Origin of the sequence: Candidatus Nanosynbacter sp. TM7-053 (assembly GCF_022828375.1) — a bacterium.
Taxonomy (GTDB): domain Bacteria; phylum Patescibacteriota; class Saccharimonadia; order Saccharimonadales; family Saccharimonadaceae; genus Nanosynbacter.
The window spans coordinates 1-115,343 of record NZ_JAJQJX010000002.1 but is presented as its reverse complement, the minus strand read 5'-3'; the positions used below and the strand labels follow the sequence as shown (position 1 = coordinate 115,343).

The window sequence follows — 115,343 nt, the reverse complement described above, 5'->3', positions numbered from 1 at the left end:
CCAAACAAATAAATTAGTCGGCGCGGTAGAAAGTTTTTGGGACACGATAATTTGGTCAGTTTTGCCGCTAGTTGTTTCGCTAGTCGGTTCAATAATCGTCTTATCGACCCTTCTCTGGCAATACGCGTTATTCTTACTCATCTTCTCAATTGTTTTCAGCATCGTCGTTTATTACGGATCCAAGCCAATGGCGAAATTGACAAAAAAAGAAGCCAAATCCAGCAATAAATTGAACGGACAATTAGCCGACGCAATCTCAAACGTTCTAGCAGTCAAGTCATCTGGCGCCGAAGCTACGGAACAGAAATTTTTCGCAAAAACCGTCAACTCTTGGCGAAACTCGAGTCTCGACGTAATGCGCGGATTCTTAAAAGTCAGCACCGTGTATTCGTCAATCAACATGGTTATTAAAATTGGAGCAATCGCCTTCGCAGTGTACGCAGCCCAGAATAATTTGGTGTCAGTGGCGTCCGTTTATCTTATTATCACCTACACTGGAAGTGTCGCACATGAATTGTGGAACATGAACGGAATTATGCGCAATTACAACCGAATTATCGGTAACGCAAATGATATGGTAGAGATCTTACAAACGCCAACGACATTGATTGATAAAAGCGATTCAAAGCTAAAAGTTACAAACGGCGAAATTTCTATGGATAAAATAACTTTCACACACGACGAGGGTCAAGGCGACACTCTCTTCCACGACTTCTCTCTGGATATTAAACCGGGCGAAAAAATAGGTTTGGTTGGAGCGAGCGGTTCTGGAAAAACGACGCTCACCAAATTGCTATTACGCTTCGCCGACATTGACTCGGGAAAAATTACCATTGATGGACAAGATATTTCCGAAGTCACCCAAGCAAGCCTGCGCGCCAAAATCGCTTACGTACCGCAAGAGCCATTACTATTCCACCGCTCCGTGCGCGAAAACATCGCTTACGGTCGACCTGATGCAACGGACGCGGAAATTGAAGAAGCCGCCAAAAAAGCTGGCGCTTACGATTTTATCGTTGGACTTAAAGACGGTTTTGACACAATGGTTGGCGAGCGCGGAATTAAATTATCTGGCGGACAGCGACAACGAGTTGCAATTGCTAGGGCAATCCTGAAAGATGCGCCAATTCTAGTCCTCGACGAGGCGACTTCAGCGCTAGATTCTGAGTCAGAAGCGTTGATCCAAAAGTCTTTGAAAACGCTGATGGAGAATCGAACCTCAATTGTCATTGCCCATCGCTTATCTACAATTGCTAAGTTGGACCGTATAATTGTTTTGAAAAATGGGAAAATTGTCGAAGACGGATCGCACGACGAGCTCATCAATAAAAAACGCGGTGTTTACGCAAAATTATGGGCGCGACAATCTGGCGGATTCATCGAAGAATAATTAAAATCGCACATGCTAATTGTGATATAATTAGGATATGGAATCCTTTATTCACTTGATAACTAGCTTTGGTGTATTGGCAATTTTATCAGTAATTTTCGCAGAATCCGGTCTACTAATCGGCTTCGTCTTACCCGGCGACAGCCTGCTTTTCACCGCTGGATATATGGTTCAGCAAAACATTCTACACATTGACATCCACATTTTTGCACTTTTGGTTTTTGCAGCGGCAGTGCTGGGCGACAGTGTTGGTTATAGTTTTGGCCACAAAGTTGGACGCAAGCTGTTTGAAAAAGAAAATTCCCGATTCTTCAAGAAAAAATATTTGGAGCAAACAGAAAAGTTTTATGACAAACACGGCTCGGCGACAATCGTCCTGGCTCGATTTGTACCAATTGTAAGAACCTTCGCCCCAATCGTTGCCGGCGCTAGTAAAATGCACTATAAAACATTCTTAACTTTCAATCTTATCGGTGGATTTCTTTGGTCGTCAGCATTCGTTTATCTGGGTTTCTACGCTGGCGAGTTTTTGACCAAAGCAGGCGTAAATATTGAAGTTGCAGCAATCCTCATTATTTTCCTGTCTGTCTCACCAATGGCTATTCACGCTTTGAAACAGCCAAATACTCGCGCTTTGCTAAGAAAACAATTGTCAGTTCTCCTCTCAAAAACCAAGCGTAAAAAGTAGTCTTAAAGCATCTTTTTCAGATATTTGCCAGTGAACGAATTTGGCACTTTGGCGATATCTTCAGGCGTACCGCAAGCCACAACCGTACCGCCACCAATTCCGCCCTCTGGACCCATATCAATTATCCAGTCGGCTGACTTTATGACGTCCAAATTATGCTCAATAATAATCATGCTATTGCCGCCTTCAACCAATTGCTGTAAAATCCCCAACAGTCGTTTTACGTCAGCAGAATGAAGCCCAGTGGTAGGCTCGTCCAGAATGTACATAGTTTTTCCAGTAGAACGCTTGGAGAGTTCCGTTGCCAATTTAATTCGCTGCGCCTCACCGCCTGAAAAAGTAGTTGCTGGCTGACCAAGTTTAATATAGCCAAGCCCAACCTCAACCAACGTCTGAAGTTTACGTGCAATATTCGGCACGCTGTCAAAAAACTCCGCCGCTTGATCAATTGTCATATCCAAAACATCAGCAATCGTCTTGTCTTTATACTTAATTTCCAACGCCTCGCGATTGTAACGCTTGCCGTGACATTCATCACATTGAACGTAAACGTCCGGCAAAAAGTGCATTTCAATTTTTATCACACCATCGCCCTGACAATTTTCGCAGCGACCGCCTTTAACGTTAAAACTAAATCGTCCAGATTTATAACCTCGAACATTAGCCTCGGGTGTGCTAGCGAAAAGTTCGCGAATCGGCGTAAAAATTCCAGTATATGTTGCTGGATTAGAGCGTGGCGTTCGACCAATTGGCGACTGATCTATGACAATCGTCTTATCAAGCAAATTCACACCTTCTATAGCGTCGTGCAATCCTGGCGCCGTCGTTGCGCGATTAAGTTCCGCCGCTAATTCCCGCGCCACGATGTCATTCACAAGAGTCGACTTTCCGCTACCAGAAACACCAGACACTACAGTCATCAACCCCAAAGGAAATTCCACATCAATGTTCTTAAGATTATTTTCGCGAGCGCCACGAACAATCAGCTTTCTATCTTTCACAACTTTGCGACGCTTTTTCGGAACGACAATTTTTTCCGCCCCAGATAAATAGCGCCCCGTTATGCTGTTCTCATTTTTCGCAACAATTTCAGGCGTCCCCATTGCCACTACTTGACCGCCATTCACACCAGCACCTGGCCCCATATCAACCAGAAAATCACTCTGGCGAATCGTGTCCTCGTCATGCTCGACCACCAGCACAGAATTTCCCAAGTCACGAAGACGCTTCAGCATATCAATCAGCTTATCGTTGTCACGTTGATGAAGTCCAATTGACGGCTCGTCCAGCACATAAAGCACACCCTGAAGTCCAGCACCAATTTGCGTCGCCAAGCGAATTCGCTGTGCCTCGCCACCGCTCAATGTATTAGCCGCTCGACTTAGCTCCAAATAGTTCAGCCCAACATTACTCATAAACGCCAAACGAGATTTAATTTCCTTCACAATCAAGCGAGCAATCGTTATTTCTTGCTCAGTCAATTGAAGCTTATTGTCAAACAAATCCAATGCATCATCGACACTTAAATCGCACACGTCAACAATATTCAATTCATGAACCGTCACCGCCAAAACTACAGGTTTCAGGCGCGCACCTTTACAGGCATAACAATCCCTCTCGCGCATAAATCGCTCAATATCTCGTCGCATAAAATCGCTATCAGTTTCCTTCCAGCGTCGCTCCAAATTAGGAATAACACCCTCGTAAGTCGTATCATAATGCCGACCGCCACCCAAATCAACGCGATATTTTTGGTCGCCAGTTCCGTACAATATTTTATGTTTAGCATCATCAGAAAGCTTGCCTACGGGAACTTTCAAACTAAATCCGTGAGCTTCAGCAACAGACGCCAATCGCTTCATATTCCAAGCGTCAGAATTCATTCGATTATACGGTCGAATTGCGCCTTCAGAAATTGTCAAATTGTTATTAAAGACCAATTCTGGATCGACCTCCAACCTCGATCCCAAACCCGTACACACAGGACAAGCTCCCTGCGGCGCGTTAAAACTAAACAATCGCGGCTCCAGCTCTGGGATATCGACATCAGGATGATCAACACAAGCGTATCTCTGCGAAAACGTCTTCACTTCATCACTATCCGCATCCAAAACCTCGATAACCCCCTGACCTAAGTCCAGCGCTTGCTCAACGCTCTGGCTTAGTCGAGATCGCATTTCCGCCGTCAACGCCAACCTATCAACAACCAGCTCGATGTTATGCTTGTAACTTTTTTGCAGCTCTGGAAATTCATCCAGCGCGTACACCACGCCGTCCACGCGAACCCTGGCATAACCAAGTCGCTGATATTGCTCCGGAATATGCGCAAACTCACCTTTTTTATTCTTAACAATTGGCGCCAATAGCAGAATTCGCTTATCGACAAATTGTCGTAGAATCTCGTCAATAATCACCTCGGTCGTGCGACGCGTCACTTCATTGCCACAAATCGGGCAATGCGGCACGCCAATTCGCGCAAACAAAAGCCTCAGATAATCATAAATTTCTGTCACCGTAGCTACGGTCGAACGCGGATTGCGGCTGGTCGACTTCTGGTCAATTGAAATCGCTGGGCTAAGCCCTTCAATCGAATCAACATCAGGCTTATCCATTGTGCCCAAAAATTGACGCGCATACGAATTAAGACTCTCCATATAACGGCGCTGACCTTCAGCGTAAATCGTGTCAAATGCCAGGCTGGATTTCCCAGATCCACTAAGTCCAGTAATCACCACCAGCTGATCTCGCGGAATCTCAATATCTACATTTTTCAGATTGTGCTCACGAGCACCTTTAACACGAATTACCTCTGTCATAACCGCTATATTATACAGGTTTTTAACTATTTTTTCCAGTCCAAATATCGACGCAAATCAGAGTTAAAACACATTACGCTTATGATTGCAAGTCAATATCTTATTTGCTACAGTTAGATCTATGAGAAAGCTGGGCATTTACTTAGTTATAACACTCGGAGTGATATTACTCGCACCTTTTGTTATTGACCAACTTTTTTTCTTCTTTTTCCTAGGAAAAATCCCCTTCACAAACATCAGTCTGCCCGCAATTTTAATGGTTATTTTCTGGGCAATTATCGTACCATCAGCAATTATCCTCAGAAAATCACTTTCTGTTCTGTTTTGGAAGTCCATTGACATTGCCAGCGAAATCGCGCAACGACGAATCAACAGAAAAATCCGTTATTTTACACCAAATCAAAAAAGCGAACTTATTTTATTATCAATTTATATTCTTTCCAACATGAAAAAGAGCGAGCCTGATCATGAAGTCGAATCTCAAAAGCTCGCTCCGTCTATGAGTTAATTTTACGGTCGTTTTCTTAGCGCTAATCCGCCAGCTACAACGGCGATAATAGCTAACCCACTAACTAGCCAAATAGAGTTTCCTGTTTCCGCAAGAATGCTTGAAGATTTTCCTGGTTTCTTATTGGAAGTGGATGACGATGCCGCAGTAGTTGAAGCGCCTGAGGATGAAGAGCCTGTGGATGAGGCGGCAGCTCCGCTCGTACCTGAGCCGGTACCGCCAGGAGTTACGGGTGGAGGTGTCAATAGAGTTGCTAGGCGAGTAGTAGCATCAGGAAGATCACCCGATAGTGTAAATATCCTGGAACCATCAGCCGACATGTCGGCAATACCCATAAAACCCTCATCTCCCCATTTCTGCCAAGTTTTACCTCCATCCGAAGATACCATCATTGGAGATTTTGAATCGCTAGGGCTAGCAGGAATAAACGTAACAAACATTCTTTTTCCGTCATTGCTAATACCCTTTGCGTAAATGTTATTATTAGAGGATCGAGGTGGTACTTCAGGTGTAGGATTCCAATTAACGCCTCCATCTAAAGAGACATTTTCACCGTCAAAAGCGCTTTGTCCATCATAACTAAAGACAGCCCGTCTACTTCGATCGGTATTAATAGTTGACCAAGTCAAACCATAGTCGCTAGATCTCCTTATTGAATTATCGTTATTTATACGTATCATCTTCCCATCGTTCAATACATAATCTGGACATTCACTACCCTTTTGAAGCCAAGTAGCTCCATTGTCCATTGAGACGTACAACACTTTAACTTGTAGATACCGACCGCATGCAGTCAAAATTGAGCCATCTGGACTTATCCTAGGAAGTGTATTTACAATACCCGCAAAAGACGGCGTCTTAGTCCAAGAAGATCCACTATTAGTTGATAAATATAGAAAATCCTGATTAAACCACGAAACCACAAGCTTAGTACCGCTTCTATCCATAGCCATTGCGGACGCACTTACGGGAGATGAATACACGCTCCAAGTAGCGCCATTATCCACAGAAGTTAGCAATTTTTCGCCGCCAGCAACATGTTGATTCACAAAAAGCCTTAGTCCATCAGGGCTAATTCGCGGACTATGTACATTACCTCCAGGTATTCCGACTATATCCTTCCACGTATACTTAGGAGACTCCTCTGCCCTAACCAAAGGCGACAGGATCGCCGACACTGATAGCGCAAATGCAAATATTAAAGATAACATCCCCCTATGCATTATGTATTTTTTACTCTTAGTTAACATTACCCCTCCAATTTGTTTTTTTTCACTACACAAAACTATTACCAGTATTTTAGCATAACCAGTATTTAGAGTCAATTTTCTTCATTCAATAATAAAACTATTGCGACCATGCTTAAATAACACCAAAAAGAGCGAGCCTGATAATATCTACAGTTGCTTTCTCAGTACTAATCCGCCAGCAACTGCAGCAACTGCAAGTCCGCCGATTAGCCAAACAGAGACTCCTGTTTCGGCAAGGTTTGATGATGTTTTTTCTGGTTTCTTATTGGAAGTGGATGATGATGTGGTGACTGAAGTACCTGAAGACGAAGAGTCTGCGGATGGGGTTGTTGGAGTTGTTGGGGTAACAGATATAGGTTCGTTAACAACGCCAAAATAAAACACTCCGTTAATAGCATCGTTTATAGAGTTGTCGCTATCATTATCATCTGCATCGACTGCATTATACGAAACCGTAGTCAGCACCTTGCCTGCGATAGTCTCACTCTTAATCGTGAACCTGCCAGTAACGTCCCGCAAATCCCCAGCAGGACCTCTTCTATATACCCTCAACTTTAATGGGTCGTGCTTATCAGCAAGGGTTATCATAATATTCGAAGACCCTAGCCCAGTAGTAATGTTCCGACAATTAACCTTAAAGCGCAGCCCTCCCAAAATTTTAACTTGCGAATCAGCCACTGTAATGCCGTCAGCTGACAGAGGATCTACAGATGAAGGGTCTATATTGTAACAATATAGCGAGTCAGTTGATATGACGGACTTGGCGACAGAGTTGTCAGTGTTCGCAGGAGCAAGCTTTATGCTTACATCAAACGACCTATATTGAGGAACGGGCACTGTTGCTAATCGATAAACCCCTGTTGTTGACATTGCAAAAATCTTAGAGCCGTCAGACGACATTGAGATATTGCGCCCTTCAAAAGATTCACCGCCCCATTGCTGCCATGTCTTGCCGCCATCCACAGAATGAACCACTGGAGACCACGAAGGAGAGTAGCTGTTCGGCTCAAAGACAGCAAATAGTTTTTTACCATCATTACTAATACCTAATTCCGAAACAATATTATCAGATTGCTTACCCGGAATTACCGACGTCGAAGTCCAGCTAAACCCACCGTCCAGCGATACCTTATTGCCATTAAATATACTGCTTCCATTAGTACTAAATGATGCCTCGTCGGCGACACCAGAACTAACAGTAATCCAGGTTGCGCCATAATCAACAGATTTTTTCACCAAATTGACATCTTGATCCATGCGAATCATCTTTCCGCCATTGAATATAGCACTAGGCTCTTCTTTGCCCTTTTGAATCCAAGTTTGCCCATCGTCATTAGAAACAAAAAGATCCTCGGTTGCATATACATATTTAGCCAAAATAGCTCCGTCAGGGCTCATGAACAAATTGTCACTATTAGACACCGGAGAGGCGACCTTAATCCAGTTGCGGCCACCATCAGTTGATACATAAATAGAATTTTCTCCATATTTACCCCTTATTATCAACTTAGAACCATCCGCACTAACCATTAGACCATAAGCTCTATCTGGAGCTACAAAGGTATTCCAGCTTACACCATCATCTTCAGAGACAATAAGCTGCCTTTTACTAGATGACCCCGGAACCGCCTGTAGGACAAACAATTTCGAACCGTCTGGACTGATTTTAGACTCACTAAAATGTCCATTCGGTATCACTATATCTTTCCAGGCATAGCTAGGTAACGCCTCGGCCTTGACTAAGGGTGAAAATATTGTAGACAGAGAGAATACAGAAATGAGGACGAAAGCCAACGCATTTCTATATACCCTATGTTTTTTTCTCGCAGATAACATGGGGCACCTTTCTTTGGTGTATTGAAATAGCTTTTCTAGATATTACCATATGAACACCTACCGGTCAACGACAATCCGCTAGCCACACTCTGGGCGAAATGATGTCGTTTTTCTACAGCCGTTTTCTTAGGACTAATCCGCCAGCTGCGACAGCTATAACAGCTACCCCACCAACTACCCAAACAGAAACTCCTGTTTCAGCAAGGTTTGATGATTTTCCTGGTTTTTTACTGGAAGCGGATGATGATGCAGTGACTGAAGCACCCGAAGACGCAGAGCCTGTGGATGGAGTGGTAGGAGTTGATGGAGTGGTAGTTCCACCCGTACCGGTACCACCGGGAGTTACGGGCTGAGGCCTTGGTAGAATTGCTAGGCGATAGACGGACTTATAATCTGGATCTGTAAATTGTGATGTTGCGAATACTCTAGAACCATCAGCAGACATAGAAACGGATGAGAAAGAAACTCCCTCGTCACCCCATTTCTGCCAAGTTTTACCTCCATCAGAAGATACAAAAACCGGCAAGGACGGATCGTCTATAGAATCGTTTTTAAATGTAACAAACAATTTTTTACCATCATTACTAATACCACTCAGCTCAGTAGTGCGTATAGTATCTATAGGATATTCAGGAAGCTGATTCCAGTTAGCGCCGCCATCTATAGACGTGCGAAAACCGTCAAACACGCTTTTGCCGTCAGAACTGAAGCTAACACGACCAGCGGAACTCCCAATCGTAGACCAAGTCATGCCATAGTCGGTAGATTGTCGTAATGTACCGTCATTACTCCGGCGAGCCATCTTTCCGCCATTAAAGACATAATCGGGATACTCATCTCCCTTTGGAACCCAAGTATTGCCGTCATCAGTAGATATTGCCATAGGATCTGTATAGAAACTATGTTCCCAGTACATGACCAGCGTGGAGCCGTCTGAGCTCATCAATACACGCGCAGTATAAGGAACAGACGAATTACGCTTAACCCAAGTTCGACCACCATCGGTAGAAACATAGATGGCATTTTCACCATACTTCCCCTTTACGACCAACTTAGAGCCATCGGAGCTAACTAGTAGTCCATTCGCGCCCTCTGGTGCAGCGAAAGTGCTCCAGCTTGCACCATCATTCGCAGAGACCAGAAGATTAACACTGCCGCTAGCTAAATCTCTACGCAAGACAAAAAGTTTTGATCCGTCAGGACTAACGCGCGACTCCGAAATATCCCCCTGTCCAGGTATGGTTATATCCCTCCAAGTATACAGCGGCGCATCTTCCGCCTTGGCGAACGGTGCTAATACTATGGACAAAGAAAGTGTGAACATGGAAATAAATACCATCACACCCGCATATAGTTTATGACCCCTGCTCTTAAATGACATCAGAGCCACCCTCCTTAAATTAAATTACCTAATTAATATTCCACTTTTTATCTAATTGTTTCAATTCTAGCATAACCATATTTCAGGCGTCAACAGAAGGCAGAACCGATTCCAGCCATAATTGCAATTCTTGTAAAATAAACTGTTGCTCATCAGGTGCGCTAGGTGCTAATCGCTGCAGAGATTTCATAAATTGCGGCAGTTGCGCCTGTAAATGATCAGTGCGCCATTCTTCCCATTGTCGCAACTCATCTTCACTCAGCAAATTAGGAAAACTTCGCGCTTTATAATGCAACAATAGTGGCGACAATCGCTCATCCTGAAAATCCGGATGAAAGTCAGCCAATTCGTGCTCGCCAGCATTACGCACAGCCTCAACACGAACTCGATCGCTATTGTCCAAAAATCCATCGTATAATTGCGCTTCTGGGTCGGTCATTTTCTTAAACTCTGGCCTATTCTCAAATATACTACGCAACCTTTCAGCAAAATCTGGATGAGAAAGTAAAATATCTTGGTGCTTTTGTACAGTTTCCGCATCCAGAGAAATCTTCTGCCAGCCATCACCCTGAGTCAACACGCCAAGCGGCGAAACTGCCGGACAACGATTATATTGCAATTCCTTAACTGGCAATTTAACAAAATCCTCAGCTTGCCTTTCTTCCCACGTTGCAAATATCTTAGCCGACAATTCCTCAACGCTCAGATCAACAAACGGCGTTGGATCATAACGCAAATCATAAACAATCACGCCACCATTTCGACTCGTGGTTAGCGGAAAAGCCACGGTCGTTTTAGCAAATTCCTTGTCATAACGACCACTCGCATAAACAAAAGGTTTTTTATCATCGACATTCACCAGTTTCTGAACCAATTTCTTATCGCGCATTTTCAGCAAATAGTCGTACATTTGTGGCTGATTCTGCTTAATCAATTTAGTCACAGCAATCAACGCCGTCACGTCTGCCAGCGCATCATGGGCGTTTTCATGTTCTATTCCGTTAGCTTTCGTGATGAGCTCCAGACGGTTGCTCGGCTCACCTTTATCGTCAATTGGCCACTCAATTCCCTCAGGTCGAAGCGCCCTGGTTAAGCGCACCACATCCAACAAATCCCATCTGGATCGACCGTCTTTCCAGGTCCACTCATATGGATCGTAAAAATTCCGCCAAAACAAATGACGAATAAACTCGTCGTCAAAACGGATATTATTAAATCCAACAGCAATAGTATCAGGCGTAAATATTTCCTCGCTTAACATACGCGCAAATTGAGCCTCAGTATAACCCTCTTCGACAGTTTTTTGCGGCGTTATGCCCGTCACCATCAACGCATCAGGACTCGGCAGCGTATCGTCATTTAGTGTCACGAGAATATTATACGGTTCACCAATCGGCCGCAAATCCATATCAGTTCGCTGACCGGCAAACTGCATAATTCGATCTTGCCTGGGATTAAGACCGCTAGTTTCAAGGTCGTAGAAGAAAAATGTTTGCGCCATATTTATATTATACCATCAAGCTCACGCTAATTTGCACCAGTACGGGTCTATTGCTCGACCAGTGTAAATGGCATAGATTCGCCAATCTGAATCAAGCTTTCACCAATCGCCCCTTGGCGCAACAATTCGTGAGTAATTCCCATTTTTCGCATAATGTCTCGCAATCGATTAACGGATTCGAATTGGTCAAAGTTAGTTCGACGAGCAAATTTTTCAATCTTAGCGCCCGTAACAATAAACTCAATTTTTTCATCTTCATCGTCAGTCTCATTAGATTCGGCGTCAGAAACACGCCTTACAGACCAAGCATCAGAAATGACCTGATCATCCAACGAAATTGTCGGCAAATCCTCCTCTTTTTCATCAACAATCTCAGCTTCACGCTCTCGATATTTAGCAACTTCATCGCGCAACATTCGTAGAAGCTCAGTCACTCCATCGTGCGTCTGGGAAGAAATCGCCACAACTGGCGCACCATTAGCTACTTTTTGAAGGGCAGTCGACTGCATAGCAATAATCTCATCATCCAAGCCTTCACATTTGGTCAGCGCTATTATCTCTGGGCGCTCCGCCAATGATTCAGAATATTTTTCAAGCTCGCGACGGATTGTTTGGTATTTCTCCGCCGGATCATCACTATACACATCAATCATATGAAGCAGCACGGCCGTTCGCTCGACATGGCGCAAAAATTGATCACCCAGACCTTTACCCTCTGATGCACCCTCAATCAACCCCGGAATATCAGCAATCAGAATCGACCCATCGTCAACATCAGCCACTCCCAAATTCGGTGTCAAAGTCGTAAATTCGTAATTAGCAATCTCCGGACGCGCATTAGAAACCACACTCAGGAACGTCGACTTACCAGCGTTCGGAAAGCCAACCAAACCAACATCGGCCAATAATTTCAATTCCAACTCTGCCTCGAATTCCTCGCCAGCCTCACCAAGTTCAGCAATTTTAGGCGTTTGGCGCGTACTAGACGTAAAGTGTGCATTTCCAAATCCACCATCTCCACCGCGAGCCACCACTGCCTGCTGTTGATCTTCGGTCAAATCTGCGATCACCATGCCATCGCGCTTTACTAGAGTACCCATTGGCACCTTAACAATTAGCGGAACGCCACTTTTTCCTCGCTTATTACGTTTTCCGCCATCGCCGCCTTTTTCAGCCTTAAGTTCCGGCTTATATCTAAAATTCAAAAGCGTGTTAAGATCTTTTGTCGCCAAAAAAACAATATCACCGCCACGACCGCCATCACCGCCATCAGGACCGCCTTTATCGACGTATTTCTCATGACGAAAACTAACTACACCATTGCCGCCTCTACCGGCGCGCACTAAAACTTTTGCAATATCTACAAACATATCTTTAGTATACCAAAAAGCACCCCATCGGTCGATGGGGTGTTACACTGGTGTCATTTTAAATTTTAGTGAATGAAGTTATAGCGACCAGCCTCAGCAAGCGGTACGATGCGAGAAGAGATAATATTATAACCCGCATAATTCATATCTGAAACATAGATATTCTGACCATCTACTCGTTCCACGATACCGACGTGTCCATAGCCATAGCCACCCCAAACATTCTGTATAATAGCACCCGGTGCTGGAACATTGTTAACCACGAGCCCAGCAGCACGAGCACTAGCACTCCAAGCCTTAGCATGACCCCAGAAACTACCAATTGGACGACCCAACTGTAAACGACGCTCATATGCATACCAAGTACAGTTACCAGCCGCATAGCGGTTACCGACAGAAGCAGTCAACCAGCTTCGACTCGCGCTCGTAGTAGTAGACGATGCCGAAGAAGAATATCGGTTACCATAAGACCTACTTCGTGGAGCGACATAACCAGGTCGCTCATTTTCTGGAAGCTCACCTCCAGGCAACACAATCCTAGAGCCAGTAGACAACTTAGCACCGTCATCGATATCATTATATAGAACAACACGCTCAGCGCTCGTCTTATACTTTTCTGCCAGAGATTGTGCAGTATCACCATCTTTAACAGTATAGACAACGCCATCAACAAGGGGCACGACTAGAGACTTATTCGGCTCTACAGCGTCTGAAGTTGTATTATTAGCCCAACGAAGCGTCTGAGATGAAATCTTAAATTTCTTAGCAATAGACTCCATCGTATCACCCTCTTTGGTTACATAAGACGAAATGCCACGCGCAGCCGAAGTATCTGGCTTAACAATGTCAGGTTTTGTTATAACTTCTGCATCATTCTGGGAAAGGTTCTTCTTAATTGTTAGTGAAGTTTCAGACTCGCGCAAGTCACCAGCCGAAGGCAATTCCGCCGTTTCCGCCAAGTTAGTTACAGCATTAGCTGCCGTTAATTCATCTACTGAAGCTGTTTTAGACTTAGCAGACTTAGATACCGATGAGGCACCGGTAGTTTCAGATGATGCTAAAGTTTTTGATCTTTCAGCAGATACGTTACTACCACTATTACCGTAGATCAAAAATGATATAGTCAATAAAAATATTCCACCGTAGATTGCAAATGATTGCAGTTTACGTTTTTTACTCCGAAGAGATGTAAAATGGTTACGAATAATCGTTCTCCTTGCGCCAATGTTACCACTAGCACCTCTACCAAATTGTCTTTCTTCTCGCAATAGAACAGGATATGTTGTCGACCTAATTGATTATTATTATTCTACATTAGTTTTGCTATATCCGTAGCGACAATTTTGGCAGGTCATTTATCGTAATTCACCCCTGTTTGATAAATTAGACAAATGATCTAACATCTATTTTACACAACATTGACAATAAAGTCAATAAATTTTATAAAATGCGTTTTTGTCAAGAAATCTGGCACTTCTTTTGACAGTGAACCTTGACATTAGCCTCGTGCTCTTCGTTGGTTTTAGCAAAATACGTAATATCATCGTCACCGCTCAGGAAATATAGATAATCAGAGTTTATCGGGTCAGCAGCAGCATTCAACGCGCTCAAACTAGGCGAAGCGATTGGTCCAGGAGTTAAGCCTTTTTGAATACGTGTATTATATGGCAATTTAAGGTTTGGCGAGCGCTCTACCCCTGTTTTGTCGGCAATATATTGATATGTCACGTCAGAACCCAACGGCATATTAGCCTTCAGGCGATTGTAAAACACACTAGCAATCTTACGCTGATCCTCGCAAGTTTCCGCGCCAGACCCACAACCAATCGATTCGCGCTGAATAATCGATGCTAGTGTTATCCCTTGATATAAGGTCAGCCCATGAGCTTTAAATTTCTCCTCCAGATTATATTTCTTAACAATTTTCTCCAGATGATCAATTGAGCGCCGCAAAACCTGTTCTGCAGTTTCATCTGGGGAAATATAGAATGTTTCACCATAAATATACCCTTCAAGCCCAGCATTTTCTGGTCTACCCGCAAAAACTGGATTGTCATACTTAGCAGCAAATGCCTTTTTTATCTGATCATCCGAGAATCCCGCCTTAAGTAACACGGACTCAACTTCTCTGCCGTCAGAATTCTTCATTTTTTTATCCAAAGTCGATCCAGGATAAAATGTTATAGCAATCTCATCAGTTTTACCGCTGGTCAAATGATTAATTATCTCATCGACAGATTGCGAAGCTTTTACAGAATAAACGCCAGCCTTAAATTTGCTCGCTGAGTTATGGAGTCTTGTGTAAATAGAAAATGCTAAAGAGTTTTTGATAATTTTATTATCCTCTAAAGTTTTGGCGATATCGCTAGACCCCATACCTTCTTTAATATTAATTCTGAAGGTTTGCTGACTATTTACGTCGACAGGAGAAAGCATCTGCTTATACCACACTGTTGCCCCAAGGGCGCCGATTCCAGCGATAGCTACAATTATAGACAACACCAATAGCCAAATACGTCGTTTACGAATTTTCATAATTATCCTCCAAAAAATCCTGCAAAATTATGCTAGCAGCCTCTGCATCAATCTCGCCCTTATCTTTAATTTTATTCCCCAATCTTTGCTCGGCCTGCACACTCGTTAAAGATTCGTCCTGAAAAACAATCTCCGTATCAAGCTCAATGTCTTCAAATTGCTTAACAAATTCTTTCACAAATTCCGTCTGCTTCGTTGGTTCGCCAGATTGATTTCGTGGATAACCCACTACGATCGTATCAATATCGTGCCTCAATACTAGCTCTGTTATTTCCTGGACAATATTTTCATTATTCTCCAACCAACCAAACGGCACAGCGATCTTCACTTGCGAATCTGCCATAGCCAAACCAATTCGCCGAGATCCAACATCTAGCGCTAAGAAGTTTTTACTTGACATCTTTTATCTTAAACTCGACATTAATCTTATTGATATCTTTTGGAACAGATTTAACCCAGAATGGCGAGAATTTAACATCGACATCTTCAACACCTTCGATAGATTCAATAGCAGACTGAACCTCTCCGTAACTCTTGCCTTTGGCTTGATCCTTTACGTTCGCTTCTTTAATATCTGGACCAACCTTGCCATTCGTAGTTAAGCGCACAGTCTGTGCATTATGTGCCTTAGAAAATTGTGAGAACGCAACCTTGCTTACTCCATTGTCATAAATTCTCTGCGACTTCTTACCAGAAATCTCCTCTTTAAGCTTTGCTTCTACAAAGTTTTTTAGCTCATTCTTATCAATAGCCAATGCGCTGGCGGTAATTGTCGATTTCAGAGTTACAGCTCCAGTCGCCTCACCATCCACAGCCACGCTCGAGCTAGGATCTGATCGGTTTTCAACGTAGCTTTCCGTTATAACCGTTGCCGAATCGCCAAATGATGACAACAATTGCTCTTTTAATCCATCAATCTTCTTTTCGCTCAGCTTGCTTTTTGCCGATTCTATATCACTAGCCGTAACAACCGTTGCAGTTTTATCGGTGCCGCCACTAGTAGCAGACCGCAGCGACGCAGAAATGTCATCAACCGAAATGCTCATACTACCAGTTGCCGCATTATACTGAGCTCCGCCCTCACTTGCGGTAATAGACCCAGAAGCAGATCCCGGACATTTATATCCTGGACAACTCCAACCCAACGTAGCCCCTGGAACAGTCACAGAAGAATTCAAAGTGTAAGATAACCCGCTATTTTTCAAAATTGTACCAGCTGAGATAGTCACACTACTTGACGACGAGTTACTGAAGACAACTACTCCGGTAGCTTTTTCTCCGACATTCTTCTTACCTGTAGCAGAAAATTCAACACTAACTTCCTTTGCTAATTCTTTCTTTACAGACTTAATGACATTAGATTTTGCGCTTGTAGAAGCTGTTTCATTCAAACTAACAGTATCACTGACAGTCATACTAGTAGTCTTTGCTGAAATAACGACCGTGGCGTGTGGCGCGAACCAAATTGCCCAAACCAAAAATACAATCAAAAGTAAGGTACTGCCGCCTATCAATAAGAACTTCTTACGAAATGTATTAAAATCAGGGACTTTCGGTTTTTTAACCATCTTTTTCAGAGAGCCCAACCCCTTAGGTTCCTTCTTATTTGCGTCAGCTATAACATTATCTACGGCAGAGTCTTCATCGGATTTCTTTGATCTTTTCGCGGAATCCGCCATATCTCCAACCGCCAGCTTACCGCCATCAATCACATCATTGTCGTCATCAACTTTCAGGACTGGAATCTCCGCAATTTCTGGCTTGCTCTGAAGCGTTTTTGCAATAGGAATTTTCGCCGTTGCCGCTAATCCAGCCAAAACCGAATCATTCGTGATTAATACAATTCTCTTATCTGCCGAAGTTGCCGCCCGAGCTAGTAATCGGATGTTGACTGCACTCTGTAAAACACCAATTCTTCGAGGCGGCACCAACGCAATAATTCTCTCTTTCGACGCCTTAATCTTACTAATTATCGTCGTAATGTCGTCTTCTACATCGATATAAATAACGTCTTTATTCATTTTAAATCTTTAACAACCTATTTACTTTTTCAACTAAACTATTACCGTCTTGACTACCGATAATTGTATCATATCCAACTCGCAACAAGCCCATTGCGGTTACAAATGTATGATCGCTAATATCTCCGGTTTCGTCAACTATTCCCGTAATATCACTTGGATTGATATATTGAACTACTGGCTTCTTAGTAAAAGGCAAATCCTCTGGCCAGCGTCGAGTTTTCAGAGCTTCAGTAATTTTCTTTAGGCTCGATCCGCCACCACACAGTAAAATCCTATTCGGCAAATAATCAACATTATCAAAATCACTCAGCGCCAATTCAACGCCCGATAGCCAAACTTCCAAGGTCTTGTCGATCGCCGCGTCAACTTTTTTCTTTACGCTAGGCTTCAAATTCTCATTATCAATATTTAGCTTCAACTTTTCCGCATCTTTGAAGCTTAAATCCAGGTCAGCTGCAATAGTCCTAGTGAAACTTCGTCCACCAATGCCAAACATCTTTGTGCCTTCGACTCCGCCATCATTAACAACCGCAATATCTGTCGTACCGCCACCAATGTCCGCTAAAATTGCCGTAAAATTGCTATCCGTATCCGATCCCAAAACGCTCCTACTCACCGCAAATGGCTCAGCAGCCACAGCCACTAAATCCAGCGCAAGCTCGTCCGCGACCTTCTCTAGCGCGCCGATATGAACCATCGGAGCAAACGCCGTGTAAATCTGCACCGCCACATCTCGCCCCTGAAAACTAATCGGATTCGAAACTTTATAGCCATCAATATGAATACTCACCAGCGCCGAGTTGACCAATTTCACCTCAACATCTTCATTGCCAGTTTCCAGCGCAATTTGAGCCTGAGCCTTTCCCTGAGCTCGCTCCTGAACTTTCTCAATGATGAACTCCATCTCGGCAATGTCTAGTGGCTTATTCGGCTGCGGCCTGCGATAGCGAATAGTATTCGTCACACCTTTGACCAGTTCACCCGCAATGCCAATAACAACCCGCTTTCCCTGAACGCCAGCTTGATCTTCAGCCTCAGACAGAGCCTCTTCGCAATTCGCCACAACCCCAGCAATATCAGCAATTGCACCGCTGTGCATATCGCCCATTTCCTGCTGTTTTCGACCAACACCAATAATCTTCAGCTCGTCATCTTTAACTTCAGCAATCAACGCCTTAACCACTTCCGTACCAATATCTAAACTAACCAATAGTTCGCGACTATCTTTATCAGACTTCTTTAACATGTCTTTCAATGCCATATAAGAAATATTATATAACGCTTGTGATTTTAGAGCAACAGTTAATTATCTATCTTAAAACAGCCTTGATTCGACGAATTCCAGCCGAGCTAGATTCTTCTTTGGTGATTTTGAATCGCTTGCCATCTTCAGCCAAAACTCCAGTGTGTTCGACGTGTGGACCGCCGCAAACTTCAAAGCTAACGACATTATCATCCTTGCCAATGGAATAAACCTTAACCTCATCACCGTAACGCTCACCGAATGCGCCGATTGCACCCATATTTAGCGCCTCACTCGTTGGATAAACAGCAAAACTAACTGGCAAATCTTCATCAATCCAAGCATTAACCTGATCTTCGACCGCCTGCTTTTCCTCTGGCGTCAATTTATCGTGATTAAAATCAAAGCGCAATCGATCGGCGGTAATATTGCTTCCGTGCTGCTGTAAATCTGGCGCATTCAAAACCTTACGTAACGCCGCGCCCAACAAATGCGTCGCCGTGTGATATTTCAGATGAATAGAGTCATGACCTTCCAAACCGCCGCTAAATTGCCCCTTGCGAGCCGTCTTAGAGCGCTGCCTCTGCTCATCCATTTTCTTAGCGAATTCATCGCGCCAATTGTCCGAAAGCTTAATTCCTTGTTTATATGCCTCTTCCGTGCTGAGTTCCACTGGGAAACCGAAAGTGTCGTACAAAGTAAACAATTCTTCACCAGTCAAGCCATTGTCAATGTAGCGCTGCATTTGTCGCAAACCTTTTCTCAAAGTCTGGCGAAAAGCTTTTTCCTCCTTAACGAGGACGGCAATTATATTGTCGCGATTATTCTTTACCTCTGGAAAATCGGCTTCATACAAATCAGCAATCGTCGGCACAACTTCTTGCAGGAAATTCTGCTCGATCCCCAAATCAAAACTATAACGAATTGCCCGACGGAGCAGACGACGCATTACATAGCCCTGCTCTTTATTACTTGGCACACACCCATCAACCGCCATAAACGCCGCAGCCCTTAAATGATCAGCAATCACTCGCATACTTTCGGTATGTGAAGTGTAATCCTTGCCGCTCAGATCTTGCAGCTTTTCAATAATCGGCCAAAGCAAACTAATCTTAAAGACGTCAGGATCATTATTTACTGCAGCCGCGATTCGCTCAAGTCCAGATCCATGGTCAATATTTGGCTTATCAAGCGGCTCAAATTGCCCCTCAGCAACTTTTTTATATGCCATAAATACGTTATTGCCAATCTCCATAAATCGACCACAATCACAGTTCGGATGACAATTTTCACCAAATTTTGGATCATGCTCAATGAAATCAAACTCATAAAACATCTCACTATCCGGACCACATGGATCGCCAACCGGAGTAGTTTCTGGGCCACCATTACGACTCCACCAGTTTTTACTGCCGTCATAAAAGAAAATTCTTTCACCTGGATTCACACCACGCGCCGCTCCCTGCTCTTCGCTGCCGATATCCGCCATTTTTGCATCAATGCCCTTTTCTGCAAACTTTTTCTGCCACAATTTAGCCGCTTCAACATCTTTATCGATGTTATATTCCGGCGCACCAATAAAACACGTTACATACAATCTCTGCGGATCAAGACCAATTTCCTCAGTCAAAAACGTCCACATCCAGCCAATTTGCTCTTCCTTAAAATAGTCGCCCAAACTCCAGTTTCCAAGCATCTCAAAAAACGTTGTATGACGATTATCGCCAATGTCGTCGATGTCCTGCGCTCGCAAACACGTTTGAGAATCGGCAATTCTCTTACCTTCGGGATGTGCCTCACCAAGCAAGTATGGAATCATCGGCTGCATTCCGGCGCCCGTAAATAAAGTCGTCGGGTCATTAGTTAAAATCAACGGCGCACGCTCAACAACGGCGTGACCCTGTTTTTTATAAAATTCAAGATATTTACTACGTATTTTTTGGGCATTCATGAGTGTAATTATACCATAAAATAACCCCACCTTACAGATGGGGTTTATAGATCAAGTCGCCAATCTCAACAGATTACTCAGCTACTTCTTCAGCTGGCTCTTCTTTTGGTTGATTCTTGCGAAGTTTTTCTGGATTACGGATGGCTTTGTGCTTGTCAGCGGAAACTTCCTTAACCCACTTTGGCAACTTAACGCCAGCTTTTTTCAATAGCTTAACTACGCGCGGCGTTGGCTGTGCGCCATTGTCCAAATATTTCTGAGCCAATTCAACTTGGATATTTGATTCTTTAGTGTGTGGGTTGTAGCTACCGACATAAGCGACTACACGACCGCTTGATGGATGACGATGTGCTTCTTGTACCGCCAAGCGATATACTGGATAACCTTTGCGACCCAAACGTTGCAAACGAATTGCTAGCATAAAATTAATTCTTCCTTTAACTCTACGTTTTATTATTCCTTACTTTAGAACAGTTTACACTATTTTTCCTATAACGTCAATCTGTTTTCACGATTCCGCCACCCAAACATTCATCATCGTCATATATTACCGCAGATTGACCCGCGGCTACGGCACGCTCCGAAGCAGAAAGGTGCACAATATCTCCGTCAATTTTCGCGTCGAATAAAGCGCCTCGATGACGCAGCCGAACTTGCACATTCCTATCTTTATGCGGCGCTTGATTAATCCAATGAACATCCGCCAGCCTAAGTTCTTTTCGCCACAGATTATCATTATCAATCGAGCGCGAAACATAAACTTCATTCTTCTCCATATCCTTGCCCACAACATAATAAGGTAGTCCGCCACCAACATTCAGCCCATGACGCTGACCGAGTGTATAGAAAATTGCGCCGTCATGCTTACCGACGACAGATCCCGTCTGTTGATCAATAATATTTCCTGGCGCAGTTTTAACATATTCCGACAAAAACTCGCGAATTCCAACTTGCCCAACAAAACAAATTCCCATCGATTCCTTTTTACTAGCCGTCCACAAACCACGCTCTTTCGCCATTTCGCGAACTTCCGCCTTAGTAAAATCGCCCAGCGGAAATATGGTTTTTGACAAAGCTTCCGAAGTCACTCGATATAAGAAATATGTTTGGTCTTTATTATCATCACGAGCGCGTAATAATTTGGCCGACGAAGACGATTCATGAGCGACACGCGCATAATGCCCTGTCGCAATATAATCCGCTCCAGCTGCCAACGAAGCCTCTAAAAATATCTTAAACTTCACTTCTTGATTACACATGATATCTGGGTTTGGCGTGCGACCCGCTTGATATTCACGAATCATATAATCTACAACGTTTTGCTTATATTCTTTCTGGAAATCAAAAACTCGAAAATCAATACCCAAACCAACCGCCACACGCTTGGCGTCAGCAACATCTTCCGCCCACGGACAATGCATTCCAGGAAGATCTTCCGACCAGTTTTTCATATAAACACCCGTTACATCATAACCCTGCTCAACCAAAAGTGCCGCAGCCACAGAGGAATCCACACCACCCGACATTCCAACAAAAACTTTCTTGCTCATCTGGACAACCCCAGAGCGAATAGCCCAATTCTCATTAATTCACCCATTGCCAGCCACCAACCCCACGGTGTCAACCACCACCACGAGCTCCAGTTTTTATCAGAAGCAACAGGATGACTTCGAATCTTCACATCGTTAAATTGTGCTGAAAATTCGAGTTGCGCCCGACGCATATGATATCCGCTTGTCACCAAAATCACATCTTCAATTTTTCGCGAATCGACAATTTTCTTCACCTCGGTGGCGTTTTGTCTGGTTGTCTCGGAAGATTCATCCATAACAATGGCTTTCTCAGGAACGCCGCTATTAATCGCTCGCTGGTACATAGCCTTAGCGTTGGACGGGCCAGTTTTATCGGCCGCCGCGCCAGACACAACAATCAACGGCGCCCAACCTTCTTTATACAGTTTAATAGCCTCGTCAGTTCGCGCATTCGTATCGCCACCGCTGACAACAACTATTGCATCAGCCTTATGACAATCGCCTTCGCCTACACTTTGGCATTTTCCCAAATCATTCGGCGATAAATACGCGCTAAGCCCAAAAATCACCAAAGCAGCAAAAATAATTAAGCCAACTAGTTTATGAATCATCGATGAGTCCTCTTCATTTCCGCCTGCACAGCTTCAATGATAAATTCACCAGCCCGCTTTATATTCTCATCATCGTTCAACTTACCTAAGGTAAGCCTTAGACTTCCGTCAATCTCTGATTCGCTCAGACCAACACTCGCTAGTACATGAGAACGCGTTCCAGAATTAGCCGCGCAAGCACTCCCCGTAGCCACTAGAACTCCACGAGATTCTAATAAAAACACCAATCTTTCAGCATCAACTCCAGGAAATGATATATTCAAAAAACTCACCAAACTTTTTTTCATATCTGATGATATCAACACATCAGGAAAAGCTTGCCTCAAATCTTTTACCAAATTTTCTCGTAGTTTTCGCAGTCGCTTCACTTCGGCAGAACGTCGTTTTTGCGCCAATTCCAAAGCCGTCGCAAAACCAACCACTCCAGCCACGTTTTCAGTTCCGCTGCGCAGCCCCAATTCTTGACCGCCACCAAAAATATTAGCTTTCAGCGTAACACCAGGTCGCACCCACAATAAACCAACTTGCTTTGGACCGTAAACTTTTGCCGCAGACAATGTCAATAAATCAACACCCAGCCTTTTAATTTTCACATCAATTAAAGCCGCCGCCTGCGAAGCATCTGTATGAAAAATAAGCGGTAAAGGTTCGCCATTTTCTTGGCGCCTGAGCCGCTCAGCTTTTACAATTTCCGCAATTTCTTCAATTGGCTGGATGTAGCCCAGCTCATGATTCACCAGCGCAACACTAACAAATCCAACGTCTGGCGTTAACATTTTTTTAACCGTGTTCGGGTCTATTCGTCCATTTTTCATTGGCGGAATTAGCTTCACTTCCGAACGCGCCTTTGCGGAATTAATCACCGAATCATGCTCAATTGCCGAAATTAAACTTACGCCATTTGCTGCATTGAACGCCAAATTGACAGACTCAGTTGCTCCAGCTGTCATTATCAATTCATCAGCCATCACACCCAAGCAGCGCGCCAGCCGAGCCTTCGCGTCCTGATATTCACGCTTTGTAAATATTGCTGGAGCGTACGGACTAGACGGATTGAAAAACTTTTCAGAAAAATATGGCAACATCGCCTCAATCACCAACGGATCCATTGGCGTTGCAGCAGCATGATCAAGATAGATATAGTCTTTATTCACTTTTTTATTATATCAAAGCGGCTGACCGGTTTGCGGATCTTTCTTATATAATTGCCGAGAAACTCGCTCGTAATATTCCTTAGTTGCCAAGACAAAATTCTGAAGCTCGTCGCCCTCCAAATAGCTATATCTATAATTCGGCTGAATCTTCAAAATCCCCTTTGGCTGCACTTCATAACGCGTCGTCAATTCTTGCCGACCACCCTTACCATCGGCAACTTCTTCATACCAAATCCAGGTATCTTTATCTAAATTAAAAAATTCTCGTCGCGCAACATACGCCGGCTTCTCGCCAAAAATCGTTGCGCCAATTTCACTTTCCAATTGGATTAGCTCGCGCTCGGTAAATTTCTTTAATGGACGATCTTTTTTACGAAATTTCAGCAAAGATACTGCGTCACTATCATCAGCAAAAACCAAACTTCGTACTTTTTTCAAAAACTTAGTCACTTATTGCACCTCGTTAGCTTTAGTTTTTCGAAGATCTGCTAATATATTGCCAATTTCTTTCACAGACTCAACAGGATCAGTAGGCTTCTTTTTTTCACCAAGCACTTCCCTGCAGTGCTTAAGCGCTTCATCACTGCCACCTTTAACTGCGACCTCTCCTAAATTGGGATTTAGTTTAGAGTCAAAGTTATCCTTCTCGGCATTATAATAAATTCTATAAACCTCTTTAAGAGCTTTAATTTCAGGTGTTTTTGTAACACATTCCGGCGTACTACTCATTTTCTCCACTTTCAAATGCCAAAAAGTTCTTTTGTGTTGTGAAGAGTGGCCTGGCTTAAAACATCAAAATCAATATTTCGCTGCTTCGCCCAATATTCAGCCACCAACTTCACATATTCTGGCTTGTTTATATTACCACGAAACGGCGCTGGTGTCAAGAATGGCGCGTCAGTTTCTAGCAATAATCGCTCCAGCGGAATTGAAGCGAACAATTCTTTCTGCAATTGATCCTTTGTGAACGTGCTAATTCCATTAAGTCCAACGTACAAATTTCGCGAAAAACCTTTTTCCAAATTGTCACACGTATCGGTAAAGCTATGCAACACGCCGTGCAGTCCAGGAAAATTGTCAAAAATTGGCCAAAAATCATCCCAAACTGACGGCTGACCCTTCGCGCCATCGCGAACATGAAAACTTACCGGCAAATCATAATCTATTGCCATTTGAAGTTGTGCCTCCAAGCCCTCAATTTGTGTTTCCCGCGGACTGTTATTGTAATAATAATCGAGCCCAATCTCACCAATTGCCACAATCGGAGAATTTTCCGTCTTATTCTCCAGCAAAGTTTTGACATCTTCCCAGCCATCTTTCGTATCGTGCGGATGAACGCCAATTGCCGCCCAAGTAAACTCATGGTTCGCGGCAAATTCCACAGCTTGGCGGCTACTTCGCTGGTCAGTACCGACACAAATAATACCAATATTCGCCTCGACCGTTTCTTTGTAAAATTGCTCGCGATTGTCCGTAAAAAATTCCGTATCGTGCAAATGACAATGCGAATCTATCAGACGTAAACCCTCAGTCGCACTTTTCTTATCAGCCTCAATCATAAACTATTTAACCTGAGATTCTGTTTTCGAAGCGCGTGGATCTGGCGTGTGAATATATTTGCGCGGGAACAAAGGCGTCAATTCTGACGGCACTACACCACTAGCAAACATATCATGAATTTTCTCGGCAGTTTGCGGCATAAATGGACGAAGCATGTCAGACACTTGCAATAATGTGCCACAAGCGTGCGCCAAGATCTCACTCAAATGCGACTCCGCTTCTGGATCTTTATCACGATTTTTAGCAACCTGCCAAGGCTGAACTCGCTCAATATATTGATTCAGAGAGCGAACAATTAGCCAAATTTCGTCCATTGCTTGGTCAAACATATAACTTTCCATTGCTTGACGATACGGTCCCATGTCGTGCTCTGACTGTGGAGCGTCGCCAATAACGCCCGCTTGATAACTCTGCACCATTTTAGCGACTCGCTGAACCAAATTGCCCAAATCATTGCCAAGCTCACCATTATACGCAGCTTCAAACTTTTCCCAAGTAAAGTCGCCGTCATCTTGCGTTGGTACGTGGCGCAAGAAATAATATCGAAACGCCTCGGCGCCATAATCTGGAATAATATCGGCTGGACCAACACCATTTCCGAGACTCTTTGCCATTTTCATTCCGCCAGAATTGATAAATCCATGAACAAGCAATACTTTCGGAAGTGGTAAGTCTAGTGCCATGAGCATTGCTGGCCAAATACCAGCGTGGAAACGGAGAATGTCCTTACCAATGACTTGCACGTCAGCCGGCCAAAAAGATTGCCACTCTTCTGGACGATCAGGATAACCGATAACCGTAATGTAATTACTGAGAGCGTCCAGCCAGACATACATGACTTGATTATCATCACCAGGAACCGGCACGCCCCAGCTAAGATTTTTACGCGGACGAGAAACCGACACATCTTTCAAGCCATCTTTCATCAATTCCAAAAACTCTTTTTTACGGAATTCAGGCACGATTCTCATTTTATTTGACTCAATCGCCTGACGAATATCGTCCGAAAAAGCACTGGTTTTAAAATAGTAATTTTCCTCGCTCAAGCGCTGATACGGAGTTTGATGATCTGGACAAACCCCATTATTATCGGCAGCTTCTTTATCCGTAACGAAAGCTTCGCAACCCTGACAATACCAGCCTTCATACGAACCTTTGTAAATGTAACCAGCCTCAACGAGCTTTTGCCAAATATATTGCACCGCAGCAACGTGATGCGTGTCAGTTGTTCGAATAAAATCAGTCACTGAAATATTCAGCTCAGCAATCATATTCTTAAAATTAACGTGCGTTTGGTCGACATATTCTTGGGGTGTTTGATTTTGGCTGGCGGCTTTGGCGGCAATCTTATTACCATGTTCATCTACGCCCGCCTGAAAACGAACTTCACGCCCGTTCTGTCTGGAATAACGTGCCCACACATCTGACAACATATAATCCATAGCATGCCCAATGTGTGGCAAGCCGTTTACGTAAGGAATAGCGGTAGTGATGTAAGCGTGTTTCTTAGTCATGATATATATTATATCACCACTAGAGCAATTATCGCAGACACCACTCTTTCAGTAGCCTCTTCCAATCTTCAATCGCCAAATCTTCAGCGCGAGCATCTGGTGAAATTCCTGCATTTTTCAGCAATTCTTCCACGGCACTTTTATCAATCCCCAGCCCACCGCTCAAACTAGAACGCAACTTCTTACGCTTTGCAGAAAATCCAGCCTTAACAATGCGGAAAAAATCTCTCTGATCTTCTGGAATAATTAACGGATTGTCGTGAGTCCTCAAAACTACAACCTGCGAGTCAACTTTTGGCGGTGGCGTAAAAAATTGCCTCGGAACTTCAATATCCAGCTCCGCTTCGGCAAAAACTTGAACGCTCACAGATAGAATGCTCATATTCCCAGCCTCTGCCGCAATTCGCTCGGCAACTTCTTTTTGTACCAACAGCACCGCAATGCTCGGCTTATTTTCCGCGGTCATCAATTTTTCAACAATTTTGCTAGTGATGTAATATGGAACATTGGCTACAACTTTATAATTTTTTGGCAATTGATTCAGATTAAATTGCAATATGTCTTGGTTTACGACAGTTAATTTCTTACCAGGAAACTGCCCTGGTAACTTGCGTGCCAAATCCGCGTCAAATTCCACGGCAGTCACTGAATTAGCCCGAGCCAACAAGCGACTAGTCAAAGTGCCTAACCCTGGTCCGATTTCCAACACGACATCATCACTCGTCAATTCGGCCGCTTCAGCAATATCCGCCAAAATCTCCGGATCCTTCAGCCAGTGCTGTCCGAGCGATTTTTTTGGTCCACGAGAAGAAGCCATTTAGCGTCCATCTCCATTCGTCCAGTCGGTCGCCAAGTCGAATCCGTGCGGATGTTTGGCTGCAAATCCACCAGTATCATAAACCTTACCCGGACCCATGCTGGTCTCAACCACCGAACATCGCGGATAATTACCATAATTAGCCGCCACCAAAATATAGCCATCCCTATCGACCTTCGCGCCGTCCGCCCGCACCGTATAAGTACCGCCGCTACCACAAGCTTTTATCACAATATTCATCGGCAAATCATAATACGTCTCGCGGTGCGCCACACCCTTGGAGTCGGTAAATATCTGCGCGCCCTTACTTTTCGTCAATGGATTTTTAGGCTTCGTGCCAATTATTTCAATCTGCTTCTTTGGCTGCTTTGTGATTTCGCTAGCAACTTCCTTACGACTAATCTCGCGCTCATTCTCTACCTCAACCTGATAAGTCACCTTCCGCACACCTTTTTCCCCAAGCTGCTTAACACTCTTAAATCCAATCGGCTGAGAATCGTCCTTAATCTGCTCAATCTCAAAATTAACATCAACTTCTTCGGTTATCGTTCGCTGTTTTGATCGCTCAATCTTCATCACCAGACCAACACCGTTCACCAAAAGATCGTCAGAATTCGTAAAATGCGTCTTATCTTCGCGGTACAAAGTCAGCCCAGCGGCCTTCGCAATCAAAGCCGGTGTTTGTTCAGCGGTGGTTATTTTCAGGCGTTTATTTCCATCGACGATTGTTATTGGACGAGCGCGAAAAATATTGACCTGGTATTTTGCGCCTGTCAATTCCATATCAATATTTGGCTCAACCGCGTCAATCTTTTCGTCAATCGTAATCTTAGCCGCACGCAAGGCCTGCCGAACGGTCAATGCATTTGTGATAATGGTCTTTTCTTCACCGCGATCATAGATACGAACTAGATGTTCATTAGAAGCATTACCATCAGCAAACGAAATCATTGGAGTCGCAATCGCAACCAACACAGCCAATCCAATAATTTTTCCAAAAAATAAACCTTTTGCGCGCATAATCATATAATGACTTGTTAACCTAGTCAAATAAATTATATCAGATTAAGCACTTTTTATCTATAGACTGCAACCAACTTACGCCGCCAGCGTTAGTCTACCACCATTTTTGGCGATTCCATGCATTGTAAGCCCCAGCCCAACTACCATATCTACTTATCGCATAATTATTGAAAACTCTAATCTGGCAAACTGGATCACTCTGCCAGTTTGGACAAGCCTGAGAAAGCTTATTTATATTCGTCTGACCGAGCCCAGCATATTGCCCATTCCTAGCCGTTGTTCGCCAAGTTGACTCTTTCGTAAAAATGAAGTTCACGTAGCCATAATCATCAGGGCTAATGCCAGCCGCAGACATCCAATCCGAATGAGATCCAGAAGGTAGACTAACTTTCGTCCCCACAATCTCAATCTGCTTCTTTGGCTCTTTTGTTACAACACTAGCAATTTCCTTACGGCTCACCTCTACGCCGTTCTTCATTTCAACTTCATAAGTGACATTTTTCTTACCATTCTCGCCCACCTGTTTTACTTCGCGATATCCCGAATCTCGATTCGCGTCTTGAACTTTTTCAACCTCAAATTTCACATCTTCTTCGGCGGTTATAGTTTGCTTGCCATTACGCCAAAGCTCAATTTTCATTCCAGGAATAATTTTTGCCGAACGATCTACGGATAGCGTATCATCTTTCTTTGGATCAATATTCTTCTCTTTCAATAGCTCGCCAACCGTCTTAGCGTGCGTGCGAATGACAGATTCTTTGCCATAAAGTACAAAATTAACCATCGACGCTCTGTCAATTTTCATCACCATGTTTGCGCCATCAACCGCCATATTATCAGAGTTGGATAAAGTAGTTTTGTCCTCTTCAAAAACTTCAATTCCAGCAGCCTTCGCAATCAAAGCTGGCGTTTGTTCAGCTGTGGTTATTTTCAGGCGTTTATTTCCATCGACGATTGTTATCGGACGAGCGCGGAAAATGTTAATGCTGTACCTCTCTGCCACCATCTCCGAATCAAGACTCGGCTCGACTACGTCTTGGCGTTCATCAATAGAAAACTTAGCCAATTTCAAAGCCTCGCGAATCGTCCTCGCTTTTGTAACAATCGTCTTTTCTGCGCCCCTGTCGTAAATCGTCACCAACTTTTCGCCAGCCTTAGCTGCTGGCTTAGTAGCGTCAGCCAATGCTTGATTGACAAAAAATAAACCGCTAACCAGCATCAATATCGCGCCAGAAACGAACGTAATTTTCTTAGAATAGTGTTTTGCTTGTAATCTTATACCCATAAGTTCACACCCACAACGCAGGTATTCTTATTATATCAAATTTTCTCCAAGCGCGCGAACTCGACGTTCAATTTCTTAATATTTCCATTGTCAAACTGAACCGTAACACTTAGCCCTTCGCTGTCAATAATTTCCCCCGAACCAAAACTCGGACTGCGAACTCGATCACCAACCTCCAAACCAATATCTTCTGAATAAAAATCAGGCTCTACCATCGGCTGAGCTGGCCTATCAACACCACCAGCCATCAAGCCCATCTCATCCAAAAACCTCGATGGCATATTATAGCCAATCTGACCAAATTGCGTCCGAGAGCTAGCACAACTAACGAATAATTCTTCCCTCGCCCGAGTCACGCCAACATAGCACAATCGACGTTCCTCTTCAACGTCATCAGCATTGCCGCTATCAAACACTCTTGCGTGCGGCAAAATCCCCTCTTCCAGTCCCGCCAAAAAAACCACCGGAAACTCCAAGCCTTTAGCCGCATGAAGCGTCATGAGCGTCACTTGCTGATCGGCAGTTGTGTCAGTCGAAGACATCAAAGCCATCTCTTCCAAAAACGTCGCCACGTCAACGTAAGCCTTCGCTTCCGATAAAAGCACCCCGATATTTTCCATTCGTTCCTCAGCTTGCGGCGTTCCGTCGTTTATAAAATCTTCATAGCCAGTACTTTTCATGATTTTTTCAATCAGTTCGGCCGGAGATCCGTCAATTTCCTGCTGCAAATCGTGCAATTTTTGACCAAACTCTAGCAACGGACGTTTTGCGCGCGCTGTCAAAGTATCCGCCTCCTCAACCGCCAGCAACCCGCTAATTATGTCCTTCCCTGTCGCGTCATTCCAGTCCAAAAACTTAGAAATACTCACCACGCCAACGCCACGTTTTGGCGTATTCACAATTCGCAAAAAACTGACTCGATCACTCGGCTGATATAACAATCGCAGATATGCTAACAAATCCTTAACAACCGCTCGATCCAAAAATCGCAAACCGCCGACAATTTTATACGGAATATAACTCTGACGCAGGGCTCGCTCAATTGCGTAACTTTGTGCATTCGTTCGATACAACACCGCCACGTCGCCATATTGACGACCGTTCGCAATTTGCGCCTGAATCTCATTCGCAATCGCCAAAGCCTCCTCGGACTCATTATATAATTGCCATAATTTCGGCTCAACACCGTCGCCATTCGCTGTCCATAAATTTTTATCAGTTCTATGAATATTATGACTAATCAGCGCATTTGCCATATTCAAAATCGCGCCAGTCGAACGATAATTTTGCTCCAACTTAACCACCGTCGTACCTGGAAAATCACGCTCAAAATTGAGAATATTAGTGTAATCAGCGCCGCGAAAACTATAAATCGACTGAGCGTCATCACCAACCACGCATAAATTGCGACGCGAATTAACCAACAATTTAATTAACACATATTGCACAGCATTCGTATCCTGGTACTCGTCAATCAAAATATGTTCGAATTGCTGCTGCCATTTATGACGAATGTCTGGCTTACTTCTCAATAATTCCACAGTTTTTATCAATAAATCGTCAAAATCCAACGCCGAAGCATCTTTCAGAGCTTTTTCATAAGCAAAAAACAATTCAGCTATTTTCTGCTCTCTTGGGCCGCGAGTTGAAGCCGAAAAATCCTCAGCACTTCGCATTTCATTTTTAGCATTCGAAATAGCCGAAAGTACAGCTCGAGGTTTAATATCTTTATCCGTCAAACCGCGAGCCTTCATAATTTGCTTCATCAAGCTTATTTGATCGTCGGTATCATAAATTAAGAATCGCTTGCTCAGACCAATATTTTCACCATCCATCCGCAACATTCGCACGCAAATACTGTGAAAAGTTCCCATCCACGGCATAAATTGCCGATTTTCAGAATCCTCACCCAGTATTTGTGCCAATCGCTGACGCATTTCCTTCGCAGCTTTATTAGTAAATGTAACCGCTAATATTCGACTAGGAAATATCTTCAACTCGCCAATCAAATAAGCAATTCTATGGGTCAGAGTTTTGGTCTTTCCAGATCCGGCTCCAGCCAAAATCAACAGTGGCCCATCAGCGTGCGTCACCGCTCGAGCCTGCTCGCTATTTAATCCGTCAGTAAATTTAGACATATATCTATTTTATCAGCAAAAAGTACGAAACAGCGCCGCCAGCCATACCAATTGCCAAAAATAGAACAATAAGCAGCGCTATTAATAATCCAGATTTTTTCTTTTCTTTGTCGGCTGAAGGTTTTACCTCTGTAGATACGGCGGCAAACATCGGTGCCGGCTCAGAATCCATAGTTTCTTTTTCGGATAATTCAGAAGACTCAATCAAAGAACTGTCAATGTCAGTGGACATTTTATCGTCTGAATCTTCAGGGACACCAGCCTCCTCAATTGCTATAATTTCTGGACTCAAATCCATTGGTGAGTCGGGTGCATCACCCAAAGAATTTTCGCTCATGCTGTAATTAGATAAATTGGTATTGTATTGATGTTCCAATTTTACATCCTCAGAATCAGCGGGCATAGACGTATCTTCATCGCTATTCATCTCAGAATTAGTCATAGTTTGGTTAACAGAACCAAGTGGTCGCTTCTCCACTTCAACATTAGCGATAAACGGAGATTCCAGCGGCGTAGTCATCGGTGTAGCAGAAGCTTCACTATTACTTACGGCTAATGATTGCGCTATCTTATCTGTCAATGACAATTCCTCAGCAGGCGCATCTTCAATCTCCGCAAAAGTAGATTCATTATGTACATCTTTAAGATCAGGGGTGTCACTAAGATTATCTGATTGAGCAACTATATCAGACATTTCTTTCCCTACCGCAGAATGTCTATTATTTGTACTAATCACGTCCACCAAATCAGGCGAAGGCTGAATTGTCGTGCCAGTTCGGGATGGAGTGGGGGCAGCAGGTTTTTGGATAGTGCTGACAGATGAAGGTCTAACTACATCCATGAAACGACCAGTTGGACGCTTTGCTATAACAGACGTACTTTTTACTTCGCTAGCAGCCACGCCAGGAGCTCTGTTGATTATTGAGTCGTTAGCAACTTTCTCATTCGCAGGACTATCGATCTCTTTAGGAGTCATATCGTCGTTAGAAGGCTCTTTTTTTACTTCAGGCTGAGAGATCGATGATAAAGGAGTAGAAGCAACAGACGAAGGCGTAAATGGAGTTACCGGAGGTGCAAAACTAGTACCAATAGAGTTCTCCGGTTCAGACTTTTCCTCTACGGACGCAGACGCAGAAACCTCGTTATTATTTTCATTAGCCACCACTGGAGCTTCCTTTTCTCGCTGCTTATCCATAAGAGAGCTTACCGCTCTATCCAACTCATCAAAATCAATATCTGTCATATGCCCCCTATTTTTTAACCTTTATGTGCTTTTGAGATTATCTCCTTAAATTGATATGCATCCAAACTGGCTGCTCCAACCAATAAACCATCAAGTTCATCAATTGCTAAATAATCCGCGGCGTTTATTGACGTAATACTTCCACCATAGACAACTCGAACTGATTCCGCCGCTTTTTTACCATACAAATGAGAAATATGTCGTCGAATCATCTGTGTGGCTTTTTTTACATCAGACGCTTTAGCGCTGTCGCCAGTACCGATCGCCCAAACTGGTTCATACGCAATAACCACTTCATCCAGCTCGTCCGCCGTCACATTAGCCAGACCGCTAGTCAATTGATCAGCCAGAACATCCTTCGTTTCGCCAAGAGTCTTCTCTTGAATCGTTTCACCAACGCACAAAATCGGATGAATACGATTTCGAATTGCCGCCTGAACTTTCAGTCGAATATCTTTTTCGCTTTCAATGAAAATATAGCGACGTTCCGAATGGCCAATTATCACATAATCAGCAATTCCACGAAGATGCGCCGCTGGAATTTCTCCCGTGTACGCGCCTGAATCCCGCCAATAGCAATTCTGAGCCGCCAACTTAGCGATCCGACGATTAATTTGTAAACTCAAACTCTGCAGCGCCAAAATAGTAGGCGCCAGCACCACTTCAACATCTCTATGCGACGGCAGCGTATTCATCAGCTTATGCAAATATAAGCTAGCCTCCTGCATATTGAAGTTCATTTTCCAGTTACCGATGATTAACTTTTTTCTCATGAGATAATCCTTATGCTTAGTTTATCACCTCAAACCGTATGCGTCTAGTAAACTTTCGATTCCAGGCAATTTTTTACCAGCCATCAAGGCCATGCTAGCTCCGCCACCAGTGGAAACATGGGTAAAATTGGCACCGTCATGCCCGTCCCATTTCAATATAAAATCAGCCGTATCTCCACCGCCGACTATTGAAACAACCCCTTTATTCTGGGCAATAGCTAGCGCTACTCGTGCCGAACCAATTGCAAAATTATCAATCTCAGCATAGCCCAGCGGACCATTCCAAATAACCATCTTCGCGCCGGCCAGTATTTTCGTGAATTTCTCAATTGTCTGACTTCCAATATCCAGCGCCATATCTGAGTTCTTTATTTTATCAATATTAACTTCTTGACGAGGAAAATCCTTAGAAATCTCTGGCGCAACTGCCACATCAATCGGCAATACCAAAAAATCGTCAACATTCTCTACGCCAACCTTAGCCGCCGCCAAATCATAAATTTCCGCGACAACCTTTTCCATTCCTGACTCGAACACGCTCTTGCCGACATTAAATCCACGACAATGTAAAAACGTGTTTGACATAGCGCCGCCAATTAAAATCCGATCCGCCTTTTTAATCAGACGCTTAATCAGCAATATTTTATCGCTAACTTTCGCGCCGCCAATAACCGCAACCAACGGACGTTTTGGCTTATTCATCGCCTCGGTGATAGTTACATATTCTTTTTCTAATAGCAATCCCGCTAGCCCTGGAACACACAATGTAATCGCATGAGTACTGGCGTGCGCCCTGTGTGCGACCGCAAATCCGTCCTGCACAAAATAATCTGCTCGGACAGCGCGTTGAATTGACTTGGCAAATGTTAAATCATCAGCCTCCTCCTCGTCATAAAAGCGTAAATTCTCCAACATAAGAATACTGCCTCGTGGCGCGCGGCGAACGGCTTGATGAACAGCTTCGCCCACACAATCATCCAGCAATTCTACCGGACGGCTCAGCAACTTGGATAGGTGATCTGCGACAACTTTCAGACTAAACTTAAGATCCTTACCTTTTGGTCGCCCCAGATGAGACATGATAACAATCTTGCAATTCTGCTCCAGCAAATATCGGAGCGTGGGCAGCGAAGCACGAATTCTTAGATCATCAGAAATCTGACCGCGCTTTGTTAGCGGCACATTATAATCTGCTCGCAGAAGAATAGTTTTTCCACGTAGATCAACATCGCGAATTGTTTGCTTCGGAAATTTTCTGCCCACCCAAATTCTCCTTATGACAACGTCTTGACTTGGATATTGTCAGTTTTTCCTGGTTCTGGATTGTGGCCGCTAACAAGCACAACCGTAACTGGGTCCGCACCGAAATAACCTTCTTGTTTCAACTCATCAGCTAGCTTAGTTGCTGCATTTGGGTCGTTTGGTCGAACATATGGACGAGAAGCGTACCTTAGCGCCAACTTTTGCGCAGTCTTCACATCTTCGGTCACACAAACAATTGGTAGGTTCGGACGATATGCGGCAACGTTAATTGCAGTAGCACCAGTGTGTGTTTCCGCAATAATAGCTCGAGCCTTAATTCTCCTTGCCAATTGAGCTGCTGTGTAGCTTAAAATCGCGTCAGTTTTTTCACGCATTTCAGCCTTTTCTACCAACATTACTTCACTGTGTTCTTGAGTGTAGATAATAGTCTTGCGCATCGCACGAACGGTCTCAACAGGATATTTACCATTGGCAGTTTCGTCAGACAACATAACCACGTCAGCGCCTTGGATTACGGCATTTGCAACGTCGCTAACTTCAGCGCGACTTGGCTCTGGATTGTCAACCATACTGCCCATCATTTGTGTCGCAACGATCACTAGCTTGCAATATTTACGACACAAGGCAATAATTCGACGCTGTACAACTGGGACAATTTCCGCACCAGCTTCCACCGCCAAGTCGCCGCGAGCAACCATAATACCGTCACTAGCCTTAACGATTTCCTCCAAATTCTCTGGATCAACGGCAGACTTAGTCTCAATCTTGGCAATAATATTGGCTGTCGAGCCCAAGTCTGTCAATCGACGACGCAAATCAATAATGTCATCAGCTTTTTGAATAAAACTCAATGCAACATAATCAAAATCTTGGCTTGCACCCCATTCCAAATCGTTAATATCTTTCTGAGTAAGAATGTCGCCACCAAAATCTGTGTCTGGCAAGTTCAAGCCCTTGCGGCTCATCAAAAAACCATCATTCTGGACTTCTACGCGAATTGCAGTTGGGCTAACAATTTCTCGTACAACCGTTCTGATCTTGCCGTCAAACATGTAAAGCGGCTCACCGACTTTCATCTTCTCCGCCAAATTGTACTGCACTGGCAAATTGAAGCTGCCGTCATGCTCAGTAATTTCTGAGTCCAAGACTAACATATCGCCAACCTTAACATTCAGCATGTTATCTTTCAAAACGCCCAGGCGAATCTTTGGACCTTGCAAATCTTGTAGAATTGCTACAGGCTTGCCCAACTGTTTACTAGCTGTGCGCACCCAATCGATCTGCTCAATTCGCTCCTCGTTAGCGCCGTGGCTAAAGTTCATACGGATGCCGTTAACGCCGGCCTCCAACAATTGGTAAACCTTTTCTTGGCTGAACGTTGCTGGCCCAATTGTTGCTAATATTTTTGTTCGTTTAAATATATTATCACTCATTTTTAAAATTATATCACGAAATAACAGTGATGAAAAATGGCGCCAAGGAGACTTGTAATACTTATTTAATGTCAAGATTTGCGTTAGTCAAGACTAGATTACCCATTTTCTTAATGCTAGAATATAAAATATTATGCCAGAAATAGATAAATATATTATTTCAAAAATTTTGTTCTTTATTTTCGGCTCAACTACTGTAATTATTTTCTTTTTGTTCTATACTGGAGTATTTATAAATATCGTTGGGTCCATAGAAGCTGCAATTACGATATATTGCATAAACACCGCCCTGCTGATACCCGTAACAATCTGGTATGCAATCGAGCGCTCACATAAACCGAAATATAAGGAGAGCGATATACTTGAAGCCTATTCTGAAATGATGTCTCGGACTGACGATGAGTCCGCTGCCAAAGAAACTACAAAGCAACAATGAAAAAACTCGCCACAATAAGCGAACTATTTCAAACATTCTTTATGGTGTGATTTTACGCCCAAGCTCGAACCTATCTTGAGAGCAAGCCTAGACTCTAGCAAATACATCAGGACAAAGCCCTGTTCGGCGGGTCGCCCGCACCCCGACCCGCCGGGACAGCCAGCGATAACTAGTTTGTCTGGTTGGGTTATTTTTATCTCCAGATATCGTCATGGATATTGTCATAATTTCGACAAGCTATAGTCGAATTCTGATCCTGTACCACCGAAGGAAACTCTTCGGATATACCATTGGCTATATTTTGCAGTAATTTAACACCCATATTTTCCGAAAACTTACCGCGTAGTGCTTTTTCATACCATCGCTCTAGGTCTTGTTCGGTTACTATACTTTGTATTTTTGACTTCCAGCCAATTTGATTTAGTAGACTGACAATAACACGCTGCTCAGCAGACTTGCAGACAATTATCACCCTGTCGCTGTTGATAGAATTAACTACCGATTCTGCTAACGCTTCGTCAAGAGCAAGATGCTTAATCTGAATAGCAGGCCCCCAATTCGCATACATATCAAGACCTCTGTCGGCGGCGTTTGTAATGCCTACACGATACACCTTGGCCGATTCGGTACTGACTAAATTATCTACAGATAATTGCATAATGTTTTTTGTGAAGTCCTCAAACTCGCGCAGAATATCAATCTTATTGTCCGCTACAGATAATTGCATTTCTAGCTCTAGCTCGTTGGTTAATGTTGAAAACAATGCGAAAACAATAATTTCATATATTTTATCAAGACTTCTTTTTAAGCCCGGCTCCGCATAGAAAGAGTTGATAAAATGTACGACATTGAAAGCCTGAGGCGATGAATTAACTGCATAACTGAGGGCATTTGCTAGCTGTGATTTTTTGTTTGCAAACATACTGTATATGTAAGCCTCCACGGCTCCGCCTGTCCTTATATTCTCCTGACTCAAGATATTTAAAAGACTTGGCGGAATCGCATTGTTATTAAACAAGTCGTCTTGGAACTTTGCAGAACTCGTGCTCTTTCGACCTAATAATTCCATGGTTATATCGTCGCGCCACTTCTTGCTTTTTGTTCTATATGTCTCTAGGTCTAAAATATCTACACTATTTGGGTCTATGCGCTTTCTATACAATATCTCGGCAATTTGAACTGGTTTATACCAATGAACACGTTGCTTTGCAAGAAATACATCAAGTAGTTGTTTTGCCGTAGTAGGACTCACTTCTTAATCTCCTTGAATAGCCTCAGGGACTTTAGAACCTCTCGGGCGACACTCTCAATGGCTGGAACTGCTATAGCATTTCCAGTTTGCTTTTTTATTCCAGAATACGAAACAACTACCTTAAACCAGTCAGGAAATCCCTGTATTCGCAATAATTCACGCTCCGTTGGCCGTCTCTCATTATTGATCAAGATATAATTAGCGCTTGCGCCCGCACGAAGTGCGCACGAGTAGCTATGTGGAGTAACACTCCCCGATACATTTTCATGAGTGATATATGGACGACTCGGCTCCGTAATCGTCTTGAGTAGCATTTTAGCATGCCTTCTGTCGCGTATTTCAGGCTTTACAAAATATTTGTCCTCAATATTTCCAGTTTCTAAGATATCTTTTATGGTGGCTCTTTTTTCGATTGGCAGAGGGGCTGGAAAACTAAAAGGAACATTCTCCTTAAATCCTACAATAATAATTCGCTCACGCTTTTGTGGAACCCCATAGTCAAGGGCATTTATGATTTTGTAGTGGACAAAGTATCCCAGTTTTTCCAGATGTTCAATAATGATCTTAAAGGTTTTTCCTTTATCATGTGCGGTCAAATTACGAACATTTTCTAGAACGAAAGCTTTCGGCTGCTTTTCCTTTAGAATTCGCTCGATATCAAAGAATAGTGTCCCTTGTGTCTCATGCTCAAAGCCTGCCTTTGCGCCAATTATGCTAAATGGCTGACAAGGAAATCCGCCTGTTAATATATCAAAGTCGGGTATTTTACTGGCATCAACTTTAGTAATATCACCAGCAAAACGCGTTTCTCCGTTAGTGTTTTTCTTGAATAATTCGGGCGATATTTTTGCAAAATTGGCTTCATAGGTCTTTCGCGCGTCTTTATCCCATTCTGATGCAAAAACACACTCTGCACCGAGATTATGAAATGCGAGATGAAAACCGCCAATTCCTGCAAACAAATCTATAAAAGTTATCTTGTCAGTCATAGCACTACTTTCTGCGGTGCTATCAAAAATAAAATAGGACACCGCAACGGTGTCTTAAGTCGTTTGTCCGCAGCAGAACGACATGTCCTACTGTTTCGCGCGATGTCCTAATTTTTAGGCACATCGCTCGAAACCTTGCGGTACGTTTTTTCTACTGCGGACGCAATAGGTATAACTTAAGACGGTTATAATTATATCAAAAATAACCCAACCAGACAAACTAGTTATCGCTGGCGGTTTCGGCGGGTCGGGGTGCGGGCGACCCGCCGAACAGGGCTTTGTCCTGATGTATTTGCTAGAGTCTAGGCTTGCTCTCAAGATAGGTTCGAGCTTGGGCGTAAAATCACAAAGGGCGATGACCTCAGCGCAAAAAATCCTTATGCCTTGAAATTTTCGGGTCGAACCTATAAATACAACAAAAAGAAGTCGTCATAAATGACGACCATTTTCTTAACTCCGCCCAGAAAAATCGCCGGTCGGCGCTGCGTGCTGCCAGCAAAAAAAGCCGCCCGTTCAGGCGACCGTTGTTTCCATTTTAGTTCCGATTTGGTGACCTTACCGGGAATCGAACCCGGATTGCCAGGATGAAAACCTGGTGTCCTAACCGTTAGACGATAAGGCCACGACTTCAGATATCATAACAAATTACCGTCGAATTGTCTATAGCAAATCAGCCACTTCTCCGCCGTTATCTATTAATGTATAATATTTCCATGACAAAGCAGAAGAAAAAGCGCAATAAAAAATATTCTGGGATGGACGCGACATCTCAGCGGCCAAAGGTAACAAGGATTACAGCAACGAATCGCCCCAAATTATCTCAATGGTTTTTTGATCGGAAAAAACTCATTCGCACCATTGGCATGGCGGGACTCGTTGCAATTGCTTTAATTATCGTTATTTCTGGAATACTGAGTTTATTTCGTTAACGAACTGGCAACTTAAACCCAAAAGTACTACCTTTTCCTTCTTCTGATTCAAAGATCATTTCGCCGTCGTGTGATAAAATAACTTTCCTCGCCAAAAATAAACCAACGCCAGTGCCGTCTGGTCGCTTTTTTCTGGCATTTGCGCCGCGGAAGAATTTGCCAAACAAATTTGCTTGCTCTGATTTTGGCACACCGATTCCCGAATCTTTCACTGTAAATTCAATCGCACCATTACTATTTTTTAGAGAAATTATTACCTTTTTGTGCGGATTTGAATAGTAAATAGCGTTGTCGATCATATTCAGCATAACTTGACGAATCTTCTCAGAGTCGGCCGTAATCAATGGAACTTTTTTATCAATCTTTAGGTCCATTTCGACAGTTCTCTGATCCGCCACAACCTTAAGCAAAGCAACTTCATCCCGAAGAATTTGAGCAATGTCTACCTTCTGCTTATCGATATTAAATTTGCCAGTCTGAAGTCTAGAAACATTAAGAAAATCGTTTATTAGCCTCACCATACGCTCGCTCGAAGAAAACGCCTCTCTAAGAACCGCACGTTGCGTCGGTGTAATCTTCCCCAAATCACCCTCCAGCATCATATCCAGATAACCTTTAATACTAGTCAACGGTGTCCTTAACTGATGTGAAGCCATAGAAATAAATTCGTTCTTCGCCTCGTCTAGTCGCTGAAGCTGTCGATTACTGAACCTCAATTCTTTCGTCGCCTCGTCAATTTTGCGCTGCAAACTCTTATTCAATTCATTAATCTCTTCCAATGACAAAGAATTTCGAATCGACACCGCCAATTCCCCAGCAATCGATTCCAGCATTTCAATATCGCGAGAACTATACCCCAAACTTTTATGCTCGCCCAGAAACAGAATTCCCGTTTCTTGATTTTGATGCAGCAGCGGCATAACAATTTTCGTGCGATGAATATCCAAAAGTTTCTTCAGCTCTGGATCTTTTACTTGATTTGCCAAAATAACTTCCGGGAAACTACAATTCTTATAATAGTAATCCATAATCCTGTGAACGTCTTCCTCGACAACAGATATTCGTCGCCGACCCGCTCGACCATATATTCCTTTTTCCGGAATGCAAAACGCTACTTTTTCCGCCTTAAGAGAAGTCGCTATATAATTACCAACACGTCGAGTTAGCAATTGCAAATCCGCTGTATAAGTTAATATTTTACTAATCTCACGCGTAAACGTATCAGCGTCATATTCTCCGTAATAAAAAACCCTATCAGTAAATTTATCAAATATTTTCTTCACCGGTTGATATACGACAGCCAAAACCATAGCCAAAATCATATTCATAAGATTTACGTGGCTATCAACCGTCAGGCTACGCTGAAAAACCAGAATTGAAATAACATATGCGGAAATCACATAGACGACAGCCAGTGCAATTAATAGCAGCATATACGAAACGCTTCGAGCCACCGCCATTTTTACGTCCATCAATCGGTACCTGACGATGCTATACATAATTGCAAATAAGAAAATAATCGTAGCAATTGGACCAATCCATATATATCGATAGTCACCAAACGCCGGAAGAAACAGATCCACTACAAAGCCAGGAATGCTACATATCAACAGACCAATCATGTAAATCGCGACTTGCTTGCGTCGAACAGGATCTGATTTGCGCCACGCTATATGACCAAAACACATAGAAATTAAGAAGAATACCGAGAAAAAAGTTGCAAAAATAACATAGTTGACTGCATGAATCGGAATTCGAGAAAAATCTACTGGCGTGACAATTTCTGATGTATTAATAATAAATTCAGGCACCAAAATAATGTATAGCGAAAAAATCGTTATTAATATACTAGATGCGCAGATAAAACTCTTCGTTGATTTTGTCGATGGAAGAAACGACTTTGTAGTGAAAATAGCCAACGCAGGACAAAAAACAGCTGAAGCGACATAAAACCATCTGGATGCAGTGTCTAATACTACTCCATTGTCCGCCAGGGAGAACACTTCAAGTCCAGCCGACCACACAGCCAAACATAAACAAACCAGAAAAAACCAATACTTTGCATCGTGGCGTCGCTTCGACTTTTTAAGCACAAGAACGCCTAAAATTAGCGCCATCAACGCAACCAATCCTAGCACTAATGCTCGTATCATCATACTAATGCTTATTATAGCATTTTATTCTACGTTTCAATCGCAAAAACTGTGTAAACGCCGCTCGCGGTAACTGTAGCTTCAATAGACTCTTTTAGTATGCCAGATTTTTGGAGCAATTTAAAACCTTCTTTAATTGAGCGCATCCTAACTTTTGGAACCCACCCCATTAGTCCATGCAAAAATTCTTTTTGTGGGCGATTTACGTTCATATTGCCAGTGATCATTAGTCCGCCGGTTCGTAGAAATTTCAATGATTCTCGTGTCAATTGCTTATAAACGCCATCCGGCAGATATTCTCGCAAGCCAGAATCTTCCGCGATATCTAGCTTACGATTTCCCAAAACTCCCTCCAAACTCAAAGGCTTGCCAAGCTTACTGAATAATCGCTCGCAATGAACTTCAATCTTATCTTCCAAATTCCATTTCTTAGCTAGACTCTGCGCCGCTGCTAGAGACAACGGATCTTGATCTAACAGGATAACCGTTGGCGTCTCACCCGTTTCATCTTTAAGTTTTTTCAACATCTTCAAAGTCGCCAGTCCCGTTCCGCAGCCAAAACTCATCACCAGCATATCATCAATCGAACGATTTTCTTTTTCCGCCACTTTCTTCAAATGGTCAATCGACAAACTATTCACCGTCTCTACCCGCTCACGAATACCAAGCGAATCCGCACAATGCCGAATAACATCAGAAAACTTCTCCGTCACTGGCGCCTGGATAAACTCTCGGACTTCACTAATTCTCTTCTCTACTTCTTCAATAGCCGTCGCTTTATCTACGCCGTTATTGATCTTTTCTTGGACCATAACTTCCGTCAGCGGCAAACCATTAATCTTCTCATCAAATACCGACTCATCCAGCAGTGGACCACCCATAGTTGGATATTTACCTTCTGACAATATTTTGCCATTTTCATCAAAAACACTCAAATCCTCAGCTTCAGAAATTGTCAAAAATGTCAGTGCGGAACCTCGTTGATTGTGCCACGGCTTCGAATCAGTTTGATCTTTACCATACAATAACTTATCACGAGAAATCTCCAGATATGAATCTATATCATTACCCCATTTATTTTCTCTCACAAAAGGAATCTTTTCTAGAACACTCGCAAGTGCTACCGCCGCCAAATTTATATGGATAATATCCTTACGAACATCCTTTAATTCCGCCCCGCCTTGCTCCAGATAATTGTATATATACTGAATTTTATCTGGATTATTATATGCAGGATCGGTCTTTTCCCCAATTTTAACCCTACATTCCTCACTCCTAAGATCAGCAATTTCCCTATTTAATTTTTCATTAGCTTCATGATCAATTCCATTAAGAAAATCACCTGTTTCTGTAATATACTGTTCGCCTCTAAATTTTTCCATGCCAAAAATTATAACATAATTTATGTGATATACTTAAAGCATGATAAAAATCGCTATCATTGAAGACGACCCAACCATCAGCCAGATGTACCGAATGAAGTTCGAGTCGGACGGGTTTGACGTTCGCTTGGCCGCCAACGGACAAATTGGCATAGAAGTAGTCGAGAAGTTTCAGCCAGACATTATTTTGCTAGATTTACAAATGCCGGAAATGGACGGCGCGGAGGCTTTGAAACGAATTAGGTCTAAAGATTGGGGAAAAACTATTCCCGTTATCGTCCTCACTAATCTCGGCGAAGAAGAAGCTCCGCACGATTTGAAGAAATTAGGAATTCATAGCTACATCGTAAAAGCGAACCTCACGCCGCGCCAAGTTGTCGAGCAAGTCAAAGCTGCCATAAAAGCCGCTTAATTTTTTGATTGATTCGCAATTTTTAGACAAGCCGTAATTACATTATCAAACAACGCAGAGACTGTTAACGGACCAACTCCGCCCTTTTTTGGTGTAATAATTACATCATTGCGCTGACGCACTTCTTCAGATACGTCGCCAACAATTTTTCCATTTTCCGAAGCAGTTCCAGCGTCAACAACGACCGTCTTAGTCTTAATCATTTGGCTTTTAATCAGCCCTGGAACTCCAGTTGCCGACACGATAATATCGTAATTTATCAGTTGAGATAAATCGTCACCTTTTTCAAAAACCGTCACATCAACGCCAGACTTTAGCCACATCTTCTCAAGAGGCGCACCAACCAAACGACCTCGCCCGACAATCGCAACTTTTTTATTTTTCAAATCAACACCATATCCAGCCAGCAGCCAGCTAATAGCCGTTGGCGTGGCTGCCTGAAAAATCGCCCTCTTGCGCAAACCATCAACGTCTTTATCTTCTCGAATACTCTCGAGTAACTCCTCAGTCTGATCAGAATTACTAATCGGCAATTGCAGAATTATTCCTTGGACATCGTCTCGATTGTTCAATTCTTGAATCACCTCCAAAGCACCGCCCGCAGGGACTCGATGAATCTCCACGTCAATCAAAATATCAGCACCATACCTCTGTTTCAAACGCATGTACGTTTCAATAACTGGATTTTCGACATCAGTAACAATTGCCAAACGAGGATTAATATGCCAAGCCTGCCTTAAAGCTCGCACCTGTTTCGCCTGGCGCTCCTTGATAAATCCAGCTAATTCTGAGCCATTTAGTTCTCTCATTGTCATTAAGTATAGCAATTTTACCATCTTGAGTACAGATATAGTGTGTGCTATAATTTGAGAAGCTTGGTTGTGGCGGATGTAGCTCAGCTTGGTTAGAGCGCTGGATTGTGGCTCCGGAGGCCGTGGGTTCGAACCCCATCATTCGCCCCAAGTTTTACGACAATTTATTCACACCGATAAATTATTTTCAATAAAACGGTAGACATTTTTATTGATTGTTGTATAATGAAATTGTGGGCCAGTAGCTCAGCTGGTTAGAGCACCTGCCTCTTAAGCAGGGTGTCGAGGGTTCGAGCCCCTCCTGGCCCTCCAAGAAAATAACCTCACATTGAAGTGAGGTTATTTTCTTATCCAAACGGATTATACCCGCGAGAAGGTGGTTCACGAAAAGTAGTTCGATTAGCATTGAAAGATTGGCGAGAGTTATTCGCACCTGACGGAACACTGTTATTTTGTAGACCATTGACTCGTCGATTCCCGCCAGACAATCCCGTGTCAGCTACATTACTAGAATTATCAGATTGAACCGATCCACTCACTCCTGAACTAGGAGTACACCTTCTATTATCAGAATTATTGGCCGATATCGAAGATTCGTATCCTTTAATATATCGACGCCCTGAATTCACGCTACGATTAGCGGTTAGCATTCTGCCCGTATCCCCATACGCTCTAGAGCTACTATTGCTCAACGTATTCATACGACCATATAGCCTTTCCATCATTTCCCGTGTCATTTGCGGCTTCTGATTCGCGTCCATATATCCCCCATTAGTTATATGAAATGGCGCCCCGAGTAGGATTCGAACCTACGACCTTAGGCTTAGAAGTCCTCTGCTCTATCCAACTGAGCTATCAGGGCGTATTCACATTATAACATCTTTCTGCTACAATAGTAAAAGCTTGCGGGTGTAGTACAGCGGTTAGTATGCAAGTTTTCCAAACTTGAGATGGGAGTTCGATTCTCCCCACCCGCACCAAGTTAGACAATTTCAATCCATAAAGGGCATCGATGGATCCATATATTTATACAGAAAAACCAAAATACCAACCGCATGACATTGAAGATGCGTCCGAATTTTATGATGTGATTGAACGAAGCAGTTTAACACATCAATTATCTGAAAACCGACCATATGTCTATTGGACAATGGAAATTTATGATAAGTCCAACGGCATTAAAGGTGGCGGCGGACTTGGAGTTTTAGCGGCGGACACGCGACGTGTAGCTGAAAAATTGGAAGTTCCGTTCGTAGTAGTAACGCCGTTTTATCGCAGCGAATCACACCAGAAAATTACCGACCTCGCGCAAGAAGAGTTTTCAGAATCCGTTTCACCTCAAGATTACGGATTTGAATATATTGACGAAGTTTTCGTAAGTTCAAACGGATTCCCAGATGCAAGCTTAAGCATTTTTAAGAAGACGCTCGGCTCAACGCAATTTGTTACAATTTCAGAACCGAACTTTGGGCAATTGTACGAAGGCGACGGATCTGGCGATCATAGATTATACCAAGAAGTAGCGCTGGGATTTGGTGGCTATAAAGCATTAAAACTCCTCGGTATTAAGCCGGCTGTTATTCAACTTAATGAGACCGCAACGATTTTTGCCGCATTGGCACGACTAGACGAACTGTGCGCTAACGGAATGAATTTATACGAAGCCGTCGTTTACGTTCGCAAACACACACTTTACACGAACCACACGCTTCTTCAAGCAGCCGAACCGGAATTCCATCGTTCGCAATTTGAAAAATTAGTTCTGCCAAATATAAAAAGTAATGCTGTGCGTTGCTGGCTAATGGAACAATTTCGCAACGACAGACTGAGGCCGAATCTTTTGGCAATTGAACTTACTGAAGCGAAGAATGGTGTTAGTAAACTACATGCCCGTGTAGCAAATTTCCGCGACCGCAACAACGACAAAGTTAAATTTCAAGCCATTACCAATGGAATAGATCTTGAAACGTGGGTACTGCCTGAAACGTTGCAAACATATCGCGATCACGGAATTATCGATAAATTTGGACTGCCCACAAATGATTTTTCTGAAAAATTAAACTCGCTTAGTAGCGCGGATTTGAGGTATTTGAAAAAACTCGGTCGAAAGGAATTGAATCGAGTCCTATTGAGTCGCAAAGATCAGTACGGAAAATCCATACAAATCCCAGAAAACGCGATATTATTCGACTTCAAGCGAAGATTCGCCAATTACAAACGACCTTATATGCCGTTTGAAAACCCAGATTCATTGCGCCAAATTCTCATTAGCCACAACGCGCATTATATTCTGACAGGAAAAGTTCACCAAGGCGACGTAACGATGTATCAGAAATTGCTCGAAGTATTAAAATTGATTGATAACGATCCAGTCCTCAAGGAGCGTGTTCATTATATACAAGACTATGACGAGGAGTTGGGGCGAGCGTTAGCAATCGGTTCAGACGCCTCAATAAATATTCCTATCGTTGGATTAGAAGCGTGTGGCACTTCATGGGAGAAAGACATCGCCAATTTGAAACTCCTCATCTCCACTAGTGACGGCGGCGTTGCCGATGTTCAGCCAATCGCTTGCCTCGAGGTTACCGGGAGAAACTACGAAGCCGAAGTTTCATCTCTGTACGTCAACATGCATAAAGCTGCCGCTATTTTGAAAAATGACCAATTGTTAGAAAAACATATCCGCCACCAATTGAGCAACTATTTACCAATTATTTCCGGCGCCCGAATGATGAAAGATTATCTCAAATTTATTTTTCCAAAACCGCAAATCCAGCCTAAAAAAGAACCGCAGATCAAGCGAATTCCTATTCAATAATCACTTCAATATCAGCACCTAGCGAATTTAAGCGTGCCGCCAATTCCTCGTATCCGCGATTAATTGAATATACATCGCGAAGAATCGATACACCTGGAGCAGCAAGCATTGCCAAAAGTATCACAACAGATGGACGAAGCGCTGGCGGAGCAACAACGTCAGCCGGCTTCCATCTTGTCGGACCGGTGATATAAACACGGTGTGGATCAACCAGCTCGATTTGCGCATTCAGCTTGCTCAGCTCTGTAAAGTAAATTGCTCGGTTCTCGTAACTCCAGTCGTGAACCAACGTGCGTCCCTTCGCCACCGTCGCGATAAGCCCCAAGAACGGCAAATTGTCCATATTAATTCCAGGAAACGGCAAGGCGTGAAGTTTATCCTTGGCAGCCTGGAGTTTGGAGCGCTGCAATTTAATATCAACCAAACGAGTTTGCCCATTATTAGCAAAATATTCCTTGCTGAGTTCAAACTTAAGACCCATTTCCGCCAATGTTGCTAATTCAATCTCCAAGAATTCAATCGGCGCACGACGAACGGTAATTTCCGAATCCGTCACCGCAGCCGCCGCAATAAAGCTCATTGCTTCAATTGGGTCTTCACTCGGATAATAGTCCAGATTTTTACTAATGCGTTTACGACCCGTAATCTTCAAGGTCGTCGTACCAATTCCCTCAATTTTCACGCCCAGCTTTTTCAAGAAGAAACAGACGTCTTGAACCATATAATTTGGGCTAGCGTTGCGGATGATAGTAGTGCTTGGCGACAACGCCGCAGCCATAATGATATTTTCCGTCACCGTATCGCCGCGCTCCGTCAACAAAATCGTTCGATCGCCAGAATTAACATCAGTTTTTGCGTGATAATAATCAGTTTCCGCCGTGACGTTCATTCCAAAATGCCTCAAACCACTAAGGTGTGGCTCAACCGTGCGCTTGCCTAAATTACAGCCGCCAGCAAACGGCAATTTGAAATCGTCATATTGATGTAATAGCGGACCAAGGAACATAATCACGGTCCTAGTTCTCTTCGCCGCAGCAATATCCATATCTTCAAGCTTCAAACGCGCTGGCGGCACGATCTCAAGATCACTACCGTCCAACCAGCGAGTTTTAACGCCAATCGAGTTCAGAACCTCGATAATTCGGTTGACCTCCTCAATTCGCGCCACCTTCCTAAGCGTCGTCTTCCCCTTATTCAACAAACTCGCACAAAGAAGACCAACTGCAGCGTTTTTACTAGTCTTAACTTGTATCTCACCAGACAATTTTTTGCCACCAGTTACCTTAAAATTCATTTTTCCGGAATGATTCACGGTTACAATATTATTATTAAGCACTTCACTAATTCGAGCAATCATCTCAATGCTAATGTTCTGACCCCCGTTTTCAATGCGATTAATAGCGCTTTGCGACGTACCAATCGCCTCAGCTAATTGCGTCTGTGTCAAACCTTGTTTTTGACGATTTTCAGCGATTAAATTGCCGATTTTTTGAAGATACTTGTCTTTTATCATGCGTAAATTATATCACTGATGATATATATAAGCAATGATATAATAAGTATTAACGGAGGTTTAGTCATGAAAGACAAGCAAATTGAAGAACTTATAAAAGCAGAAAAAAAGCGCCAAACGGACGGCCTGGAACTGATTCCTAGCGAGAATTACGTTTCGTCAGATGTGCTTCAGGCGCTTGGTAGTGTTTTCACTAATAAATATTCAGAAGGCTATCCTGGCCGGCGTTATTACGGCGGACAAGAAAACACCGATCAAGTCGAACAGCTGGCGATTGACCGCGCTAAGAAACTTTTCAAAGCAGATCACGCTAACGTCCAGCCACATTCTGGCGCGCAAGCCAATGAGGCAGTTTATTACGCTTGGTGCGAGCCTGGCGATACTATTCTGGCTATGGATTTGGCTCACGGCGGACATCTTACGCACGGCGCCCCGGTTACTCGTAGCGCCAGAGAATACAATTTCATTCGCTATGGTATAAAAAATATCGACACTGGCGAAATTGATTATGAAGAAATTCGCCAATTAGCACTTAAGCACAAGCCAAAAATTATCCTGGCAGGATTTTCAGCATATCCACGAGAGTTAGACTACGGAAAATTCGCTGAAATCGGCAACGAAGTTGGCGCTATGCTAATGGCAGACATGAGCCATATTGCGGGGCTAATCGTTAGTGGCGTTGCCAAAAACCCGTTCGACTATGGCTTTCATGTAATTACCACAACAACTCATAAAACTCTGCGTGGACCACGAGGCGGGTTGATTCTTAGTCGAGGAATAGTTGGCAATCCATTGAAAAAACCAGAGAAAACTCTCGAGAATTTACCTACGTTGATTGATCGAGCAGTATTCCCTGGCACGCAAGGCGGACCGCACATGCACACCATCGCTGCAAAAGCCGTAGCATTTGGAGAAGCTTTACAGCCAGAATTCAAAGATTACGCCGAGCAAATCGTTAAAAATGCAAAAAGACTGGCGGAAGAATTGCAAAAGCGCGGCTTTAAGCTGGTAACTGGCGGCACTAGCAACCATTTGATTCTGGCAGATATTCACAGCAGTTTCGGCATTGACGGCAAGGAAGCGGAAATCGCCATGGATAAAATCGGTCTGACACTGAATGCTAATGCGATTCCAGACGACCCACTACCAAGATTCAGGCCAAGCGGTATCCGCTTAGGCACGCCAGCTGTCACAACGCGAGGCGCCAAAGAAGACGACATGGAAAAAATCGCGGAATGGATGAAGCGGTCAATAGATAGTCGCGATAATGACGATAAGTTGGCTGAACTACGTAAAGAAGTCGTAGAATTCTGCCATACTCTACGCGATATTTAATGTAAACCCGCACATAAAAAAACTCCGGCATAACGCCGGAGTTTTATTTATATACTTAGCTAATTAACAGCCAGTACCGATTTTTCGCTCTTCTACTGTATTATTTGAGAAGTTGTAGTACTTAACGTGCGCACCCGTAGCAGTACCCGTAGTCGGACATGGAACATACTCAATAGTGTTAGCTCCTGCAGTAGGAGGAGTACCAGCAGTGAGAGAACCTCCATTAACTGTATTTGCGTCCAAGTAGTATGGTTCGCCAGAATTAGCTGCGTTTGTTATGTCTCCCAAACCAGTTGGATAACTACTCTTTGCTGTATTGTATAGCTCAGCTTTCTTAGCAACGGCGTCAGCAGCAGATTTAGCAGCAGATGTCTTTGCCTGGTTTTGCAAACCGTTGTATGCAACCAAAGAAACGACTGTCAAAATTGCAATGATCACGATAACGATCAAAAGCTCAACTAGTGTAAAACCTTGATTTTTTATATTCTTTGTAGTCACGATAATGTGCCCCCTAAATATATTATTTTAATTTGTAATTCGATAATACTACAACGTTTTTAAAAGCGCAAGCATTTTTTTAATATATGTATCGATTCTGCGTTGGACGCAAGAATAAAGACTCTGTTGGACTAATCCTATCTACATTAGTACCATCACCGATTTGTCCTTCATTATTTAACCCCCAGCAGTACGAGCGTTTATTTGTCATAATAACACAGCCGCGGTTAGCTCCGGCTGACAAACTAACAATCCTCTCTCCCGCAGGCAGCCCGTCCTTAACTTGACTAGGTTTATATGTCCATATAATTCCGTCAGGAGGATTCTTATATTCCATGTTTGCCCCCAGTTGACCCATCTCATTATTTCCCCAGCAATACACTTCATTTTCTCCGCCATTATTCATTAAAGCACAAGAATGAGAAATACCAACCTCAACCTGCAAAGCCACCCCAGGCAAACCATGAACCAACTCCGGCTCAATATGCTTTTTAGGAGTACCACTCCCCAGAGATCCAGCCTGTCCGCGTCCAGCGCCACCCCAGCAATATACCCTGCCCGCATTGGCGATAGCGCAGGTGTGAGTTACATAATCAGGATCTTTTTCCCACCAATATCCATCCTGAGATATGTCGGTCACATCTTCCAATCCCCTAACTCGAGTAGCTCGACTATAATTATCGCCAGTTATTGGACCAACACCCAGCTGCCCAAACTTAGCCTGCCCCCAACAGTAAGCCCTTTTTTCAGTAGTTATAACACACATAGTCCGTGAACGAGATCCACCAGTCGATAACTTAGTGGCGGAATAATTATTAGGAATCCTGTTGAGTCCGCCCGAATTAATCATCGCTGGTACTGCGCTATAGCCAGGACTACCTGGACTACCGTAGCCTAATTGCCCCCTGTCATTCCCGCCCCAACAGTACACCTTACCTGATGCGATAGCACACGAAGTATCACCCGTCCCTCCAATTGCGCTAATTTTATCTCCAGAAAAATCCGAGATTGCAGCCGGGCTAACAACTTTAATCTCAATTGGTACAGCAGAATAGCTACCACCAAAATCACTATTGCCCAGTTGTCCAGATCTATTATCACCCCAACAATATATTCTCCTACCAGTACTCGATTTAGTTAATACACAACTATGGTGCTGTGCTGTAAAAACATCAATAATCTCGCCATTCCTCATATCACCAACAGAACGAACTTTCACTGGAATATTAGAGTTGCTGGTAGTTCCATCACCCAATTGCCCCATATTATTTTTACCCCAACACCATACATTATTCGACAGAATCGCACACGTACGGTTGGTGCCGCTTACTGTACGCGTTGCGTCAATATCAGCCGGCCAAGTAACTGATTTTTTTACAACAGCGACATAAGTCTTTAGAACAACACCGCTACCATTTGTTATTTCAACTCGACCCACAGATGAAATCTGAGCAGTAGCAGCTGACAAGGCTGCTCTTTTAGTTGACGCTTCCAAATCACCGACTTCAAAAGTCGTTCTTAACTTACTATTCTCAAATACATATCTATTACCAGGAAAAGTTACAGCCCCCTTGCAATTGGTTTCTGGGTGAAGTGGCCCAATCCCACCAGGAGCCGAACTCCATGATTGTTCAGCTTTATTAGCATCCAAACAAGCATTAGCGTAAGCCGTACCCGCCTCGCCAGCTTCTTGGGCTAATTTATAATAGTACTCTTCCTGAGAGTAAATATACGACTGAGTAACAACCCTCATGGCGCCAGCCAAAAGCGCCAATATAAAAGTGCTCATAAGTATGATCAGCACCAAGGAATAGCCATTTTTTTGTTGAATCATAGGTTATTTATCTTTCGTATTGTTAAGGTTTGCGAATCAGAAACTTGCTTGCTAGGTGATTGAATTGTCAGAGTAATTTCTACACTATCCGCGCCATCAAGAGCTTTCTTATCGCTATCTGGAGCGTCACTATTTTTGCTTATTAGCGTTTTTCCATCATAGTAATTAATCTTAAATTCCGAAACTCCAGTTGCCAAAATCGAATCCTCACGAAGCTTCATAGCTCGATCTTTAAACTTATCAGCATCCAGACTATTCATACAGAAATATCCCGCAGCAGACCCTGAGTATGGCGCTGGAGGATAACTGGAGAAATCAACTAAATCATTATAGATAGTCCGCCGATGCAGCTCTCTATTCTTCAAAAAATATATGACTATTTTTTTATACTTCGGCTGCTGAGTCTTATTTGCTCCACAGTCAAACTTCGGAGTTCTTAGATACACAATCTCCCTAGAATCAGCGCCGCGCCCCATATTTGCAGCATATTGAAGCAATATAAGTGAGTTCTTTTCGGGGTCAGTAATGGCGCTACTTGAATACGGATTACTTCTATATCCCCATTCCCTGGGCGTCGAGCCAGCGAAATTTTTATCCGTAGCAAAAGTATCTTCCCCATCGCGACTGCTCACCTTAAAGCGCGAAGCTTGACGTACGTCAGTTTCAATTGCATCCATGGAATTGTGCATATTTCGACTAATCTCGGCTTTTGCCTTGCTGATAGACGCACTTTGGTTTGCAGAAATTAACATCTGACTAAATACGCCGACAACCATTGCAATGATAACCATCACCATTGCCAATTCGACTACGGTAAAGCCCCCCTCATTAGAACGCCACATATGTCGCATGTACCACCTTCTTTCCACTACCCACACCAGAACTTGGCAATCCATACTCTACGATAGACTCCACTTTAACCGGCATCCCCAGGCTAACTGTTCCACTCTTACATCCGTATGGCGCTGATGCATATACTTCCTGCTTAACCGTTCCTGGTAACCCGTCAATATTACCCACACTTTCCTCAACTTTATATCTAGAACCCGGAGCCCTAAAGATTGGAGGAGGGTCTGTACATTTAAACCAAGACGGAGCGGAATCATTTGCGTAACGACGCATATTATTATATGCCAGAAGACTCGCCTTGTTGTACTGGGCATTCATGACTGATATTTGGCTAACTTGCGCTTGCATACTCAAAATAACAATCAAAAAAATACTAATTACAACCAACGTCACCGCTACCTCAACAATAGTAAATCCATCACTTTTTTCCGCTAGTCGCGCCATATACTATCCACCTTCTTCTCTACTCCTGTTGAAAACTCTTTATATATAATGCTATATTTCACACAAGTTACCGCTACAACATCAGACACAGGACTGGATGCAGGCTTCGTGCAATCGCCGTCATCCACATTCGAAGCTTCATACAATAACTCACCATTACTACCGCCAGCCCAATCACTACGATTACACTTGATCATCTCCTTTTTCAGAGAATCACTTCCTACAATTGACGAAAAATCCTTAATTAAATCAGCACAGGAGGGATATTCGTGTCCGATAGCACTAACATTTTTATACTTGTAATATCGCTCCAACCTCAAAGACAGCTCAGACACATCAGCCCTCTGCTCCTGATCTTTGGTTAAGTTCAAAAATCTTCCACCACCAACAAAGGCAATGCTAGCCAAAATTGCAACAACCACCACTACTATCGCCAATTCTATTATCGTATAGCCACCCGTCCCACGATTCATATCAATATTGTAGCGCAAATCTACAAAAAAGCATATGCTTATTATCGGGAAAGTTCTAGCGGCTCTTGCTCAATTTTTATACCGAACTTGTCAAAGACAATCTGTACAATTTCCTCACGAATCGCCGCCAAATCATCATATCCTGTTGCCGAATCGTTCACGAGTACCAACGCGTTCTTTTCGTAAACTCGCATGCCGTGACTGCGATAACCCCTTAAGCCAGCCTTATCTATCAACCAACCTGTCGGGATTTTATATCTTCCGTCGGACATCGCATAATTTGGAATGTCGCTATATTCTTTTTGCAATTCTTCCAATTTCCATTTTTCAACCAGCGCATTTTTGAAGAAAGAACCTGCACTTGGCAATTCCGCTGGATCTGGCAATTTTTCCGAACGAATATTAAGAACTGCCACGCGAATCACCGACAAATTGACCTCACGAATATCATTCTCGTCAATATATTTCTGCAAAGAAGCGTAATACGGCGGTTTCGGCTCTGATTTATTTAGTCGCAAAGTAATATTCAGAATGCAATATCGCCCTTTTTCCTTGTCGCGAAAAATGCTGTTTCGATAAGAAAAATCACATTCGTCAGCGGAAATAGTTACAATTGTGTCGGTTTTTGAATCGTAAGCTTCCAGACTAATCAACGTGTCGGCAATTTCTTGACCGTACGCCCCAACGTTCTGGACCGGCGCAGCTCCAGCCGTCCCAGGAATTCCCGACATAGCCTCAATTCCCTGAAGTCCAAGCTCAATAGCCTTCTCAACAACCTCATCCCAGACTTCGCCCGCACCAATTTTCACATCAGTTGTTTCGTCAGTTTCAGAGATAACCTCAAAACCTTTAATCTTATTCAACAGTACGATTCCCTCAAAAACCTCGTCATGCGTAATCACATTACTGCCACCACCCAACACAAAAATCGGCAAATTTTCCTTTCGGGCATTACGATATAGCGACACAACATCACCAGCAGAATCCGCTGTCGCCATATAGCGAGTCTCACCTCCCAATTTCATAGTTGTGTATTGTTTCAGTGATATATTAGTCATAACGTCCATGCATATAGTATATCATTTTACTCACACGTCATCTATGTTATAATAACTTCATACGCACCCGTAGCTCAGCGGATTAGAGTACTTGGCTTCGAACCAAGGGGTCGCAAGTTCGAATCTTGCCGGGTGTACCAAAATAGCTCGTCATTATGACGGGTTTTTATTTATAATGACAATCATAAAAACACTAGTCGAGCGGCTGAGCTAGCTATTCAATGGCGGATTTTGAATTCCTGACGGCATTTGCGCGGATTGCGAACCTAAAATTTGGCGAATTTGATCAGCGGTGATAATTGTAGTTGAGCCAGGCGCGACAGTTCCCGCCAGCATTTGCTTGGCGACAGTATTCTCGACAGCTCGCTGAACGACGCGGCGCATCGGACGAGCTCCCAATCTTGGATCATAGCCAGCCTCGACTAGCAATTTCTTACCTTCTTCCTCGACTGCAACTTGAATTTTTTGTGGCGCCAAAGTCTTATTAACTCCCGCTAAAATCAAATCAACAACCTGCAGCAACTCCTCTTTTCCTAGCGGACGGAACAAAACAATTTCATCAAAACGGTTCAAAAACTCTGGGCGGAATAAATTGGCATTAATCAACTCGTTAATAAATGTCTGCTCGAACTGCTCCAATTGATAGCCCCGCTCAATATATTCACGAATTCTATCCGCACCAGCATTTGACGTCGCAATTACAATCGTATCGCGAAAACTAATTTCTCGGTTATTTTCGTCACGCAATATTCCCTCATCCAAAAGCTGCAAAAGCGTCGTCAAGACCTGTGGATGAGCCTTTTCAATTTCATCCAAAAGCACGACAGAGAACGGACGCTTCTGTACTTGAGCGGTCAAACTTCCTGGGTCTCTCGCGCCATCCGCAATTAACCTAGCCACGTCATCCGGCCTGACAAATTCGTTCAAATCCAAGCGAATCATATTGCCTTCGCCGCCAAAATAAACATCCGCCAAAGCTTTCGAAAGCTCCGTTTTACCAACACCAGTCGGACCAAGAAACAGGAATGCGCCAATCGGTCGATTCTGATTTCTAACACCTGTACGCGCGCGGCGAATAGCGTCAGAAACAACTGTCACGGCTCGCGTTTGATTGATCATTCGCTGATGAATTAATGACTCCAAGTTTAACAATTTTTCCTTTTCGTCACTCAAAGATGCTACTGAAATTTTTATGCCAAGAGTCTTTTCAATTGCGTCATCCACAGACTGTGCGGTCACCAGCCCACCACTCGCATAACTTGCTGCTGCCTCCAAAATTTTCAACGCCTTACCTGGCATCACCAAATCTTGAACATAACGACCGCCAACACGATACGCCTCCGCCAGCGCCTGATACATATATGTCACTTTATGCTGCGCCTCAAATAAAACCAATTGATCGCGCATAATTTTCATAGTTTCGGGTTCATTTGACGGCTGAATTGCAATTGTGTTCAAAGCGTGAGCAAGCTGCGGCTTAGTCTGGGAAATTTGCAAAAATCGCTGATCGTCCATCGTTAAAATCGTCCTAAGTCTGCCTGCCTCCAGAATTGGCAATAACACATTACTCAGGTCAACCGAACCAACGCCTTCTTCGAAGAATAATTGCGCATTGTCCAGACATAAAATCACGTTTTTCGACAGAAAAGCTTCGTTCAAAATCATCGTGACTAGATTTTCCAATTCCCCGCGACCCGACGCCACGCTAATCAACGAAGACGCATCCAGCATAAAAACTTGTTGATACATCAGCGAACCAGGAACGCCTCGATGTCCGTCAATCAGCATTTCCGCAAACGCCGACACGACGGTGCTTTTTCCCGCACCGTCAGCACCAACCAGCGTAATATTCTGCCGCCCGCCAGAACTAAACGTTTTAAGCATCTGCCCCAACGCTTCCTCATGCGCAGCCAACTTAGTTGTAAACGCGCCGCCAGATACACTGACACTAATATTCTGAGCAAATCGACTCAGCAGTGGCGTATAACCAAAAGACCAATCCCTAGCAATTCCGCCCGTATTTAGCGGCTTCTCTTTATATTGGTCAATCAGCGCCTTGATTCGCTCATACCATCGAATAGCCTCCTCGATATCATGAAAATCGATCTTCATATTCGCCAGCAAAGAATCATGTTGCGGCAACTGCTTAACTATTGCCGCCGCCAAAACTGCACTAGTGATCTTTGGGCTATCTGTGCTCTTCCAAATATCAATTGCCGCTTTCCAGACCAGCTCAGTCCTATCAGGATCGTCAACGGAAATATTGCTCAAAAAATTCGGCGTTAAGCCTAATCGCACCGACAAAAACTGACCGGCTCGCGTGCCTGTAATCGCCTCGGCAATATCAATCGGCGTCGGTCTGCGCGGCAATTTACCCAAAACGTCCGCCGCCATCACATCGTCAATTGTCTTAGGATTTTTACTAATTTCTGCCGTCTTAAGATCTTTTTCCCACCAAATCGACACCATAATCATCGGACCACTCAGACCAAATAATAGCCAACCAATCGCCCCGTGTTCAATCAACGACCACAAACCAAGTAGAACCATCATAATGCCGACAGCTATCGCCACGATATGCCAAGCATTACCAAACCTTACAGAAAATCGCGCCTTCTGAGCCCGCAAACTGTCGTAATTAAATCTCGGCTCTATTTCCATACAGAAACTCCCATTTGCCATAAAATAATTCCGATAAACGGCATCAGCGGCAGCGCCAGCCACATAATAATTCCTACAATCATCCATAAAAATCGTAGCAATATCATCAATATCCCGACAATTATCACCATGGAGCGCACCACCGCACCAATTGCTCGCGAGAACATTTTGTCAAAAAACGCAGATAGCTGCACAGATAAGTCGCCGCCAACTGGAGCAGCTGAAATCTGGCGAAACGGATTGAATAAGGTTTTCAAAAGTAGCCCGACTGAGAAAAAATCCGCGGTTCGTAAAACCCCCAGAAAACTTTGTCGGATATATTGCAACAAGCCATTGCCATACCACCACTGAAAGATACCCACCAAAAACATATTGATATTGTAGCACATCGGCCCGGCAGAGTATAATAGACAATATGGCAAGACAGATGATTAGTACTATTATTGGCAAAAGCGTCAAGAAAGTCGCTAAATTACGCGGTGGCGGTTCAGCCTTGCCGGGTTTGGTGATTGAAAAAATTGACCCAAAATTTATTCAGAGAACGTTGGCAGATTTGCCGCAAGGCGTGGTGATTATCAGCGGAACTAACGGAAAAACGACTACGACAAAAATTGTTGTAGAGTTGTTGGAATCGGTCGGATTGAAAGTCTTCACTAATCGTACTGGTAGCAATTTTTCCCGAGGCGTGGCAGCAGCGCTACTCGATGAGGTTAATATCCGCGGCAAGCTGGACGCTGATATTGCGGTTCTGGAACTGGACGAGGCTTGGGCGGTTAAATTCGTGCAAATTGTTCGTCCGCGCTTTTCCCTGCTTCTGAATGTTATGCGCGATCAATTGGACAGATTTGGAGAAATTGACAATACAGCCGCATTGCTTCAAAAAATCGCTGAAGCCACCAGCGACACTGTCGTTCTCAACCGCGACGATCCACGAATTTTTAAGATTAGCGAACATATTCAGGCTAAAAAAGTTTTCTTCGGTACAACCAGCGAATTACTTCAATTGATGCCAACGGACGACACCCTAAAATACGGAAACGCAGTCGCAAATCAAAGCGTGACGGCCGATGTTTTATTGAAAAAGATTAACGCTCAACAGGCTACTTTTCAAATTGACAATAAAGAAATTGACGTAGATCTGCAACTCACTGGAGTTTACAATCTTCTCAATGCGGCGGCAGCGGTTGCCCTGGCTCGACAAATAGCGGGACCGGAAATTACCGATACGATTTTATCTGCGTTGAAAAACATAAAGCCGGCGTTTGGTCGTGGCGAAACGATCTACCTGAATGGCACGCCAATTGAGCTTATTTTAGTGAAAAATCCAAGTGGCTTTCGGTTGGCGCTTCTGTCGTTTGCCAAAAATAATAGTGCTACGATGATCGCTGTTAATGACAATTACGCCGACGGACGAGATGTAAGTTGGTTCTGGGACGTCGATTTTTCGCTATTAAAAAACGTAGCGATGATCAGCGGTGCGCGTGCTTACGATATGGCTTTGCGACTTCAATATGACGACATTTTAATTGGGAAAATTGACACCAATATTTCGAAAGCTCTGGAGGATTTCATTAATGTCAATCCCGATGAGCCAAAACAGATTTTTTGTAGCTACACAGCCATGACAGCAATTCGTCGCCTACTGAGCGAAAAAACCGACGTGGAGGAAATATCATAATGAAAATAACAATTGCACAACTTTACCCGCGAGATATGAATCTTTATGGCGACTGGGGCAATACACTAGTCCTGAAAAAACGATTAGAACGACGCGGCTTCGAAGTTGAGATTATCGATCACAATCCAGGCGATTCAACGGATTTTTCTAAAATTGATATTTTTGTTGGCGGCGGCGGACAAGATTCTGGGCAGACGATTATCCAAAACGACCTTCTAGCACGGGCTGACGAACTGCGACAATTAGCAAAAGACGGCGTGCCGATGTTGATGATTTGCGGAATGTACCAATTATTTGGTCGATTTTTCCGAACGCTCAAGGGCGAGGAAATTGTTGGCGCTAACATTCTGCCAATTGAAACGATTGCTGGCGACGAGCGGATGATTGGCAACATTGTCATCAAAAGTCAGGAATTTGGAGATATCGTTGGCTATGAAAATCACAGCGGACAAACTTTCTTAGATAAGACCGCCAAACCTCTTGGGCAAGTTATTAAAGGCGCCGGCAATAATATGACCGACGCAAACGAAGGTGCTCGCTACAACAACATAATTGCTACCTATCTTCACGGTCCGATTCTGCCCAAAAACCCGCAAATTGCAGATTTTCTTATTGGCGAGGCGCTAGAGCGACGCGGCGTAAGTTCGGATTCGGGGCTGGAAAAAATTGACGATACTTTGGCGGATAAAGCGAGAGAGATAGCGTTAAAATTATCCAGATAATTCATGAAAAAAATCCGTATATATCTTAAAAAGCTATATGCATTTCTTCATAAAATGCCCGGTTGGATTTGGCTAATTCCAATCTTAATTTTAGCCGTCAACGTTCGACTTACCTATTTAACAAAAGCCAACATTTGGCACGATGAAGGATATACGGCGGCCATCATTCAGCAGCCGATCAGGGAAATTATCACCATTACAACCACGGACGTCCACCCGCCACTTTATTACGTTATCATGCACGTTTGGCAATCGATTTTCGGCAATTCCGTAGCTTCGCTCAGAGGATTTAGTGTTACATGCGGAGTTCTGACGATTGCCCTATTATTTCTATTACTCCAAAAACTTTTCTCTAAAAGAATCGCCGTATTTGGAAGTTTTTTAGCAGCGCTAGGACCGTTCTTAATTCGCTATAGCGACGAAGCTCGAATGTATGCGCTGGCGGCACTTTTGGCTGTAGCAATGACATACGCATTTGTCTTGGCGGTCGAGCGCAAAAATAAGAAGTTCTGGTGGGCGTTATACGGGATTTTAGTGGCACTCGGTCTTTATACACAATATTTCCTAGCATTAATACTACCCGCGCATTTCGCATATATATGGCTAAAACTTGGCGGAAATCGCACTGCCATAAAAAATATATTTAAGGACAAAAACGTTTGGCTTGCCGCAGGAACATGCTTTTTACTATTCCTCCCCTGGCTACCAGTTATGATCTCCCAAACCAGCCGAGTAAGTGGCGGCTTCTGGATCCCCGAAGTTACTAAATTTACCATCCCGACAACATTATCAATGTTCTTAACTTACGACGACAGAATTGTCCGCTATTTTGGGTTGCTACTGCCGCCAATTATAGTCGCAGTTTCATTCATTCTAGCCAAAAAACGCCCAAAATACCAAGCAGCAATTTGGATTTTAACAATTTGGTTACTGTTGCCGATGATCATCGTTTACATACTCAGCCAGGGTCGACCAGTCTACTTAGACCGATATTTCACTTATTCAGCGCCGGCGTTTTACGGCTTGATTGCGGTATTCATCGGGCTTATTTTTTCTAATAAAAAATGGTGGTCTATTGGAATATCTATCATTCTGACGTTATTTATCGGTCATTACATGTGGCATATCGGCGGTAAAAATATCGTAGAATCATCCTGGAATAGCACCAACACAGCCATGAATCATATAAATGAAAATATCCAGAGTAGTGATGTTATTATTTCTGGCGAGATCTACACTTATTTTCATACTTCCTATTACAACCGCACAAATAAAGAAATTATACTCCTGAAGCCGAAAGAAGAGCTAGGTTGGGTTGGCGAATGGGGATTAATTAAGAAACTAAATACTCCAGAAATTAGTTCTTTAGAGTCAGTAAAATCTCCAAGAGTCTGGCTTATTCTTCGCGAAAAAACATATGACGAATATAAAAAACAAGTTCCGCCATATTGGCAACTAAAGCAAGAATTCCATGATGGCGACTTGATTATTGGATTATATGTGAATAAGCTTTAATTCTCTTTATCACTGCTATCGTCAAGACCGAGCCACTTTTTCACGGTATCTGGAGTAACTTCGTCTAGATACGGAAGATGCTCCAACAAAGCGGCCTCATAATCGGGTGTCCGTGGATAGTATGTCATTTGTGCCACGCCTATAACCGTGCGCGATCCAGGCAATCCCGGCTTAAATATCTCCGAATATGGAGGAAGGTAATCATCGTCTTCGGGGGGGGTATCTCCACTACTCTTCTGTGATGAATTATATTCGACACTCATGATACTTTATATAATAACAGATGACTTAAAAAAAATAAAATAGCCGACCAAACTTTCAGCTATTTTAATACTTCGAATGATCATTAAGTTGGTCGGGGTGAAAGGACTCGAACCTTCGACCTCACGGTCCCAAACCGCGCGCGCTAGCCAACTGCGCCACACCCCGAAGATATCTCTATCATTCGTTCTGATCTATCTTAACATATATCACTAAATAAGTACAGAATAAATTTGCAAACAAACTTTTATATCTCATGAAGCATAAAAATAACTTGGCAAGTAGCTTACTTCAGGATAAGATATATTGTATGAATTACACAAAACCGTATACACCTCCAACGTTAACCGTGGATGCAGTAATTTTTCAAGTAAACAACAATACCCTGGAAGTGCTATTATTAAAACGACCGAATGAACCTTTTAAAGGAGAATGGGCCCTCCCTGGAGGGTATAACGCCAAGGGCGAGACAACTACAGACGCGCTCGAACGTATAGTTTTCCAAAAGACAGGCATAAAAATTAAAGACGACCTACGATACATTGAACAGCTTTACACTTTCGATACGATTAGTCGTGATCCGCGAGGACATGCAGTATCTGTAACCTACATGAGCTGTGGACGCAATATTACATACAATGAAGATTTAGAAGTGGCATTTTTTGACGTAAATAAAATACCAAAACTAGCATACGATCACGCCAACATCATTAAATACGCTAAAGAACGCCTAATTGCCAAAATGACATACACCAATTCGGCATTTGCTTTTCTGGATCGAAGATTTACCTTAACACAATTGCAAACAGTTTACGAGATAGTTTTTGGTCGTGAATTTGACAAGCGTAATTTTCGAAAAAAATTCCTCAGCTTAAACTTAATTCATGAAACTAATGAGTTGTGGCGAGATGGCGCGCATCGTCCAGCAAAATTATATGAATTCAATTCAAGTAAGCTCGAGAATTTAGATCGTAGTTTAGACTGATCTCCTTGTAAAAATCTAGAAAATTTATATTTTTCATAAATTAGTGTTGACAATACAATAACTGACTATTAGACTAGATAGTAAGTGTAAACTATACATTAAGTAAGGAGGATTTTAGTATTATGGAAAAGTATAGCTATATATTTGTCGGGGTTGATCCACAAAATGATTTTATCGATGGAAGTCTTGCTGTTGCCGAAGCAGAGCAAATCATTGAGCCCATCAATTCTATCGTCGACGAAATACGAAAACATGACGGCACAGTTGTATTCACCCGAGACTGGCACCCCGAAAAAACACCACATTTTGACAAATGGCCAGTTCACTGCGTAACTAACACCAGAGGAGCCAATTTTCACAAAGACCTAAATATTCAGCCTAGCGATATTATCATCAATAAAGGTACCAGTCAGACAGACGGATACTCTGGCTGGGAAGGTAGAAGCGACAAAGGCGAAACTCTAGAATCTATCATAACGCCAAAAACACCCAATGAAAAAGTTAAAGTACTTCTCGGCGGATTAGCAACAGATTTTTGCGTAAAATCTACCGCCCTAGATATCTCCGAACATTTCAAAGATGACAGGCGTGTTACTACATACTTACTTATAGACGCCATCCGCGCTGTAGGATTAACTCCAACAGCCGAAGAAGAAGCATTATCCGCAATGAAGGAGGCTGGAATATTAGCAATATCGACTGAAGAAGCAAAGAAGATGGTTCAGGGGGCAATTTAAATGGAGAAGGGCTCAAAAATATCACAAGGATTAGATTATTACAAAGTAACTATGGGGATGAACGAGTTCTTAAAACATCCTGAAGCAGAAGTTACTTTCACACTGAAAAATCGCTCCCCTAATCTATTATCCGAATTTGTATCCCCAGTAGAATTACAGGATAGGCTAAATGAGTTAGCTGAAGGATGGCGGCCTGATGAAATAGCCTACTTAGCCGGACTACAAAACCAAGACAGCAAAGCGACATTTTCGCAAGAATACCTTGATTTCCTAATAAGTAATCCCTTGCCTCTGGTCAATATCGGATATGATAAGCGCGGCGACCTAGCGGTTGAGGCTACGGGAAAATGGCCCCTAGTTACATTCTGGGAAACCGTTATCATGAGTGAGATAAATGAAATATATTTTCGTAACAAACTCGCACGTGAAGGTTACTCTTTGGAAGAAGTGTATGCCGAAGGAGATCGCCGGTTAGACGAAAAAATCAAATTATTAAAGAGCCGCCCAGACATTAAATTTTCTGATTTCGGCACAAGGCGACGTTTTAGTTATGATTGGCATAGGCACGTAATTGAAAGAGTTGCAAATGAGCTCCCTGACAATTTTGTCGGAACTTCAAATATATACTTGGCGCATAAACTAGGGTTAAAACCAATTGGAACTTTTGCGCACGAAATGCCAATGGTCTACGCTGCACTGGCAGATAAAGCCGGAGACAACCCGCTGAGTGGCCATAATCAGGCGCTAAAAGATTGGCAAGGTACATATGGTAACGAACTATCAATTGCCTTAACTGATACATTTACAACCGACTTCTTCTTTGCTGACTTTACGCCCGAACAAATGACTTCGTGGAAAGGACTACGACACGATTCTGGCGACCCAATAGAATTTGGAAATAAGGCTATTGAAATTTACAAAAAGAACGGAATTGATCCTTTAGAGAAAACTATCGTCTTTAGTGACGGACTTGATGTGGATGAAATTATTCGGATAGCTGATTACTTTAAGGACAAAATAAATGTAACATTCGGCTGGGGTACAACTTTAACTAACGACCTTGGAATTACACCCAATAACTTTGTTATGAAAGCCACAGAAGTCGATGGAGTGCCTACGGTCAAATTGAGCGACACTCCTGGCAAACATACAGGTCCAGGCGATAAAATTAGAAAGTATCGTGAACACGTAAAAGCAGCTTTGGCTGAAAATGCACTGAATAATACTCTAGTTACTATATGAAAAAACAATGCCAATATCTATAAATCGTAAATTATGGTATGACGGTCCAAATTACACCGCAGACAGCGTAATAATCAGCCCAATCGCACAAAAAATCCTTTTGATAAAACGATCTAGCGGAGAATGGGCACTACCTGGAGGATTCGTCAACCCTGAAGAGGATTCTTTTACGGCAGCAATTCGCGAAACAAGAGAAGAAACTGGAACGATAATTAGTGACAGTCCAATATTAATATACAAAGGGCTTGTTAACGATCCACGCAACAGCCAGACGTCATGGATTGAAACTAGTGCGTATCTGTTCGTAGTCAACGAACTATCAGAGGTGTCAGGACGAGACGACACTATCGACGCAGCCTGGCTACCACTCAATAATTTGCCTAAATTATACGCATCGCATGATGAAATAGTAGCCAGAGCTATTGATTATTTGTCTTGTCGGTCGCTAATTAAGATAGCAGAGTTTTCCGAAAATTATCGCAATATTAACGGCGGCCATATGCAATACGACAAAATTATCGCCACAAAAAATGATCATTCGGTATTTATTAAGCGAACATCGACTAAATACGATAATATTAAGCGAAATAGACTGCGCCAATATCTGAGAAAAGAAGCGTTCACGATATCTTATCTGCGCTGTCATGGATATAGCGGAATCCCATCCAGATCAATACTGCGAGACGATGATACTTTCATCATGGAGACAATGACGCCCAACGAAGGTTGGCTATGGCGAGCAAAGAGCGAAACACTAGGCGCTTATATCAAATCAGCGAAGGAAAAATTTGACGAGTTGGAAAATATACCAGTGCTACCTGATACTTTTGATATCGAATCATCACGTGATAGTTTTATTAAAGAAGGGTGGGCTTCGTTAGACGAGCAGAAAATAGCTAAATTGAGAGAGTTGTCATTAGGATTCTTAGACAGATTAACGCCTCATAGCCAAAATATAACTAAGAAATTATTGGCAGACTTACCCGCCTTACTAAATGCCGGAGGTCGACATAGCGATATAAAAAAATTAGTTTTTTGTCATCATGATATTCGTCAATCAAATATGGCTTGGCACCCCAAACACGGCACTAAGTTGATCGACTGGAGTTGGTCTGGACCTGGAGAATCCGGTAGTGACATCACTAGCCTACTAATCGACCTACATAAAAGCGGTCATAATATTTCAAACTATTACAAAGAAATAAATTTAGATCACTGCCTAACCTTAATGGGTTTCTGGCTAAACCATGCAACGTGGCCATATCGCGGCGACGACACTCTTAGATTTCAACAATTTTTATCGGCGTTAAGTGCGTACGAAATATATACAACTATTTAAGCATTCACGGCTTCAATCTCAACCGACAGTACTTCTTTTTTGATTGGCAAAGATTGACCAGGATCGAACGTATAAACCAATAATTGACCAAATGGCATTTCTACATTCGCCATCTCGGCTTCTGGAACTTGGTCAAGATGTTTAATTAAAGCCCGAATAGAATTGCCGTGAGCCACCAATAAAATATTCTCACCATTCTGCAATTTCGGCAAAATCTCTTGCTCAAAATATGGAACAACCCGCACATAAACATCTTTCAAAGTTTCGCCGCCCGGCACTGGATAATCCCAACCGCGTCGAATACCATTAAAAGCCTCTTCGCCAATCTCCGCTTTAACTTCCCATTTATTTTTTCCAGTCAAATCGCCATAATCACGCTCGTTTAACTCAGTTGCATGCGTTGTTGGTAGATTTTCTACACCACAGCCTTCGAGTAGTGCGGCCAAAGTTTGCTGTGTACGTTTTAATGATGAAGTGTAAGCTTCATTAAATGACAGACCTTTCAATAAAGCGCCCAATCGCACGGTGTCATTGTGACCTTTTTCCGTCAAATTAACATCCGTCCAGCCAGTCCACTTACCGAGCAGATTCCACTCGCTCTCACCGTGTCGACTAATAACTAATATTCCCATTATTTCCCTCCAATCATCGGCGCAAAAAATTCTACAACTTCTTTTTTCACGCCGTCATTATCAATAATTTTCGTATTTACGTAACCGAATTTATCAATTGCCCAAAATCTGATTACCCAGAGTAGCGACATGTCTTCAAAATCAACCTCATTTTTGGCGATAAATTTGCTGGCCACAATTTCCGATTCCTGCAATTTTATCTCAGAAAAAGCATCGTTTTCTAACTTTGTAAAAAACACAAATTGATGTGTCAAAAACTCATCAGAATGACGCGAAGCAACCATGGCAAGTTTCAGATCCTTAGGGTCGACTTGAATATCAACTTCTTCTTTCACCTCGCGCACCGCCGCTTCTAGCGGAGATTCTCCAGCGTCAACAATGCCACCAGGCAGTGACCAATGGTCTTTATAGCCAGCCTTGACGATCAATAACTCGCCCTGCTCATTTTCAATCAACACCGCCGCACTAGAAAAACGTCTGCCCAAACTTGCCAACCAAGCCCGTCGCTCTTCATCTGTAAATTTCATTATTTAGCAAACTCAATTGCTCGCGTTTCGCGAATCACGTTAACCTTAATCGTGCCAGGATATTGCATTGTCGACTCAATTTTCGTCGCAATATCTCGCGCCAATTTAATCGCCGACAAATCATCAATCGTCTGAGGCTTCACGATCACACGAACTTCACGACCAGCAGAAATCGCGTAAGCCTTATCAATTCCCTCAAAACTCGTAGCGACATTTTCCAAATCGCGCATTCGCTCTGCAAAATTCTCAGCAGAAACGTTACGCGCACCTGGACGTGCAGCCGAAGCCGCGTCGCAAACTCGAACAATAATCGCTTCCGGTGTCGTTGCCTCGATATCATCGTGGTGTGCTTCGATTGCGTGGACAATTCTCTCGTCCATACCATATTTACGAGCCAATTCCGCCCCAATATGATGATGTTTACCCTCAATTTTATGCGACACCGCCTTGCCAACGTCATGAAGGAGTGTGGCAATTTTTGTAATGCGCACGTCCGCACCAATTTCCTCAGCAATCATTCCAGCAATTTGCGCCATCTCAGTCGAATGCTTCAAGACGTTCTGACCGAAGCTGGTGCGAAACTTCAATTCACCAAGTAACAACAACATCTCCTTCGGAATCCCAACTACGCCAGTTTCACGCATAGCATCCTCACCGGCTTGTCGAACCTCTTTTTCAATCTGTTTTTTAGCTTTAGCAACCACCTCTTCAATACGCGCAGGATGAATACGGCCGTCCTTCATCAGCATCTCAAGACTCAAGCGAGCCACTTGTCGGCGAACAGGATCAAAACTCGACAAAATAATCATGCCGGGTGTATCGTCAACTAAAATATCTACGCCAGTTTCACGCTGCAGCGCCTGAATATTACGCCCTTCCTTACCGATAATTCGACCCTTCATCTCGTCATCGGTCAGCTTGACCGCAGTCACCGTGCGCTCGGCAGTCACCTCACTGCTCATTCGTTCCATTGCAGTCACTAGGATCATTTGCGCTCGCTCTTCAGCGTCATCCATTGCGTCATGTTGTAGTTTCGACACCAAACCAACCAAGTCTTGCTTAATGTCACGCTCAGTCATCTGCATTAACTTATCGGCAGCGTCTTTTTTCTTCAATCCAGCGATTTTTTCCAATTTCTCTTGCTGTCTGGAGCGGATGTCGCGAATTTCATTTTTAAGATTATCAACTTCATCCTCATGCGCGCGCAATTTTTCTGCTCGTCGATCAAGCTCCTCCAATTTATTATCCAGAGTCTTCTCGCGATCCGCCAAACGATTTTCGGTCTTTTGCCATTCCTTGCGACGTTCATTTTCAATCTTAAGCGCCTCGTCTTTAGCTTTTAGGACAATATCGCTCGCCTTAGTTTTTGCATCCGCCAGATCTCGCTCAATCTGATTTTTACCGTTAATTTGGCGAGTTCGCTGATATCCAACAAGACCAGCAACGCCCGCGCCAGCTCCAACAGCCGCGGCAATAATTACTTCTATCATTATCATTCCTTTCCGATCAGCCGCCCCTGAGTGTTCGTCTCAAGGAAAAATATCAACAGCCGATCAACTTCAAACTATCTAATTCGGCGAATCAAAAATCACAAACCGCCGTAATTTAATTATACACGGTTTTGATGGTTTGGGCGATAAAAATTATTTTCGCGGCGCAGTGATATTCGCAGCAGCACCGTACTCTGGCATAACAATTTTTTCGTTCTCACCAGAACGCAATTTGTCCAAAGCCAAATCACGCCAATTATCACCCATCGCACCAACAATAGAAATATTCAAACTGTCCGCCAAGGTATTCACAACCGTCAAACCAATTCTCAGTCCCGTAAAACTTCCCGGCCCTTTCATCACGCCAATGCCGCTTATCAGATGCAAATCGCCAGTCTTTTCTTCCAAAAATTTCAACAAATTCCGCGCCAACGTTCGCCCAGCTTCCCATTCAAAATCCTGACGATTTTCTCCATTGACTATTGTTAAAAAACATGTTGATGTTGAAGTGTCTAATAAAATTATCACGCCATATTCTCCTTTATTTTTCTCAAAAGTTCATCAGATTTTTTGCCGCCAAGATAAAATTCCACAAGCCGTTCTTCTTCGCTAATCGCAGTAATTTTTATCACCAACCGATCACTCGGTAATGCATCATCGACAGCGCCAGCCCATTCAACTACAACCACCGAATTAGAAGCCGCCACTTCGCGAATCTCCTCGCTCATAATTCCAGCATTTCCCAATCTATAAAAATCGTAATGCGCCAAACTCAGACCGCGAGGTGAATCGTACACGCGTGAAATCGTGAAAGTTGGGCTCTGAACTGGCTCGTCAATCTCTAAAGCCTGCGCAATTCCCTTTGTCAATGTAGTTTTACCCGCGCCAATATCACCGACTAATTCCAGAACTTCCCCACCGGAAACAGCCCGACCAATTGCCGCGCCCAATTCTCGCATTTTCTCTTCACTAGAAATATTCACTCTTATATTATACTATGCTAGCTTTTTTTTGGCGATGATAGTACAATAACCATAAGAGTTATGCGTGTTTCAGACCAGACAATCGAGAGCATTCTGAAACAAGGTGGGGTTGTTGATGAGCCACAGCTTGCTGATTTAAAATTGATCGCTGAACGGTCGAAGCAAACATTGCAAGAAACCGCTATTGAACAAAAAGTCATTTCTGAGGAAGATTTGACAAAGTTGATCGGCGATTATATCGGTGTGCCTTTCGTGCGAATTGAGCCAAAGGATATTCCCGAAGATATATTAAAGCGAATTCCCGAACATATCGCGCGCCAGTACAACGTTGTGCTTTTTGAGAAAAATGAGGATAATAGCCTGTCTCTTGCAATGGAAGACCCAGACGACGTGCAGGCGTTGAACTTTATTCAGAAAGAAATTGGCTACAACACTAAGGTTTTCCTAGCGACAAAAAGCAACATTTTGGACTGTTTGGAAAATTATCGCGGTAATATCAATGCCGAACTTGACGAAGTTATTGCGGTACAAAAAGACGCTTCCGCCGAAGACCAAAACGTTAGCCAAGACGATTTTGCGGAAAATTCACCAATTGCCCAAACTGTTAATTTGTTACTGGAATACGCTATAAAATCCAACGCTTCCGACATTCACATTGAACCGCGCGAGGATTACGTTCAGGTTCGTTATCGAATTGACGGTGTTTTGAAGGAAGTTAATAAATTGCCACGAAACGTTCACGGTGCTTTGGTGAGTCGTATTAAGATTCTATCTAATTTGAAAATTGACGAACGCCGCGTGCCGCAGGACGGACGATTTAAGATAAAAGTTTCAGGAAAACAATATGCGCTTCGTGTTTCGACATTGCCAATTGCTGACGGCGAAAAGGTGGTCATGCGTATTTTGGACGAATCGAACCAGGCCGTTAAACTGGATCAGCTTGGCTATTGGGGCTTGTCGCTCGCAACGGTAAAGGATGCAATGGCCCAGCCGAACGGAATGATCCTGGTGACTGGACCAACTGGATCGGGAAAATCGACCAGCTTGTTCAGCGTCTTGTCGGAACTCAATACTCCAGATGTCAATATTTCCACAATTGAAGACCCAGTAGAATATAAAATCCCAGGAGTTAATCAAACCCAAACCAACGCCAAAGCTGGAATGACCTTCGCATCAGGACTAAGGGCGCTACTTCGCCAAGACCCAAATATCATCATGGTCGGAGAAATTCGTGACGGCGAAACCGCAAACCTTGGTGTTCAAGCGGCGCTGACCGGGCACTTGGTGTTCTCCACTCTACACACAAATAACGCTGCGACATGTTTGCCACGTCTGCTAGATATGGGAATTGAGCCATTCTTGATCGCTTCAACCGTGAAGGCGGTGATTGGACAGCGACTAGTTAGGCGCCTATGTATGAATTGCCGCCAAGAATACACTCCAAACGAAGAAGAAATAAAATATATCACCGAGATGTTTAAGATAAACACCGAGTCGATTAAAAAAATTCACAACCTCGAAGAACAGGCTTTTGAGGATAAAATTGGCGGCGACACGCCTATGGGATCAACAGATTCAGGAATTGAACGATTATGGAGGCCGAATCCAGAAGGTTGTGACGAGTGTGGACATAATGGATTCAAGGGTCACGTTGGTATTTACGAGGTTCTTGGCATATCCATCCCTATCCAAAAAATGATTACCGCCAACGCCACCAGCAACGATATTCAAGATCAAGCGATTTCCGAAGGCATGGTGACAATGCAGATGGACGGACTTATTAAATCACTGCGCGGGATCACCACCGTGGACGAAGTTTTGAGGGCAACAAGGGAGTAACATTATGCCAATTTTTGAATATTTGCTTGTCAATAAAAAGAAAGAGACTGTCTCTTCAACAATTGAAGCGGCCGACAAACTATCTGCCATTAATAATTTGAGGTCACGCGGACAATTGATAAAAATTGAAGAAAAAGGCGCAAAAAAAGAGCTTAGTTTTTCTTTCGGCAAGAAAAAGAAAGGCGCCAAGACTGAAGAATTGGTGATGTTTACTCGCCAATTAAGTGCCATGGTTTCAGCTGGCGTTCCTATTCTTCGTTCCCTTAACTCTATGGCAAAACACGCCGAAAGCGCCAATTTCCGAGACACGATCAACGCCGTAATTAAAGACATTGAAGGCGGTATGTCTTTCGCGGATGCTCTGAGTAAACATCCAGAAACCTTCAATGATATTTACGTGAACATGGTTGCCGCGGGTGAAACTGGAGGTATTTTGGATGACATCTTGAAGCGCCTGGCTCTACAACAAGAAAAAAACTCATCCATGAAGAAAAAAATTAAAGGCGCCATGACATACCCGATCGTACTTTTAATCATTACGATCATCGCCTTCTTTATCCTGATGATCTTCATTATTCCAGTCATCGGTAAAACCATTAAAGACATGGGCGGACCTGACGCCAAATTGCCACTTCTTACTGAAATTATGCTCGGAATTAGCGATTTCGTAGTGTCGTTTTGGTATATAATCATTCCAATATTTGTCGGAAGCATTTGGCTATTGATTCGCTATATTAAAACCCCAAAAGGTCGCGTAAAATTTCACAATATCATCATCAAAGTTCCAGCTGTCGGACCAATTGTTAAAAAGGTGGCAATCGCTCGCTTTACTCGAACCTTCTCCGCTCTTATCGGCGCGGGCGTGGCTGTACTTGAAGCATTAGACGTAACTTCGCGCGCTGTCGGAAATGTCGCCTACGAAAAGTCCCTAAAAGAAGCCACTAAGCGAGTTCAAAACGGTGAAGTCTTGTCAAAAATTATCGCCGAACGAGATGATTTATATCCGCCGATTGTTGCGCAAATGTTATCTGTCGGCGAAGAAACTGGACAAACAGACAAGGTTCTAGTTAAAGTCGCTGACTTTTACGAAGAAGAAGTTGATACCGCGATTGACGGCGTTAGCTCTATTATCGAGCCAGTAATGATTGTCGCAATGGGTGTTGTCATTGCCCTGGTGGCGGTTAGTGTTATGGGTCCAATTACAAGTATGGCGGGTCAAGTTAAGGAATAATAGTTTTTCAAAAAAGCTTATGTTATAATACCGATATATAGGTGGGAAAATAATAACGTGTCGAGCATATTTTATAGAAAAAAACCAATTATCGGCCTAGATATCAGCCGAACAAGCATAAAAGTAATGTCGATTGATAGAAATCGGATGCTAGTTCATGGGTATGGATCGATTAACCTCGATTCTCAAAAAAGCGACGGAAATTCTGCAGACAACACTGAATATTTGGCGCAGAATATCAAAACGTTATTGAAGAAAAACGTCGTAGGACAAATTAACAGCAATCGCGTAGCGCTAGGCATACCAACCAACCGAACATTCTCGCGAACATTTAGTCTACCTGTGAAAGAAGAAAGCAATATTCGCAGTGCGGTAAATTTGGAAGCCGAACAATACATTCCAGCGCCATTAGATTCTCTTTATTTGGACTATCGAATCATCAATCGCACGAAAGATGAACTTAGTGTGCTAATGTGTGCCGCACCGAAGAAAATGATTGACAGCATGTTAGACGCCACAAAACAATGCGGCCTGGAAGTTGCAATAATTGAGCCGAATATCAGCGCAATCGCTAGACTTCTGAAGCGCACAGAAGAAGGAATGCTTCCTACTGTTATTGTCGATATAGGCACATCAACTACAGATATTGCAATTCTAGATTCTGATATACGTGTGACGGGCGGCTTAAATGTTGGCGGCTATTCACTCACCTTAAATTTAGCTAAAAAAATGAATGTACCAATTGAGACAGCTCATCAATTTAAGGTCTTAAACGGATTAAACCCCGGCCCAAGGCAAGCCAGAATCGCAGGAGCCTTGCGCCCAAGTTTGGAAAAAATGACCAACGAAGTTAAGCGCGTTATGCGATATTACACAGACCGCTTCCCTGATGAGAGAAAAATCGAGCAAGTTCTCATAGTTGGCGGCGGCGGTAATCTTCCAGGAATTGGTGATTTTTTCACAAACGAGTTATTAATGCCAGCACGCGTGGCAAGTCCGTGGCAAATGCTCAATTTCGACGGACTAGATCAGCCAGCAAAACAGCTTCGCTCCCAGCTGTCACCAGTTGCGGGACTAGCCTTAATCAAGCAGGAGGATATTTATGATTAACCTTCTCCCTCCTCAAGAAAAAAAGCAAATCAGCGCCGGACGAGTAAATGTCATCTTAAGACGATACTGCATCATATCATTGATATTTGCAGGTTTGCTATTCTTAACTATTGGCGGATTTTATCTATTCTTAGAAAATAGCCGCACCTCAGCTCAAGCTAACATCGACGAAGGAAATGCCAAACTTGCTCAATATCAATCGACGCAAAAAGAAGTTAGCGAGTTTAAGAAAGACCTCGACTCAGCCAAGGTAATCATCAACAGCGAAGCTCATTACTCTACAATTATTCCAAAAATTGCACAATATATACCATCAGGCATGGTTTTGGATTCTCTGACACTAGACACTTCAGCGTTAGATAAACCATTGTCATTAACAGCTCTCGGAAAGAATAAGGATGACGCTATTCGAATAAAAACTAGTTTAGAAAAATCAGAGATATTTAGCGACGTTCACTTGGAGACTGTTGTTTATAGCGGCGGCAACCAATCGTCAGACAAACCTGCGGATTATCCAATTACTATAACAATTAGCGTTACGCCAAAGCCAGAGGTCTTAAAGCAATGAAAAAAGTTCTAAATGCCAGTATCGCGCGAATCATCTTGTCGTTATTATTGCTCATAATATTGTCAGCAATGGTAGGACTAGTTATTTTCGCCTATTCATTCTTAAGTAAAACATCAGAAGAAGTTGGAAAAATGCAAACAGAAGCGATTGCAGTTGATGCAAAAATACAAAGTTTGCTAGCGTCAAAATCTCAGCTCGATCGCAATTCCGACACAGTTAAAAAAGCAAAGAATATCGTCTCAGAATCGAAACTTTATCAATATCAAAATCAGATCATCCAAGATCTAAATACCTACGCCGACCGCGCCGGCATTCCGATTAAATCTTTCTCTTTCCAAAACGAACCAACAACTTCTGCTAAGACAACGACACCTAGCAAGCAAACATCCACCAGCCCTGCTGGAGTAAAAAGCACTTTCGTATCAATTCAATTGGGAGATCATATAGATTACACGAAATTTCTACATTTCCTTAGTCTTATTGAAAAAAATGTCACTCGAATGCAGCTTTCAGGCGTGTCAATCTCCAGAGGTGCAAATAATCATGAAATATCAATCCAATCACTTGAAGTAAAGGTTTATACACGATGAGTCCATCAATATCAGAACAGCTCGAGCCAATCGTAAAATCACTGTCCAAATTCCTGTGGCGATTTCATGTGATAATATATAGCGTTGTCGTAATCGGAGGCGTAGCAATCGCGATATTTCTTTTGAGTGGACTTTTAGCAGTTCCTACCGAAGAACCACAAACCGCATCAATAAGCTTCGATAAAAAAACCATGAAAATTATTAAAGACTTCCGACCGTCAACTTCAGCAAACGACTCATTTAGTCTGCCGGCTGGTCGCTCCAATCCGTTTGCCGAATAGAACGTAACCGTTTATAATATAGTTATGCTTATATCCGCAGATCGCTTCCTTGATATTCCCGTCATGAGTCTTCAGACGGGCTCCGAACTGGCGCGAACATCGCGGGAAATTATCAATCCGAGGAATTTGTCTATAATCGCATATGAGCTCGAGGGGCGGCTTTTGGACCAACATCCTAGTTTACTTCGCATTGACGACGTCAGAGAAATTGGGCCGCTCGGTATGATTATCGATTCGACTGACGAGATTATCGGAATTGATGATGTGATTACTATAAAAGAAATTTATGACATCAATTTTACATTAAAAGACAAGTTGGTTATTGATGAAAAAAATAAGAAAATCGGAAAAGTTATCGGATATACGTTGGCGGCTGGGAATTTTATTATACAACAACTCCGAATTCGGCGACCGTTCTTGAAAAGTTTTGGCGACACAGAGCTACTTATTCATCGTTCTCAGATTATAAGAGTAACCGACGATAAAATTGTTGTAAAATCAGCAACTATCTCGCACATAGCCGAAAAAACACCTATTCCGCAAATAAATTCATACGAAAATCCATTCCGCAAGCAGCCTCGTCCGCAGCCAGAATCTACAAAAGTCGATTAATCATTTGGGTTTTCAAGAGCCTTCTTAATGTCGTCGTAAGAAAAACCCTGCCTAGCCAAATATTGCATAAACTTCTGTTGGTCGCTATATCGATAACGTTTTTTAGCAATAATCTTCCGCAATTCCTCGTCATCAGAGCGAATATTCTCTTTAACTAACGACTCAATCGTTGTATTATCAATTCCCTTTTGCGCCAGTTCCAATTTCAAACGACGAATACTGGCGCCTTTTTTCATGAACCGCTGCTCAAACCAAAATCGAGCAAATTTTTCATCGTCCAAATATTTTTTCTCAATAAGACGATCCAAGACGCGCTCAGCAATCTCCGGTTTTGCCCCAGAACGTTCAATAATTTTTCCAGTTTTCACTGAACGTCGACGAGTGGCTAGCGTTTTCCGACGTAGGTAATCGCGCACTTCTTTGATGGCTCTCGGACGCATTAAGCAGTACTCTATAGACCTAGCATACAACTTGCCAAACTGACTATCGTCTTCTAATTTCGAAATTTCCTCTCCCGTATATTCGCGACCAATCTTAATGCCGAGCTCGCCGACCTGAAATACGTCCAAACTAAAACGATATTTCCCGTCAACACTTACATTGACACGATTTTTATCACGAGCCTGAAGAGAAATATCGGTGATTTTCATAAAACTATTATAGCGCCAAAACTATGCGCTAGCTACTAGTGGACTATTCGACCACCTCAACCACTTTGCCATGTACGCCGTTATAACAAGCAGCAGCACGCGGCTTAGTAATAACTGGCAGTTGGCGCGGAATGGCACTCATATCGACATCGCCAAGCGTACCAGCCTCGACACACCCAATCGTAATGTGTGGACGAAATCCATCGATATCCAGCCCTGGATGAATGTCGTCCAGTATTTCAAGCAACTTCCGACGTACTTCAATCATCCAGGAGGTTTTCTGTACGCGCAGTTCAACCCAAACACAGTTACCAGCTTCATCTGGCAAGAAGTTGACACCGTCAAGTACCAGTTTGTCTAGAGACGGCAGCGCGGCGGCAGCTAACTTGAGACGCGGTATATCCTGCTCAGTTACATTAATCAGCGTTGCGTGTGGAATAAACTCACCGAAATCAAGGTTCATTTTTTCTGACAGCTCTCGAAGGTAAGCGGTCTGCTCGTCATCAAAAATAAGATTAACTGACGCCATGTGGTGTTCGGCTGAATATGCGGTTTCTGCTGCGCGCATTAGTTTTCTCCTTCTTTTACTTTCTCCCGAACCTTCTGGTCAATTTCCGCCAGAACCTCAGGATTTTCCTTCAAATAATTCTTCGTTTTGTCGCGCCCTTGACCAATCGTTTCGCCGTTATATTTATAAAATGCACCCGACTTTTCAATTATACCATGCGTTGCCGCCAAGTCCAGAATATCGCCAGTTTTACTGATTCCCTCGTTGTACATAATGTCAAATTCAGCCACGCGGAACGGCGGTGCGATCTTATTTTTCACGACCTTAATTTTCGTGCGGTTACCAATAATATCATCGCCAACTTTAATCTGACCAATTCGACGAATGTCAATTCGCTGCGACGCGTAAAATTTCAAGGCATTACCGCCAGTTGTCGTTTCAGGATTGCCAAACATCACGCCAATTTTCATACGAATCTGATTGATAAAGATCACCGTAGCTTTTGACTTATTAATAATTCCCGTCAATTTACGTAGAGCCTGACTCATCAATCGAGCCTGAAGACCCATATGAGAGTCACCCATATCGCCATCAATTTCAGCCTGTGGCGTCAAGGCAGCTACCGAGTCAACTATCACCAAATCCACCGCGTTCGAACGAACCAACGTTTCCGTAATTTCCAATGCTTGCTCGCCGTTATCTGGCTGAGAAACCAACAAATTTTCCGTGTCCACGCCCAGACGCTTAGCGTATGCTGGATCAAGCGCGTGCTCGGCATCAATAAACGCTGCCGTTCCACCCTGCTTCTGAATTTCTGCAATAGCGTGAAGCGTCAATGTTGTCTTACCCGAGCTTTCTGGACCATAAATTTCTATAATACGACCTTTTGGATATCCGCCACCAAGCGCCAAATCCAAACTCAAAGCACCAGAAGGAATTACTTCAACATCAACTTTATGAGCCTCGCCCAATTTCATAATTGATCCGTCGCCAAATTGCTTGGTGATTTGATCCATCGCTAGACCAAGCGCCTTAAGCTTACCTTCATCAACTTTTTTATCCGATGCCTGACTTGACTTTTCTGGATTTACTGTTTTACTGTCTGATTTTGCCATAGCATTCCCTCCTTAGTTACTTCCTTTATTATACCGATTTGTCGCAAGATTTGCTATAATTACATTCATGAATAAGCGAAACGGTTTTACTATTATTGAACTTTTGGTTGTAGCGACTTTCTTGATTATTATCGCAATCTTAGGTTTCTCACAATATACAAAATTGACCAACGAATCAAACAATGCCAAAAAACGCACCGCGATTAACGCCATGCATTATAGCCTGGAAGAAGGTTTTTACGTTAAAAACGGCTATTACCCAGAGAAGTTAGAAGAAGGTACGCTTCCGACTATGGATCCCGCGTTGTTAAAAGACCCGCAAGGTAAGAAAATTGGCGAAAAAGACAGCAGTTACCGCTATGAATCTTCAAATTGTAATGACGGAAAATGTAAGTCATACAAACTTGTTGCGACGCTTGTCGATGAAGATGACTACGTAAAAGAAAGTCGCCATAAATAATTAGCTAATCATCACAAACAGGACGACCATTCTTAAAGTCTTCAATGGCATTATTTATTATCGCAATTTGCTTGCGTGGATTTGCCACAAAATGGAATATATATGTCGTTTCTTCACCTTCGGTGCTGAGGCGAATCGTGCCATAATTGAAAAGAGTCTGAATAATGCCTGATTGGAGGAAGCTTGCATCCTCAATGCTGCCTAAGCTCACCGTTTGCTCGTGCCGATAAAATAAACTACCCTGGATTTCCTGAATCACACTTTCGTTTGTCATGTAAAAGTGATTTTGCAAATATATCCACAAGGACACCGCACCACCAAGCGCAACCAGCCCAATAAGCAACATTGCCACGCCAAACACATCGGTCAGTGAAGGCATCGGCGAGATAATTGCGTCACGAGCAATTGACGGATAAAACATCACAAACACCATAATCATCACCACCAAGAAAACCGAAATTCCCGTCGGGATTAGCATACCAATCGGATGACGTTTAATGTCCAAAATGATATATTCGCCTTCGCTCAAATTGAGATTCGGGTATTGCTGAACTGATTTTTCGTGTTTTTGTTTCAGATCATCGCTAATAGTAAATGGCTTCGGGTCAATATCCCTGGCAACATGGACAACTTGCGGCTCATTGGCATATTGACTACGCAATCGTGGATCAAAATTTTCCCCATCGATAATTTCCGGCCTTGCCGTCACATAAGAATTCGTCTGCGCCACAACTGGAGCTGGGCGACCAGTTTGCGGTGGATGATGATATAGCGGGCGGCCATCAGCATCGTACGCAACAGGCTGTGTTAAATCTTCCGACGAGGATGTTTGTGGATTCATGCCTATATTATAACATGACAGGACTTAAGATAGTCTTGTTTTTTGGCGATAAACTTTTATAACTATTGTTACTACACTGATTGCAACCATTCCAACAGCTGCAGCAATACCAAGCCACGACGATCCACTCTTGCCTTCATTATTATCCTCGGATTTCTTCTGAGTTTTCCTCGATTCTATCTCATTAACACTACTATTCTCCTGAAGTTTTACGTCTTTACCACCAGAATCCACGGTAGCTATTTCCTTTTTACCACCACCGTTTACTTTATTACTCGAAGACACGTCAACAGGTTTACGATTTGTATTTTCTTTTTTACTATCATCTTTCTTTGCTTGGTTCTTTTCATACTCTAACATCTGATAATATCCATATTCTTCCAAATATCCCGGATCAGAATCACAAGCATCACCAATTCCATCCTTGTCATAATCAGCTTGATCTGGATTCGCCACATCTGGACAATTATCAAATTCCCGTTCGTGTTCATCGCCGTCATCACTAACCGTCAAAATCGTCGTCGCTACGTTCGTTAGTCCAGAATTATCAGTCACCCTAAGTGTTAACAGTCCGGAAAACTCCTTAGTAAACGTATAATTGACAAAAGGCTTATCCGTCGTCACGTCATACACGCCGTCTTGATCGACATCCCATTCATATTTCACGATTTTACCGTTTGACGAATAAGAACCGGCGCCATCCAATTCTAATGTGTCGCCAATTTTCGCCACATATTGACGATTTATCCAAGCATTCGGTTTGTTTGTCACACTTTCAACTGACACATTAACCTGATCAACGAGCTTATCATTATCATCGACTTGTAAATATGCGCCGCCCGTTCTTTCAGCCAAAGACATCACAGGTGCCATCGCATCATGTCCAGAAGTGTCAATAATATATATTTGAGCCGGATCAACGGCATAAGCAGCATCAACGATAGATTGTTCGGTTAGCTCAGTGACTGGTTCTGGATCTTTAGCCGGAGCGTCACCAATCACAATCATAATCTTTTTTACTCCCGCTCGCCACTGTAGATTCAGCCCCGCCTTAATGCCAGAATAAACAGATTCTTCATCATCGCCGCCATTACCGAGTTGAATAGAATTGACAGCCTTGTTAAACACCTCGGCACTACTCGTAAAAGCTGTCTCAATTTTGGACGGATAGTCTCCCGAGCTTCCGCCACAACACGGATGATCTTGATAAGTAACCAGTGCAAATCTAGCGCTCTTGGTTTTCGAACTGATCGACTCGACTATATTTCGAATGTTATTTCTAACAGCGCTAATTGAACTGTCCATCGAACCGGTCGTATCAATAGCAAATACAATATCAATATCGCCGTTCGTTTTCGTTATTGGTTTCACCAAATTAGGCAGTGGTACTTTTTCGCGAAGTGCTGACATATAATTGCTATGCCCAAAGAAGTTCGGGTGATACCACGAACTCATATTGAATGCATTTGGCTCAAGGAATTCATGAATCCAACGATCGTGATTCCTCTTAAATATTGAGGCGTCTGGCTCATGTCCAGAAAACCGCTTTGGTAAACTATCAATAAAAATCACTTTCTCTTTACCGAGGCTTTTATTATATTCCTCAACCACCTTTTTCTGGCGTAAATTACCCTCCAGCCCCAACTTACGCACTTCACTAGCAACCGAAAAATCGGATAGTTTCTCGCCATTATCAAGCGCTAGTAGCGGGTATCCTAAAAGCACTATTTTCGCGTCTGGACGTAAACGAGAATTAAGCGATGATAAAATGGTTTTCATTCTATCTTCTAATTTATCCAGCAGATTCCTGGCGTCGTTAATTTTTGTTTTGCAATCTGAAGCAGATCTTATTGCGACCACAAAACAAGACTTAACAATGCCGTCAAAATCCAAATCATTTCCACCAATCGTCATCATTACCATATCTGTGCTGCGATCCACGCTATCAAGTTGTCGTCGAATCGTATAATTACATCTTATATTGACTCTTTTCTGATTTTTTCCGCGCTTAGAGCCAATCGTACTACTTATGATTCTATAAGCAACTTTTAAGTCGTTATTCGGTTTAATATTGCAAATATCCTTATCTTCTGCGTATTTAATAACCTGTTCATTAGTTACCAGCTTATTGGGATCATCGCTAATCGTTTTTACGACATTACCCGCACTCCTATCCTCCAAGAAATCATTAATTTTAGCTCCAGAGCAGGCGCGATTTATAAGCGTTACCGACAGACCATTGCTGCTTAGCCATCTTTTATACATTTCCGCCCAGTTATTACTGTTGCGATGACAGATATTAGGACCGTATTCATACCCATCGGCACCATTGCCAGCCGAATAAGAATCGCCTAGTAATGTAATCGTAAGTTTCTTTCCTGCGTAATTATAAGGGACAACTTCGCCTTGAGCCGACTGTTGTATAAAAAGCCCAAAAATAATAGCCACAAAGAAAGATAATATAATAACTCTAATTTTCATATTAGTTGCCCAAGCCCTCTACTGATACATATACTACTTTTTCGTCACCTATCCCCACGCTGACCTGATATTTCCTACCCTCTATATCTTTATATCCTACAAAATATTCCGCCCCAGACCTCTCTTTGTCCAGTTTCCAGCCAGAACTTTCAGCGTATCGTTGCAGTCTATTTAACAAATCACTCACCGACCCATTTTGAGGCATCTCATAATATCTATCGACTGACGGATATGTACTCTTTTTTAAAAATCCGCGTTCTGTAGGTATGCGATGTCTTTCGCGTGACGATTTCAGCTTTAAGCCCAAAACGCCCTTTTCAGCCATTGGATCTCGTGCCATATTCCACACTTCCACATACGCCGGCAGCCAAGTTAAAAAATTGACCAGCCACAAACCAGCCAAAATTCCTATCAAAATTATAAATCGCCGTAGCCAGCGCCTAGCTTTAGAGTTCTTAACTGGTGATGTCGTTGCTTGTTTTTTGCCCATGGCGGCTCCTAGTTAAGTTTGTCTGGTTTTATTAAAGCACAAAAAGCCGAAGAATACGATAACTATTTCTCCAAATGTCGCTTTGCCCTAATCGTTACTCGACGACCACGCGGTGTGCGCTCAATAAAACCAATTTGCAGCAAATACGGTTCATAAAAATCCTCAATTGTCGTCGCTTCGTCGCCGGTCAACGCCGCAATTGTTGTTAGACCAACAGGATTATCACCATAATTTTCCAGAATCGATTGTAATAAATTACGATCAGCCGGATCCAAGCCCAACTCATCCACTTCCAGCATTTCCAAAGCGTTGGTTGTAGTTTTTACATCAATTATTCCGTCGCCATTAACGTCGGCGTAATCACGGACGCGCTTAAGAAGTCTATTGGCAATACGCGGCGTCAAGCGTGCTCGCGTTGACAATAGATTCGCCGCTTCACTTCGAATTGACGACTCCAAAATCTTCGCACTACGCGTCACAATTTTCGCAATATCCTCTGGCGTGTAAAATTCCAAACGATAAATATGCCCGAACCTATCACGCAAAGGCGCCGCCAAACTTCCGGTTCGCGTCGTCGCGCCAATCACCGTAAATCGCGGTAAATCTAATCGAATTGATCGCGCTGCCGGACCTTTTCCAATCACAATATCCAGCTTAAAATCTTCCATTGCGGAGTACAAGATTTCCTCCACTGATCGTCCCAACCGATGAATTTCATCGATAAACAGAATATCGCCGTCCGACAAATTAGTCAGAATCGACGCCAAATCGCCCGCTTTTTCAATAGCCGGACCACTAGTAATCCGCAGATTCGTGCCCATTTCATTAGCAATCACCGTCGCCATAGTTGTTTTACCAAGCCCTGGCGGACCATATAATAATACGTGATCCAACGGTTCGCCGCGCTTTTTAGCCGCATCAATCGCCAAGCGTAAATTACGCTTCAATCTTTCCTGACCAACATACTCAGCAAAACTCTGCGGACGCAAACTAACTTCAATTCGCTGCTCTTCAGAATCGTCATCATGCGAACTTGTATCAACTATTCTTTCAATTGCCATACACTAATTATAGCATTTATGGTATAGTATTAGTATCTACAATTAAACTAGGAGTTTACAATGCCGGAATTTGATGCCAAAAACCGAAAAAAAGACATAAGAGAAGTATATGGCCAAGTCCCAGAAGGAATTAGGATAATGTCAGAGGCAGTGCCGTATATTTTGGCTGAGCTAGGATTAGCGCCTTGCGACGAATCTGAAGGAATTGAGTCGACCAGGGTCGCAATTGATGTAAAAAATATTAGCAACACCTTAACCGAGCGAGGATATGGCAATTTAGAGCAAACAAAAGAATACGACCCCAAATCAACAGAAATTGCAAAACACGTAATTGACTTACTAGTAGGATATCCATTTTTATGGTACGATAGAATCGCATCGAAAGAAGGCGCTTCTGACAAAGAGCAGGCCGAGACATTTGAACAAAAAACGTGCAATCACCAATTTGGTGATCTGCCTGGATTATATGGGATTACTGGCATACAAGGTCAGCTATTGCGCCGTAGTGTTCAGAGCTTTCATGACTACGACAGGCTAACAGCCGGCGACATAGAAAATCTCATTAGAGAAGCAAAACAGGCAGTTAAGGAAGAAAACGAGTCGTAATAGATATCAATTACTAAAACTCTATTTCTTCAAAGCTTCAGTAACTCGCTGAGAAGTTGGCAAATTTACATCAACGTTTTCGAGCGCCTTAGTGGCATCCGCTAATGTATAGCCCAAAGCCATCAACGCCTCTAAGGCCTCATCGGAAGTGTTTAATTCAGTCTGCAATGGAGTTTCCGTTCGGCCGTAATGAGTAGGCAGACCAACTTTATCGCTCAAATCGACCACCACTCGCTCGGCAGTTTTTTTGCCGACGCCAGTGGCCTTTTGCACAAAACCGCTGTCAGCATTAGCAATAGCATTGCGCACCTGCTCGGCATCACCCAAGCTTAAGATAGCCAGCGCAGCCTTCGGGCCAACCCCCTGAACCGTGATTAGCATTTCAAACAGTTTTTTCGCCGCCAAACTCGAAAAACCAAACAATTCTTCAGCTTGCTCGCGCACGTGATGATAAGTGTAAAACTTTACCTCTTGATCTAACACCACCGCGTCAAAATCATTAGTCGCCACGCTAATTTCATATCCAACACCATGAACATCAATGACTAACGAGCCGTTAAACTTCTCAGCAACTTTCCCAAAAACATGTGCAATCATATTTCAATTATACCCGATTCATCGCCGCGTGTGTAATTGCTGCAGCCAAAGCATCCGCGCAGTCATCCGGCTTCGGAACATCTTTCAAACCCAAATTAAGTCGCACCATTTCCTGGACCTGCTTTTTATCAGCCTTGCCATAGCCGGTCAAAGTTTGCTTTATTTGTAGCGGCGTATATTCAGCAATCGGCATTCCAGCTTTTCGCCCAGTCAACATCGCCACGCCGCGTGCTTCCGCCACAGAAATCGCCGTCGTAACATTGCGCGCAAAAAATAGCTTTTCAATCGACATAACATCAGGATTTGTTTCGGCAATAATCTCGGTCAGGCTATCGAAAATATCTTCAAGCCTTTCGTCAATTGGCGTATGTGCCGGCGTCGTCACAACTCCCGCCGTGACCATCTTGAACTTGCCACGAGAAAAATCAATCACACCAAACCCCAAAATTCCCGTTCCTGGGTCAATCCCGATAATTCTCATATCTTTATTATAGCAATTATTTACCGCTTGCGGATTTAATGCGTTCACGGATTTTTCGTACAAATTGCGAAATTTCCCATCGCCACTGCCATACGCCGTAACCGACGGCCAGTAAACTCACGCCACCAAACACCCACCAACCCCAAGTAGCGCCAGCGACTTGTTTAACTTCAGCTGCCGCCGAACCAACAGTTGGCATATTTGCAGATTTTATCTTTCGACATCGCTTAGTTTGTGGGTTACGTTCAAATCCTTCTGGGCATTCTTTTGCTATATCGTCAGTGGAGACAATTTTCTTACATCGACCCGTAGATGAATTGCGGAATTGACCTTCTGGGCAAGGCTTCAAAGTTTTTGCCGCAGCTGATGCGATAGATCGGCATCTGCCAGTCTCTTCACTACGATAATAACCGTCTTTACAGGGAGTAATAGTTTTTGCCGCTTCAATTTTTCGACAACGGCGAGTTTCTGGATGACGGTATTGGCCAACAGGACAAGGGTTTTCAACGGGCGGAATGGCAATTTTCACACATCTACCCAGCACATTTCGTTCATAACCGCTCTGACAATCTGGATATTCCTTAAAAATATTAGCGGCGCCTTCAGTGATGGCAAATGTCCGAGTCCACTCATCATCAACAAAACTCCACGAAGCGCCTTTTGGCATACTACTATATTCAGCGGCGGCATCAATTTTCGAGCCAGCCTCATCCAGTAAATAAACTTTTCCTTTTGTTTTTGGCAATTTCAGCTTCGTATTTTTTATTTTGATCGTTAAAAATTCGCCAGGATTTAATTCGATGTCACCAATATTTTCACGAACGCCAGAATCGCCAACCGTCAATTTACAGCCCGTCGTAATGACGTTTTTTTCGCCAGAATTGATAATCTCAATGAATTGTTCATCAACATTCGACGCGATTTCACTTAACTTCAAACCTTCACATTTATTCAACTCCTTTGAAGATTCAGGGTTGGGCTCTGGACTTTTACAATTCGGACGCGAATACGGCACAATTTCCTGATTGTTAAGATTTTTACCTGACAAAAATTTCGAATCAATAATATTTTCATCAATAAAACAGCGCCAAACAATTTTCACACCGCCTTTAATCGGCGAACCTGCAGACTTTGAATTATTTCCCCAGCCGACAGTATCTGCGACCGACCCATCCGAACGCAACAACACGACCGATCCATCATTCTGAGCCAAACCTAAATTATTATCAAACTTTATGGCGCCCGCCAACATCTTATCATTCGACAAAACCAAAAATCCGTTCGCTAAGATTACTTCATCCTTGAAAATTTTTCCAACGGCTTGAGCGCCAGATCCAGTGTGATACTCTATTTTCCAACCAGCCAAATTAACATTCTGATTCGTCGGATTATAAATCTCAACATATTTTTTATCCTGACTAATCTTTGAAATTAATATCGTCGCATTTTCTTCTGTTCTTTCATCTGAATTATCTATTTTTGGTGGCTCAGATTCAGGGTTTGGCTCAGATTTTGAAGACTCATTGGTAGCAGGATTTTCGCTCGGACTATTTGTAGACAAATTCTCTGTTGGAGTCTCGAGATTTTCACTTGATTGAGAAGGTGAATTGCTATCGATCTGCTCCTTATCAATAACTGAATCTTTCGCTTCCTCAGCCGATTTAAGACTGTTATCAACAGTCTGAGCGTCATCAACTTTCGACTCTTGAGTAGCACTTGAAACGCCTTCCGCCAAAACCAACGGCGACGGCATTATTAGCGCCGCGGCTAGTATCATAAGTAGTGTGTTGCGCAAATACTTCATGCTCGCTCCTTGCTTATGGTTAATTATCTTTAGTTTAGCGTACTTTTTGTCAAATTAAAAATCGCCCCAGAAAAGGAGCGATTCCTTAAAGCGATGATTTTATTCCGCTGTGATATCCGCGTTTGTATGAACATTCACAACGTCATCCAAATCGTCCAACGCATCAATCATTTTCATCAATTTCTGCGCAGTTTCCATGTCGGCAATTTCTATCGGCGTATTGGCAATATATCGCAGTTCCGCATCTTTAACCTTCAAGCCCTGTTCAACCAATTTATTCCGCACGCTCGCCAAATCTTTCAACTCCGTATACACGATAATCTCGCCGTCTTCCTCGACGGCATCTTCGGCGCCAGCGTCCAAAACCGCTAGCAACAAATCTTCCCCGCTACCTTCGATAGCAATGACACCTTTGCGCGTAAATTGGAACATCACACTACCAGCATCAGCAATTCGTCCGCCATTTTTAACCAACGCAGTTTTTACCTCTGGCAATGTTCGATTGCGATTATCTGTCGCCGTTTCAATAATAACGCCTACGCCGCCAGGACCATAGCCTTCGTAAGCAATTTCCTCCAAAGCCGCCGCGCTCTTATCCGCCACTCGGTCAATTGCTCGCTGGATGTTTGCGCTAGGCATATTTGCAGCCTTAGCTTTTTCAATCGCCATCGCCAAACTTGAGTTCAGAGCTGGGTCTGTGCCGCCACGTGCCGCAATAGCAATTTGATTGCCCAATTTCGTAAAAATCGCGCCGCGCTTAGCGTCAACAATCGCTTTTTGTCGATGAGTTGTAGCCCATTTACTGTGTCCTGACATAATTTCTCCTAAAGTTATTTGCTATTTCAATCTGTTACTATTATACACTACTCCACAATATTTATCTTAGCGAGGTCCAATTTAGTTTGCTTTTTCATCCAAATCATTGCCAAAATTAGCACCACATATAAAACCACACATTGCCACAAATTAATGCTAACTTCCATTTGAGCCCATTCAAATCCAGCTGTCCAATTGGTGACTTGGATCATATAACCAAGTAGCCACGTCGTCGGAATTGCAATCAACGCACCAATCATCGGCACAAAAACCAGTACACCCGACATAAACGTCAGCAGCATCGCTAGCGGCACAAACGGCAAAATCAGCATATTCGCAATTAACGCCACATTACTAATAACACCGAAACTCATCATAAGCAGCGGCAATGTCATAATTTGCGCCGACAAAGTTTCGATTAAAATTTGTCGAAACGCGCCCGGCTCTTTATTGCCAAAAAAGTAAGAATGTAAAAGTGGCGCTAGTATAATTACGCCAGCAAACGAAGCAAAGCTTAATTGCCAGCCCAAATCGCCCCAACCAAATTGCGGATTTATCAATAGCGTAATTGCCGCCGACACAGGAAGCAGAACTAGCGGATGAATTGTCCGACCATAATACCACGCCGCCAGACTCAGTCCCGCCACCAAGCCAGCTCTCGACATACTAGGACTTAATCCGGTCACCGCCATAAAACCAATTATCATAACAGCCGCGCTGAGCATCGCTAAATATTTTGATCGCTTAGCGAATAATCGTCGCGCTAAACGAACTAAAATTGTTAGATTGTAGCCGCTCGCCACCACGATATGTGTCAATCCGGCAATTTTCAAATTGTCACTTAATTCAGTTGGCATGGCACGCCTTAAGCCTAATAAAAATCCCAATCCCAACGCGGATTCTGATTCCGGAATATGCTCGCGAACCCACCCCGCAAACCAATCGCGAACTCCCACCGCCACATCGCCCGGAACTGGCCTTTCGGCACTAATAATTTTCGCCCGATATACGCTTGCCGAAAAAGCCCCAAATCCCGCCGTCATTTTACCCTTAATTCTCACAATATCACTGCGCTTAATTGAGTTTTTATCTGGCGTCGTCACCCAAATTTGTCCCGGCAATTTTTCATTATTCATCCGCAAATTGCCCAACCTAAGAACCGTTTGGCTATTTTTATCGAGATCAGGATCCTCCAAAACTTGACCTTGGATAATTGCAACTTTTCCGATTAACGAATCATAGACCTCCACACCTTTTCTGCCAATTTCACCGCGCCAAAGACCAATCAAAACTCCAGAAATAATTGCTAAAATCACAAAAAATCGCCAGCGCCAAATTGCCACAATTACGAAAATAGCCGGCCCGACCAATAAAAATAATGGGTTCGTCGCAAACGACCGCGGTATGTAATGGATGGAAATTACGCCAATTGTCAGACCGAGACACCACGCCGCCACCAACCAAGAAATATGCAACTTCTCAAATAGCCATCTATTCATACTTAAAGTATATCTACATTTGGAGCTACAAAAAAGACTCCACCAAGGGAGTCGATTTCATCAAATTTGGAGGGTCCACCGGGGCTTGAACCCGGGACACCCTGCTTAAAAGGCAGGTGCTCTAACCAACTGAGCTATGGACCCATTCGGAATATCCGCTTTCTTCATCCTAGCACAAACTAACACAAAGGTCAATGCTTAGCGAGTTTATGTCCGCCAGTATGTAGTGAAAAAATATCAATCAAGCCAAACACCAAGCCTGCCGTAGCAACATACCGCCAATTATTCGCGAAGATCTTATACAGCTCCAACGCCTGTCCGTCTAATGATATATATTTTCCCAGAGGGACAACCAATAGCGCTGCTGTCAAGAACGCGATCCCCACCGCCGAGACAATTCTCTCATGTTTTTTCTGATATCTCGGACCGCTTAAAAGGAGCATAATTAACGGAACCAACGTTAAGACCAATCCCGAAATTACACCATTTGGCAATAAACCAGTTTCCAATTTTAAGCTGTCCAATATTCCTGTCAGCCAGCCACCCCACCATTCTGATAGTAAAAATCCCGTCGCCAACGACAACGCCAATGGACCGAATCTTCGAGATGAAACAAATGCAATCACAAAAACCGCTACTAAAATTGCTCCAAATAGAATTATCACGCTCATTTATCCTCCTCCAAATCAAATTTTACCGGTGACCCAACTACAGCGCTCGCCCGCTTAGCAACACCCGCCTTCACCTCCAACACGTACTTTGCCGGAACTGGTGGCGCATATTTTTCATGCGGCTCAGCATCTGGCTTGACGTTATGCTTTATGTAGACAACGCGCTTTTTATCATTGATCCAAATCATATCGACCGAAAACTTCATATCTTTCATCCACATTTTATGACGATCGTTATGATCAAACACAAACAGCATGGCATAATTCTCATCAATTCCCAGCCTTCCAGACAGACCTTTCCGCTGCGATTCTTCATCATTAGCAATTTCCGCCCGAAGCATCGTCTTATTCAGGTAAATCATTTCCGTTTTTGGCGAAACCGTTCGAAAAGCATAAAAAATTGCCCCACCAATAACCATCAGCATTCCGCAGATAAATATCCATTTGATGACAGTTTGAGTTACTGTCGAGTGACGAGGCTCGTCCATAAACCTATTATAACAAGTTTATGCTTAAGCACCGATTTTATCTTTCTTATTGCCACGCTTGGCGTTTCGATCGATGTATTCGATTATCTTTCCAGCCACATTTCGACGAGTAATTTTCTCAATTCCAAACCCTGGACTAGCATTAACTTCCAGCACCAAAGCACCACGACTTGATCTCATGAAATCAACTCCAGCAACCGTTAATCCCATTGCCTTAGCAGCTTTCACACACATTTTACGTTCAGAATCTGTCAATTTTATGCTAGTTCCTTCGCCGCCCTTGTGTAAATTACTGCGAAAATCATCGTCCAAACTCTGACGCTTCATACTAGCCACCACTTGACTACCAACCACAAACGCACGAATATCGACACCAGCCGACTCTCTAATAAACTCCTGAAGCAGCACGTTCGTGCCGTCCGAGTTGGTCAAATAAAACGCCTGCAGAACCGACTTGGCAGCCTTTTTAGTTTCCGCCAGAACCACACCATTTCCGTGCGTGCCACGCGCCAACTTAATAATCGCCGGCATACCACCAATCTCTTCAATGAGCGAATCAATGTCAGTTGCGTTTCGGGAAAAGACCGTCTTCGGGATCGACACTCCAGCTTTTACCAATAACTGCGTTGAGCGCAATTTGTCTCGCGCCCTAGTAATTGCAATCGAGCGATTCATGAAAAACGCCTTCGGATACATCATCTCCAATTGACGCAAAACCGCTGTTCCATACTTTGTCATATGGCTCGCGATTCGCGGAATTACCACGTCAAATTCACCAATTTCCTTACCTTTGTAAATGACCGTCGGATGCTTTTCATCAATTGAAACGTAGCAGTTTTTATACTTAATAACTTTAACTTGATGACCGCGCTTTTCAGCCTCTTCTTTCAGGCGAAGCGTCGAATAATTAATGTTGCCGTTGGATAAGATTGCAATTCGCATTACTTTTCTTCACCTTTCTGATGATATTTTTTATAAAATTCGTATGGATTCAATTTTACTTCTTCATTAAGACTAGCAGTTACGGACGGTTTTTTCCTGCGAACATTTTTTCTTGAAACATCCACTAGGAATTTTCCAGAAATCGACCGTCTTCCGATTAACACCGGAAATTCATTCTTCGACCGATCAGACAAATTCATCAGCATTTTAATTTTTCGCCCGCCAAGCTTCACCCAAAAGTGCGTTCGATAACGAATCTGATTTTGACCCATTGCAGAGCGTACGCTAGCCACAGAATAATCAGTTCTCTTAAATATCTTACCATTATAATACGGCGAACCCTTACCAAATAGAGAAAATTTCAATACACCATCTTTATCAATGCGAATATTGCTCGCCCAAACCGCACTGGAATCGGCGCCCGTATCAATTTTAGCTGGGACTTTTTGCGCTCGCTTGCCAAAATCCACAAGCTCAGTCGACCCAATAATGGTTTTTTCTTTCATACGTCCATATTATGGCATAAAAACTATCTTTTTACAATATCTTGCCCTCTGTTCCTTTGAGCTCTCGCTACCACAATTATCACCGCTACAATGATAGATATACCAGCCAAAATAGCTAATACATAAGTGTATCCCGACAATAGGTATATCAAAGCTAATGTCACACATACGGCACCCCAGGTCGTAATCAGCCGTTTGTTAAGCACCAATCCCACAACAACCATCAATGAATGCTCTATTAGGAATAATATTTCCATAACGCTGTCTCCTGCAAACGCCAGAACGAGAGTCGGCGGACTAAACACAGAGAGAGCCAGTACTAGATGCACTGTCGTAGACTTATGAATATACCCCAACCAACGCCACGACATCACCGCTCCCGAAAGAATTGCCGCTGACCACAAATATGGTATTGTGATAGCGTGAACGGGTAGGGCTAGGTTTTTAATAGTAAATACAACACCGCACAAAATTAGGATCACACCTGAATCAAAATATAAAATATTCTTTTTAGGAACACCTTCGAACATCAAGGCGATACCATTAATTATCCACACTAGCGCTGCCAGAATCACTGACGCCACAGTAGCGCTAACTGATGTAGCAATAGACAATAAGACTACCGACCAGCCGATGGCGCTATAGAACGAAGAGTAATACCAAAGACTCGACATCTTTCTGATTCGCGCAGCAATAGCCAAGCCGTAAAACACCGCAAAAACAACCAGGGCAACGACTGACATAAATTCGAATGGAATGGCAAACCATTGAGCTATAAGGTAAAGCAACAACACCAGACTCGGATGTGCAGCTATTGCCATTATTCGCCAATCTCGTTTAGCAAGTACCGCCATATAAAGAGCCGCTACAGCTGCTAGCCATCCCAATACCTTGAACGACAGATCATATATCGCCAGTAGATTAATTATTGGAAACACTATCGCTGGAACTGTAGCAGCACACAGCGTCATATCACTAATAATTGACGATTGCCTATTCATTCGCAACAGCCAGTACAAAGACCCAAAACCAACTAGACTCACCCATGCAGCAATTGCGAGATTGTCATTAAACGGCACATTCAACCAATGCAGGGATAATAAAACAAAGATGATTGTCGTAAGATATGCCCCACCCAAATAAACCTCTCTGCGACATCGGTAAAATGCATAGTATAGCGACACCGCTAGCGGCAACCAAACTATCGAATGAATTGACGACAATACAGTAAGCACAGCCACACCAATGATAGAATGCAACAATAACTCATGATTTTTGATAACCGTGTTGCCATGACGATGATAAAGCCACTCTACTATTAATAGCGACAACACATTTATCCACGCCATTAAAATAGATATGTTTTCACTAGACATCGCAAAACCTAAAGCTAGCAAAAATACCGACAACATTAAAGAGGTATGGACTCCAACTACAAACTCATAAACTTTTTCGCGCCATACAATCACACTCATAATGCCAGCGCCGATAGCTATCGCGCCCGATAGACACATCAGGGCTTCCTCTGTCGCATAAGTGGCTATCATCGCTGAAGTAAACATTGCCATTAATAGCCAAGTTGACGCGGCGCCATATACCAAAGCGGCCTGACTTTTACTAATATTCGGACGCTTCAAAATTAGCAATCGGCAAATAACTGGTAGCGGTGTCATAAATAGAAAAATTAGATATTGTACGCGTGGTGCTATAGCTATATCGATATTGAATAGTGTTATACCAATCGGCACCAATAGAATCCCAGATATCACAATCATAACACCGAAGCGGACACGACGTAACAAAAAAAGGATTGCAAGACTAATCGCTGAAATAACACCGATCAAAATAGAAGCAACCGTCATTCGTAGCGAATCTCCAGAGCCGATCACACCAAACAGAGCACTTAATGACACAGCAAAACTAGCCCATAATACTATTTCATGATGTCTATCGTACTGTTTCTGAGCGTACATTGATACAGCGGACCAGATTATATTTCCCAGTGCCACTAACCCTAGAATCACACTTACAACCAACTGATTATCGTCAGATAAATATATTGTGAAACTAGTAGCCATCACCATTAACAATAAGCGAGCTGTTGTCAATTCATAAGTACGCATCTTTTTAGACTTCTCGACAAGAGCAACCGTAAAGTAATATGCAACGCTAGTAAATAACAATACGCTAATATCTAATGTACCCATATATGCCGACGAGCTAAGCGCGATAAACATCGTCATCGGCACAATAAACGGATTTACGACGTTTAACGGCTCGACAAACTGACGAGGAAGGCGACTAGAAAAATACGCAGCCACAGTCATTAAGCATCCAAATAGCAGCATTACAACGTAATACCAGACCAGCTGCGCATGCACAACAGCCGGCAAACTAGTCGTCATCGTAAACATCGATAGTAGCGACATATAAGCAAGGGGTCGACTATTTAATCTCACCGTAGCATCAACACACAAAACAGCACCAATTACAGAGGTAATAAGCCAGCACCATGCAGGGTCAATACCTAAAAGCAAATTCATAATCCAACCGCCAATCGGTACAGCTGCCAAGGCCGTACCAATAAGTGCCGTCGACGCAGATTTCAATATCGGCAAGCGAGCATACAATATCTGACCAATAATATAATAAATAAAAATAAACAGCCACACCAACCCAAACCTAAGTTGAATAGATAGATTAATTGCCTGGGACAGAAGCAATATTCCCGCAGTCAGAAGTAGCGATGCCGTATATAGCGCTATATTAATTGTAGCCTTACGACCCCTCTCCTTTTCCTTGTCATCAATATGTGATGCTCGTTCAATATTATTCTCAACAGACACAGCAACCGTATTTACCCTCTCTTCAGATGTGGAAATACTAGTAGGAATTATATTATCGAGATTCTCATTTTTACTGATATTTAACGGCGTACTCGCAAGCCGCGAAGCGGCGTTTTGATTCTCGGTAATAAGCCTTACTTGACCGTTGTCATTCTCAATTTTGGCGCATCCATTTTGTGCATCACGCACGCCATCCCAATATCCCTGCCGATAATCTTCGGAATAATTAGATGGCTGACTATTACCTCTCTGTAATAATTTTATTAGCTTAATCACTACAATAATAACTATTATCAGAAAAATTAATCCCATACCTTCAACCCCTCTTATGTTAGCTTCAGTATAACACAGGATTTTTTCTCGACAAATATACTAGGAAAACAGTCCTCGTTTTTTCGCACCCTTAAACTGCTCCAAAAGCTCCTTTTGTTTTTTGGTCAATTTGGTTGGCGTATCAACAATAACACCCACAATATGCGGACCACGAGATTCGCTATGTAAGTGCGGCACGCCATGACCTGACAACTTGAAGTCGGTACCGCTCTGAGTGCCTGCTGGGATTTTCATCGTTATTATGCCGTCCACAGTCTCTACATCAATCTCCGTTCCCAGCGCCGCATCAACCATAGAAATATGTTCTTCGCTAAGAATAATATTACCCTCACGAGTGAATTTTTTATGCGCCTTAACGCGAATATGGACATACAAATCACCTCTACTGCCACCAGCAACTGCTTCGCCACGACCACGCAGACGAATTGTCGCGCCATCATCAATTCCCGCCGGAATTTTAATAGTGATATCCTGATTCTGTCGGGTCGTGCCTTTTCCTCGACAAACTGAACATTCTTTTTCAGGAACTTTTCCCTTACCGTGACAAGTTTCACAAACAACCGCCTGCCGAATTTGCCCAAACAGCGAATTCATCGTTCGAGTTTGCTGACCCGCGCCCTTACAAGTTGGGCACGTTTTCATTCCAAACCCTGGCTCAGCGCCATCGCCATGGCAATGCTCACATTCAACATCCAGCATTAAACTAATTTTCTTTTCTACACCAAATACCGCGTCCTCAAAACTTAGTGTTACACTAGTTTCAACATCACGTCCACGCGAACGACCATTTCCAGTGCCACTAGCCGCACCACCGAAGAATTGGCTAAAAATATCACCTAGTCCACCGTCACCAAAATCAAAGTGAACGTTTTGACCGCCAAATCCACCAAACCCTTCAAACGGATTACCGGAAAAACCGCCGCCAGAAGCACCGCCAACGCCAGCATGACCAAATTGATCATAACGCTGTCGCTTCTGTTTGTCTTTCAGAACTTCATAAGCTTCATTAATTTCCTTAAACTTAGCCTCGTCGCCACCCTGTTTGTCAGGATGATATTTAATTGCCAATTTACGAAAAGCCTTTTTTATCTCATCTTCGGAAGCGGTCTTTGGAACGCCCAATATTTCATAATAATCACGCTTGCTCATACTCTATGTATTATACGCGTTTAGCACTCTCAGTGCAAGAGTGCTAAGTCCAAAAAGGCCGCTCTTTTTATCGAGCAGCCTTCTTTGTAAAGACGTTAGGTTTATTTTTCGTCGACAATTTCGCCTTCGACCGGCTCGTCTTTATCAGACTTTTTGTCGCTAGCTTCGTCGGCTTTTTTATCGTCGGCTGATTGTTGATACATCTTAGCCCCGATTGGCATAATAGCGTCATTCAAAGCTTTAATTGCAGCATCCAATTCGTCCTTATCTTCAGAATCTTTGTGCTTTTCAGCCTCTTCGACAGCCTTTTCAATCGCTTGCTTGTCGTCGTCAGAAATCTTATCCTTGAACTCGTCTGGCATTTTCTTTGCCTGATAAATAGCGTTTTCAAGCTGATTCTTTGTATCGACAGTTTCGCGCTTTTTCTTATCTTCGTCCGCGTGAAGTTCGGCTTCTTTTTGTGCCTTCTCAATATCTTCCTTACTCATATTGCCAGAGTTTTGGATAGTGATTGATTGCTCTTTGCCGGTTCCCTTGTCTTTAGCCGTAACGTTAAGAATACCGTTGGCGTCAATGTTAAAGGTCACTTCAATTTGAGGCACGCCGCGCGGTGCTGGCGCAATACCATCAAGCACAAAACGACCCAAACTCTTATTGTCATTAGCAAACTCGCGCTCACCCTGAAGAACATGAATTTCCACCTGAGGCTGGTTATCAGCAGCTGTTGAGAAAACTTCACTCTTGCTTGTTGGAATTGTAGTGTTTCGATCAATCAACTTAGTCGATACACCGCCCATCGTCTCAATTCCAAGAGAAAGCGGAGTCACATCCAGAAGTAACACATCCTTAACATCACCAGCCAAGACACCACCTTGAATTGCAGCACCAACAGCCACAACCTCATCTGGGTTCACGCCTTGCATTGGATCTTTTCCAAAGAAATTCTTCACACGCTCAACCACAGCTGGCATACGAGTCATTCCACCAACCATAACTACATTGTTAATGTCGGACTTAGAAAGTTTAGCATCCTTCAAAGCCTTTTCTACTGGACCATCTAAGCGATCCAATAGATCCTTAACCAAATCCTCCAGCTTAGCGCGACTCAAGCTCATCTCAAAGTGCTTTGGACCATCGGCATCAGCGGTAATAAATGGAATGTTGACTTCATACTCCGTAACCGTTGATAATTCTTTCTTTGCCTTTTCAGCCTCGTCCTTCAAGCGCTGCATCGCTGCATTATCCTTGCGAAGATCAATTCCCTCCTTTGACTTGAAGTCGTCCAAGAAGTAATTGACAATAACATTGTCGAAATCTTCACCACCAAGGTGTGTATCACCATTGGTTGCTTTAACTTCAAATACCCCGTCACCTAGCTCTAGTACAGACACGTCAAACGTACCACCACCAAGGTCGAACACCACGATAGTTTCGTCATTCTTACCCTTTTCTAGACCGTACGCCAAAGCCGCAGCTGTTGGTTCGTTGATAATACGCTTAACTTCCAATCCAGCAATTTTACCAGCGTCCTTAGTCGCTTGGCGTTGTGAATCGTCAAAGTAAGCTGGCACCGTAATCACTGCTTCCGTCACTTTTTCACCCAAGAAAGCTTCGGCGTCAGCCTTGATTTTACTAAGAATCATTGCTGAAACTTCTTCTGGCGTGTATTCCTTATCGCCCATTTCGACTGCCACGCCAGTACCTTTTTTAACAATCTTGTACGGCATGATATCCAAGTCTTTTTGTACTTCCTTGTCGTCAAACTTACGACCAATCAAACGCTTAACGCCGTAAATCGTGTTTTTTGGGTTTGTTACACGCTGACGCTGAGCAACTTGACCGACGAGTCGTTCGCCCTTTTTATTAACCGCAACTACAGATGGCGTAGTACGATTACCTTCGGCATTAGAAATCACCTCTGGTTTTCCAGCCAACATATACGCAAATGCGCTGTTGGTTGTACCGAGGTCAATACCAATAATTTTACCCATATGATTCCCCTTTCTGTTATGATCACATCTGGTCTATATCTTATATTCATTCTAGCACTCTTTCGTGGCGAGTGCCAACTATCTCAGTATAAATAATTAGCACTCTCATGTCAAGAGTGCTAATCGCTGTTTTTTCGCAATCATATTACTGACGAGTGACTTTTACCATTGCGTCGCGAATAACTGAGCCGTTCAAAGTATAGCCGGCGCGAAGCTCTTCGGCAATAACTTCCTTGTCACCATCCGTCGATTCGTCAAATTGAACAGCCTGATGAAATTCAGGATTAAATAAAGTGCCAGGTTTGGCGTCAATTTTCTCCAAACCAATCTCCTTCAATTGCTTGTCAAGTTGCTTACTCAGACCAGCCACACCCTTAATCCACGCATTATCCTGAAGTTCCTCTGGAACGTTGGCAACAGCTCGCTCAATCGTATCAATAACTGGCAATAATTTCATCACCGACTTAGTTTGACCCAACTCGTGCGCTGATTGCTTTTCTGCATCCACGCGCTTACGATAATTCTCAAAATCCGCTCGAGTTCGCTGCAGATCCGACGTCAGCTCAGCAACTTCTTTCTCTAAATCTTCAGCTTTTTTATTCTTCGTCATTTTTCCTCCTTTTAAATGGCAAGACCGGATCACCGCCAACCGTACCAGGATCAAAGGCTAAAATCCAAATCGCTCCAATAATAAATATTATTACTGAAATTATTACAATCAGCCACGCCGGCAAACCGCTTAATAGTCCACCAATCCATTCAGCCATTACAATACCTCCTCTAGCATCGCACCCGTACGACGCACCAGCTCCATCGTTCGACGATAATTTTGTCGCGTCGGACCAATCACACCGATGTAATTATCGCCACCAGATGATGACTTAAATTTACTTATAATTAACGTAGCGCCACTGCTTTTACCGATTGGGTTTTCGCTACCAATAAACACATTTAGCGGTTCGTCCGGTGCCGCTTCACGCAGCCACGGCTCGATATTGTCAATCAATTTAGCAACCGCCTGAACATGATCGCCATCGCCAAACTCTGGCTGACTGAATAACTGAGTCATTCCGTTCATATACAAACTCGAACCAAATGACGCAAAACCAAAATTGCCAGTCATTTCCACCAAACCATCAACCGCTCGACGAATCGCTTTGTCTGAAGTGTCAACATTTGAATTGACGTGCGCCTCAATAGCCTTCGTACTGCTATCAATACCGCTCGGCAATTCCGTCATTTGCGCCGCCGTGATTCCATTGACATAAAAACGATATCCCTTATCTGTCGGAATTCGACCCGCGCTCGTGTGGGGCGCCTCAATAAATCCCATCTCCTCAAGTTTTGCCATCTCGCTGCGAATCGTGGCGCTGCTCACACCAAACAGTTTGGCTAGCGTTACACTACCAACTGGCGCCGCAATTTCAGCGTACTGTTCGATAATCGCGACAAGGATTGCTTGTTGACGTTCGGTCATAGTCCAATTATATCGCAAATCTAGCACTCATACAAGCAGAGTGCCAAGCCTTATCGTCTTTCCGTAAAGTAGCGCGCTGCATCTGAAGAGAACAACATCATGATCATAATATGCACGCCAATTGAGATCAAAAGCAACATAATCGACGCATTGATTCGCCCAATTGTCACGGATAGGGATTCAGTAACAATAGCTAATGTTGCCACAGAAAGTAGTGAGATTCGCGCCCGATTACTTCCTCGAAGCAGCAGCCCAACCAATACGATTTCCGCCACGACCAACAGCACATTAAAGCCAGCCATCATTGACAACATGGTATTCGCGGCATTTATATCAATTCCGTCAATATTCGCAACTTGTACCAAAGTCGTCGGCCAGCTAGAAAAGTCCACCAGCATTTGCCCGATTGTAAACAACGACGCCAGAATCATCAGTCCGCCGCCAATTAAAATCTGCGGTGGTCGGCGACCCCAAAGCTCTTCTAGCAAGGTTTCGTGATTTCGCGGATGACGATCATAAATTGTGCCGTCCATAATCACCCCGAGCCGCGTTGAGGCGGTGACATTATCATCAGTCTTTATCCGACCAACTTCCAAAATCGGCAAATCGCCATCAGTGCGAATGGAGTCTCCGAAACCATTGCGCGAATGATAGCCCGTTGAAAAATCCTTTAATATCGTCACTCTAACATTTTTATTGTTACTTTTAACCGACTCAATAATATAATCTCGTTCAATATCAATATTCTCGTCAATTTTATGCGTGAATTGAAAAGTAAATAAAGAAAAGCCAATACTCTTATCGTACGTACCAGCCGCCAACCAATCAACTCGATGACCACCAGGAAGAAGCCAGCCAGTTGGGCATCGCCAAAACCTAACGTGATGACGACGCCTTGGATTGCCGTCAACTTCTTGTTGATAAGCAAAGTCCTGCCGTCTGCCAAATAAAAATGCTGGCGACACCGGTGCATTTGGATAACTACGACCACTCAGCACGGTAAGCACCATTTTCCAAGCTGACCTTGGAGTTATGTCATCCGCTAGAACCCAGCCAGCCTCAGTCATTGCCTTATGAAGCTTTTCTTCCGAGCCGCGCACGCTCAAATTGACAGGGTCGCTTAATACTCCGTCCGCTGTTCGTGTCCTGCCGATAAAATAATTCGGTACGTACATATTGCTCAAAATTCGATGAAGCCTAGGCAGCGCCAAATATGCCACAATTATCCACACAACAAAGAACAAGCCAACCAGCCACCAACCGCCCGTCGCCCAACCTTCTCTAAGCACCAACCACGCTAACCAAAACGACGCCAAACCTGCAAAGATAAAGAAGGATTGGTCTAACAATGTAGTCAAGGTCTTTGGGGAATGATCTTGCCTGGCTGCTATTTTTTTTGGAGTTTTTACTGAACTCATAGATTAATTATATCATTGAGGAGATTTCGAGCTACCAAACGCGCCTCATCATCCTGACGCTTAAACACGTCGCCGCGCAAAATAATTTCCTCGGTCACTCGAATTGCTCGCTCCAAATCGTCATTAATAATCACGTGATAATACGGAACTTCAAGCGCGTAAGCCAACTCTTTTATCGCCGAGGCATGACGCTTTGGCCACTCCGCTTGAAAATCTTCTTCGGTTGCGTAACGCTTTTTTAATCGCTCAATCCAAGTTTGGCTATTTGGTGGCACAATGAAAATCGCAATGCTATCTGGCGCCAGTCGCTCATATTCCTCCACGCCCTGAACGTCAATGTCAGTAATTGCCACGCGGTTCTGATCATGCGCTAATTTCAGCTCAGCCACCGACGTCCCATAAACCGTACCGTGAACAAACTTTGCCTCAATAAATTCATTATTTTGTAGCATATTTTCGACAGTTTGCGAATCAATAAAGTGATAATCAATTCCATCTTGCTCGGCACATCCGTTATTTGTGCGTGGCGCGCGCGTAGTGTGAGAAACAATATCGCGAAACTCTGACGACTTCAGTAATTGTTTTTTTATCGTGTCTTTGCCCGCACCAGAAATTCCCGCAAGCAGCGCAATTTTCGTACTTTTGACCAACTCAATTGTTGATTCAGTTGGCTGATAATTTGTAATAAGATCTTCAATACTTGGCATAATATTTACCTATAATAACTCATCAAGTACAGATTGCCAATTGGGAAATTCAGAACTTCCAAAACGAATAAGCCGACCAGAAAACTCGCCCGCGCCATTCGCCGTCCGATCGTCAATCAAAATATCGCCTCGGCTCAAATTCTTTACTGACGAAAAAATAACCTTACGGAAGAAAACGTTATCCGAACCTTCGCCGCCAAAATACTTTTTCACCCACGCCAACTTATCACCCAAAGCCGTCGGATTTTCCCACGGAGAAGAAGATAAAATGTATAAATCGTATTTGTCTTTCAGGGCGTAAACCGCCTCGATAGCTCCAAGCACGGGTTCCATTAAAGAAAAAATTCCTGGAATATTATCGTGCTGACCAGCAAACTCATCAATCAACTCAGGTGATATTTTCGTTAAAGCAGATTTGAAATCCGCCAAAACGCCATCCATATCAATATAAACAATAGGTTTTTTCATAGTTAATCCCTTTTCAGCATCACCATAAACGCTTCGCTCGGTATGTCGACTTTACCAAAGCGTTTCATTCGTTTTTTACCGCGCGCTTGCTTGGCGAGAAGCTTCTTTTTACGACTGACATCGCCACCGTAAAGATAGCCCGTAACATCTTTTCGATAAGCGCCGATATTTTCCCTGGCAATAAATTTACCGCCAATTGCCGCTTGCAATGAAACCTCAAAACTCTGACGCGGCACGACTTCCTTCAGTTTCTTAACAATCTCACGCCCCAAATGCTGCGATTCCGACCGATGACACATCACGCTCAACGAATCAACCATTTCGCCCGCCACATAAAAATCGACGCGTACCAAATCTTCCACTTGATAATCCGCCAACTCATAATTGAACGAACCGTAGCCGCTGGTGATAGATTTCAATTGGTCATAAAAATCCGTCAACAAATTCGCGAGTGGCGCCGCAAATGAAATCAGCGCCCGCTCGTCGATGTAACTCAGGTTTTTCTGGCGACCACGCTTGCTCACGATCAACTGAATCACCGCGCCGATGTAATCCTGTGGCACAACAATTTCACCGTCAATCCACGGCTCGCGAATCTCTTTTATTTGCGCTGGGTCGGGCAATTCACTGGCGGATTTAATATCCAACTCCTCGCCATTCGTCAGACTAACTTGATAATCAGTACTCGGATTAGTCACAATTAAATCCAAATTATATTCACGCTCCAGTCGCTCGCGAATAATGTCCATATGTAGCAATCCCAAAAAACCGATTCGCACACCATAGCCCAAAACCGGCGAATTTTCCGGCTCGAATTGCAGCGCCGAATCGCTGAGGCTCAACTTTTCAATTGCTTCTTTCAGGTCGTTATAGTCTTCATTGGACACCGGGAAAAAACCCGCATAAACAAACGGCTTAACTTCTTTATAACCTGGAAGTGGCTGGACGGTAATTTTTTCAGTCATAACTATGTATTATTATATCAGCTCAATGTTTTTATATAAACGCACAGTAAATCGCTCCTTGCACGCCTACTTATTATTCCATACAATTACTCGCAACTGTTTACGCCAAACAAACTAATACTTATTTCGCGCATTTTATTATCTTATCTGCGCTTTTCAATACAGTATATACTATTTCCACTGCCGTGTCTGGTTGATTTTATGCTTCTCAAAATATACTTCCGCCAAATTGACGTCAAACCGATTTGCCAATTCCATCAAATAGTTCAACACGTCCGCGAACTCCTCGCGCAGATTATCATGGTTATCAGGTTTTTTCTCGCCCTTAAATCCCGTCTCTTTACGAACTGCTTTTGCCAGCTCGCCAACTTCCTCAGTAAACAATAAGAATACTTCAGTGACAGAATTTTTATCCCATCCCTTTTCTTTACATGTTTGATCGAGGTGTTTTTGTAATTCAGTTAAGCTGATTGTTTGTGGATTCATGATTTTTCCTTCTTTAATCTTAATTAACTTACACTTGATGGAATATAAACATAGCAGGAAGCAAGAATCTGCTCGCTATCCAATCCTATTTTTAATTACTATTATACTCTGATTTATCAAACAATATATCACTTTGGTTAAATATTTTTTCCTGTGATAGTCCAAAATCTCTACCAGCAACTTTTTTATGAAGTTGCTGGTTTTGTTTATATAACTTTTATAAAGAAGTAATAAAAGTTAAACCGCCTAATATCACTCCCGCTGCATTGGGAATGATGAGGATCCAGTCTTTTTTAGGTTCTTTTGTCCAACCATAGATTACCCAAATTAAACAAGAAACTGCTGCGAATAGTGGTTGGAATGGTTGAGCTTTTTCTCCTTGTAGGTTAGCGATAATTTGTGGAATATATGCAATAAAGACAAGGATCCCAATAAAAGCTCCAATAGATCCGACAAAGCGATTAATTTTTTGTTTAGACATATAATACCTCATGAGGTTTTATTATATTATAAAGGAAAAGATGCTGTCAATAATTTTGTGTAAACACTCTAGTAGAGTCTTCAAACAAAGTAACTAAGTAACGTTCCAGAGCCTCCTCGTTAGGAAAAAGAACCTTCTATTTCGTTTGACGTTTGATTTCTTTATTAAGAGACTTAATGAGTTTTGTCGAATAAATGCTATGCCAAATCTGGTAAGGAAACTGATTTCAGCAATCATACGCGTCAATACTACGAACCAACGCCAAAAAAATTCAGTTAAGCTTATTGTTTGTAGATTCGTGGTTTCCCTTTTTAATCTTAATTAAAATATCTCCCCAGCGTTACCGTATCACCAACCCGCGCCTCGCGTGTCGTCTTCAGGTTTGTCACAATATAGCCAATTTCGCCAGTTTCAAGCGAAGGGTCGGGCTGCATGGCTGGGTTAAGATGACCAACTTCCAGAGCTAGTCCATTTGCGCCAGTCGCCATCATTCGGATAGACTCACCCTTTTTAATTCGCCCATCAACCACCCGCACGTATAAAATCACGCCACGATAATCGTCATAATAACTATCAAAAATCAACGCCCTAGTCGGATCATCAGCCTCGCCAGTTGGTGCTGGAATTTTATCAACAACCGCATCCAAAACCTTGTCTACATTTTGACCAGTTTTAGCAGAAATATGAATAATCTCGCTCTCGTCGCAGCCTAACAAATTAATAACTTGCCTGGATACGCGCGGTATATCAGCAGCCGGCAAATCAACCTTATTCAAAACCGGAATAATCGTCAAATCCTGCTCCATCGCCAAGTAAACGTTCGATAGTGTTTGTGCCTGAATTCCTTGACTAGCATCAACCACCAATATCGCGCCCTCGCAAGCCTGCAAACTACGCGAAACTTCATAACTAAAGTCAACGTGCCCCGGAGTGTCAATCAAATTCAGATCGACATTTTTATATCGCATTCGCACCGGCGCCAACTTAATAGTAATGCCTTTTTCCCGCTCCAAATCCATTGAGTCCAGCAACTGCGACTTCATCTCGCGCTTTTCCACCGTCCCAGTCATCTCCATCATTCGATCGGCCAGCGTAGACTTGCCGTGATCAATATGAGCAATAATACAAAAATTCCGAATATTTTCCATTAGCCCTTAAACTCCAATCGTCCAAATAACACTTTTTTCAATCGCGCAAGAATCGGGTCAATTTCTGGCAATTTTAGCCACTTTGAAGCCGCGGCATACGTGCCAAAACTGACCAATGAAATGATAACGAATTTCGGAAAAGCGCTAAAGAAGCTGTCGTCATGATAACGAAACGGCATAATTAGCACGGCAATATAACAAACCACACCCGTAATAGTACCCGCAATTATCATCTTAAAAATCGCTCGCACAAACGTCATGTCGAATAATTTTGGCATTTGACGATTCATAACCACCAAAAGAACAATCACTTCCAAAACCGCCACTGTTGACTGAGCCCAAGCCAATCCATACGCGCCCATTTTCAAGACCATTGATAAAACAATTGCTAAAATGATGTTCAAAGTAATCGAGAAAATTGAAATATACAGTGGAGTTTTTGTGTCTTGGCGGGCGTAAAATGCTCGCGCGGCCATGTGGTAAATAGTTCGGAATAAAATTGCCACAACCAAACAGCCCAAAATTCCCGCGATCAGTTGATTGCCACCATTGCGAATAAAATGCACGACGTATCCCCTGGTAAAGAAAATCACCACCGACACCGGAAGTGCCATCCAAAAAATAATTCTCAGCAGGGAACGCAGGTCTTTTTGAAATAGGTCATTTCGACCTTCACCCAAATGCTCAGTTAATTGCGGAAAGGCAGCATTTGAAATCGCCACACCAATAAGATTGATCGGCATCATATGAAGAGTCAAAGCCTGTTGGTACGCCCTAACCGTTCCATCAGCCAAGCGCGAAGCCAAATTGACCTCGACCAAGCTAACCACATAATCCATTCCTTGATCGACAGAACGCGCTGGCAATAAAGATAAAACTTTCCTAAATCCTTTATTTCGCCAATAAATTTTGAAATTGTAATCAAATCCAAGCCCAGCCAAGCCAACCGCACTGACGATCAATTGCAGGAATGAACCCAAAACCACGCCTAACGCCACACCCATAATGCCACCATCGAAAATCTGCCAGCCGAATAAATTGACGCCGCCAGTAAACCACACCGTACCGATAATAATACCGACGTTATACAGCATTGGCGCCAGCGCACAGAACATAAATCGCCCGACCGCTTGCTGAATACTAGCAATCACCGCTGCAACCGCAAAAATAAACGGATTAACCGCGATCACCTGCATCATACTAACCGCCAAAGCATGACCAGATTCACTCAGACCAGGCGCGATTAAATACTTCATCAACGGATCGGCAAAGATAATAATCAACACCGACGCCGCCATGGTTATTAGCGCCATAAAATTGATCATACTCGAGCTAATTTGCCAAGACGACTGCTTATTGCCCTTGACCCAGCGCTCATTAAAAACTGGAATAAACGTCACACTAAGCGCACCAGAAACCAGCACTGCAAACATAAAATCTGGCACCATGAAAGCTGCCGTATAAGCATCTAGTCCAACCGGGTATCCCGCCAATGCTCCATTTTCGCTTGGCATGTAGGCGGAGTTAAGCAGACGATCACGGAAAAACCCCAACAAGCTCGACAACAACGTCGAGCCCGCCAGAATCGTAGCAGCCAATTTCACATTAAGCCGCTGATTTATTTTCGTAACCGTACTACGAACGCGCCCCATATTATTTTACGAATGCAGTTTAGCTTCTTTTGGTAACTTAGTGCCTTTAAGAATCTCGTCAACCTCAGATTCTTCCAGAGTTTCTTCCTTCAGTAAGGCTTCAGCCAGCTTGTCAAGAAATGAACGATTCTCTTTCAATACCAACATTGCACGATGTTTAGCTTCGGTAATCAATTGCGCGACTTCCTCATCAATCATCTTCGCAGTTTCATCAGAATATGGACGCTCTCTGGTCATTTTATCGAACATCAAGCCGCCGTTATCCTCATGGAATACTTGATCGCGCAAGCTCTTGCCCATTCCTTGCTCAATCACCATATCGCGGGCAATTTCAGTCGCTTTTCGCAAATCCGAACCAGCTCCAGTAGTAATTCCGTCATCGCCGTAAATCAATTGCTCAGCGATTCGTCCGCCCATTGCTCGAGCCAAAATATCTTTAAACTCGTAAACGTTCGTGTAGCTCTTATCTTCTGGCGGCAAGAACCATGTTACTCCACCAGTACCGCCGCGCGGAATAATCGTAACCTTGTGGACTGGGTCGGAATCAGGCAAGACGTGACCAACAATTGCGTGGCCAGCTTCGTGATAAGCAGTCAACTCTTTCTCGTGATCGTTCATTATCTTAGTCTTGCGCTCTGGACCAATTGCTACGCGCTCAAACGCCTCAGTTAATTCGTCATTTGAGATCTTCTTCTTGTTGCGACGAGCGGCAATGATTGCAGCTTCATTGGCCATATTTGCCAAGTCCGCACCAGATGAGCCAGCAGTTTTTGCCGCCAATTTATCAAGATCAACAGTTTCATCAGTTGGCTTTTTCTTAAAGTGAACCTTCAGAATTGCCTCACGATCTTTGCGCTCTGGAAGCGTAATAGTTACACGTCGGTCAAATCGTCCAGGGCGAAGCAAAGCCGGATCCAAAACATCCGCGCGGTTGGTTGCCGCCAAAACAATAACATTGGTCTCGCCATCAAAGCCATCCATTTCCACCAAAATCTGGTTCAGAGTTTGCTCGCGTTCATCATGACCGCCACCCATACCAGAGCCACGCTTACGACCCACGGCATCAATCTCATCAATGAAGATGATACATGGAGCATTTTTCTTAGCCTTGGAGAATAGGTCTCGCACTCGACTAGCGCCAACACCAACAAACATTTCCACAAATTCAGAACCAGAAATTGAGAAGAATGGCACGCCAGCCTCACCAGCAACAGCTCGGGCTAGCATTGTCTTACCCGTACCTGGATTACCGACTAACAATACACCTTTTGGAATCTTTGCGCCCAAATCTTTATATTTCTTCGGATGCTTAAGAAAATCAACAACTTCCTGAAGATCTTGCTTGGCGTTATCATTTCCCGCGATATCCGTAAACAGAACCTTTTCTTTATCTTGTCCATACAGGCGAGCCTTACTCTTGCCAAATCCCATAGCTTGATTATTTTGACCCTGAGCTTGGCGCATCATAAACATGAAGAACACCACGATAATCAGCACAGGTACAACCATAACCGCCAGGTTCCACATGGTTTCGCCGGTTGTGGATGGTGGAATAACCTTCACCTCAACCTTAGCATCCTTGTTCAAGCCCTGCTCATAAATGCTACTAGATTCCTTGACTGAATGCTCGGTAGGTTTTGATTGATCTTTTGGAGTAATCTTAATATCGTTTCCTTGAATCTCCAATTGAGCAATTTTACCGTCATTTGCTCGACGCACTACATCAGATAATGCAACATCTTTAAGATTTGACGCAGGGAAGAGTGTTGCGTAAAAAATTAACGCTACAAAAATTATAATTGCCCAAAACAATCCAAATCGTAAAATTTGACTTATTCTATTCTTTCCATTTCTTTGAGGCATCTTAACAGCCATTCTCAACTAATCCTTTCGCCTATACTAATCAAACTCTCTTTATTATAACACTTCTTAGTGTCAATTTCATCACAATGCCGCCACCAACTTGCCAGCAAGAGCCAGCTTTTCCAGTTTTTATAGCAATTAGCATACGCTCCAATTGAGAACCCAGTAACGACACATCATAATGTCGTAAAACGTAATAATATAGCAATTCTTGTGCGACATTATCATCTATCATCGTCAAAAAATACCGACTCAGGACTTCTCCATCAAACTTCTCTATTTCCTGCTCAATTTTCCCTCTTAATTCTCTCTGTTTTCGCCACGCCTCATATATTCCAAGCTTCTGGTATTCATCAAGTTCACGATTTATCTTACGCCTAAATTTATTTCTCTGATACAAGTCACTTTGATTTGTCTCATCTTCACACCATTCCAATTTCTGACGAATCGCATATTCATAAATTCTCTGCTTCGTCCAACCGTTCATCGGCCTAACTATTTGACTATCACTCATCCCCGCCAAGCCTCGCCATCTGGAGCCACGCTTAAGATTCATCGCTACAGTTTCAATAATGTCATCTCGATGATGTGCCGTCACTATCACGCCATCAAAATCCGTCGCCACGCCACGTAAAAATTCATACCGCCTTTGGCGCGCCAATTCTTCACTGGCATCAGCTCCCAGCTTTTCACGCCGACAAACAAATTGTATTTTATATCTATCAGCTAAAGCCTCGACAAATCTAGCATCGCTCGCCGAATCCTCACGAATTCCGTGGTCAAAATGAGCAACCACTAAATCTTTTTCCGTTCGCGACATCAAATCCAGCAAAACTACCGAATCAATCCCACCACTGACTGCGATAATATATCTCACATATCCATTATCTCACAATTTACCTAAAACGTATTTGGCAAATTTTATACTATCTGTTACAATCAATGCAGTGTGGCACCGTAGCTCAGCTGGTTAGAGCGCAGGACTCATAAGCCTGAGGTCGGTGGTTCGGGTCCACCCGGTGCTACCAGAAATTATCTTTCCTCGTCAATACGACGGGGAATTTTTTATAGGTACTGAATTAAATTAGCTCAAGCTCTTCAGATTGAACGCCGTCCAAAGCCGCCAATCGTCGTGACACAAAGCTATCCAATTCCCATGAATTACGCTGACGCTCCCACGTTGCTAGATCCCTTTTTCGGGTTACTTCTAAAAATTCAGCTAATTCACTGGTGTTGATTTCCATATTTTTTCCTTTTTGTGTTAATTATTTAACTGTCTTTATACTATCATAAATTTGACAAAAAAGCAATACCTTTTTCGGTCATTATTTACCTTTTCATTCCGCTTGTGGTACACTGGTAGGGAAGGATTTATACACAAAAATGACCCCCGTAACAATCTCATCACTGGCCACCATAATTTTTGCAGCGATTATTCACGCTAGTTTTCAGCTTAGCGTCAGTGTTTTAACGTTACTTAGCGGACATTCAATTGGCAAAAAAACCGCCCAGAGAAAAATTTTTCGTATGAGCAACAGTTTTGTACTTGGAGTCGCAATGATTACCTTGTTACTTATCAGCTCCATTTCCTATTTCTTATCACTATTCATCCACCACGTCACCAGCGCAGAGCAACTCGTTGCCGCAGTCTCTTCAGGGATGATGTTTGGATTAGGAATCGCAATTTGGGCGTTCTACTTCCGACGACAACCAGGAACTTCATTATGGCTTCCACGCAATTTTGCAGAATATTTAAACAAGCGCACCAAAAAAACCAAAAACTCCATAGAAAGCTTTGCCCTGGGAATAATTAGCGTTATTGCAGAAATCATATTTATTATCGCGCCAATTATCGCCGCCAGTCTGGCCATTATTACCCTACCAAACCCCTTCTTGCAAATCATCAGCATAGCGGTCTACGTCATCGTGTCCACACTGCCGTTATTTGTCGTTATCGTCTTAATCGGCAGCGGACGCAGCATCTCTAATTTACAGCGTTGGCGGGAAGATCATAAGAGATTTTTGCAATTCGCCAGCGGTGGTAGCTTATTAATTTTGGCGGCATTTCTATTCGTCGACCGCGTTATTGGCGTCATTAGCTATGGAGGCAATTTATGGTAAAGCCAGGTCAAATTGACGTTATCAAGCAAGGAAAGCGACCGCCAGAGGAGTTCAGTCCAGACAAGCTCCACAATTCCATAATTGCCACCTGCCTAAGCGTTCGTACGCCAGAAGGTCAAGCTCAAGACATCGCAAAAACCGTCACTCTGGGCGTTATGAATTGGTGCGAAACTCACCCAGAAATAACCTCTGCCGATATCCGCCGCCAAGCACAACGCATTATGAAAACTCTACATCCTGACGCGGCTTATTTATATAAAAATTATAAAACCATAATTTAGGAGATTTGATGTCGCAAAAACCAACTTTTGACTATGACTATATCGTAATTGGTAGTGGCGCTGGCGGTTCGCCCGCAGCCAGCATATTAGCAAGCGCCGGAAAAAAAGTTGCTGTTGTAGAAAAATCAACATTCGGCGGGGAATCACCAAACTGGGGAGATGTGCCAACTGGATTTTTAACTCACGCTCTTAACGTTTATCAAACAGCCAAAGATGCTGCTAAGTTTGGATTGCGCACTAACTCTGTTGGATATAACTACCCTTCTCTGCTCTCCTGGAAAGACAAAGTCGTAAAGAGGACTGGAGCTGGTGGTAATCGCTATTATTACGAGAAGCAAGGCATTGGTGTTTTTGCTGGCAACGCACATTTCTTGAGTCCGAACGAAATAGCTGTCAATCGAAGACACTTGTCCGCTCGCAAATTTCTCATTGCAACTGGATCTGATTGGCAAATTCCAGAAATACCTGGGTTAAGCGCCGTTTCTTATCACACTCCAAAAACTATTTTTAGCTTGAAGCGCCCACCAAAAACCATGTTCATTGTTGGCGCGGGAGCTACGGCACTGGAATTGGCGCACATCTTCTCCACCCTGGGAACAAAAGTTTACGTAGCAGAGAAATCGTCCAGAATATTATCAACATTTGACCCAGAAGTCAGTGCTTTAGTTACGAATGACGCAAAAAATCGCAATATTTCAATCTTAGCTCGCACTAAGATTATCGCTATACAAAAATCGTCTATACAAAAGCGCGTCACTTTTCTGCAAGGGCGAATAGAAAAATCTGTACGCGTTGATGAGATTCTAATTGCCGACCAACAATTGCCTGCGACAGATTTAGGCTTAGAAAACGCCGGCGTGAAATATACCGAAAATGGTATTTTGGTTAATTCTTCCCTACAAACTTCCGCTCGACATATTTTTGCTGCAGGAAATGTAACTGACGCCAATGTCCAAACCCATATAGCTTTAGCGCAGAGTCGTATTGCGGCTCATAATTTGCTACATAATAATAAGATTAAATTCAATGATTCCCCACGCCTACAAGTTGCATTTACTCAGCCAGAAATAGCTCAAATTGGAATGAATGAGTACGATTGTAAGGTAAAAGGAATAAGCGCAAAAATAGCAATTGTTCCGCTCACCACTACCGTACGCAGCAACATTACCGACCAGCGAATAGGTTTTGTGAAATTGATAGTTGGCAAGAAGCGAGTTATCGTGGGCGGAACGATCGTCGGACCGCACGCTAGCGATATAGCAGCCGAGCTAGCCCTGGCCGTTCGACATAAAATTACCAGCGAAGAACTAGCGTCTACTCCGCATTGTTTTACTTCTTGGTCAGAAGTCGTGCGAATTGCCGCCGGAAAACTTCTATAATTACCCCTGATGCGTTATAATAAGTCTCACGGGGGCGTAGCTCAGGGGTTAGAGCAGTCGGCTCATAACCGATTGGTCGCTGGTTCGATCCCAGCCGCCCCCACCACAAACTATATAACTTGGCGTTTTCGCCATTTTTTTAATAGCAAATTTGTAATCATAAATTATTATAGTACCCGATATATTTATCGGCCTGATTTTATACACGAGGCTTAAGTATAAGCCATAATATTAATATAGTTACAGCAGATATAGTCAACATCTTGATAGATAGGCTTATGCGCGCTAACCGATCTAGTCTCGTATTCAACCCCGCCGCGCCAAAAACTATAGACAATCCCGACAGAGGAAAGCCCACTGTAAAATAATAAAAAAAGATAAGCCCCCAAACTGCACCTCGACCATTCTCTTGGGTGTCACCGCCAGATGCTATAAAGCAATAAGCCCAGAGAATTACAGGAACCATGGAGCATACCATAGACAGAACAGCCCATATACTACGCGACTTAAGCTTAATTCTCCCCAAATAAGAATGCTTTGTAGCAAAAGTACCCCACATACCATCTTCCATAGGCTGACTAATCGATTTCAAGCCGCCATTTTGATTATTACTTACACTCCACGATTGACTATTTTCCTGTGTTGCCGCAAGATTGTCTGTTTGATTATCGTTTTTCATTGCTTCGTCACCTCCATTCATAGCCCATATTATAACATGTCTATTTTAAGCATAAGATGAATATTTTTACTATTCCTGCTACAATATTATGTGGTAGATATTAAATTTGCAAAAATGAACAAATTAAAACTCAAACAATTGATTTACAGAATACAGCACGACTATTTAACCCTAAATAATGTCGTTATTGCTGCTGCGATTTTAATTGCTATGAGTTGGGCCTGGGGTTCCATTGAATCAATGCAAAAAAATTACGAACTGCAACGTTCTATTGACAACAAACGCCAGCAAGTGGAAATAGAAAAATTGCAAGTCGCCTTGCTGGAATACGAATCGAAATATTATCAAAGCGAAGAATATCAAGAATTGACTATCAGGCAGCGCACAGGAAAAGGTCTACCTGGCGAAAAACAGCTCATCACCCAGTCTTTTGAAAGCGCCACGCCTGCCCAAAAACTTGCGTCGAGTGCGAAGCGAACGGATAGCAATTTCCAGCAATGGATGAACTTTCTATTTGGTGGCAATAGTCATAAACACTAAAGTATTGCAATTATTACGCCAAACTGATATTATAACTAGGTATCGCGGGGTAGAGCAGCCTGGTAGCTCGTTTGGCTCATAACCAAAAGGTCGTAGGTTCAAATCCTACCCCCGCCACCAAGAAAGACTTTTCAGCTTCTGGAAGGTCTTTTTTGTTTGTAGCTAATCTGTAAAGTACGCTGATTTCAGAAGTGTAAACATTTTCGTTTTCATCAACCCAGAATCCAGCAGGAATTAGCAATTGTTTACACTGTAGCAGCTTTAATAAAATTCTATTCACCAAGACATAGCAACGCAAGGATATGTAGTTGCTC

Annotated in this window: 110 protein-coding genes, 11 tRNA genes and 2 pseudogenes (1 of these 123 running past the window's edge); 35 read left to right on the top strand and 88 right to left on the bottom strand. The window is 43.1% G+C overall.

What is annotated here, in order from left to right; all coding sequences use genetic code 11:
* On the top strand, positions 1 to 1,390 hold the 3' portion of the coding sequence (locus LRM50_RS03510; protein WP_243809896.1) for an ABC transporter ATP-binding protein. It extends 383 nt beyond the left edge of the window; 1,390 of the gene's 1,773 nt are visible here — the last part of the coding sequence; the start codon falls outside the window, past its left edge; the stop codon is at positions 1,388 to 1,390.
* A 37-nt stretch (positions 1,391 to 1,427) separates the two neighbouring features.
* Positions 1,428 to 2,078 carry a DedA family protein gene (locus tag LRM50_RS03505; RefSeq protein WP_243778022.1) on the top strand — a complete coding sequence of 217 codons (651 nt, stop codon included), beginning with the start codon at positions 1,428 to 1,430 and terminating at the stop codon, positions 2,076 to 2,078.
* A 2-nt stretch (positions 2,079 to 2,080) separates the two neighbouring features.
* Here the strand turns inward: LRM50_RS03505 and uvrA are convergent, their stop codons facing one another.
* Positions 2,081 to 4,894: an excinuclease ABC subunit UvrA gene (gene uvrA, locus LRM50_RS03500; RefSeq protein WP_243809895.1), complete on the bottom strand. Its 2,814-nt coding sequence runs from the start codon at positions 4,892 to 4,894 to the stop codon at positions 2,081 to 2,083.
* A gap of 121 nt (positions 4,895 to 5,015) precedes the next feature.
* On the opposite strand from uvrA, the gene LRM50_RS03495 reads away from it, so the two are divergent.
* Positions 5,016 to 5,402 (top strand): hypothetical protein, encoded by a 387-nt coding sequence (locus LRM50_RS03495; RefSeq protein WP_243809894.1) that lies wholly within the window; start codon positions 5,016 to 5,018, stop codon positions 5,400 to 5,402.
* 2 nt (positions 5,403 to 5,404) lie between these two features.
* Here LRM50_RS03495 and LRM50_RS03490 read toward each other — a convergent pair whose 3' ends face one another.
* The 27 genes from LRM50_RS03490 to pyk form a co-directional block, all read right to left on the bottom strand.
* Positions 5,405 to 6,613 carry a WD40/YVTN/BNR-like repeat-containing protein gene (locus LRM50_RS03490; protein WP_243809893.1) on the bottom strand — a complete coding sequence of 403 codons (1,209 nt, stop codon included), beginning with the start codon at positions 6,611 to 6,613 and terminating at the stop codon, positions 5,405 to 5,407.
* Positions 6,614 to 6,799: 186 nt separating this feature from the next.
* Complete coding sequence (locus LRM50_RS03485) at positions 6,800 to 8,488, bottom strand: WD40/YVTN/BNR-like repeat-containing protein (RefSeq protein WP_243809892.1); 1,689 nt, start codon at positions 8,486 to 8,488, stop codon at positions 6,800 to 6,802.
* 112 nt (positions 8,489 to 8,600) lie between these two features.
* Complete coding sequence (locus tag LRM50_RS03480; protein ID WP_243809891.1) at positions 8,601 to 9,869, bottom strand: WD40/YVTN/BNR-like repeat-containing protein; 1,269 nt, start codon at positions 9,867 to 9,869, stop codon at positions 8,601 to 8,603.
* An 82-nt stretch (positions 9,870 to 9,951) separates the two neighbouring features.
* Positions 9,952 to 11,370: an exodeoxyribonuclease I gene (gene sbcB / locus LRM50_RS03475; RefSeq protein WP_243809890.1), complete on the bottom strand. Its 1,419-nt coding sequence runs from the start codon at positions 11,368 to 11,370 to the stop codon at positions 9,952 to 9,954.
* Positions 11,371 to 11,417: 47 nt separating this feature from the next.
* A complete protein-coding gene (gene obgE / locus LRM50_RS03470) occupies positions 11,418 to 12,740 on the bottom strand; it encodes a GTPase ObgE (RefSeq protein WP_243809889.1) in 1,323 nt (440 codons plus the stop codon).
* A gap of 65 nt (positions 12,741 to 12,805) precedes the next feature.
* Positions 12,806 to 14,008 (bottom strand): LysM peptidoglycan-binding domain-containing protein, encoded by a 1,203-nt coding sequence (locus LRM50_RS03465; RefSeq protein WP_243809888.1) that lies wholly within the window; start codon positions 14,006 to 14,008, stop codon positions 12,806 to 12,808.
* 190 nt (positions 14,009 to 14,198) lie between these two features.
* Complete coding sequence (mltG, locus tag LRM50_RS03460; RefSeq protein ID WP_243809887.1) at positions 14,199 to 15,275, bottom strand: endolytic transglycosylase MltG; 1,077 nt, start codon at positions 15,273 to 15,275, stop codon at positions 14,199 to 14,201.
* Entirely contained in the window at positions 15,262 to 15,675 is a 414-nt protein-coding gene (ruvX, locus tag LRM50_RS03455) for a Holliday junction resolvase RuvX (protein WP_243809886.1), read from the bottom strand. Before ruvX ends, mltG begins: the two co-directional genes overlap by 14 nt.
* On the bottom strand, positions 15,665 to 17,296 hold the full coding sequence (locus tag LRM50_RS03450) for a hypothetical protein (RefSeq protein WP_243809885.1): 1,632 nt from the start codon (positions 17,294 to 17,296) through the stop codon (positions 15,665 to 15,667). The genes ruvX and LRM50_RS03450 overlap by 11 nt, the downstream gene beginning before the upstream one ends.
* A 1-nt stretch (position 17,297) precedes the next feature.
* Positions 17,298 to 18,560: a cell division FtsA domain-containing protein gene (locus LRM50_RS03445; RefSeq protein WP_129743692.1), complete on the bottom strand. Its 1,263-nt coding sequence runs from the start codon at positions 18,558 to 18,560 to the stop codon at positions 17,298 to 17,300.
* A 49-nt stretch (positions 18,561 to 18,609) separates the two neighbouring features.
* Entirely contained in the window at positions 18,610 to 20,493 is a 1,884-nt protein-coding gene (locus LRM50_RS03440) for an alanine--tRNA ligase (RefSeq protein WP_243809884.1), read from the bottom strand.
* Positions 20,494 to 20,566: 73 nt separating this feature from the next.
* Complete coding sequence (gene rpsP / locus LRM50_RS03435) at positions 20,567 to 20,914, bottom strand: 30S ribosomal protein S16 (RefSeq protein WP_243809883.1); 348 nt, start codon at positions 20,912 to 20,914, stop codon at positions 20,567 to 20,569.
* Between the two features lie 76 nt (positions 20,915 to 20,990).
* Entirely contained in the window at positions 20,991 to 22,043 is a 1,053-nt protein-coding gene (gene mnmA, locus LRM50_RS03430) for a tRNA 2-thiouridine(34) synthase MnmA (RefSeq protein ID WP_243809882.1), read from the bottom strand.
* Positions 22,040 to 22,636, bottom strand: a complete 597-nt coding sequence (locus LRM50_RS03425) for a YdcF family protein (protein ID WP_243809881.1) — start codon at positions 22,634 to 22,636, stop codon at positions 22,040 to 22,042. Before LRM50_RS03425 ends, mnmA begins: the two co-directional genes overlap by 4 nt.
* Complete coding sequence (locus LRM50_RS03420) at positions 22,633 to 23,790, bottom strand: cysteine desulfurase family protein (protein WP_243809880.1); 1,158 nt, start codon at positions 23,788 to 23,790, stop codon at positions 22,633 to 22,635. The genes LRM50_RS03425 and LRM50_RS03420 overlap by 4 nt, the downstream gene beginning before the upstream one ends.
* A 12-nt stretch (positions 23,791 to 23,802) precedes the next feature.
* Positions 23,803 to 24,240, bottom strand: a complete 438-nt coding sequence (locus LRM50_RS03415; protein WP_129636418.1) for a hypothetical protein — start codon at positions 24,238 to 24,240, stop codon at positions 23,803 to 23,805.
* Complete coding sequence (locus LRM50_RS03410) at positions 24,241 to 24,519, bottom strand: hypothetical protein (protein ID WP_243809879.1); 279 nt, start codon at positions 24,517 to 24,519, stop codon at positions 24,241 to 24,243.
* A gap of 11 nt (positions 24,520 to 24,530) precedes the next feature.
* Entirely contained in the window at positions 24,531 to 25,349 is an 819-nt protein-coding gene (locus LRM50_RS03405) for a TatD family hydrolase (protein WP_243809878.1), read from the bottom strand.
* A gap of 3 nt (positions 25,350 to 25,352) precedes the next feature.
* Positions 25,353 to 26,864 carry a methionine--tRNA ligase gene (metG, locus tag LRM50_RS03400; protein ID WP_243809877.1) on the bottom strand — a complete coding sequence of 504 codons (1,512 nt, stop codon included), beginning with the start codon at positions 26,862 to 26,864 and terminating at the stop codon, positions 25,353 to 25,355.
* A 28-nt stretch (positions 26,865 to 26,892) separates the two neighbouring features.
* Positions 26,893 to 27,681 (bottom strand): 16S rRNA (adenine(1518)-N(6)/adenine(1519)-N(6))-dimethyltransferase RsmA, encoded by a 789-nt coding sequence (gene rsmA / locus LRM50_RS03395; RefSeq protein WP_243809876.1) that lies wholly within the window; start codon positions 27,679 to 27,681, stop codon positions 26,893 to 26,895.
* Positions 27,682 to 28,707, bottom strand: coding sequence for a resuscitation-promoting factor (locus LRM50_RS03390; protein ID WP_243809875.1), 1,026 nt, complete (start codon positions 28,705 to 28,707; stop codon positions 27,682 to 27,684).
* 91 nt (positions 28,708 to 28,798) lie between these two features.
* Positions 28,799 to 29,989 (bottom strand): resuscitation-promoting factor, encoded by a 1,191-nt coding sequence (locus tag LRM50_RS03385; RefSeq protein ID WP_243809874.1) that lies wholly within the window; start codon positions 29,987 to 29,989, stop codon positions 28,799 to 28,801.
* A 35-nt stretch (positions 29,990 to 30,024) separates the two neighbouring features.
* Positions 30,025 to 32,127, bottom strand: a complete 2,103-nt coding sequence (locus LRM50_RS03380) for an ATP-dependent helicase (RefSeq protein WP_243809873.1) — start codon at positions 32,125 to 32,127, stop codon at positions 30,025 to 30,027.
* 4 nt (positions 32,128 to 32,131) lie between these two features.
* Positions 32,132 to 33,370 carry a hypothetical protein gene (locus LRM50_RS03375; RefSeq protein WP_243809872.1) on the bottom strand — a complete coding sequence of 413 codons (1,239 nt, stop codon included), beginning with the start codon at positions 33,368 to 33,370 and terminating at the stop codon, positions 32,132 to 32,134.
* Between the two features lie 14 nt (positions 33,371 to 33,384).
* Positions 33,385 to 34,143 carry a triose-phosphate isomerase gene (gene tpiA, locus LRM50_RS03370; RefSeq protein ID WP_243809871.1) on the bottom strand — a complete coding sequence of 253 codons (759 nt, stop codon included), beginning with the start codon at positions 34,141 to 34,143 and terminating at the stop codon, positions 33,385 to 33,387.
* Positions 34,144 to 34,167: 24 nt separating this feature from the next.
* Positions 34,168 to 35,406, bottom strand: coding sequence for a phosphoglycerate kinase (locus LRM50_RS03365; RefSeq protein WP_243809870.1), 1,239 nt, complete (start codon positions 35,404 to 35,406; stop codon positions 34,168 to 34,170).
* Positions 35,407 to 35,417: 11 nt separating this feature from the next.
* The gene (gene pyk, locus LRM50_RS03360) at positions 35,418 to 36,839 is read right to left on the bottom strand and encodes a pyruvate kinase (RefSeq protein ID WP_243803792.1); all 1,422 of its coding nucleotides are present in this window, start codon (positions 36,837 to 36,839) and stop codon (positions 35,418 to 35,420) included.
* A gap of 133 nt (positions 36,840 to 36,972) precedes the next feature.
* Between pyk and LRM50_RS03355 the strand changes: the two genes are divergently transcribed.
* The gene (locus tag LRM50_RS03355; protein ID WP_243809869.1) at positions 36,973 to 37,275 is read left to right on the top strand and encodes a hypothetical protein; all 303 of its coding nucleotides are present in this window, start codon (positions 36,973 to 36,975) and stop codon (positions 37,273 to 37,275) included.
* 193 nt (positions 37,276 to 37,468) lie between these two features.
* On the opposite strand, the gene LRM50_RS03350 is transcribed toward LRM50_RS03355, so the two are convergent.
* The 3 genes from LRM50_RS03350 to LRM50_RS03340 all read right to left on the bottom strand — a co-directional run bounded on the left by LRM50_RS03350 (position 37,469) and on the right by LRM50_RS03340 (position 40,138).
* Complete coding sequence (locus LRM50_RS03350; RefSeq protein ID WP_243809868.1) at positions 37,469 to 38,527, bottom strand: HaeII family restriction endonuclease; 1,059 nt, start codon at positions 38,525 to 38,527, stop codon at positions 37,469 to 37,471.
* Positions 38,524 to 39,516, bottom strand: a complete 993-nt coding sequence (locus LRM50_RS03345; protein ID WP_243809867.1) for a DNA cytosine methyltransferase — start codon at positions 39,514 to 39,516, stop codon at positions 38,524 to 38,526. The genes LRM50_RS03350 and LRM50_RS03345 overlap by 4 nt, the downstream gene beginning before the upstream one ends.
* Positions 39,517 to 40,063: 547 nt before the next feature.
* Positions 40,064 to 40,138 (bottom strand) — tRNA-Glu (locus LRM50_RS03340).
* 91 nt (positions 40,139 to 40,229) lie between these two features.
* Here LRM50_RS03340 and LRM50_RS03335 point away from each other — a divergent pair.
* Positions 40,230 to 40,445 carry a hypothetical protein gene (locus LRM50_RS03335; RefSeq protein ID WP_243809866.1) on the top strand — a complete coding sequence of 72 codons (216 nt, stop codon included), beginning with the start codon at positions 40,230 to 40,232 and terminating at the stop codon, positions 40,443 to 40,445.
* Here LRM50_RS03335 and LRM50_RS03330 read toward each other — a convergent pair.
* Positions 40,442 to 42,601, bottom strand: a complete 2,160-nt coding sequence (locus tag LRM50_RS03330) for a sensor histidine kinase (RefSeq protein WP_243809865.1) — start codon at positions 42,599 to 42,601, stop codon at positions 40,442 to 40,444. The two genes, LRM50_RS03335 and LRM50_RS03330, sit on opposite strands and share 4 nt — an antisense overlap.
* 26 nt (positions 42,602 to 42,627) lie before the next feature.
* Complete coding sequence (locus tag LRM50_RS03325; RefSeq protein WP_243809864.1) at positions 42,628 to 43,980, bottom strand: class I SAM-dependent methyltransferase; 1,353 nt, start codon at positions 43,978 to 43,980, stop codon at positions 42,628 to 42,630.
* 40 nt (positions 43,981 to 44,020) lie between these two features.
* Here LRM50_RS03325 and LRM50_RS03320 point away from each other — a divergent pair, with 40 nt between their 5' ends.
* Complete coding sequence (locus LRM50_RS03320; RefSeq protein ID WP_129631472.1) at positions 44,021 to 44,392, top strand: response regulator transcription factor; 372 nt, start codon at positions 44,021 to 44,023, stop codon at positions 44,390 to 44,392.
* Here the strand turns inward: LRM50_RS03320 and LRM50_RS03315 are convergent.
* Entirely contained in the window at positions 44,389 to 45,201 is an 813-nt protein-coding gene (locus LRM50_RS03315) for a bifunctional 5,10-methylenetetrahydrofolate dehydrogenase/5,10-methenyltetrahydrofolate cyclohydrolase (protein ID WP_243809863.1), read from the bottom strand. The genes LRM50_RS03320 and LRM50_RS03315 overlap by 4 nt on opposite strands.
* 75 nt (positions 45,202 to 45,276) lie before the next feature.
* On the opposite strand from LRM50_RS03315, the gene LRM50_RS03310 reads away from it, so the two are divergent.
* Together LRM50_RS03310 and LRM50_RS03305 are read left to right on the top strand one after the other, a co-directional pair.
* Positions 45,277 to 45,354: transfer RNA gene (locus LRM50_RS03310), tRNA-His, on the top strand.
* Positions 45,355 to 45,439: 85 nt separating this feature from the next.
* Positions 45,440 to 45,516 (top strand) — tRNA-Lys (locus LRM50_RS03305).
* Between the two features lie 35 nt (positions 45,517 to 45,551).
* Here the strand turns inward: LRM50_RS03305 and LRM50_RS03300 are convergent.
* Together LRM50_RS03300 and LRM50_RS03295 are read right to left on the bottom strand one after the other, a co-directional pair.
* Entirely contained in the window at positions 45,552 to 45,965 is a 414-nt protein-coding gene (locus LRM50_RS03300; protein WP_243809862.1) for a hypothetical protein, read from the bottom strand.
* Positions 45,966 to 45,989: 24 nt separating this feature from the next.
* Positions 45,990 to 46,066, bottom strand: a tRNA-Arg gene (locus tag LRM50_RS03295).
* Between the two features lie 43 nt (positions 46,067 to 46,109).
* Between LRM50_RS03295 and LRM50_RS03290 the strand changes: the two genes are divergently transcribed.
* A tRNA-Gly gene (locus tag LRM50_RS03290) sits at positions 46,110 to 46,184 on the top strand.
* Positions 46,185 to 46,216: 32 nt separating this feature from the next.
* Complete coding sequence (locus LRM50_RS03285; RefSeq protein ID WP_243809861.1) at positions 46,217 to 48,022, top strand: glycogen/starch/alpha-glucan phosphorylase; 1,806 nt, start codon at positions 46,217 to 46,219, stop codon at positions 48,020 to 48,022.
* Here the strand turns inward: LRM50_RS03285 and LRM50_RS03280 are convergent.
* On the bottom strand, positions 48,012 to 49,532 hold the full coding sequence (locus LRM50_RS03280; protein WP_445083107.1) for a helix-turn-helix domain-containing protein: 1,521 nt from the start codon (positions 49,530 to 49,532) through the stop codon (positions 48,012 to 48,014). The two genes, LRM50_RS03285 and LRM50_RS03280, sit on opposite strands and share 11 nt — an antisense overlap.
* Positions 49,533 to 49,601: 69 nt before the next feature.
* Here LRM50_RS03280 and LRM50_RS03275 point away from each other — a divergent pair, with 69 nt between their 5' ends.
* On the top strand, positions 49,602 to 50,870 hold the full coding sequence (locus LRM50_RS03275; RefSeq protein WP_243809859.1) for a serine hydroxymethyltransferase: 1,269 nt from the start codon (positions 49,602 to 49,604) through the stop codon (positions 50,868 to 50,870).
* A gap of 63 nt (positions 50,871 to 50,933) precedes the next feature.
* On the opposite strand, the gene LRM50_RS03270 is transcribed toward LRM50_RS03275, so the two are convergent.
* The 6 genes from LRM50_RS03270 to murB all read right to left on the bottom strand — a co-directional run bounded on the left by LRM50_RS03270 (position 50,934) and on the right by murB (position 56,035).
* Positions 50,934 to 51,368, bottom strand: a complete 435-nt coding sequence (locus LRM50_RS03270) for a prepilin-type N-terminal cleavage/methylation domain-containing protein (protein ID WP_243809858.1) — start codon at positions 51,366 to 51,368, stop codon at positions 50,934 to 50,936.
* Between the two features lie 79 nt (positions 51,369 to 51,447).
* Positions 51,448 to 53,202: an RCC1 domain-containing protein gene (locus LRM50_RS03265; RefSeq protein WP_243809857.1), complete on the bottom strand. Its 1,755-nt coding sequence runs from the start codon at positions 53,200 to 53,202 to the stop codon at positions 51,448 to 51,450.
* A complete protein-coding gene (locus tag LRM50_RS03260; protein WP_243809856.1) occupies positions 53,199 to 54,044 on the bottom strand; it encodes a type II secretion system protein in 846 nt (281 codons plus the stop codon). The genes LRM50_RS03265 and LRM50_RS03260 overlap by 4 nt, the downstream gene beginning before the upstream one ends.
* Positions 54,031 to 54,495 (bottom strand): type IV pilus modification PilV family protein, encoded by a 465-nt coding sequence (locus LRM50_RS03255; protein ID WP_243777982.1) that lies wholly within the window; start codon positions 54,493 to 54,495, stop codon positions 54,031 to 54,033. Before LRM50_RS03255 ends, LRM50_RS03260 begins: the two co-directional genes overlap by 14 nt.
* Positions 54,483 to 54,968, bottom strand: a complete 486-nt coding sequence (locus tag LRM50_RS03250; protein WP_243809855.1) for a prepilin-type N-terminal cleavage/methylation domain-containing protein — start codon at positions 54,966 to 54,968, stop codon at positions 54,483 to 54,485. Before LRM50_RS03250 ends, LRM50_RS03255 begins: the two co-directional genes overlap by 13 nt.
* 41 nt (positions 54,969 to 55,009) lie before the next feature.
* On the bottom strand, positions 55,010 to 56,035 hold the full coding sequence (gene murB / locus LRM50_RS03245) for a UDP-N-acetylmuramate dehydrogenase (protein WP_243809854.1): 1,026 nt from the start codon (positions 56,033 to 56,035) through the stop codon (positions 55,010 to 55,012).
* 54 nt (positions 56,036 to 56,089) lie between these two features.
* On the opposite strand from murB, the gene LRM50_RS03240 reads away from it, so the two are divergent.
* Positions 56,090 to 56,166, top strand: a tRNA-Arg gene (locus tag LRM50_RS03240).
* Positions 56,167 to 56,236: 70 nt separating this feature from the next.
* Here LRM50_RS03240 and LRM50_RS03235 read toward each other — a convergent pair.
* Both LRM50_RS03235 and LRM50_RS03230 read right to left on the bottom strand, forming a co-directional pair.
* The gene (locus tag LRM50_RS03235) at positions 56,237 to 58,687 is read right to left on the bottom strand and encodes an AAA family ATPase (RefSeq protein WP_243809853.1); all 2,451 of its coding nucleotides are present in this window, start codon (positions 58,685 to 58,687) and stop codon (positions 56,237 to 56,239) included.
* A complete protein-coding gene (locus LRM50_RS03230) occupies positions 58,678 to 59,076 on the bottom strand; it encodes a hypothetical protein (protein WP_243809852.1) in 399 nt (132 codons plus the stop codon). Before LRM50_RS03230 ends, LRM50_RS03235 begins: the two co-directional genes overlap by 10 nt.
* Before the next feature lie 26 nt (positions 59,077 to 59,102).
* On the opposite strand from LRM50_RS03230, the gene LRM50_RS03225 reads away from it, so the two are divergent.
* The 3 genes from LRM50_RS03225 to LRM50_RS03215 are packed head-to-tail and all read left to right on the top strand — an operon-like array spanning position 59,103 to position 62,602.
* On the top strand, positions 59,103 to 60,365 hold the full coding sequence (locus tag LRM50_RS03225) for a Mur ligase family protein (RefSeq protein WP_243809851.1): 1,263 nt from the start codon (positions 59,103 to 59,105) through the stop codon (positions 60,363 to 60,365).
* On the top strand, positions 60,365 to 61,087 hold the full coding sequence (locus LRM50_RS03220) for a type 1 glutamine amidotransferase (protein ID WP_243809850.1): 723 nt from the start codon (positions 60,365 to 60,367) through the stop codon (positions 61,085 to 61,087). The genes LRM50_RS03225 and LRM50_RS03220 overlap by 1 nt, the downstream gene beginning before the upstream one ends.
* 3 nt (positions 61,088 to 61,090) lie before the next feature.
* Entirely contained in the window at positions 61,091 to 62,602 is a 1,512-nt protein-coding gene (locus tag LRM50_RS03215) for a glycosyltransferase family 39 protein (RefSeq protein ID WP_243809849.1), read from the top strand.
* Here LRM50_RS03215 and LRM50_RS03210 read toward each other — a convergent pair.
* Both LRM50_RS03210 and LRM50_RS03205 read right to left on the bottom strand, forming a co-directional pair.
* A complete protein-coding gene (locus tag LRM50_RS03210; protein WP_243809848.1) occupies positions 62,599 to 62,865 on the bottom strand; it encodes a hypothetical protein in 267 nt (88 codons plus the stop codon). The genes LRM50_RS03215 and LRM50_RS03210 overlap by 4 nt on opposite strands.
* An 89-nt stretch (positions 62,866 to 62,954) precedes the next feature.
* Positions 62,955 to 63,031 (bottom strand) — tRNA-Pro (locus LRM50_RS03205).
* A gap of 142 nt (positions 63,032 to 63,173) precedes the next feature.
* Here LRM50_RS03205 and LRM50_RS03200 point away from each other — a divergent pair.
* The 4 genes from LRM50_RS03200 (at position 63,174) to LRM50_RS03185 (ending at position 67,166) form a co-directional block, all read left to right on the top strand.
* Positions 63,174 to 63,848, top strand: coding sequence for an NUDIX hydrolase (locus tag LRM50_RS03200; RefSeq protein ID WP_243809847.1), 675 nt, complete (start codon positions 63,174 to 63,176; stop codon positions 63,846 to 63,848).
* A 122-nt stretch (positions 63,849 to 63,970) separates the two neighbouring features.
* Complete coding sequence (locus LRM50_RS03195; RefSeq protein WP_243809846.1) at positions 63,971 to 64,585, top strand: isochorismatase family protein; 615 nt, start codon at positions 63,971 to 63,973, stop codon at positions 64,583 to 64,585.
* Complete coding sequence (gene pncB / locus LRM50_RS03190; protein WP_243809845.1) at positions 64,586 to 65,827, top strand: nicotinate phosphoribosyltransferase; 1,242 nt, start codon at positions 64,586 to 64,588, stop codon at positions 65,825 to 65,827.
* A gap of 7 nt (positions 65,828 to 65,834) precedes the next feature.
* On the top strand, positions 65,835 to 67,166 hold the full coding sequence (locus LRM50_RS03185) for an NUDIX domain-containing protein (RefSeq protein WP_243809844.1): 1,332 nt from the start codon (positions 65,835 to 65,837) through the stop codon (positions 67,164 to 67,166).
* Here the strand turns inward: LRM50_RS03185 and LRM50_RS03180 are convergent.
* The 5 genes from LRM50_RS03180 to tsaE all read right to left on the bottom strand — a co-directional run bounded on the left by LRM50_RS03180 (position 67,163) and on the right by tsaE (position 70,798).
* On the bottom strand, positions 67,163 to 67,798 hold the full coding sequence (locus LRM50_RS03180; protein WP_243809843.1) for a 2,3-bisphosphoglycerate-dependent phosphoglycerate mutase: 636 nt from the start codon (positions 67,796 to 67,798) through the stop codon (positions 67,163 to 67,165). The genes LRM50_RS03185 and LRM50_RS03180 overlap by 4 nt on opposite strands.
* Complete coding sequence (locus LRM50_RS03175; protein WP_243809842.1) at positions 67,798 to 68,325, bottom strand: NUDIX domain-containing protein; 528 nt, start codon at positions 68,323 to 68,325, stop codon at positions 67,798 to 67,800. Before LRM50_RS03175 ends, LRM50_RS03180 begins: the two co-directional genes overlap by 1 nt.
* Complete coding sequence (gene rny, locus LRM50_RS03170) at positions 68,325 to 69,815, bottom strand: ribonuclease Y (protein ID WP_129744440.1); 1,491 nt, start codon at positions 69,813 to 69,815, stop codon at positions 68,325 to 68,327. Before rny ends, LRM50_RS03175 begins: the two co-directional genes overlap by 1 nt.
* A gap of 153 nt (positions 69,816 to 69,968) precedes the next feature.
* Positions 69,969 to 70,343, bottom strand: coding sequence for a tRNA threonylcarbamoyladenosine biosynthesis protein TsaB (locus LRM50_RS04035; protein WP_243809841.1), 375 nt, complete (start codon positions 70,341 to 70,343; stop codon positions 69,969 to 69,971).
* Positions 70,340 to 70,798, bottom strand: a complete 459-nt coding sequence (gene tsaE, locus LRM50_RS03160; RefSeq protein ID WP_243809840.1) for a tRNA (adenosine(37)-N6)-threonylcarbamoyltransferase complex ATPase subunit type 1 TsaE — start codon at positions 70,796 to 70,798, stop codon at positions 70,340 to 70,342. Before tsaE ends, LRM50_RS04035 begins: the two co-directional genes overlap by 4 nt.
* Positions 70,799 to 70,858: 60 nt before the next feature.
* Between tsaE and LRM50_RS03155 the strand changes: the two genes are divergently transcribed.
* From LRM50_RS03155 to LRM50_RS03125, 7 genes are read left to right on the top strand one after another with little or no spacing between them, the layout of a single operon-like run.
* A complete protein-coding gene (locus LRM50_RS03155) occupies positions 70,859 to 72,637 on the top strand; it encodes a GspE/PulE family protein (RefSeq protein ID WP_243809839.1) in 1,779 nt (592 codons plus the stop codon).
* A 4-nt stretch (positions 72,638 to 72,641) separates the two neighbouring features.
* Positions 72,642 to 73,868: a type II secretion system F family protein gene (locus LRM50_RS03150; protein WP_146475581.1), complete on the top strand. Its 1,227-nt coding sequence runs from the start codon at positions 72,642 to 72,644 to the stop codon at positions 73,866 to 73,868.
* Positions 73,869 to 73,925: 57 nt separating this feature from the next.
* Positions 73,926 to 74,978, top strand: coding sequence for a type IV pilus assembly protein PilM (pilM, locus tag LRM50_RS03145; protein ID WP_320412747.1), 1,053 nt, complete (start codon positions 73,926 to 73,928; stop codon positions 74,976 to 74,978).
* Complete coding sequence (locus LRM50_RS03140; RefSeq protein ID WP_129631554.1) at positions 74,971 to 75,546, top strand: PilN domain-containing protein; 576 nt, start codon at positions 74,971 to 74,973, stop codon at positions 75,544 to 75,546. The genes pilM and LRM50_RS03140 overlap by 8 nt, the downstream gene beginning before the upstream one ends.
* Positions 75,543 to 76,136 (top strand): hypothetical protein, encoded by a 594-nt coding sequence (locus tag LRM50_RS03135; RefSeq protein WP_243809837.1) that lies wholly within the window; start codon positions 75,543 to 75,545, stop codon positions 76,134 to 76,136. The genes LRM50_RS03140 and LRM50_RS03135 overlap by 4 nt, the downstream gene beginning before the upstream one ends.
* A complete protein-coding gene (locus LRM50_RS03130) occupies positions 76,133 to 76,417 on the top strand; it encodes a hypothetical protein (RefSeq protein ID WP_243809836.1) in 285 nt (94 codons plus the stop codon). The genes LRM50_RS03135 and LRM50_RS03130 overlap by 4 nt, the downstream gene beginning before the upstream one ends.
* A gap of 24 nt (positions 76,418 to 76,441) precedes the next feature.
* Positions 76,442 to 77,029 carry a PRC-barrel domain-containing protein gene (locus tag LRM50_RS03125; RefSeq protein WP_243809835.1) on the top strand — a complete coding sequence of 196 codons (588 nt, stop codon included), beginning with the start codon at positions 76,442 to 76,444 and terminating at the stop codon, positions 77,027 to 77,029.
* Here LRM50_RS03125 and LRM50_RS03120 read toward each other — a convergent pair.
* From LRM50_RS03120 to recA, 3 genes are read right to left on the bottom strand one after another with little or no spacing between them, the layout of a single operon-like run.
* A complete protein-coding gene (locus LRM50_RS03120) occupies positions 77,026 to 77,679 on the bottom strand; it encodes a regulatory protein RecX (RefSeq protein ID WP_243809834.1) in 654 nt (217 codons plus the stop codon). The two genes, LRM50_RS03125 and LRM50_RS03120, sit on opposite strands and share 4 nt — an antisense overlap.
* 43 nt (positions 77,680 to 77,722) lie before the next feature.
* Entirely contained in the window at positions 77,723 to 78,247 is a 525-nt protein-coding gene (locus tag LRM50_RS03115; RefSeq protein WP_243809833.1) for a 2'-5' RNA ligase family protein, read from the bottom strand.
* On the bottom strand, positions 78,247 to 79,302 hold the full coding sequence (recA, locus tag LRM50_RS03110) for a recombinase RecA (protein WP_275973381.1): 1,056 nt from the start codon (positions 79,300 to 79,302) through the stop codon (positions 78,247 to 78,249). The genes LRM50_RS03115 and recA overlap by 1 nt, the downstream gene beginning before the upstream one ends.
* A gap of 67 nt (positions 79,303 to 79,369) precedes the next feature.
* Here recA and LRM50_RS03105 point away from each other — a divergent pair, with 67 nt between their 5' ends.
* On the top strand, positions 79,370 to 79,762 hold the full coding sequence (locus LRM50_RS03105; RefSeq protein WP_129637085.1) for a type II secretion system protein: 393 nt from the start codon (positions 79,370 to 79,372) through the stop codon (positions 79,760 to 79,762).
* 4 nt (positions 79,763 to 79,766) lie between these two features.
* Here LRM50_RS03105 and LRM50_RS03100 read toward each other — a convergent pair whose 3' ends face one another.
* The 4 genes from LRM50_RS03100 to ruvB all read right to left on the bottom strand — a co-directional run bounded on the left by LRM50_RS03100 (position 79,767) and on the right by ruvB (position 84,635).
* A complete protein-coding gene (locus LRM50_RS03100) occupies positions 79,767 to 80,603 on the bottom strand; it encodes a PH domain-containing protein (RefSeq protein WP_232736109.1) in 837 nt (278 codons plus the stop codon).
* Between the two features lie 24 nt (positions 80,604 to 80,627).
* Positions 80,628 to 83,084, bottom strand: coding sequence for a VWA domain-containing protein (locus LRM50_RS03095; RefSeq protein WP_243809832.1), 2,457 nt, complete (start codon positions 83,082 to 83,084; stop codon positions 80,628 to 80,630).
* 1 nt (position 83,085) lies between these two features.
* Positions 83,086 to 83,574 (bottom strand): hypothetical protein, encoded by a 489-nt coding sequence (locus LRM50_RS03090; protein WP_243809831.1) that lies wholly within the window; start codon positions 83,572 to 83,574, stop codon positions 83,086 to 83,088.
* Between the two features lie 62 nt (positions 83,575 to 83,636).
* On the bottom strand, positions 83,637 to 84,635 hold the full coding sequence (ruvB, locus tag LRM50_RS03085; protein ID WP_243809830.1) for a Holliday junction branch migration DNA helicase RuvB: 999 nt from the start codon (positions 84,633 to 84,635) through the stop codon (positions 83,637 to 83,639).
* Between the two features lie 60 nt (positions 84,636 to 84,695).
* Here ruvB and LRM50_RS03080 point away from each other — a divergent pair, with 60 nt between their 5' ends.
* A complete protein-coding gene (locus LRM50_RS03080) occupies positions 84,696 to 85,241 on the top strand; it encodes a hypothetical protein (RefSeq protein ID WP_243809829.1) in 546 nt (181 codons plus the stop codon).
* Positions 85,242 to 85,262: 21 nt separating this feature from the next.
* On the opposite strand, the gene ruvA is transcribed toward LRM50_RS03080, so the two are convergent.
* The 27 genes and pseudogenes from ruvA to tilS form a co-directional block, all read right to left on the bottom strand.
* Complete coding sequence (gene ruvA, locus LRM50_RS03075; protein WP_243809828.1) at positions 85,263 to 85,838, bottom strand: Holliday junction branch migration protein RuvA; 576 nt, start codon at positions 85,836 to 85,838, stop codon at positions 85,263 to 85,265.
* Between the two features lie 7 nt (positions 85,839 to 85,845).
* Positions 85,846 to 86,319: a crossover junction endodeoxyribonuclease RuvC gene (ruvC, locus tag LRM50_RS03070; RefSeq protein ID WP_129631598.1), complete on the bottom strand. Its 474-nt coding sequence runs from the start codon at positions 86,317 to 86,319 to the stop codon at positions 85,846 to 85,848.
* 16 nt (positions 86,320 to 86,335) lie between these two features.
* Entirely contained in the window at positions 86,336 to 88,123 is a 1,788-nt protein-coding gene (locus tag LRM50_RS03065) for a lamin tail domain-containing protein (RefSeq protein WP_243809827.1), read from the bottom strand.
* A gap of 99 nt (positions 88,124 to 88,222) precedes the next feature.
* Entirely contained in the window at positions 88,223 to 88,939 is a 717-nt protein-coding gene (locus LRM50_RS03060) for a YebC/PmpR family DNA-binding transcriptional regulator (RefSeq protein WP_243809826.1), read from the bottom strand.
* A 47-nt stretch (positions 88,940 to 88,986) separates the two neighbouring features.
* Positions 88,987 to 90,438 carry a ComEC/Rec2 family competence protein gene (locus LRM50_RS03055; protein WP_243809825.1) on the bottom strand — a complete coding sequence of 484 codons (1,452 nt, stop codon included), beginning with the start codon at positions 90,436 to 90,438 and terminating at the stop codon, positions 88,987 to 88,989.
* 67 nt (positions 90,439 to 90,505) lie between these two features.
* Positions 90,506 to 90,582: transfer RNA gene (locus LRM50_RS03050), tRNA-Lys, on the bottom strand.
* Between the two features lie 47 nt (positions 90,583 to 90,629).
* On the bottom strand, positions 90,630 to 91,109 hold the full coding sequence (locus LRM50_RS03045) for a hypothetical protein (protein ID WP_243809824.1): 480 nt from the start codon (positions 91,107 to 91,109) through the stop codon (positions 90,630 to 90,632).
* Positions 91,106 to 91,597, bottom strand: coding sequence for a DUF192 domain-containing protein (locus LRM50_RS03040; protein WP_243809823.1), 492 nt, complete (start codon positions 91,595 to 91,597; stop codon positions 91,106 to 91,108). The genes LRM50_RS03045 and LRM50_RS03040 overlap by 4 nt, the downstream gene beginning before the upstream one ends.
* A 24-nt stretch (positions 91,598 to 91,621) precedes the next feature.
* Positions 91,622 to 92,539 carry a RimK family alpha-L-glutamate ligase gene (locus tag LRM50_RS03035; RefSeq protein ID WP_129631616.1) on the bottom strand — a complete coding sequence of 306 codons (918 nt, stop codon included), beginning with the start codon at positions 92,537 to 92,539 and terminating at the stop codon, positions 91,622 to 91,624.
* Complete coding sequence (locus tag LRM50_RS03030) at positions 92,539 to 93,045, bottom strand: ATP-dependent zinc protease family protein (protein ID WP_243809822.1); 507 nt, start codon at positions 93,043 to 93,045, stop codon at positions 92,539 to 92,541. Before LRM50_RS03030 ends, LRM50_RS03035 begins: the two co-directional genes overlap by 1 nt.
* Positions 93,046 to 93,068: 23 nt before the next feature.
* Positions 93,069 to 96,203, bottom strand: coding sequence for a hypothetical protein (locus LRM50_RS03025; RefSeq protein ID WP_243809821.1), 3,135 nt, complete (start codon positions 96,201 to 96,203; stop codon positions 93,069 to 93,071).
* Between the two features lie 60 nt (positions 96,204 to 96,263).
* Positions 96,264 to 97,373, bottom strand: coding sequence for a molecular chaperone DnaJ (dnaJ, locus tag LRM50_RS03020; protein ID WP_243809820.1), 1,110 nt, complete (start codon positions 97,371 to 97,373; stop codon positions 96,264 to 96,266).
* Between the two features lie 101 nt (positions 97,374 to 97,474).
* Positions 97,475 to 99,364: a molecular chaperone DnaK gene (gene dnaK, locus LRM50_RS03015; RefSeq protein WP_243809819.1), complete on the bottom strand. Its 1,890-nt coding sequence runs from the start codon at positions 99,362 to 99,364 to the stop codon at positions 97,475 to 97,477.
* Between the two features lie 145 nt (positions 99,365 to 99,509).
* Positions 99,510 to 99,974 (bottom strand): nucleotide exchange factor GrpE, encoded by a 465-nt coding sequence (locus tag LRM50_RS03010; protein WP_243809818.1) that lies wholly within the window; start codon positions 99,972 to 99,974, stop codon positions 99,510 to 99,512.
* Positions 99,961 to 100,131: a hypothetical protein gene (locus tag LRM50_RS03005; RefSeq protein ID WP_243809817.1), complete on the bottom strand. Its 171-nt coding sequence runs from the start codon at positions 100,129 to 100,131 to the stop codon at positions 99,961 to 99,963. The genes LRM50_RS03010 and LRM50_RS03005 overlap by 14 nt, the downstream gene beginning before the upstream one ends.
* The gene (locus tag LRM50_RS03000; RefSeq protein WP_129631658.1) at positions 100,131 to 100,841 is read right to left on the bottom strand and encodes a transcriptional regulator; all 711 of its coding nucleotides are present in this window, start codon (positions 100,839 to 100,841) and stop codon (positions 100,131 to 100,133) included. The genes LRM50_RS03005 and LRM50_RS03000 overlap by 1 nt, the downstream gene beginning before the upstream one ends.
* Positions 100,842 to 100,891: 50 nt before the next feature.
* Complete coding sequence (locus LRM50_RS02995) at positions 100,892 to 102,259, bottom strand: LssY C-terminal domain-containing protein (RefSeq protein ID WP_243809816.1); 1,368 nt, start codon at positions 102,257 to 102,259, stop codon at positions 100,892 to 100,894.
* Entirely contained in the window at positions 102,256 to 102,966 is a 711-nt protein-coding gene (locus LRM50_RS02990; RefSeq protein WP_243809815.1) for a guanylate kinase, read from the bottom strand. The genes LRM50_RS02995 and LRM50_RS02990 overlap by 4 nt, the downstream gene beginning before the upstream one ends.
* A 9-nt stretch (positions 102,967 to 102,975) precedes the next feature.
* Complete coding sequence (locus LRM50_RS02985) at positions 102,976 to 103,434, bottom strand: 5' nucleotidase, NT5C type (protein ID WP_243809814.1); 459 nt, start codon at positions 103,432 to 103,434, stop codon at positions 102,976 to 102,978.
* A 2-nt stretch (positions 103,435 to 103,436) separates the two neighbouring features.
* Positions 103,437 to 104,399, bottom strand: coding sequence for an elongation factor 4 family protein (locus LRM50_RS02980; RefSeq protein ID WP_129744684.1), 963 nt, complete (start codon positions 104,397 to 104,399; stop codon positions 103,437 to 103,439).
* A 171-nt stretch (positions 104,400 to 104,570) separates the two neighbouring features.
* Complete coding sequence (locus tag LRM50_RS02975) at positions 104,571 to 104,885, bottom strand: dUTP diphosphatase (protein WP_129744686.1); 315 nt, start codon at positions 104,883 to 104,885, stop codon at positions 104,571 to 104,573.
* A gap of 217 nt (positions 104,886 to 105,102) precedes the next feature.
* A complete protein-coding gene (locus LRM50_RS02970; RefSeq protein ID WP_061582780.1) occupies positions 105,103 to 105,366 on the bottom strand; it encodes a SemiSWEET family transporter in 264 nt (87 codons plus the stop codon).
* Between the two features lie 46 nt (positions 105,367 to 105,412).
* A pseudogene (locus LRM50_RS02965) lies at positions 105,413 to 105,589 on the bottom strand (transposase); the annotation flags it as partial.
* Positions 105,590 to 105,704: 115 nt separating this feature from the next.
* Positions 105,705 to 106,514, bottom strand: a pseudogene (locus LRM50_RS02960) (GTP-binding protein); the annotation flags it as partial.
* A complete protein-coding gene (gene murJ, locus LRM50_RS02955; RefSeq protein WP_243809812.1) occupies positions 106,514 to 108,166 on the bottom strand; it encodes a murein biosynthesis integral membrane protein MurJ in 1,653 nt (550 codons plus the stop codon). The pseudogene LRM50_RS02960 and the gene murJ, both read right to left, overlap by 1 nt.
* Positions 108,167 to 108,172: 6 nt before the next feature.
* A complete protein-coding gene (gene ftsH, locus LRM50_RS02950) occupies positions 108,173 to 110,041 on the bottom strand; it encodes an ATP-dependent zinc metalloprotease FtsH (RefSeq protein ID WP_243809811.1) in 1,869 nt (622 codons plus the stop codon).
* A 28-nt stretch (positions 110,042 to 110,069) separates the two neighbouring features.
* On the bottom strand, positions 110,070 to 110,906 hold the full coding sequence (tilS, locus tag LRM50_RS02945; protein ID WP_243809810.1) for a tRNA lysidine(34) synthetase TilS: 837 nt from the start codon (positions 110,904 to 110,906) through the stop codon (positions 110,070 to 110,072).
* Positions 110,907 to 110,980: 74 nt separating this feature from the next.
* Between tilS and LRM50_RS02940 the strand changes: the two genes are divergently transcribed.
* Positions 110,981 to 111,057, top strand: a tRNA-Met gene (locus LRM50_RS02940).
* A gap of 51 nt (positions 111,058 to 111,108) precedes the next feature.
* Here LRM50_RS02940 and LRM50_RS02935 read toward each other — a convergent pair.
* Complete coding sequence (locus LRM50_RS02935; RefSeq protein ID WP_243809809.1) at positions 111,109 to 111,273, bottom strand: hypothetical protein; 165 nt, start codon at positions 111,271 to 111,273, stop codon at positions 111,109 to 111,111.
* A 139-nt stretch (positions 111,274 to 111,412) separates the two neighbouring features.
* Between LRM50_RS02935 and LRM50_RS02930 the strand changes: the two genes are divergently transcribed.
* The 4 genes from LRM50_RS02930 to LRM50_RS02915 all read left to right on the top strand — a co-directional run bounded on the left by LRM50_RS02930 (position 111,413) and on the right by LRM50_RS02915 (position 113,916).
* Complete coding sequence (locus LRM50_RS02930) at positions 111,413 to 112,150, top strand: hypothetical protein (RefSeq protein WP_243809808.1); 738 nt, start codon at positions 111,413 to 111,415, stop codon at positions 112,148 to 112,150.
* Positions 112,144 to 112,431 carry a hypothetical protein gene (locus LRM50_RS02925; RefSeq protein ID WP_129631704.1) on the top strand — a complete coding sequence of 96 codons (288 nt, stop codon included), beginning with the start codon at positions 112,144 to 112,146 and terminating at the stop codon, positions 112,429 to 112,431. Before LRM50_RS02930 ends, LRM50_RS02925 begins: the two co-directional genes overlap by 7 nt.
* 8 nt (positions 112,432 to 112,439) lie before the next feature.
* Positions 112,440 to 113,810, top strand: a complete 1,371-nt coding sequence (locus LRM50_RS02920) for a dihydrolipoyl dehydrogenase family protein (protein ID WP_243809807.1) — start codon at positions 112,440 to 112,442, stop codon at positions 113,808 to 113,810.
* 30 nt (positions 113,811 to 113,840) lie between these two features.
* Positions 113,841 to 113,916, top strand: a tRNA-Ile gene (locus LRM50_RS02915).
* Positions 113,917 to 114,009: 93 nt separating this feature from the next.
* Here the strand turns inward: LRM50_RS02915 and LRM50_RS02910 are convergent.
* Positions 114,010 to 114,510, bottom strand: a complete 501-nt coding sequence (locus tag LRM50_RS02910) for a hypothetical protein (RefSeq protein WP_243809806.1) — start codon at positions 114,508 to 114,510, stop codon at positions 114,010 to 114,012.
* Between the two features lie 93 nt (positions 114,511 to 114,603).
* Between LRM50_RS02910 and LRM50_RS02905 the strand changes: the two genes are divergently transcribed.
* Together LRM50_RS02905 and LRM50_RS02900 are read left to right on the top strand one after the other, a co-directional pair.
* A complete protein-coding gene (locus LRM50_RS02905) occupies positions 114,604 to 115,029 on the top strand; it encodes a hypothetical protein (protein WP_243809805.1) in 426 nt (141 codons plus the stop codon).
* 43 nt (positions 115,030 to 115,072) lie between these two features.
* Positions 115,073 to 115,149: transfer RNA gene (locus LRM50_RS02900), tRNA-Met, on the top strand.
* Positions 115,150 to 115,343: the final 194 nt, after the last annotated feature.

Bases quoted from the DNA above. Each gene is read 5' to 3' on its own strand.
- LRM50_RS03090 (WP_243809831.1), bottom strand. From the start codon at position 83,574: ATGGGCAAAAAACAAGCAACGACATCACCAGTTAAGAACTCTAAAGCT.
- LRM50_RS03410 (WP_243809879.1), bottom strand. From the start codon at position 24,519: ATGAGTAGTACGCCGGAATGTGTTACAAAAACACCTGAAATTAAAGCT.
- LRM50_RS03155 (WP_243809839.1), top strand. From the start codon at position 70,859: ATGCGTGTTTCAGACCAGACAATCGAGAGCATTCTGAAACAAGGTGGG.
- ftsH (WP_243809811.1), bottom strand. From the start codon at position 110,041: ATGGCTGTTAAGATGCCTCAAAGAAATGGAAAGAATAGAATAAGTCAA.
- LRM50_RS03260 (WP_243809856.1), bottom strand. From the start codon at position 54,044: ATGTGGCGTTCTAATGAGGGGGGCTTTACCGTAGTCGAATTGGCAATG.
- LRM50_RS02975 (WP_129744686.1), bottom strand. From the start codon at position 104,885: ATGAATCCACAAACAATCAGCTTAACTGAATTACAAAAACACCTCGAT.
- ruvB (WP_243809830.1), bottom strand. From the start codon at position 84,635: ATGGCAATTGAAAGAATAGTTGATACAAGTTCGCATGATGACGATTCT.
- LRM50_RS03490 (WP_243809893.1), bottom strand. From the start codon at position 6,613: ATGTTATCTTTAATATTTGCATTTGCGCTATCAGTGTCGGCGATCCTG.
- LRM50_RS03200 (WP_243809847.1), top strand. From the start codon at position 63,174: ATGAATTACACAAAACCGTATACACCTCCAACGTTAACCGTGGATGCA.
- LRM50_RS03195 (WP_243809846.1), top strand. From the start codon at position 63,971: ATGGAAAAGTATAGCTATATATTTGTCGGGGTTGATCCACAAAATGAT.
- LRM50_RS02985 (WP_243809814.1), bottom strand. From the start codon at position 103,434: ATGAAAAAACCTATTGTTTATATTGATATGGATGGCGTTTTGGCGGAT.
- LRM50_RS03135 (WP_243809837.1), top strand. From the start codon at position 75,543: ATGAAAAAAGTTCTAAATGCCAGTATCGCGCGAATCATCTTGTCGTTA.
- LRM50_RS03060 (WP_243809826.1), bottom strand. From the start codon at position 88,939: ATGTCAGGACACAGTAAATGGGCTACAACTCATCGACAAAAAGCGATT.
- LRM50_RS03115 (WP_243809833.1), bottom strand. From the start codon at position 78,247: ATGCGCGCAGCAGAAACCGCATATTCAGCCGAACACCACATGGCGTCA.
- LRM50_RS03055 (WP_243809825.1), bottom strand. From the start codon at position 90,438: ATGAATAGATGGCTATTTGAGAAGTTGCATATTTCTTGGTTGGTGGCG.
- rny (WP_129744440.1), bottom strand. From the start codon at position 69,815: ATGATAGAAGTAATTATTGCCGCGGCTGTTGGAGCTGGCGCGGGCGTT.
- LRM50_RS03235 (WP_243809853.1), bottom strand. From the start codon at position 58,687: ATGGAAATAGAGCCGAGATTTAATTACGACAGTTTGCGGGCTCAGAAG.
- LRM50_RS03045 (WP_243809824.1), bottom strand. From the start codon at position 91,109: ATGAGCGTGATAATTCTATTTGGAGCAATTTTAGTAGCGGTTTTTGTG.
- uvrA (WP_243809895.1), bottom strand. From the start codon at position 4,894: ATGACAGAGGTAATTCGTGTTAAAGGTGCTCGTGAGCACAATCTGAAA.
- ruvX (WP_243809886.1), bottom strand. From the start codon at position 15,675: ATGTCAAGTAAAAACTTCTTAGCGCTAGATGTTGGATCTCGGCGAATT.
- LRM50_RS03405 (WP_243809878.1), bottom strand. From the start codon at position 25,349: ATGATTGAGGCTGATAAGAAAAGTGCGACTGAGGGTTTACGTCTGATA.
- LRM50_RS03315 (WP_243809863.1), bottom strand. From the start codon at position 45,201: ATGAGAGAACTAAATGGCTCAGAATTAGCTGGATTTATCAAGGAGCGC.
- LRM50_RS03275 (WP_243809859.1), top strand. From the start codon at position 49,602: ATGAAAGACAAGCAAATTGAAGAACTTATAAAAGCAGAAAAAAAGCGC.
- LRM50_RS03175 (WP_243809842.1), bottom strand. From the start codon at position 68,325: ATGAAATTTACAGATGAAGAGCGACGGGCTTGGTTGGCAAGTTTGGGC.
- metG (WP_243809877.1), bottom strand. From the start codon at position 26,864: ATGACTAAGAAACACGCTTACATCACTACCGCTATTCCTTACGTAAAC.
- pncB (WP_243809845.1), top strand. From the start codon at position 64,586: ATGGAGAAGGGCTCAAAAATATCACAAGGATTAGATTATTACAAAGTA.
- LRM50_RS03125 (WP_243809835.1), top strand. From the start codon at position 76,442: ATGCTTATATCCGCAGATCGCTTCCTTGATATTCCCGTCATGAGTCTT.
- dnaJ (WP_243809820.1), bottom strand. From the start codon at position 97,373: ATGAGCAAGCGTGATTATTATGAAATATTGGGCGTTCCAAAGACCGCT.
- LRM50_RS03005 (WP_243809817.1), bottom strand. From the start codon at position 100,131: ATGGCTGAATGGATTGGTGGACTATTAAGCGGTTTGCCGGCGTGGCTG.
- LRM50_RS03225 (WP_243809851.1), top strand. From the start codon at position 59,103: ATGGCAAGACAGATGATTAGTACTATTATTGGCAAAAGCGTCAAGAAA.
- LRM50_RS03380 (WP_243809873.1), bottom strand. From the start codon at position 32,127: ATGTCTAAATTTACTGACGGATTAAATAGCGAGCAGGCTCGAGCGGTG.
- LRM50_RS03120 (WP_243809834.1), bottom strand. From the start codon at position 77,679: ATGAAAATCACCGATATTTCTCTTCAGGCTCGTGATAAAAATCGTGTC.
- LRM50_RS03040 (WP_243809823.1), bottom strand. From the start codon at position 91,597: ATGGACGAGCCTCGTCACTCGACAGTAACTCAAACTGTCATCAAATGG.
- LRM50_RS03035 (WP_129631616.1), bottom strand. From the start codon at position 92,539: ATGCGAATTGCAATCTTATCCAACGGCAACATTAATTATTCGACGCTT.
- LRM50_RS03345 (WP_243809867.1), bottom strand. From the start codon at position 39,516: ATGACTGACAAGATAACTTTTATAGATTTGTTTGCAGGAATTGGCGGT.
- LRM50_RS03065 (WP_243809827.1), bottom strand. From the start codon at position 88,123: ATGAAGTATTTGCGCAACACACTACTTATGATACTAGCCGCGGCGCTA.
- LRM50_RS02905 (WP_243809805.1), top strand. From the start codon at position 114,604: ATGAACAAATTAAAACTCAAACAATTGATTTACAGAATACAGCACGAC.
- LRM50_RS03100 (WP_232736109.1), bottom strand. From the start codon at position 80,603: ATGAATCCACAAACATCCTCGTCGGAAGATTTAACACAGCCTGTTGCG.
- LRM50_RS02925 (WP_129631704.1), top strand. From the start codon at position 112,144: ATGGTAAAGCCAGGTCAAATTGACGTTATCAAGCAAGGAAAGCGACCG.
- LRM50_RS03140 (WP_129631554.1), top strand. From the start codon at position 74,971: ATGATTAACCTTCTCCCTCCTCAAGAAAAAAAGCAAATCAGCGCCGGA.
- LRM50_RS03215 (WP_243809849.1), top strand. From the start codon at position 61,091: ATGAAAAAAATCCGTATATATCTTAAAAAGCTATATGCATTTCTTCAT.
- LRM50_RS02995 (WP_243809816.1), bottom strand. From the start codon at position 102,259: ATGAGTTCAGTAAAAACTCCAAAAAAAATAGCAGCCAGGCAAGATCAT.
- obgE (WP_243809889.1), bottom strand. From the start codon at position 12,740: ATGTTTGTAGATATTGCAAAAGTTTTAGTGCGCGCCGGTAGAGGCGGC.
- LRM50_RS03210 (WP_243809848.1), bottom strand. From the start codon at position 62,865: ATGAGTGTCGAATATAATTCATCACAGAAGAGTAGTGGAGATACCCCC.
- murB (WP_243809854.1), bottom strand. From the start codon at position 56,035: ATGGACGTTATGACTAATATATCACTGAAACAATACACAACTATGAAA.
- LRM50_RS02980 (WP_129744684.1), bottom strand. From the start codon at position 104,399: ATGACTGAAAAAATTACCGTCCAGCCACTTCCAGGTTATAAAGAAGTT.
- LRM50_RS03450 (WP_243809885.1), bottom strand. From the start codon at position 17,296: ATGAATAAAGACGTTATTTATATCGATGTAGAAGACGACATTACGACG.
- ruvA (WP_243809828.1), bottom strand. From the start codon at position 85,838: ATGATTGCACATGTTTTTGGGAAAGTTGCTGAGAAGTTTAACGGCTCG.
- mltG (WP_243809887.1), bottom strand. From the start codon at position 15,275: ATGAAAATTCGTAAACGACGTATTTGGCTATTGGTGTTGTCTATAATT.
- rpsP (WP_243809883.1), bottom strand. From the start codon at position 20,914: ATGCTAGCAATTCGTTTGCAACGTTTGGGTCGCAAAGGTTATCCAGTA.
- LRM50_RS03325 (WP_243809864.1), bottom strand. From the start codon at position 43,980: ATGGAAAAATTTAGAGGCGAACAGTATATTACAGAAACAGGTGATTTT.
- LRM50_RS03105 (WP_129637085.1), top strand. From the start codon at position 79,370: ATGAATAAGCGAAACGGTTTTACTATTATTGAACTTTTGGTTGTAGCG.
- LRM50_RS02930 (WP_243809808.1), top strand. From the start codon at position 111,413: ATGACCCCCGTAACAATCTCATCACTGGCCACCATAATTTTTGCAGCG.
- LRM50_RS03485 (WP_243809892.1), bottom strand. From the start codon at position 8,488: ATGTTATCTGCGAGAAAAAAACATAGGGTATATAGAAATGCGTTGGCT.
- LRM50_RS03265 (WP_243809857.1), bottom strand. From the start codon at position 53,202: ATGATTCAACAAAAAAATGGCTATTCCTTGGTGCTGATCATACTTATG.
- LRM50_RS03025 (WP_243809821.1), bottom strand. From the start codon at position 96,203: ATGGGATTAATTTTTCTGATAATAGTTATTATTGTAGTGATTAAGCTA.
- LRM50_RS03185 (WP_243809844.1), top strand. From the start codon at position 65,835: ATGCCAATATCTATAAATCGTAAATTATGGTATGACGGTCCAAATTAC.
- LRM50_RS03375 (WP_243809872.1), bottom strand. From the start codon at position 33,370: ATGACAGATATTGATTTTGATGAGTTGGATAGAGCGGTAAGCTCTCTT.
- tpiA (WP_243809871.1), bottom strand. From the start codon at position 34,143: ATGAGAAAAAAGTTAATCATCGGTAACTGGAAAATGAACTTCAATATG.
- mnmA (WP_243809882.1), bottom strand. From the start codon at position 22,043: ATGAGCAAGAAAGTTTTTGTTGGAATGTCGGGTGGTGTGGATTCCTCT.
- LRM50_RS03230 (WP_243809852.1), bottom strand. From the start codon at position 59,076: ATGTGCTACAATATCAATATGTTTTTGGTGGGTATCTTTCAGTGGTGG.
- LRM50_RS03285 (WP_243809861.1), top strand. From the start codon at position 46,217: ATGGATCCATATATTTATACAGAAAAACCAAAATACCAACCGCATGAC.
- sbcB (WP_243809890.1), bottom strand. From the start codon at position 11,370: ATGGCGCAAACATTTTTCTTCTACGACCTTGAAACTAGCGGTCTTAAT.
- LRM50_RS03255 (WP_243777982.1), bottom strand. From the start codon at position 54,495: ATGGCGCGACTAGCGGAAAAAAGTGATGGATTTACTATTGTTGAGGTA.
- LRM50_RS03300 (WP_243809862.1), bottom strand. From the start codon at position 45,965: ATGGACGCGAATCAGAAGCCGCAAATGACACGGGAAATGATGGAAAGG.
- pyk (WP_243803792.1), bottom strand. From the start codon at position 36,839: ATGAGTGATAATATATTTAAACGAACAAAAATATTAGCAACAATTGGG.
- LRM50_RS02970 (WP_061582780.1), bottom strand. From the start codon at position 105,366: ATGTCTAAACAAAAAATTAATCGCTTTGTCGGATCTATTGGAGCTTTT.
- LRM50_RS03095 (WP_243809832.1), bottom strand. From the start codon at position 83,084: ATGAAAATTAGAGTTATTATATTATCTTTCTTTGTGGCTATTATTTTT.
- LRM50_RS03000 (WP_129631658.1), bottom strand. From the start codon at position 100,841: ATGACCGAACGTCAACAAGCAATCCTTGTCGCGATTATCGAACAGTAC.
- LRM50_RS03010 (WP_243809818.1), bottom strand. From the start codon at position 99,974: ATGACGAAGAATAAAAAAGCTGAAGATTTAGAGAAAGAAGTTGCTGAG.
- LRM50_RS03440 (WP_243809884.1), bottom strand. From the start codon at position 20,493: ATGAATGCCCAAAAAATACGTAGTAAATATCTTGAATTTTATAAAAAA.
- LRM50_RS03355 (WP_243809869.1), top strand. From the start codon at position 36,973: ATGCCAGAAATAGATAAATATATTATTTCAAAAATTTTGTTCTTTATT.
- LRM50_RS03130 (WP_243809836.1), top strand. From the start codon at position 76,133: ATGAGTCCATCAATATCAGAACAGCTCGAGCCAATCGTAAAATCACTG.
- LRM50_RS03425 (WP_243809881.1), bottom strand. From the start codon at position 22,636: ATGATTCATAAACTAGTTGGCTTAATTATTTTTGCTGCTTTGGTGATT.
- LRM50_RS03150 (WP_146475581.1), top strand. From the start codon at position 72,642: ATGCCAATTTTTGAATATTTGCTTGTCAATAAAAAGAAAGAGACTGTC.
- LRM50_RS03220 (WP_243809850.1), top strand. From the start codon at position 60,365: ATGAAAATAACAATTGCACAACTTTACCCGCGAGATATGAATCTTTAT.
- LRM50_RS03385 (WP_243809874.1), bottom strand. From the start codon at position 29,989: ATGGGTATAAGATTACAAGCAAAACACTATTCTAAGAAAATTACGTTC.
- ruvC (WP_129631598.1), bottom strand. From the start codon at position 86,319: ATGAGAATTATCGGGATTGACCCAGGAACGGGAATTTTGGGGTTTGGT.
- LRM50_RS02910 (WP_243809806.1), bottom strand. From the start codon at position 114,510: ATGAATGGAGGTGACGAAGCAATGAAAAACGATAATCAAACAGACAAT.
- LRM50_RS03080 (WP_243809829.1), top strand. From the start codon at position 84,696: ATGCCGGAATTTGATGCCAAAAACCGAAAAAAAGACATAAGAGAAGTA.
- LRM50_RS03480 (WP_243809891.1), bottom strand. From the start codon at position 9,869: ATGTCATTTAAGAGCAGGGGTCATAAACTATATGCGGGTGTGATGGTA.
- LRM50_RS03495 (WP_243809894.1), top strand. From the start codon at position 5,016: ATGAGAAAGCTGGGCATTTACTTAGTTATAACACTCGGAGTGATATTA.
- LRM50_RS02920 (WP_243809807.1), top strand. From the start codon at position 112,440: ATGTCGCAAAAACCAACTTTTGACTATGACTATATCGTAATTGGTAGT.
- LRM50_RS03505 (WP_243778022.1), top strand. From the start codon at position 1,428: ATGGAATCCTTTATTCACTTGATAACTAGCTTTGGTGTATTGGCAATT.
- LRM50_RS03335 (WP_243809866.1), top strand. From the start codon at position 40,230: ATGACAAAGCAGAAGAAAAAGCGCAATAAAAAATATTCTGGGATGGAC.
- rsmA (WP_243809876.1), bottom strand. From the start codon at position 27,681: ATGGCTTCTTCTCGTGGACCAAAAAAATCGCTCGGACAGCACTGGCTG.
- murJ (WP_243809812.1), bottom strand. From the start codon at position 108,166: ATGGGGCGCGTTCGTAGTACGGTTACGAAAATAAATCAGCGGCTTAAT.
- LRM50_RS03030 (WP_243809822.1), bottom strand. From the start codon at position 93,045: ATGAAAGAAAAAACCATTATTGGGTCGACTGAGCTTGTGGATTTTGGC.
- dnaK (WP_243809819.1), bottom strand. From the start codon at position 99,364: ATGGGTAAAATTATTGGTATTGACCTCGGTACAACCAACAGCGCATTT.
- LRM50_RS03250 (WP_243809855.1), bottom strand. From the start codon at position 54,968: ATGAATCGTGGGACGGGTGGCTATACGATAATAGAATTGGCGATAGTA.
- LRM50_RS03390 (WP_243809875.1), bottom strand. From the start codon at position 28,707: ATGATTATGCGCGCAAAAGGTTTATTTTTTGGAAAAATTATTGGATTG.
- LRM50_RS03445 (WP_129743692.1), bottom strand. From the start codon at position 18,560: ATGGCATTGAAAGACATGTTAAAGAAGTCTGATAAAGATAGTCGCGAA.
- recA (WP_275973381.1), bottom strand. From the start codon at position 79,302: ATGGCAAAATCAGACAGTAAAACAGTAAATCCAGAAAAGTCAAGTCAG.
- LRM50_RS03180 (WP_243809843.1), bottom strand. From the start codon at position 67,798: ATGGGAATATTAGTTATTAGTCGACACGGTGAGAGCGAGTGGAATCTG.
- LRM50_RS02990 (WP_243809815.1), bottom strand. From the start codon at position 102,966: ATGCCAAGTATTGAAGATCTTATTACAAATTATCAGCCAACTGAATCA.
- LRM50_RS03330 (WP_243809865.1), bottom strand. From the start codon at position 42,601: ATGATGATACGAGCATTAGTGCTAGGATTGGTTGCGTTGATGGCGCTA.
- LRM50_RS02935 (WP_243809809.1), bottom strand. From the start codon at position 111,273: ATGGAAATCAACACCAGTGAATTAGCTGAATTTTTAGAAGTAACCCGA.
- LRM50_RS03320 (WP_129631472.1), top strand. From the start codon at position 44,021: ATGATAAAAATCGCTATCATTGAAGACGACCCAACCATCAGCCAGATG.